This window comes from Gemmatimonadota bacterium (assembly GCA_016719105.1).
Lineage (GTDB): Bacteria > Gemmatimonadota > Gemmatimonadetes > Gemmatimonadales > Gemmatimonadaceae > SCN-70-22.
Window position 1 is genome coordinate 692058 of sequence record JADKAQ010000001.1, and the last position, 115343, is coordinate 807400.

The 115343-nt window shown below is 68.1% G+C and carries 114 protein-coding genes and 2 tRNA genes (2 of these 116 cut by a window edge); 92 read left to right on the top strand and 24 right to left on the bottom strand.

Going from position 1 to position 115343, the window contains the following annotated elements; genetic code table 11:
• Positions 1-1027, top strand: partial view of a U32 family peptidase gene (locus IPN47_03015; GenBank protein MBK9407016.1) — the 3' portion only. Its footprint begins 1460 nt before the window's first position; only the last 1027 of its 2487 coding nucleotides appear in the window; its start codon lies beyond the left edge, outside the window; the stop codon is at positions 1025-1027.
• Between the two features lie 58 nt (positions 1028-1085).
• On the opposite strand, the gene IPN47_03020 is transcribed toward IPN47_03015, so the two are convergent.
• Positions 1086-2744, bottom strand: coding sequence for a response regulator (locus IPN47_03020; GenBank protein MBK9407017.1), 1659 nt, complete (start codon positions 2742-2744; stop codon positions 1086-1088).
• 142 nt (positions 2745-2886) lie between these two features.
• Between IPN47_03020 and IPN47_03025 the strand changes: the two genes are divergently transcribed.
• The 7 genes from IPN47_03025 (at position 2887) to IPN47_03055 (ending at position 9738) form a co-directional block, all read left to right on the top strand.
• A complete protein-coding gene (locus IPN47_03025) occupies positions 2887-4578 on the top strand; it encodes a RecQ family ATP-dependent DNA helicase (GenBank protein MBK9407018.1) in 1692 nt (563 codons plus the stop codon).
• Between the two features lie 91 nt (positions 4579-4669).
• Positions 4670-5890, top strand: coding sequence for an acyl-CoA dehydrogenase family protein (locus tag IPN47_03030; protein ID MBK9407019.1), 1221 nt, complete (start codon positions 4670-4672; stop codon positions 5888-5890).
• Entirely contained in the window at positions 5887-6441 is a 555-nt protein-coding gene (locus IPN47_03035; GenBank protein MBK9407020.1) for an isoprenylcysteine carboxylmethyltransferase family protein, read from the top strand. The genes IPN47_03030 and IPN47_03035 overlap by 4 nt, the downstream gene beginning before the upstream one ends.
• 414 nt (positions 6442-6855) lie before the next feature.
• Complete coding sequence (locus IPN47_03040) at positions 6856-8415, top strand: Rne/Rng family ribonuclease (GenBank protein MBK9407021.1); 1560 nt, start codon at positions 6856-6858, stop codon at positions 8413-8415.
• A 67-nt stretch (positions 8416-8482) separates the two neighbouring features.
• Entirely contained in the window at positions 8483-8800 is a 318-nt protein-coding gene (gene rplU, locus IPN47_03045) for a 50S ribosomal protein L21 (protein MBK9407022.1), read from the top strand.
• Between the two features lie 12 nt (positions 8801-8812).
• Positions 8813-9091 carry a 50S ribosomal protein L27 gene (gene rpmA / locus IPN47_03050; GenBank protein MBK9407023.1) on the top strand — a complete coding sequence of 93 codons (279 nt, stop codon included), beginning with the start codon at positions 8813-8815 and terminating at the stop codon, positions 9089-9091.
• Between the two features lie 266 nt (positions 9092-9357).
• On the top strand, positions 9358-9738 hold the full coding sequence (locus IPN47_03055; protein ID MBK9407024.1) for a hypothetical protein: 381 nt from the start codon (positions 9358-9360) through the stop codon (positions 9736-9738).
• 145 nt (positions 9739-9883) lie between these two features.
• Here the strand turns inward: IPN47_03055 and IPN47_03060 are convergent, their stop codons facing one another.
• From IPN47_03060 to IPN47_03070, 3 genes are all read right to left on the bottom strand, one after another.
• Positions 9884-11164, bottom strand: coding sequence for an amidohydrolase family protein (locus IPN47_03060; GenBank protein MBK9407025.1), 1281 nt, complete (start codon positions 11162-11164; stop codon positions 9884-9886).
• Positions 11165-11174: 10 nt separating this feature from the next.
• Entirely contained in the window at positions 11175-12614 is a 1440-nt protein-coding gene (locus tag IPN47_03065; protein ID MBK9407026.1) for an amidohydrolase family protein, read from the bottom strand.
• A 127-nt stretch (positions 12615-12741) separates the two neighbouring features.
• Positions 12742-13425, bottom strand: a complete 684-nt coding sequence (locus IPN47_03070; GenBank protein MBK9407027.1) for a glycerophosphodiester phosphodiesterase — start codon at positions 13423-13425, stop codon at positions 12742-12744.
• 131 nt (positions 13426-13556) lie between these two features.
• Between IPN47_03070 and IPN47_03075 the strand changes: the two genes are divergently transcribed.
• From IPN47_03075 to IPN47_03090, 4 genes are all read left to right on the top strand, one after another.
• Positions 13557-14111, top strand: coding sequence for an RNA polymerase sigma factor (locus IPN47_03075; protein ID MBK9407028.1), 555 nt, complete (start codon positions 13557-13559; stop codon positions 14109-14111).
• Positions 14112-14127: 16 nt separating this feature from the next.
• Positions 14128-14745 carry a zf-HC2 domain-containing protein gene (locus IPN47_03080; protein ID MBK9407029.1) on the top strand — a complete coding sequence of 206 codons (618 nt, stop codon included), beginning with the start codon at positions 14128-14130 and terminating at the stop codon, positions 14743-14745.
• 13 nt (positions 14746-14758) lie between these two features.
• On the top strand, positions 14759-15316 hold the full coding sequence (locus IPN47_03085) for a Spy/CpxP family protein refolding chaperone (protein MBK9407030.1): 558 nt from the start codon (positions 14759-14761) through the stop codon (positions 15314-15316).
• Positions 15317-15418: 102 nt separating this feature from the next.
• Positions 15419-15502: transfer RNA gene (locus tag IPN47_03090), tRNA-Leu, on the top strand.
• Between the two features lie 92 nt (positions 15503-15594).
• Here the strand turns inward: IPN47_03090 and IPN47_03095 are convergent.
• Positions 15595-15990, bottom strand: coding sequence for a TonB family protein (locus tag IPN47_03095; protein ID MBK9407031.1), 396 nt, complete (start codon positions 15988-15990; stop codon positions 15595-15597).
• Positions 15991-16161: 171 nt separating this feature from the next.
• On the opposite strand from IPN47_03095, the gene IPN47_03100 reads away from it, so the two are divergent.
• From IPN47_03100 to moaA, 24 genes are all read left to right on the top strand, one after another.
• Positions 16162-17136, top strand: a complete 975-nt coding sequence (locus tag IPN47_03100; protein ID MBK9407032.1) for a D-glycerate dehydrogenase — start codon at positions 16162-16164, stop codon at positions 17134-17136.
• Between the two features lie 317 nt (positions 17137-17453).
• Positions 17454-18929, top strand: coding sequence for a leucyl aminopeptidase (locus IPN47_03105; GenBank protein ID MBK9407033.1), 1476 nt, complete (start codon positions 17454-17456; stop codon positions 18927-18929).
• A gap of 5 nt (positions 18930-18934) precedes the next feature.
• Positions 18935-21049: a hypothetical protein gene (locus IPN47_03110; GenBank protein MBK9407034.1), complete on the top strand. Its 2115-nt coding sequence runs from the start codon at positions 18935-18937 to the stop codon at positions 21047-21049.
• A 27-nt stretch (positions 21050-21076) separates the two neighbouring features.
• Positions 21077-21937 carry a YicC family protein gene (locus tag IPN47_03115; GenBank protein MBK9407035.1) on the top strand — a complete coding sequence of 287 codons (861 nt, stop codon included), beginning with the start codon at positions 21077-21079 and terminating at the stop codon, positions 21935-21937.
• The gene (gmk, locus tag IPN47_03120) at positions 21934-22581 is read left to right on the top strand and encodes a guanylate kinase (protein ID MBK9407036.1); all 648 of its coding nucleotides are present in this window, start codon (positions 21934-21936) and stop codon (positions 22579-22581) included. The genes IPN47_03115 and gmk overlap by 4 nt, the downstream gene beginning before the upstream one ends.
• Positions 22582-22587: 6 nt before the next feature.
• Complete coding sequence (locus IPN47_03125; protein ID MBK9407037.1) at positions 22588-22800, top strand: DNA-directed RNA polymerase subunit omega; 213 nt, start codon at positions 22588-22590, stop codon at positions 22798-22800.
• Positions 22801-22829: 29 nt separating this feature from the next.
• A complete protein-coding gene (gene coaBC / locus IPN47_03130; GenBank protein ID MBK9407038.1) occupies positions 22830-24011 on the top strand; it encodes a bifunctional phosphopantothenoylcysteine decarboxylase/phosphopantothenate--cysteine ligase CoaBC in 1182 nt (393 codons plus the stop codon).
• A 451-nt stretch (positions 24012-24462) separates the two neighbouring features.
• Positions 24463-25152, top strand: coding sequence for a uracil-DNA glycosylase (locus IPN47_03135; GenBank protein MBK9407039.1), 690 nt, complete (start codon positions 24463-24465; stop codon positions 25150-25152).
• Entirely contained in the window at positions 25106-26527 is a 1422-nt protein-coding gene (dnaB, locus tag IPN47_03140) for a replicative DNA helicase (protein ID MBK9407040.1), read from the top strand. The genes IPN47_03135 and dnaB overlap by 47 nt, the downstream gene beginning before the upstream one ends.
• Complete coding sequence (gene radA / locus IPN47_03145; protein MBK9407041.1) at positions 26527-27912, top strand: DNA repair protein RadA; 1386 nt, start codon at positions 26527-26529, stop codon at positions 27910-27912. The genes dnaB and radA overlap by 1 nt, the downstream gene beginning before the upstream one ends.
• A gap of 170 nt (positions 27913-28082) precedes the next feature.
• Positions 28083-28790 carry a 2-C-methyl-D-erythritol 4-phosphate cytidylyltransferase gene (gene ispD, locus IPN47_03150; protein MBK9407042.1) on the top strand — a complete coding sequence of 236 codons (708 nt, stop codon included), beginning with the start codon at positions 28083-28085 and terminating at the stop codon, positions 28788-28790.
• Positions 28787-29458, top strand: coding sequence for a threonylcarbamoyl-AMP synthase (locus tag IPN47_03155; GenBank protein ID MBK9407043.1), 672 nt, complete (start codon positions 28787-28789; stop codon positions 29456-29458). Before ispD ends, IPN47_03155 begins: the two co-directional genes overlap by 4 nt.
• A gap of 87 nt (positions 29459-29545) precedes the next feature.
• The gene (locus IPN47_03160) at positions 29546-30004 is read left to right on the top strand and encodes a low molecular weight protein arginine phosphatase (protein MBK9407044.1); all 459 of its coding nucleotides are present in this window, start codon (positions 29546-29548) and stop codon (positions 30002-30004) included.
• On the top strand, positions 30001-30825 hold the full coding sequence (locus IPN47_03165; protein MBK9407045.1) for a shikimate dehydrogenase: 825 nt from the start codon (positions 30001-30003) through the stop codon (positions 30823-30825). Before IPN47_03160 ends, IPN47_03165 begins: the two co-directional genes overlap by 4 nt.
• 264 nt (positions 30826-31089) lie before the next feature.
• Positions 31090-31629 carry a ComF family protein gene (locus IPN47_03170; protein ID MBK9407046.1) on the top strand — a complete coding sequence of 180 codons (540 nt, stop codon included), beginning with the start codon at positions 31090-31092 and terminating at the stop codon, positions 31627-31629.
• Positions 31630-31636: 7 nt separating this feature from the next.
• Positions 31637-32644 (top strand): type I glyceraldehyde-3-phosphate dehydrogenase, encoded by a 1008-nt coding sequence (gap, locus tag IPN47_03175; protein ID MBK9407047.1) that lies wholly within the window; start codon positions 31637-31639, stop codon positions 32642-32644.
• 156 nt (positions 32645-32800) lie between these two features.
• Positions 32801-33997 (top strand): phosphoglycerate kinase, encoded by a 1197-nt coding sequence (locus tag IPN47_03180; GenBank protein MBK9407048.1) that lies wholly within the window; start codon positions 32801-32803, stop codon positions 33995-33997.
• A 5-nt stretch (positions 33998-34002) separates the two neighbouring features.
• Entirely contained in the window at positions 34003-34752 is a 750-nt protein-coding gene (locus tag IPN47_03185) for a triose-phosphate isomerase (GenBank protein MBK9407049.1), read from the top strand.
• 66 nt (positions 34753-34818) lie between these two features.
• Complete coding sequence (gene secG / locus IPN47_03190; protein MBK9407050.1) at positions 34819-35211, top strand: preprotein translocase subunit SecG; 393 nt, start codon at positions 34819-34821, stop codon at positions 35209-35211.
• A 31-nt stretch (positions 35212-35242) separates the two neighbouring features.
• Positions 35243-36358: a glutamine-hydrolyzing carbamoyl-phosphate synthase small subunit gene (carA, locus tag IPN47_03195; GenBank protein ID MBK9407051.1), complete on the top strand. Its 1116-nt coding sequence runs from the start codon at positions 35243-35245 to the stop codon at positions 36356-36358.
• A 74-nt stretch (positions 36359-36432) separates the two neighbouring features.
• Positions 36433-36798, top strand: coding sequence for an integration host factor subunit beta (locus tag IPN47_03200; protein MBK9407052.1), 366 nt, complete (start codon positions 36433-36435; stop codon positions 36796-36798).
• Between the two features lie 116 nt (positions 36799-36914).
• Positions 36915-37160 carry a MoaD/ThiS family protein gene (locus tag IPN47_03205; protein ID MBK9407053.1) on the top strand — a complete coding sequence of 82 codons (246 nt, stop codon included), beginning with the start codon at positions 36915-36917 and terminating at the stop codon, positions 37158-37160.
• The gene (locus IPN47_03210; protein ID MBK9407054.1) at positions 37160-37609 is read left to right on the top strand and encodes a molybdenum cofactor biosynthesis protein MoaE; all 450 of its coding nucleotides are present in this window, start codon (positions 37160-37162) and stop codon (positions 37607-37609) included. The genes IPN47_03205 and IPN47_03210 overlap by 1 nt, the downstream gene beginning before the upstream one ends.
• Before the next feature lie 11 nt (positions 37610-37620).
• Positions 37621-38589: a GTP 3',8-cyclase MoaA gene (gene moaA, locus IPN47_03215; GenBank protein ID MBK9407055.1), complete on the top strand. Its 969-nt coding sequence runs from the start codon at positions 37621-37623 to the stop codon at positions 38587-38589.
• A 31-nt stretch (positions 38590-38620) separates the two neighbouring features.
• Here moaA and IPN47_03220 read toward each other — a convergent pair whose 3' ends face one another.
• A complete protein-coding gene (locus tag IPN47_03220; protein ID MBK9407056.1) occupies positions 38621-38980 on the bottom strand; it encodes a CZB domain-containing protein in 360 nt (119 codons plus the stop codon).
• Positions 38981-39138: 158 nt separating this feature from the next.
• Here IPN47_03220 and mdh point away from each other — a divergent pair, with 158 nt between their 5' ends.
• The 4 genes from mdh (at position 39139) to IPN47_03240 (ending at position 43730) form a co-directional block, all read left to right on the top strand.
• A complete protein-coding gene (gene mdh, locus IPN47_03225) occupies positions 39139-40065 on the top strand; it encodes a malate dehydrogenase (GenBank protein MBK9407057.1) in 927 nt (308 codons plus the stop codon).
• A gap of 131 nt (positions 40066-40196) precedes the next feature.
• Positions 40197-40964, top strand: coding sequence for a succinate dehydrogenase cytochrome b subunit (locus tag IPN47_03230; GenBank protein ID MBK9407058.1), 768 nt, complete (start codon positions 40197-40199; stop codon positions 40962-40964).
• The gene (locus IPN47_03235; protein MBK9407059.1) at positions 40964-42877 is read left to right on the top strand and encodes a fumarate reductase/succinate dehydrogenase flavoprotein subunit; all 1914 of its coding nucleotides are present in this window, start codon (positions 40964-40966) and stop codon (positions 42875-42877) included. The genes IPN47_03230 and IPN47_03235 overlap by 1 nt, the downstream gene beginning before the upstream one ends.
• 79 nt (positions 42878-42956) lie before the next feature.
• Entirely contained in the window at positions 42957-43730 is a 774-nt protein-coding gene (locus tag IPN47_03240; GenBank protein ID MBK9407060.1) for a succinate dehydrogenase/fumarate reductase iron-sulfur subunit, read from the top strand.
• Positions 43731-43824: 94 nt separating this feature from the next.
• Here IPN47_03240 and IPN47_03245 read toward each other — a convergent pair whose 3' ends face one another.
• A complete protein-coding gene (locus IPN47_03245; GenBank protein MBK9407061.1) occupies positions 43825-44376 on the bottom strand; it encodes a dCTP deaminase in 552 nt (183 codons plus the stop codon).
• A gap of 404 nt (positions 44377-44780) precedes the next feature.
• Here IPN47_03245 and IPN47_03250 point away from each other — a divergent pair, with 404 nt between their 5' ends.
• The 51 genes from IPN47_03250 (at position 44781) to dapF (ending at position 97553) form a co-directional block, all read left to right on the top strand.
• Positions 44781-45185, top strand: coding sequence for an NADH-quinone oxidoreductase subunit A (locus IPN47_03250; GenBank protein MBK9407062.1), 405 nt, complete (start codon positions 44781-44783; stop codon positions 45183-45185).
• On the top strand, positions 45176-45802 hold the full coding sequence (gene nuoB / locus IPN47_03255) for an NADH-quinone oxidoreductase subunit NuoB (protein ID MBK9407063.1): 627 nt from the start codon (positions 45176-45178) through the stop codon (positions 45800-45802). Before IPN47_03250 ends, nuoB begins: the two co-directional genes overlap by 10 nt.
• A gap of 71 nt (positions 45803-45873) precedes the next feature.
• Positions 45874-46500: an NADH-quinone oxidoreductase subunit C gene (locus tag IPN47_03260; GenBank protein ID MBK9407064.1), complete on the top strand. Its 627-nt coding sequence runs from the start codon at positions 45874-45876 to the stop codon at positions 46498-46500.
• 113 nt (positions 46501-46613) lie between these two features.
• On the top strand, positions 46614-47813 hold the full coding sequence (gene nuoD, locus IPN47_03265) for an NADH dehydrogenase (quinone) subunit D (protein ID MBK9407065.1): 1200 nt from the start codon (positions 46614-46616) through the stop codon (positions 47811-47813).
• A 568-nt stretch (positions 47814-48381) separates the two neighbouring features.
• On the top strand, positions 48382-49698 hold the full coding sequence (gene nuoF, locus IPN47_03270; GenBank protein ID MBK9407066.1) for an NADH-quinone oxidoreductase subunit NuoF: 1317 nt from the start codon (positions 48382-48384) through the stop codon (positions 49696-49698).
• A 153-nt stretch (positions 49699-49851) separates the two neighbouring features.
• On the top strand, positions 49852-50613 hold the full coding sequence (locus IPN47_03275; GenBank protein ID MBK9407067.1) for an NADH dehydrogenase (quinone) subunit G: 762 nt from the start codon (positions 49852-49854) through the stop codon (positions 50611-50613).
• Positions 50571-51269: a molybdopterin-dependent oxidoreductase gene (locus IPN47_03280; GenBank protein ID MBK9407068.1), complete on the top strand. Its 699-nt coding sequence runs from the start codon at positions 50571-50573 to the stop codon at positions 51267-51269. Before IPN47_03275 ends, IPN47_03280 begins: the two co-directional genes overlap by 43 nt.
• Before the next feature lie 14 nt (positions 51270-51283).
• Positions 51284-52561, top strand: a complete 1278-nt coding sequence (gene nuoH, locus IPN47_03285) for an NADH-quinone oxidoreductase subunit NuoH (protein ID MBK9407069.1) — start codon at positions 51284-51286, stop codon at positions 52559-52561.
• The gene (locus IPN47_03290) at positions 52561-53058 is read left to right on the top strand and encodes an NADH-quinone oxidoreductase subunit I (GenBank protein ID MBK9407070.1); all 498 of its coding nucleotides are present in this window, start codon (positions 52561-52563) and stop codon (positions 53056-53058) included. Before nuoH ends, IPN47_03290 begins: the two co-directional genes overlap by 1 nt.
• The gene (locus IPN47_03295) at positions 53058-53594 is read left to right on the top strand and encodes an NADH-quinone oxidoreductase subunit J (protein ID MBK9407071.1); all 537 of its coding nucleotides are present in this window, start codon (positions 53058-53060) and stop codon (positions 53592-53594) included. The genes IPN47_03290 and IPN47_03295 overlap by 1 nt, the downstream gene beginning before the upstream one ends.
• Positions 53591-53887, top strand: coding sequence for an NADH-quinone oxidoreductase subunit NuoK (gene nuoK / locus IPN47_03300; protein MBK9407072.1), 297 nt, complete (start codon positions 53591-53593; stop codon positions 53885-53887). Before IPN47_03295 ends, nuoK begins: the two co-directional genes overlap by 4 nt.
• Positions 53887-56091: an NADH-quinone oxidoreductase subunit L gene (gene nuoL / locus IPN47_03305; protein ID MBK9407073.1), complete on the top strand. Its 2205-nt coding sequence runs from the start codon at positions 53887-53889 to the stop codon at positions 56089-56091. The genes nuoK and nuoL overlap by 1 nt, the downstream gene beginning before the upstream one ends.
• A 4-nt stretch (positions 56092-56095) precedes the next feature.
• Positions 56096-57694, top strand: a complete 1599-nt coding sequence (locus IPN47_03310; protein MBK9407074.1) for an NADH-quinone oxidoreductase subunit M — start codon at positions 56096-56098, stop codon at positions 57692-57694.
• A 1-nt stretch (position 57695) separates the two neighbouring features.
• Entirely contained in the window at positions 57696-59246 is a 1551-nt protein-coding gene (locus IPN47_03315; GenBank protein ID MBK9407075.1) for an NADH-quinone oxidoreductase subunit N, read from the top strand.
• Positions 59247-59306: 60 nt separating this feature from the next.
• The gene (locus IPN47_03320; GenBank protein MBK9407076.1) at positions 59307-60668 is read left to right on the top strand and encodes a phosphomannomutase/phosphoglucomutase; all 1362 of its coding nucleotides are present in this window, start codon (positions 59307-59309) and stop codon (positions 60666-60668) included.
• A 12-nt stretch (positions 60669-60680) separates the two neighbouring features.
• Entirely contained in the window at positions 60681-63155 is a 2475-nt protein-coding gene (locus IPN47_03325; GenBank protein MBK9407077.1) for a UPF0182 family protein, read from the top strand.
• 171 nt (positions 63156-63326) lie between these two features.
• Positions 63327-64472 (top strand): ADP-forming succinate--CoA ligase subunit beta, encoded by a 1146-nt coding sequence (sucC, locus tag IPN47_03330; protein MBK9407078.1) that lies wholly within the window; start codon positions 63327-63329, stop codon positions 64470-64472.
• On the top strand, positions 64469-65341 hold the full coding sequence (gene sucD, locus IPN47_03335; protein MBK9407079.1) for a succinate--CoA ligase subunit alpha: 873 nt from the start codon (positions 64469-64471) through the stop codon (positions 65339-65341). Before sucC ends, sucD begins: the two co-directional genes overlap by 4 nt.
• Positions 65342-65463: 122 nt before the next feature.
• Positions 65464-65883, top strand: a complete 420-nt coding sequence (gene ndk / locus IPN47_03340) for a nucleoside-diphosphate kinase (protein ID MBK9407080.1) — start codon at positions 65464-65466, stop codon at positions 65881-65883.
• Between the two features lie 67 nt (positions 65884-65950).
• Positions 65951-66460: a DUF177 domain-containing protein gene (locus IPN47_03345; GenBank protein MBK9407081.1), complete on the top strand. Its 510-nt coding sequence runs from the start codon at positions 65951-65953 to the stop codon at positions 66458-66460.
• Positions 66461-66490: 30 nt separating this feature from the next.
• Positions 66491-66673 carry a 50S ribosomal protein L32 gene (rpmF, locus tag IPN47_03350; protein ID MBK9407082.1) on the top strand — a complete coding sequence of 61 codons (183 nt, stop codon included), beginning with the start codon at positions 66491-66493 and terminating at the stop codon, positions 66671-66673.
• Between the two features lie 2 nt (positions 66674-66675).
• A complete protein-coding gene (gene plsX / locus IPN47_03355) occupies positions 66676-67704 on the top strand; it encodes a phosphate acyltransferase PlsX (GenBank protein MBK9407083.1) in 1029 nt (342 codons plus the stop codon).
• Entirely contained in the window at positions 67701-68690 is a 990-nt protein-coding gene (locus IPN47_03360; protein ID MBK9407084.1) for a ketoacyl-ACP synthase III, read from the top strand. Before plsX ends, IPN47_03360 begins: the two co-directional genes overlap by 4 nt.
• Positions 68691-68693: 3 nt before the next feature.
• Complete coding sequence (fabD, locus tag IPN47_03365) at positions 68694-69638, top strand: ACP S-malonyltransferase (protein ID MBK9407085.1); 945 nt, start codon at positions 68694-68696, stop codon at positions 69636-69638.
• On the top strand, positions 69638-70375 hold the full coding sequence (fabG, locus tag IPN47_03370; GenBank protein MBK9407086.1) for a 3-oxoacyl-[acyl-carrier-protein] reductase: 738 nt from the start codon (positions 69638-69640) through the stop codon (positions 70373-70375). The genes fabD and fabG overlap by 1 nt, the downstream gene beginning before the upstream one ends.
• A gap of 70 nt (positions 70376-70445) precedes the next feature.
• On the top strand, positions 70446-70685 hold the full coding sequence (locus tag IPN47_03375; protein MBK9407087.1) for an acyl carrier protein: 240 nt from the start codon (positions 70446-70448) through the stop codon (positions 70683-70685).
• Complete coding sequence (fabF, locus tag IPN47_03380) at positions 70685-71926, top strand: beta-ketoacyl-ACP synthase II (protein ID MBK9407088.1); 1242 nt, start codon at positions 70685-70687, stop codon at positions 71924-71926. The genes IPN47_03375 and fabF overlap by 1 nt, the downstream gene beginning before the upstream one ends.
• A 51-nt stretch (positions 71927-71977) precedes the next feature.
• A complete protein-coding gene (gene mqnE, locus IPN47_03385; GenBank protein MBK9407089.1) occupies positions 71978-73096 on the top strand; it encodes an aminofutalosine synthase MqnE in 1119 nt (372 codons plus the stop codon).
• A 1-nt stretch (position 73097) separates the two neighbouring features.
• Positions 73098-73946, top strand: a complete 849-nt coding sequence (locus tag IPN47_03390) for a menaquinone biosynthesis protein (GenBank protein ID MBK9407090.1) — start codon at positions 73098-73100, stop codon at positions 73944-73946.
• A gap of 305 nt (positions 73947-74251) precedes the next feature.
• Positions 74252-75808, top strand: a complete 1557-nt coding sequence (locus IPN47_03395; GenBank protein ID MBK9407091.1) for a PAS domain S-box protein — start codon at positions 74252-74254, stop codon at positions 75806-75808.
• Between the two features lie 28 nt (positions 75809-75836).
• A complete protein-coding gene (gene mqnC, locus IPN47_03400) occupies positions 75837-76874 on the top strand; it encodes a dehypoxanthine futalosine cyclase (GenBank protein ID MBK9407092.1) in 1038 nt (345 codons plus the stop codon).
• Between the two features lie 3 nt (positions 76875-76877).
• Positions 76878-77363 (top strand): 2-C-methyl-D-erythritol 2,4-cyclodiphosphate synthase, encoded by a 486-nt coding sequence (gene ispF / locus IPN47_03405; GenBank protein ID MBK9407093.1) that lies wholly within the window; start codon positions 76878-76880, stop codon positions 77361-77363.
• A gap of 7 nt (positions 77364-77370) precedes the next feature.
• Entirely contained in the window at positions 77371-78000 is a 630-nt protein-coding gene (locus IPN47_03410; protein MBK9407094.1) for a DedA family protein, read from the top strand.
• A gap of 6 nt (positions 78001-78006) precedes the next feature.
• Positions 78007-78927 carry a site-specific tyrosine recombinase XerD gene (xerD, locus tag IPN47_03415; GenBank protein MBK9407095.1) on the top strand — a complete coding sequence of 307 codons (921 nt, stop codon included), beginning with the start codon at positions 78007-78009 and terminating at the stop codon, positions 78925-78927.
• A 46-nt stretch (positions 78928-78973) separates the two neighbouring features.
• Positions 78974-79576, top strand: coding sequence for an aminodeoxychorismate/anthranilate synthase component II (locus IPN47_03420; GenBank protein ID MBK9407096.1), 603 nt, complete (start codon positions 78974-78976; stop codon positions 79574-79576).
• A gap of 48 nt (positions 79577-79624) precedes the next feature.
• The gene (locus IPN47_03425) at positions 79625-80803 is read left to right on the top strand and encodes a membrane dipeptidase (GenBank protein MBK9407097.1); all 1179 of its coding nucleotides are present in this window, start codon (positions 79625-79627) and stop codon (positions 80801-80803) included.
• 92 nt (positions 80804-80895) lie between these two features.
• Positions 80896-81690 (top strand): 3-deoxy-manno-octulosonate cytidylyltransferase, encoded by a 795-nt coding sequence (gene kdsB / locus IPN47_03430; protein MBK9407098.1) that lies wholly within the window; start codon positions 80896-80898, stop codon positions 81688-81690.
• Complete coding sequence (locus tag IPN47_03435) at positions 81690-83330, top strand: CTP synthase (protein ID MBK9407099.1); 1641 nt, start codon at positions 81690-81692, stop codon at positions 83328-83330. The genes kdsB and IPN47_03435 overlap by 1 nt, the downstream gene beginning before the upstream one ends.
• Complete coding sequence (gene kdsA / locus IPN47_03440; GenBank protein MBK9407100.1) at positions 83327-84175, top strand: 3-deoxy-8-phosphooctulonate synthase; 849 nt, start codon at positions 83327-83329, stop codon at positions 84173-84175. The genes IPN47_03435 and kdsA overlap by 4 nt, the downstream gene beginning before the upstream one ends.
• Positions 84172-84783, top strand: coding sequence for an HAD hydrolase family protein (locus IPN47_03445; protein MBK9407101.1), 612 nt, complete (start codon positions 84172-84174; stop codon positions 84781-84783). Before kdsA ends, IPN47_03445 begins: the two co-directional genes overlap by 4 nt.
• Positions 84780-85745, top strand: coding sequence for a KpsF/GutQ family sugar-phosphate isomerase (locus tag IPN47_03450; protein ID MBK9407102.1), 966 nt, complete (start codon positions 84780-84782; stop codon positions 85743-85745). The genes IPN47_03445 and IPN47_03450 overlap by 4 nt, the downstream gene beginning before the upstream one ends.
• A complete protein-coding gene (gene lptC, locus IPN47_03455; protein ID MBK9407103.1) occupies positions 85745-86293 on the top strand; it encodes an LPS export ABC transporter periplasmic protein LptC in 549 nt (182 codons plus the stop codon). Before IPN47_03450 ends, lptC begins: the two co-directional genes overlap by 1 nt.
• Entirely contained in the window at positions 86290-87822 is a 1533-nt protein-coding gene (locus IPN47_03460; protein MBK9407104.1) for a hypothetical protein, read from the top strand. Before lptC ends, IPN47_03460 begins: the two co-directional genes overlap by 4 nt.
• A 411-nt stretch (positions 87823-88233) precedes the next feature.
• A complete protein-coding gene (gene lptB / locus IPN47_03465; protein ID MBK9407105.1) occupies positions 88234-89067 on the top strand; it encodes an LPS export ABC transporter ATP-binding protein in 834 nt (277 codons plus the stop codon).
• Positions 89068-89093: 26 nt separating this feature from the next.
• Positions 89094-90560: an RNA polymerase factor sigma-54 gene (rpoN, locus tag IPN47_03470; protein MBK9407106.1), complete on the top strand. Its 1467-nt coding sequence runs from the start codon at positions 89094-89096 to the stop codon at positions 90558-90560.
• Positions 90557-91504, top strand: coding sequence for a glycosyltransferase family 2 protein (locus IPN47_03475; GenBank protein MBK9407107.1), 948 nt, complete (start codon positions 90557-90559; stop codon positions 91502-91504). The genes rpoN and IPN47_03475 overlap by 4 nt, the downstream gene beginning before the upstream one ends.
• The gene (locus IPN47_03480; GenBank protein MBK9407108.1) at positions 91497-92672 is read left to right on the top strand and encodes a glycosyltransferase; all 1176 of its coding nucleotides are present in this window, start codon (positions 91497-91499) and stop codon (positions 92670-92672) included. Before IPN47_03475 ends, IPN47_03480 begins: the two co-directional genes overlap by 8 nt.
• A complete protein-coding gene (locus tag IPN47_03485) occupies positions 92662-93597 on the top strand; it encodes a flippase-like domain-containing protein (protein MBK9407109.1) in 936 nt (311 codons plus the stop codon). The genes IPN47_03480 and IPN47_03485 overlap by 11 nt, the downstream gene beginning before the upstream one ends.
• Complete coding sequence (locus tag IPN47_03490) at positions 93594-96005, top strand: YfhO family protein (GenBank protein MBK9407110.1); 2412 nt, start codon at positions 93594-93596, stop codon at positions 96003-96005. Before IPN47_03485 ends, IPN47_03490 begins: the two co-directional genes overlap by 4 nt.
• Before the next feature lie 10 nt (positions 96006-96015).
• On the top strand, positions 96016-96738 hold the full coding sequence (locus IPN47_03495) for a polyprenol monophosphomannose synthase (GenBank protein MBK9407111.1): 723 nt from the start codon (positions 96016-96018) through the stop codon (positions 96736-96738).
• A gap of 2 nt (positions 96739-96740) precedes the next feature.
• Positions 96741-97553: a diaminopimelate epimerase gene (gene dapF, locus IPN47_03500; GenBank protein MBK9407112.1), complete on the top strand. Its 813-nt coding sequence runs from the start codon at positions 96741-96743 to the stop codon at positions 97551-97553.
• A 330-nt stretch (positions 97554-97883) separates the two neighbouring features.
• Here dapF and IPN47_03505 read toward each other — a convergent pair whose 3' ends face one another.
• A complete protein-coding gene (locus tag IPN47_03505; protein MBK9407113.1) occupies positions 97884-98540 on the bottom strand; it encodes a tetratricopeptide repeat protein in 657 nt (218 codons plus the stop codon).
• Between the two features lie 205 nt (positions 98541-98745).
• Here IPN47_03505 and IPN47_03510 point away from each other — a divergent pair, with 205 nt between their 5' ends.
• Positions 98746-99165 carry an AP2 domain-containing protein gene (locus IPN47_03510; GenBank protein MBK9407114.1) on the top strand — a complete coding sequence of 140 codons (420 nt, stop codon included), beginning with the start codon at positions 98746-98748 and terminating at the stop codon, positions 99163-99165.
• Between the two features lie 109 nt (positions 99166-99274).
• On the opposite strand, the gene IPN47_03515 is transcribed toward IPN47_03510, so the two are convergent.
• The 16 genes from IPN47_03515 to murJ form a co-directional block, all read right to left on the bottom strand.
• Positions 99275-99348, bottom strand: a tRNA-Arg gene (locus IPN47_03515).
• A 74-nt stretch (positions 99349-99422) separates the two neighbouring features.
• Positions 99423-99929 (bottom strand): adenine phosphoribosyltransferase, encoded by a 507-nt coding sequence (locus IPN47_03520; protein ID MBK9407115.1) that lies wholly within the window; start codon positions 99927-99929, stop codon positions 99423-99425.
• A gap of 53 nt (positions 99930-99982) precedes the next feature.
• The gene (locus IPN47_03525; GenBank protein ID MBK9407116.1) at positions 99983-100258 is read right to left on the bottom strand and encodes an acylphosphatase; all 276 of its coding nucleotides are present in this window, start codon (positions 100256-100258) and stop codon (positions 99983-99985) included.
• A gap of 15 nt (positions 100259-100273) precedes the next feature.
• A complete protein-coding gene (locus tag IPN47_03530; protein ID MBK9407117.1) occupies positions 100274-102004 on the bottom strand; it encodes a hypothetical protein in 1731 nt (576 codons plus the stop codon).
• A 232-nt stretch (positions 102005-102236) separates the two neighbouring features.
• A complete protein-coding gene (locus IPN47_03535; protein ID MBK9407118.1) occupies positions 102237-102899 on the bottom strand; it encodes a protein-L-isoaspartate(D-aspartate) O-methyltransferase in 663 nt (220 codons plus the stop codon).
• Positions 102881-103642: a 5'/3'-nucleotidase SurE gene (surE, locus tag IPN47_03540; protein ID MBK9407119.1), complete on the bottom strand. Its 762-nt coding sequence runs from the start codon at positions 103640-103642 to the stop codon at positions 102881-102883. Before surE ends, IPN47_03535 begins: the two co-directional genes overlap by 19 nt.
• A gap of 93 nt (positions 103643-103735) precedes the next feature.
• The gene (locus tag IPN47_03545) at positions 103736-104134 is read right to left on the bottom strand and encodes a MerR family transcriptional regulator (protein MBK9407120.1); all 399 of its coding nucleotides are present in this window, start codon (positions 104132-104134) and stop codon (positions 103736-103738) included.
• Positions 104131-105126, bottom strand: coding sequence for an NAD(P)-dependent glycerol-3-phosphate dehydrogenase (locus tag IPN47_03550; protein MBK9407121.1), 996 nt, complete (start codon positions 105124-105126; stop codon positions 104131-104133). Before IPN47_03550 ends, IPN47_03545 begins: the two co-directional genes overlap by 4 nt.
• Positions 105126-105740: a glycerol-3-phosphate 1-O-acyltransferase PlsY gene (gene plsY, locus IPN47_03555; GenBank protein ID MBK9407122.1), complete on the bottom strand. Its 615-nt coding sequence runs from the start codon at positions 105738-105740 to the stop codon at positions 105126-105128. The genes IPN47_03550 and plsY overlap by 1 nt, the downstream gene beginning before the upstream one ends.
• 1 nt (position 105741) lies before the next feature.
• Complete coding sequence (der, locus tag IPN47_03560; protein MBK9407123.1) at positions 105742-107052, bottom strand: ribosome biogenesis GTPase Der; 1311 nt, start codon at positions 107050-107052, stop codon at positions 105742-105744.
• Entirely contained in the window at positions 107049-108353 is a 1305-nt protein-coding gene (locus IPN47_03565; protein ID MBK9407124.1) for a DUF512 domain-containing protein, read from the bottom strand. Before IPN47_03565 ends, der begins: the two co-directional genes overlap by 4 nt.
• 296 nt (positions 108354-108649) lie before the next feature.
• A complete protein-coding gene (locus IPN47_03570) occupies positions 108650-110245 on the bottom strand; it encodes a hypothetical protein (protein ID MBK9407125.1) in 1596 nt (531 codons plus the stop codon).
• 59 nt (positions 110246-110304) lie between these two features.
• A complete protein-coding gene (gene larC / locus IPN47_03575; protein MBK9407126.1) occupies positions 110305-111480 on the bottom strand; it encodes a nickel pincer cofactor biosynthesis protein LarC in 1176 nt (391 codons plus the stop codon).
• A 27-nt stretch (positions 111481-111507) separates the two neighbouring features.
• Positions 111508-112653 carry a threonine synthase gene (locus IPN47_03580; protein ID MBK9407127.1) on the bottom strand — a complete coding sequence of 382 codons (1146 nt, stop codon included), beginning with the start codon at positions 112651-112653 and terminating at the stop codon, positions 111508-111510.
• A gap of 82 nt (positions 112654-112735) precedes the next feature.
• Positions 112736-114763 (bottom strand): excinuclease ABC subunit UvrC, encoded by a 2028-nt coding sequence (gene uvrC / locus IPN47_03585; GenBank protein ID MBK9407128.1) that lies wholly within the window; start codon positions 114761-114763, stop codon positions 112736-112738.
• A 29-nt stretch (positions 114764-114792) separates the two neighbouring features.
• A protein-coding gene (gene murJ, locus IPN47_03590; GenBank protein MBK9407129.1) for a murein biosynthesis integral membrane protein MurJ crosses the window boundary here: on the bottom strand, positions 114793-115343 show its final stretch. 991 nt of this gene lie beyond the right edge of the window; the window shows 551 of its 1542 coding nt (coding positions 992-1542); its start codon lies off the right edge, out of view; the stop codon is at positions 114793-114795.

Sequence of the window (115343 nt, forward strand, 5' to 3'; positions counted from 1 at the left end):
CGACGGGCTCTTCCTTCCCGTGAGCGAGATCAACCGCCTGCGGCAGGCGGCGGTCGACGAGCTGCTGGTCCGGCGTGACTGGGCACGCGTGGCCCAGCTGGCAGAACGCGATGCGCGCATCGCCGACGCCGTTTCGACGCCGCCGGCGCCAGCCGTCCCGGTGCACGATGGCTTCACCCTCTCGGCGGAAGTGGCGTCGCTCGAGGATGCGCGCACCGCCGCGGCGGCGGGCGCCACGGAGGTCATCTTCGACCCGTTCCTGCGCCATCCCATTCCGCCGGCCTCGCGCCTGGCGACGCTGCGCGACGAGCTGGCGGCGAGCGGCGTGACGCTGCGCCTGCGCACCCCCACCATCGTGCGTCCCGAGGAACGGCGCACCCTGGACAAGTGGCTCGCGTTGCAGCTCCCGATTCTGACCGGGCATGCCGGTCTCGCGGTGGCGCTCGCGGGCGGGGGGCGCGACGTGGCCGCCGACTACGCCGTGAACGTCTTCAATGCGTACACCGCCGCCGAGTTCTTCTCGCGGGGCGTCGCACGCATCGCCGCGTCGGTCGAACTCACCGCCGACGAGATCGTGCAGCTGGTGGCGCCGTGGGAAGGGCGCGGATTCGAGGTCGTCGCGTACGGCCGCCCCGAGGGGATGACCATCGAGCACTGTGTCCTTTCGGCGGCCTTCGATCGGGAGGCCACGACCTGTCGTGACCTCTGCGTACAGAAGCACCCGGTCGTCGAAATCACCGACCCCGCCGGCTATACCTTCCCCGTCGCGACCGACGCGGCGTGCCGGAATCGCCTGCTGCACTCGCGCCCGATCGAAGGGTCCGAGTTCGTCCCGCGCCTCTGGGCGGCCGGGGTGCGGAGCTACCGCCTCCTGTTCAACGTCCCGGGCGACCCCGTCGCCTTGGTCGTGGGCGAGTTCGCACGCCTCTGCTCGGCCCTCGCACGCGGCGAACAGGCGCCGGCGCTCGCGGTGCGGGAACGCCTCGAGCATCAGTTCACGCGCGGTCACTTCGCGCGCGCGGTCTAGTCGCTGGAACGGCGGGGGGCCCTGCGTGGGGCCCTCCCGTCGCGTCAAGCCGTTCTCGTCAGGCGGGTCGCGTGGCGTCCAGCCGAAGCCGGATCTCGAACAGGAGGATCGTCGGCGTGTACGGCTTCTCGAGCACGTGCGCGCCCGTCGCCTCGACCTCCGCCACCTTGGGCGAGTCGCCGGGATACCCGGACATGAAGAGGACCGGCAGCTCGGGCCAGCGTTGCTGGAGTCGGCGCGCCAACTCGGCTCCCCCCAAACGCGGCATGACGACATCGGTGACGACCAGGTCGACCGGGGTGGGGCGTGCCGCCACCAGCTGCAACGCCTCTTCGCCATCGCCGGCGTCGAGCACCACGTAGCCCGCGCGGCGCAGCGCGCGGGCGGTCGAGGCTCGCACGTCCCCGTCGTCCTCGACGAGGAGGATCACCTGCGCGGCATCACCTGGCGATCGCGGGTGCTCCTCGAACGTCGCGGCACTGCGCCCCTCATCGCGCTCCTCGGTGCTCGGGAGCCAGACGCGGAAGGTCGACCCCCGTCCTTCCACGCTCTCCACCTCGATCTCCCCGTTGTGCGCCGTGATGATGGCGTGGCAGGTCGCGAGCCCAAGTCCTGTGCCGCGCCCGGGCATCTTCGTCGTGAAGAACGGCTCGAACAGGCGCTGGCGCACCTCCGCGCTCATCCCGAGCCCCGTATCCTGGACCTCGAGCACGACGCCAGCCGAGCGTGTGGCCCCGCCGTGATCCTGCCGGGGCGCCCCGCGGAAGCTGCGCAGCTGCAACTCCCCCCCGTGGGGCATGGCATCACGCGCGTTCACCGCGAGGTTGACGATCACTTGCTCGAGCTGCGCCGGATCGGCCAGCAGGAGGGGGAGGTCGTTCCCTAACGAGATGTGCAGGGTGATCGTCTCGCCCAGCAATCGGCGCAACATCATCGCCAGGTTCGCGAGGAGCGTATTGGCGTCGAGCACCCGGGGGCGACTCACGTCGCGACGGGCGAAGGCGAGGAGTTGGCGCGTCAGCTCCGAGGCGCGCGTCCCGGCCCGTCGGATCTCCTCCAGGTCAGGCGTGATCCCATGCTCGTCCGGGACCGCCTCGCGCGCGAGTTCCGCGCTCGTGAGGATCGATGTGAGGAGGTTGTTGAAATCGTGTGCGATGCCTCCCGCCAGCCGTCCGATGCTCTGCATGCGGTTGGCGTGCATCACGCGTGCGTCGAACTCCGCCGGATCCGCCGAGAACGAGGTCGCGCCGTCGTCCGTTGGCCCCTCGAGTAGCAGGGCGGCCAGTCGCGACGGCGCCGGCGGAAGGGCGGGGGCGTCGCTCGGGAGCGGATCCACCAACGTGGGCGCATCCGCGCCTGCCTCGGCCGCCGCCACGCCTCGGTGCTCGTTGGCCGACCGCGACTGGCGACCCTCCCGCGGTCGTTGCCAGAGCGCCGCCGCGTAGTAGACCGACGTCGCGCCCAAGAGGCCGCCGAGCACGATCGGGAGCAGCGACGATACGTCGGTAGGCGGCGACGTCGCCGCCTGCAGCAGTGCCACGGCGAACTGGACTGCGCCGGCGCCGCCGAGCGCCAGGACGCCCCACGGAGGTGCCGGGGACGGCACGTCCTCGAGGGAGCGGGCGCGCGTACGTCGTATGAGGACCTGCCCCCCGAACAGCGCGCCTAACGTCACGGCCGTCCAGAGGGCGACTGAATCGATCAAGGCATCCGTCATGCTGGAGTCGGGCCGCGCAAGGCGCGGGGCCGCCGCGCGCCCGGGGCTCCTCGCCCTCGGCAGCGTCGCAACGCAATGGATTGGGATGATATGGCGTGATTCGGGTGAGGGTAAGTGGTGTTCCCGGCCACACGTTCTTCGCATGTCACGCATTGCGTCACCGACAGACGAGATGCTGCGGCGCTTTGGCATCGCCGCCTTGCGTCCAACCCAGCGCGCCGCCTTCGACGCGGTCGCCAGCGGCCGCGACGTGCTCGTCATCCTTCCCACGGGCGGCGGCAAGTCGCTCTGCTACCAGCTGCCGGCCGCCTGCGGACTCACGCCGTCGCTGGTGATCTCCCCGCTGGTGGCCCTGATGAAGGACCAGGTCGATGCGCTCCGCCGTCGGGGCCTGCGCGCGGCGCAGCTCTCGGGGGCCGTGAGCCAGGAGGAGCGCGAGGCGGCCTGGCGCGCCCTCGAGGCCAAGGCGCTCGATCTCCTGTATCTCGCCCCCGAGGCGCTCTCGGCGCCGCGCACGCGCGAACGCCTGGCCCGCGCCGCCCCGCGCCTCCTGGCCGTCGACGAGGCGCATTGCATCTCGGAGTGGGGCGAGTCGTTCCGGCCGGCGTATCTCGCCCTCGGCGCGGTGCGCGAGGCCCTGGGCGCACCGCCCACCGTCGCGCTCACGGCCACCGCCACCCCGCGCACGGCCCGCGACATCATCGGCCGTCTCGCCCTGCGCGATCCCCTGGTGCTCGCCGGCGGCTTCGATCGCGCGAACCTCCGGCTGCGGGTCGAGCCCGTCCCCGATGACACCACCCGCCTAACGCGCCTGCTCGCCCTGGCGCGTGGCGCCCCCGGTCCCGCCGTGATGTATGCGTCCACGCGACGCGGCACCGAGCAGCTGGCGGCCGCCATCACCCGCGGCGGCATCAGCGCCGCCCCCTTTCACGCCGGGCTCCCTGCCGGGGAGCGCGGGCGCCTGCAGGACCGGTTTCACGCCAACGACCTTGCCGTCATCGTCGCCACCAACGCCTTCGGCATGGGGGTCGACAAGCCCGACGTGCGCCTCGTGGCCCACGCCGAGCCGCCGCTCACGCTCGAGGCCTACTATCAAGAGGCAGGGCGGGGCGGGCGGGACGGGGGGATGGCGGAGTGCCATCTCTTGTGCGGGCCTAACGATCTCGCGCGGGCCCGGGCGCGCCTGGCCGCCGGCCGCGTCACCGAGCCACTGCTCCGGCGGTTGGTCGCGTGCGTCGCCGCCACCGAGGCCCACTGTGCGCACGCGGCCACCGAAGGTGATGCCACGGTGCCCCTGGCCCAAGCCACGAACACGCCGGCCCGGGACGTGGCCGCTGCACTCCGTTTGTTGTGCGAAGCCGGGGTGCTGGAACCCGGCCCGCGCGGTGGGATCCTCCGCCTTGTCGCGACCGATCGTCGGCTCGCCACCGACCCGACGCTCGACCCGGCGGACGTCGCCGCGCTCCAGGCGCTCCGGTCGTGTGATGAGCGCCTCGCGCGTCAGGGCGCCCCGCTCCCGCACCGCCTCCTCGCCGGTGTGGCGCCAGGCGGTGACGTCGCGCGTTTCCTGGCACGCGTGCAGGGACGGCAACTCGGCGTCTGGTATCCCGTGGGGCCCGCGTGGCGCATCACGCGCCCCCCGTCGGACGCCGTGCTCGCACAGCTGGTGGCGCGTCATGCCACGCGTCAGGCACGCGATCTCTGGCGCCATGCGCAGCTCGCGCGACTGGTGGAGACGACGCGTTGCCGCCGTCTGGTCCTGCTTCGATATTTCGGCGACGCCGGGCCGGCGGGACCATGCGGCGCGTGCGACGTGTGCGGTTGCGGGGCGTGACCCCCGCCCCTCATCAGTCGTGTGCAGGCGGGACGAGCCGGACCTAACGCCGCGCACCGCAAGGCGACGCGCCTCCACGACATCGATCGGTATGGACGATTCGCAGTACTTTTCCGAGCAGCACTATCAGGTCCGCGACATGGTCCGGGCCTTTGCACGTGACGAGGTCGCCCCCGTCGCCGCCCGCTACGACGCCAGCGCGGAGTTCCCCTGGGAGAACATCGCCAAGATGGCCGAACTCGGGCTCCTCGGCGTCCCGTGGGCCGAAGAGCTCGGGGGCGCGGGGCTCGACCTCACGAGCTACATGCTCGTCATCCACGAGCTGGCCAAGGTCGATGCGTCGCACGGGCTCACCGTCTCCGCTCACACGACGCTCGGCACCTCCCCCATCGTGTATTTCGGGAACGACCAGCAGCGTCAGCGCTTCGTGCCGCTCCTGGCGTCGGGGCGCGTCATGGGCGGCTTCGGCCTCACCGAGGAGGGGGCCGGCAGCGACGCCGGCGGCACGCGCACGACCGCGGTCAAGAAGGGCGATCGCTACATCCTGAACGGGTCCAAGCGCTTCATCACCCACGGAGGGGTCGGCGAGATCTTCGTCGTCACCGCCGTCACCGACCCCACCAAGGGGACGCGCGGCGGGATCTCCGCCTTCATCCTCACCAAGGGGAACGACGACCTGGTGCGGGCGCAGGAGCATGGCATCGGGCACGCCCCGGAACTCGTCCCCATGCCTGGCTTCAAGTCGGGGCGCAAGGAAGACAAGCTCGGATGGCGCGCCTCCGACACGCGCGAACTCATCTTCGAGGACGTCGAGGTCCCTGCCGAGAACCTGCTAGGCGCTGAGGGCCATGGCTTCTCGAACTTCATGCGAACCCTCGACGCGGGGCGCATCGGGATCGCCGCGCTCTCGTTAGGGATCGCCGAGGGAGCGTTCGAGGAAGCGCTCAAGTACTCGACCGTTCGCAAGCAGTTCGGCCAGCCGATCTCCTCGTTCCAGGGGATCTCGTTCCAGCTCGCCGACATGGCCACGGAAATCGAGGCGGGGAAGCACCTCGTGTACCACGCGGCCTCGATGCTCCAGCGCGGCCTCAACGTCACCAAGCCGGCCGCCATGGCCAAGCTCTTCTGCTCCGAGCTGGCCATGCGCGCGACCATCAAGGCCATCCAGGTGCACGGCGGCTACGGCTACACCAAGGAGTACCCGGTCGAGCGCATGATGCGCGACGCCAAGATCTGTGAGATCGGGGAAGGGACGAGCGAGATTCAGCGCCTCGTCATCGCCAGGGAGCTGCTGAAGGACGTCACGGCGTGACCCTTTCGCGTCTCGCGTCACGGCTCCGGCTCCCCCTCGGCTTCGTGGTCGGGGGGCTCTATCTCGCCTTCGCCCGCCCCAGCCGAGAGACGCTGCTCGCCGGCGCGATCGTCGCCTTCCTCGGGATCCTCGTCCGGGCCTGGGCGGCGGGGCACATCATCAAGAACGACAAGCTCGCGACCACCGGGCCCTACGCCCACACCCGCAACCCGCTGTACTTCGGGGGCTTTCTCATCGCCTGCGGCTTCGCCATCGCCGCGCACTGGGCGCTCCTGATCTTCGTGGCCGTCTTCTGGTTGCTGATCTACGGCCCCACGATCGCGCGCGAGCGCGCCAAGATCCTCGAGAAGTTCCCCGACACGTATCCCGACTTCGAGCGGAATGTCCCTGCCTTCTTTCCTCGTCTTACCGCGTGGAAGGGCTCCGGGCAGGGGGAGGGAACCCCCTTTAGCGCCGCGCTCTACATGCGGCATGGCGAATGGCGGGCGCTGATGGGCTATCTTGGGGGCATGACATGGTTGGTCTTGCGACTGCGGGGAGTCATCGGATGAGGCAGGGGGCGATCGTCGCCGCCCTGGTTCGCCGCGTCTCCTCCGGGGTCGCGTCGCTTTTCACGCGGACGCGCGCGCGACTCGCGCACGTCCGGCTGTTCACGCCGAGTCCGGCGGCGCGCGTGTCGCGCCGTCCCGGCTCGGCCGGTGCTGTGGTGCGTGTCTCGAGGGTGACTCCTCGGCATCGCACGTCGGGTCGCATCCACCACGGGTTCACGCCGTTTCCGTCCGCGGCGACGCGGAGCCCAGTGGTGACGACCTCGACGTGGTCGATCGCGCGCGCCGTCAGGCCATTCCGTCGGTCTCTGCGTCGCCCGGGGAGCGCTGGTCTTCCCGGGACCGCACCCACCCTCTCATGCGTCCGCCCTGCCATTGGCCTCGAGTCGCGAAGCCGGTGGCGAGGGGGGACTTCCGATGAAACGCGAGATACTCATCAGCTCGACGTCGCGGGAAATCCGCGTCGCCATCATCGAGGACGACCAGCTCGTTGAAATGCTCGTCGACCGCCCCGAAGCACGGCGGATGGTCGGCGACATCTATCTGGGGAAAGTCGAAGCGGTCCAGCCCGGGATCCAGGCGGCCTTCGTCGACATCGGGACCGAGAAGAGTGCATTCCTGCATGCCTCTGACCTCGTCGTTCCCGGGAGCGACGACGACGAGGACGACGATGGCGAGGAAGAGGAGGGCGAGGAGGCCGAAGACGCCCCACGCCGCTCGCGTCGCGCCAAGGCGCCCCCCATCCAGGACGTCATCAAGAAGGGCGACACGCTGATCGTGCAGGTGTCCAAGGAGCCCATCTCCACCAAGGGGCCCCGGGTCACCGCCGAGGTGTCGCTGGCCGGGCGCTTTCTGGTGTACATGCCGCACGCCTCGCGCGTCGGGGTGAGCCGGAAGATCGGCGACCGGACCGAGCGCGCCCGCCTGCGCGAACAGGTTGAGGCCATTCTTCCGCCCAAGTCGGGCGGGGTGATCGTCCGCACCGTGGGTGAAGATGCGACGCCAGAGGCCTTCCAGCGCGAGCTCAACACGCTGATGGCGACCTGGAAGCGGGTGAAGAAGAAGACGACCTTCGTCCGCGCCCCCGTCCAGCTCCACCGCGAGACCTCGCTCACCCGCGGGATCATCCGCGACATCTTCAGCACCAAGGTCGAGTCGATTCAGGTCGACTCCAAGCAGGTCTTCAACGAGATCGTCGAGTACCTCAAGGGGATCGCCCCCGAACTCATCGAGCGCGTTCAGCTGTATGAGGGGAACGTCCCGCTGTTCGACAAGGCGGAGATCGAGACCGAGATCCGCGACCTGTTCAAGCGTCGGTGTGAGCTCCCGTCCGGCGGCTACTTGATCATCGAGCCGACCGAGGCGTTGGTCTCGATCGACGTGAATTCGGGGCGGTTCACCGGCAAGAAGGACCCCGAGAAGACCATCCTGAAGACCAACCTCGAGGCCGCCCGTGAGGTCGCCCGACAGATCCGCCTGCGCGACATGGGGGGGATCATCGTGGCCGACTTCATCGACATGGAGACCAAGAGCAACCGCGATCGGGTGCTCCAGGAGATCCGCACCCACCTGGGGCGCGACCGAGCCCGTACCAAGGCCTTTCCGGTCTCCGATCTCGGGTTGATCGAGATGACGCGCCAGCGCGTCCGCCAGAGCCACCTGCAGCAGATGACCGAGGCATGTCCGACCTGCAACGGGACCGGTCGCGTCTTCACCCCCGAGACTATCGCGCGCCGCGTGGAGCGGTCGGTGAAGCGGATGGCGGTCGAGGGGCGCCGGGAACCGTTGGTGGTGAAGCTGCACCCGGAGGTCGCCCTGTACGTGCTGGATCAGGAGAAGGACTATCTTCGGAAGCTGGAGAAGGCGGCCGGCTTCGCGGTGGAGATGCGCGATGATCCGCTCCTGCGCCCCGACGAATTCAAGCTGGTGGTGAAGGGAGCAGGGCGGGACGTAACGCAGCAATACTCGGTCGCGTAGCGGGTTGACCGAACCCTATGCCACGACTAGCTTTTCGGGCTCGCATTCTTTTTTCCGTTTCGAGACCATGACCTACGCCATTATCCGCACCGGCGGCAAGCAGTATCGGGTTCAGCCCGGGTCGACGCTGCGCATCGCGACGCTCCCCGGCGATGCCGGCGCCTCGGTTGAATTCAACGAAGTACTGCTCGGCTCCGACGGCTCGACCGTCCGTACCGGCGTCCCGTACCTTACCGGTGCCAAGGTGACCGGCGAGATCGTGAAGCATGGTCGCGGCGAAAAGATCGTCGTGTTCAAGTTCAAGCGCCGGAAGAACTACGCCCGCAAGCAGGGGCACCGGCAGGGGTTCACGGAAGTCCGCATCAAGGACATCACGCTCGGCTGACGAGGGGACACCATGGCACATAAAAAGGGCGTCGGCTCGTCCCGCAACGGGCGCGACAGCAATCCGAAGTACCGCGGAATCAAGAAGTACGGGGGCGAGGCCGTCCGCGCCGGGAACATCATCGTGCGCCAGTGCGGCACGCGGTGGCACCCGGGGCAGAACGTCGGACTCGGCACCGACTACACCATCTACGCGCTCGTCGATGGCGTCGTCCGCTTCCACCACAAGGACAAGAAGCGCCAGCAGGTGAGCGTCGACCCGTTCCCGGTCGAGACGGTTCCCGCCGCCTGATCTGCACCGCGCTGATGACAACGCCTCCGGTTCGCCGGGGGCGTTTTCGTTTGTCCGGCCAGCGAGAACGACGCCGCGGACGCAACACGCGGTCGCGACAGCCGGGGGCGGCCGCGGGGGTCGGACGGGCAGAACGACGGAGCACCGCCGAAGGGCGGACCATTGCCAGCCCGGTGCAACCTCCCCCATCGTACCATCGTACGGCACGACAGACCGGCGCCCTCTGGCGGTCCGGAGAGGATTTCCCCTGGCGGCAGGATGACTCCATGGCGCTCTGGAACAAGTTGCGGACCGAACTCGATCGCGCCGGACGCGTCGCGAATGACGCCCTCGACGAAGGCAAACTCCGCCTCGAGGTCTTCCGGGCGCGCCAACTCGTCGACCGCGCGGCCCAGTCGTTAGGCTACGCGGTCTACCGTGCCCGAACCGGGAAGGAGACGCCGGACGACCACGCGATGGTGCGACTGGTCGACGCGGTGCGCACGCGCGAGGAGGAGTTGGCCGTACTCGAGGATCGGATGCGCACGCTCACCGGGCGCAACGTCCCGGCTGACGGGGCCCCGCGCGCCGATGCCCCTCCGCCCCCCGCCTCCAGCGCTTCACCGTCGCCCGGTCCCGCGTCCGACGGTCCTGCTGCGACGCTCTAGGGGGAGCAGGTCGGTCGCGCCAGGGTCGGCCGAACACAACCGCACACACGACGAGGGGCGCACCGGCTGGTGCGCCCCTCGTGCATTGGGTGTCGGACGCGAACGTCGCGCGGGTGTTGCCGCGCGCACGTCCGCCGGCGCCATCTCAGGGCTTGGCGCGATAGTCTGGCGGCAGCGTCTTGTAGCGGCGCATCAGTTCGTCCTGGCGTGACGGCCGTTGCACCTCACGGCCACGCACGTACACCCGCTCGGCGCGCGTGTACAGCTCAAACGGATCGCCACTCCAGATCACCAGCGTCGCGTCACGACCGGGCTGCAGCGAGCCGACGCGGTCCGCGACGCCGTACATCTCCGCTGGGGTCAACGTCACCGCGCGCAGGGCGGCGTCCCACGGCATCCCGAAGGCGACCGCTACCCCTGCCTCGTACTTCACGTTGCGCGCGTTGAAGGCGTCGACGCCGCCGGCAATGATCACCCGGGCCCCGGCTTGCTGGAGCAGCGCCGCGTTCTCCTGCCGCGCCCCGAGCATCGAGAAGTCGCGCGGAATGTTGTTGAGCGCTCCCACGAGCACATAGGCCTTCGCTGCGGCAATCTGGTCGGCGACCTTCCACGCCTCGGTCGCCGAGGTGAGGGCGACCTTGATCCCGAACTCCTTGCCGATGTCGAGTGCGACGACGAGGTCGCTGGCGCGGTCGGCGTCGATGGCGAGCGGAATCTCGCCACGCAGTACGGGCTGTAGCGCCTCGAGATCGACCGGACGCGCGGCCAGCGGGCGCGAGGCGTTGGCGTCGTACCGACTGCGGCGCCTGGGCCAGTCACGGGCTTCGGCGAGGACGGCACGCAAACGCTGGTACACCTCGGCGCGCGAGGCGCCACGGTCTGGCCCCTTGGAGCCGATGTCGGCGAACATCGCCGCCGGCCCCTTGAGCAGGACGTCGCCTAACGCGCCGTCGCCGAGCGACACGACGGCGCCCTGGCCGCCAACAAGTCCGCCGCGCGGGATGAGCCCGACGGTGGTGATCCCGTCATTGCGCGTCACCTGCAGCAACGCCGACGCGGGATTGAAACCGTCCCACACCCGGAGCGACGGCGTCACCCCATCGCCCTGGCCGCTGGCGGACAGGTCGACCGTCTGCTCCACGGCGCCGATCTCGGTGAGGCCGAGCGAGGTGGTCGCATTGACGATGCCCGGCGTGACCCACTTGCCTTTCGCGTCGATGCGCTGCGCATCGGCAGGGATCGCGATGTTGCTCCCGACGGCGACGATCTTCCCGTCGCGGACGAGTACCGTCCCGTTCTCGATCGCCGGGCCGCTCACCGGATGGACCTTGCCCCCCGTGATTGCGATGGTCTGCGCGGAGAGCGATGCGGTGGCCACCGCGAGCGAGGCGCAGGCGACGCTCACCCAGGCCGGAATGCGTGTCATGATCGTCATCTCAGCGCCCTCCCTCGGTCTCGGGGACGAAGCCCAGTTCGAAGTCGGTGCGCCAGCGCGACGCGGGATTGAGGCGATCGTACAGCATGGCCCCGTCGATCCAGACTTTTTCTGCGCGAGAGTAGATGCTGAACGGCGTGCCGCTCCACAGCACGACATCGGCGTTCTTGCCCGGCTCGAGCGTCCCGACGCGATCCTCGAGGCCGAGCGCCCACGCCGGGTTGGCGGTGAGCCACCGAATGGCTTCGTCCTCGCTGATGTCGATGCCTAACGTGCGCGCCTCGGCGATGGACTTGGCCGCGTCCTGGTTGAGGCGCTGCATGCCGCTCGCGTCATCGGAGTGGACGATCGCGCGCGCTCCCGCTGCGTGCACGAGGGCGATGTTGGCTCGCACGCCGTCCATCGCCTCGACCTTGAAGCCGCCCCAGTCCGACCAGAGCGACGCCGAGATCCCCTTCTGGGCGAGGAGGTCGGCCAACTTGTAGGCCTCGACGCCATGATGGAACGATCGGATCTGGAAGCCGAACTCGTCGGCCACTTCCATCGCGCCTTCCATGTCGTTGGCGGTGTAGCAGTGCCACTGCACGAGAATGTTGCCGCGCAGCACCTCGGCCAGCGTCTCCATGTTGAGGTCGCGCGCCGGCGGCTCGCCCTTGCGGTCGGCGAGCCAGCGGTCCCAGCGACGGCGGTACTGCTCGGCCTGCAGGTACTGCGCGCGCCAACCGGCCACGTTGCCCATGCGGGTGGATGGGCCGCGGTTGGCATACATACGCTTGGGGTTCTCGCCGCAGGCGTGCTTGAGTCCGTACTTGGCGCCGGGGAACTTCATCCCCCGCACCGTGCGCGAGGGGACGACCTTGAGCGTCACGCCGCGTCCGCCGATGAGGTTGGCCGAGCCGGGGAGGACCTGGACCGTCGTGACGCCGCTCGCCAGCGCGCGCGGGAACTGCGGGTCCTGGGCGTAAATGGAGTGCTCGGCCCAGACGTTAGGCGTGGACGGACTCGTCGCTTCGTTGCCATCGCTCAACGCCTCGACACCGGGAGCCGGGTAGACCCCGAGGTGGGTGTGCGTATCGATGATGCCGGGAGTGACAAACTTGCCGGTGCCGTCGATGACCGTGGCATCCGAGGGCACGTCCAGGTTCATCCCGACCGCCGTGATCTTGCCGTCGCGCAGCAGGATCGACGCGCCACGTAGTGTCGGTCCGGCGGCCGTCATGATCGTGGCGTTGCGGATGACGGTCGTGCGCACTGCGAACGGACGATATGTACTGGGGAACGGATCGGCGTTCGGAAGGCTCAGGGCACCCGCGCCGGGGGAGACCTTCGGGGTGCTGTCGGCGGCGGTTAGCGCAGGGCGGGGGGCGGGTGCCGGCACGGGCTGCTGCGCGGCACAGCCCACGGCGCTCGCGCCGAGGAGGAGCGGGATGAACGCTCGCATGGGGTCGCTGGACTCCGGTGGCTGGAAGGGGGGACGACGGCGGCCGAAGCTACCGGTCGAGCCACCCCCCGGCCAGATGGCACCGTGACGCGCCGGGCCGTCGGAAAGGCGCGTCGCCGGGCGCCGGTTATCCTCCCTTCGCCCCCTCCCGCTGCCGGACGAAGGGAACGATCTCGTCGGTCACGTCGGTACACACCGCATCGACCCCGAGCGCGATGAGGAGCGAGACCGCCGCGGTGCTATTCACGGTCCAGGCGATGACCCGCCCACCGGCACCATGCACGCGGTTCACGAGCGCGGCGTCGATCATCTCCCAACGCTGCCAGTAGTCGCGCGCGCCGGCGGCCCGGAGCGCGCGTTCGGGTTCGACCAGATAGCTCGTCGTGAGAATCCCCGTCGGGAGCTCGCGCGCCATCTCGCGGACCGTGCGGGAAATGCGATGATCGAAGCTGTGGACGGCGGCGCGCGCCCGGTGCAAGGTGAGTTCCGAGACCACTCGGCTCTCGATCGACGGCGCCTTGACCTCGACGTACAGGGTTGCGCGTCCGTCGACGCAGGCAAGCGTCTCGTCGAGCGAAGGGATGTCCCCCCCACCGAAGGACTCTCGGCGGAGTTCGGAGAAGGTCAGCGCGGCGATGGGGACCCCGAGGCTTCCCGCTGGCGACCCGGGGGGTGGGAGGAGGTGCGCGTCATGGTGCACGACGACCACCCCGTCGCGAGTGGCATGCACGTCGAGCTCGATGCCATCGGCACCGGCCTCGATGGCCGCCGCAAAGCCTGCCAGGGTGTTCTCCCGCGACTTGCGCGGCATACCGCGATGGGCGATGACTTCCATTGACACCGGGCGTCAGGAGCGAGGGGCGGTGAGCGTGTCCGACCGGAAGCGCCCCCATCTTAACACTTTCCTCCGTCGGGCGTCTCACGGGTCGGAACCGGATACGAATGACCGCGGATATTGTATCGGGCGTGGAAGCGCCGGACGGCGAGTTGATCGCGCGCTGGCGCGCGGGTGACGAGCGAGCTGCCACCCTCCTGGTGGATCGGCACGCTCCGTCGGTCGCGCGATACGTGGCGAGTCTGGGGATTCGTGAGGGTGTGGACGAGGTGGTGCAGGACGCGTTCGTGCGGGCGTTTGGATCGCTGGACGCCTTTCGGGGCGACAGCTCGTTGCGAACCTGGATCTTCACCATCGCCAGGCGGTTGGTGCTGGACCGGCGACGCGCCCGCAAACGACAGCGGGACACGACGGAGTTGCAGGACGGAGACGTGGTGACCGAGTATGACGCCCTCGACGGGATGATCGCCGAGGAAGCCGAGCGGAAGATGCAGCGCGCCATTGGCCGCCTCACCGCGACGCAACGCGAGGTCTTCACGCTGCGGGTGAGCGATGGCCTGTCCTACAAGGAGATCGCCGACGTGGTCGGAACGACGGAAGGTGCGGCGCGCGTGCACTATCACAACGCGCTGCGGCAGATCAAGGAGACGCTCAATGACTGATTGCCCGAACGTCGCAATGCGGGAGCTGCTTCCCGAGCTGCTGCATGATGCCCTCTCCGCCACCGATCGGGTGGCCGTGGAGGCGCACCTCGCGAGCTGCGAGGACTGTGCGGCGGAGTTCGCGCTCCTGCGCGCTGCGCAGCGCACGATGGCAGGCGTCCGTGTCCCGGCCTTCGACACGGCGGCGATCGTCGCGGCCCTGCCGCGTCCTGGGGCGCGCGCTCTCCAGATTCAGCCCGTCGCCTCGCAGCGGCGACGCTCCCCGATCTTCTTCCGGCTGGCGGCGGCGATCACCTTCGTCTCGCTCGGCGGGATGTCGCTCGCGGTGGCGCGCTCCTACTTCGGGAGCTCGCCGGTGGCCATCGTCGACTCGGCGCTGACGGGGGAGGGACCCTCGCCCGTGGCGCAGCAGGCCGCACTCGACGCCGCGCCGGCGCTCGCCAGCGCCGACACCCCGGTGAGCAGCGGGTCGGCCGCGAGCGGCCCCTCCGTCCATACCGCGTTGGGCGACCTGAATGACGCCGAACTCGAATCCCTTCTCAGTCAGCTGGACCAACTCGAAGCCGCCCCATTGGCCGAACCCGAAAGCACGCCGGGCGGTCGCGTGGTGGCCAGCAATGGCACTGGTTCGTAGGAGACCCTGGTCGATGATCCGCCTTTTCGTCCCCCTGTTTGTCCTCGCTACGGCTGGCCAGCTCCAGGCGCAGCGCGTGACGAGCGGTGCCCCCCCGCGGGGGCGCGCGCAGCTCGAGCAGCGCTTTCGCGAACGATTCGGGCAGGTCCTCAAGGAGCGCCTCTCGCTCACCGACGCGCAGCTGGCACAGATGAGCGAGGTCAACACGCGACTGGAGAGCAAGCGACGCGAGCTCTTCATCGAGGAGCGCGCCGTGCGCAAGGAAATGCGCGACGTCCTCAAGGGCGCCGAGGATCAGGCGACCCAGGACCGCGTCGCACAGCTCATGGATCGTGCGCTGCGCGTCCAGCGCGCCCGCCTCGACCTGATGGAAAACGAGCAGCGCGAGCTGTCGACGTTCCTCACGCCGGTGCAGCGCGCCAAGTTCATGGGGATGCAGGAGCAGCTTCGCCGTCGTGCCGACGACATGCGCCGACGGGCCGAGGGCGACACGCTCCCCGATTCGCTCGGCATCGACATGCCGAGGCCCGGGCAACGCCGTCAGATGCTGCGACGGCCGGGCCAGCCGTAGCGCTCGGCCTTCACGCGCCGCGATGGGTGCCGTCACCCACCGCGATCGTCGGCTGGGGGCCGCGTTGAGCCGCCGCGGTTGCGACGCTACATTCCGGCGTCGGCCCGGGTGGCGGAATTGGTAGACGCAGGGGACTCAAAATCCCCCGCCCTCAGGGGTATACGAGTTCGAGTCTCGTCCTGGGCATGAGGGAAAGACACGGGGCGCGCTGTCATCGCAGCGCGCCCCGTGTCGTGTCAGAGGCCTCGGGCGGGCACGGGCCCTTCCCGCGCTTCGCCCTACTTGTACTGGATCGGTAGCAGGACGCGCGTGCGTACTACCTGGCCCTTCGACTTGCCGGGGGTGAACTCGATCTTCGCGACGACATTCTTCGCGGCGGAGGCGAACGCCGGGGTCGACGCCAGCACCACCTCGACGCTTCCCGGCTCGACCTTTCCGCTCACGTCCACGACGAACTGCACCTGCGCTTGACCCGCGACTCCGATACGCTTGAGGTTCGCCGGATACGAGTCCGCCACGAGGCGCGCCGTCTTGGCCGGGTTCGCGAGTCGGGGCGGGGTATCCACGTCCTCCCCGGCGTAGACCTGGTCGCTCGCCTGGGCGCGGAGCGCCGGAGCGGCAGCGAGGGTGAGCAGTGCGGCGGCAACGACGGGGAGCAGGCGATCAGGGCGCATACGGGTCACTCCGGAATTGATTGGGGTCAACCCGATCGAGTCTCGGACGCTCGCGCGCGCATCTGAAATCGCGTGCGTCGCTGTCCGCCGGTGTGGCGGATCGCCGCTCACTATCGTTGGAGGCGTGACATGGATCACCTGATTGCCCCCTTCTCGGACACGCCCGCGACGATGACGTCTCTCCCCTCAATCCTCGTCACGCGCCGGCTTCCCGAGCCCGTGGAGACCACGCTGGCGCAGGCGTACGGCGCCGTGCTCAACGCCACGGACGAGCCACTCGCCCCCCGCGATCTTCGCGCGGCGCTGGCGCGCTACGACATCGTGCTCTGCACGCTCACCGACCGCCTGACGAGGGACGTGCTCACCGACGGCGCTCGGCGCGTGCGCCTGCTCGCGAACTTCGGGGCGGGAACCAACCACATCGATCTCGAGGCGGCGCGCGACGCGGGAATCGTGGTGACCAACACCCCCGGCGTCCTGACCGACGATACGGCCGACCTCACGCTGCTGCTCATCCTGGCGGCGGCCCGCCGCGCGCGCGAAGGCGACCGTGAGCTGCGCGACGCCTCGTGGAGCGGCTGGCGTCCGACGCACTTGCTGGGGACGCGCGTGAGCGGAGCGACGTTAGGCATCGTGGGCTTCGGGCGCATCGGTCAGGCGGTCGCACGACGCGCGGCGCTCGGTTTCGGGATGCGTGTGTGCTATCACTCACGGCGCCGGGCCGATGCCGAGGTGGAGCGCGCCTGCGGTGCGTCGTACGTCCCGACACTCGATGCGCTCCTCCCGCAGTGCGACATGATCTCGTTGCATTGTCCCGCCACCCCCGACACCCATCACCTCATCGGCGACGCCGAGCTGCGCCGCATGCGGCCCTCGGCGTTCCTGGTGAACACCTCGCGCGGAGACGTGGTCGACGAGACTGCCCTGATCGCCGCCCTCCAGGACGGGACGATCCGCGGGGCCGGGCTGGACGTCTTCGAGCGAGAACCGGCGGTTCCCGAGCCGTTGCGCCTGCTCCCTAACGTCTTCGCCCTCCCGCACCTGGGGAGCGCCACGCAGGCGTCGCGCGTGGCCATGGGGGAGTGTGCGATCCGCAACATTGCCGCATTCCTGCGGGGCCAGGAGCCGCCGGATCGCGTGGTGTAGGGGAGGGGCCCGCCGCTGCCGCGTAAGGCACCGGCGCACTGGGCGACGATTGCCGGGCGAGTTCCACGCTCGCCGCGCCCTCCCATCGCACGTTGCGACGCGCATTCGCGGTGCGCGTGACGCGCGCGTGACGCCGCGCCGTATCTTGCCGGCACGGAACATCTCGCGTGTCGCGTGGCTATCAGTCCGCATTCGCTTGCCGCCTCAAACCACGCTCCCTAGCTTTCCGCGCACTTCCGATCATTGGTTGCCCGCGCGGCGCACCCCTTTAGTTCGCCGTCGTTCGCACGGGGCACTTCCGAGTCCACCCGACCTCCATGACGCTGACCATCGCTGCGCGCGCCACGAACACGGCGACGCTGAACACGCCGTTGCTGGTGACCCTGCTGCCTGCGGGCACCGACCTGCCGCCTCACCTCAAGGTGCTGGACAAGGCCATCGGCGGAGCGATCGGGCGCACCCTGCGTCGCGGCGATTTCCGCGGCGGGCGCGACGAGACGTTGCACCTGGTGGGCGGGAGCCGAGGCCCCCGGCGACTCCTGCTGGTCGGGTACGGTGCGGCCAGCGACCGGGCGCTCGCGCTGCGGCGTGCCGCGACGCTGGCCGCCCGCCAGGCGCACCGCATGGGGGTCGGCACGATGTCGATCGTCGCAGGTGCCGTCGATGCGGGCGAGGCCGAGGCGATCCTGGTTGGCGCGCAGCTCGGCTGCTGGGAGTATCTCGACCTGCGCACGCCACCGCCCGAGAGCGACCGTCGTGCCCCGCTTCGCGAGGCGACGCTGATCGCCGACAATGCCAAGTCGCTCGGGAGTGCCGTCGGCGCCGCCCAGGCGGTAGGGGCCGGGTACGCCCTCTCGCGCCGCCTCGCGCAGATGCCCGGCAACCTTTGTACCCCCGACCTGCTCGAGGAAACGGCGCGCGAGCTGGGCAAGCGCCACGCCCTCAAGGTCACGGTGCTGGGGCGCAAGGAGATGGAGCGCGAGAAGATGGGATCGTTCCTCTGCGTCGCGCAGGGAACGCCGCAGGATCCCAAGCTCGTCGCCATGGAGTATCGCAAGGGCCCTAAAGATCAGAAGCCCATCGTGCTCGTGGGGAAGGGGCTGTGCTTTGACACCGGCGGCATCTCCATCAAGCCCGCCGAGCGCATGGAGTTCATGAAGTTCGACATGTGCGGCGCGGCCGGTGTCATCGGCGCCATGGAAGCCATCGCCCGCCTCGCGCTCCCGATCAACGTCGTCGGCGTGTTCGGCGCGACGACCAACATGCCGTCTGGCACTGCCGTGAAGCCGGGCGACGTCGTGACCGCCTCCACCGGGACCACGATCGAGATCATCAACACGGACGCCGAAGGGCGACTGGTGCTGGCCGACGTCCTGGCGTGGGTCAAGCGCTTCGATCCGGCGGCCGTCGTCGATGCCGCCACCCTGACGGGCGCGTGCGTCGTCGCCCTCGGCAACACCACCACCGGCGCGCTCGGGAACGACGACGCCCTGGTGGCCGAGGTGGTGGGCGCCGCCCGCCGCGCGAGCGAGCCGGCTTGGCAGCTTCCGATGTTCGACGAGTACCGCGAGCAGATCAAGTCGGACGTCGCCGACATCAAGAACACGGGCGGTCGCGCCGGCGGGACGATCACGGCCGCCATGTTCCTTCGCGAGTTTGTCTCCTATCCGTGGGTGCATCTCGACGTGGCTGGCACCGCCTACAGCGAGAGCGACCTCGGCATCATCCCCAAGGGGCCGACCGGGACGCCCACGGGCACCTTCATCGAATTCGTTCGAGGGAGAGCGCACTGATCCCGTTGTTCCGATTCCTCCGGCTCGCCGGCCTCGGCCTCGCGGTCGGGGCCGTTTTTCACGGGACGGCAGGTGCCCAGCAGCGCCCGCCGGCCAAGCCCCCGGCGCGCCAGGAGGCGACCCCGGCGGCGAAGGCCGCCAAGGCCAAGGCCGACTCGATCAAGAAGGCTCGCGCCGATTCACTCAAGAAGGCCGGCGCGGACACGCTCCAGAAGGCGGGCGTCGACACGCTCAAGAAGCCGGCGTCCGATACGCTCAAGGCCCGCGCCGATTCGCTCGCGGCTGCGTCTGCGGCCGAGGTCAAGGCCGCGATGGAGAAGGCGGCGGCCGATTCGATCAAGCAGCGGCAGGATTCGCTGCGGGCCGATTCGGTCTTCACCGATTCGTTGCAGCGCGAGAGCCAGCGCATCCTGCGCGAGCAGGAGCGGCGCGGCGACACGGTCAAGGCGCCAACGCCATCGGCCGAGATGCCGCATCTCACGGACCTGGGCGACCCCTACCGCTGGGGACGTGACGAACTGGCGGCCACGGGGGCATTGACGTTAGGCGACCTGCTCGAGCGTGTCCCCGGGCTCACGGTCTTTCGCACCGGGTGGCTCGGGTCGCCGCAGGTGGGGGCGATGTTGGGTGACCTGGGAAAGGTCCGCGTCTTCTACGACGGCATCGAACTGGACGCGATCGATCCGAGAAACGGCGGGATGCTCGACCTGTCGTTCGTGCAACTCTGGCAACTCGAGGAAGTCCGCATTGAACGCGGGGCGAGCGAGGTCCGCGTGCACCTGCGTTCGTGGCGGGTGCGAAGCGTGACACCGTCGACGCGAGTCGACATCGGCACGGGCGACCTGGAAACCAACGGCTATCGCGGCTACTACGGACAACGGTGGCGGAACGGCGGGGCCTTGCAGCTGGGCGCCTACCAGATCGGGACGCGTGACAACCGCGGCGCCGGCGATGCCGACGGCCTCTCGCTCTTCGGCCGCGGTGGCTGGGCGCGCGGGCGTTTCAGCGCCGATGTGTCCTTCACCCGCTCCACGCGCTCGCGCACCGAACAACTGCGCGACGAGGACCTCGTCCCGGTCCGTCCCAACCTCCCGCTGTTCGACGGGGCGTTCAACGAGGCCTATCTCCGTGGCGCATACACCGACACCACGCGCGGCGTCTGGCTCCACCTTACCGCGGCCCGGCTCTCGCACACCCAGAACAACCTCGCCCACCGCGACACGGTGGACGTCCCGCTCCAGCCCACGTCGAACGAGCTGAGCATCGCCCGGCAGCAGTATGTCGCCGCGGCGGGGTGGGAGCGTGGGGCGCTCGCCGTCTCCTTCACCGGTCGTCTGCGTCGCCTCGACTCGCTCTCGCACTTCACGCCCTCCGCTCGCATCGCATACGAACGGTCGCGCGTTGCCCTCGCCGGCTTCGTGGAGCAACAGGACGAGCGCAAGCTTCGACGCGTCGACGGCTCGGGGCGGTTCCTGCCGCTCTCCTGGCTCGGCGTGTCGGGGGCGGTGAGCTACTACGCGCCCACGCAGGGCGGGCTCTTCCCGACGTCGCTGACCTACCGCGGCGAAGTTGGCGTTCGGCTCAACCGGGCCTGGCTCTCGGGCGGGATCATGTCGCGCGACACCGCGCAGCTCATCGCACCCATCGTCTTCGACACCGGCTTCACGGGGCGTTCGGTCGGTGCGGCCACCGGGACCTTCGTGGCGTTCCGAGGCAAGGTCTGGAAGGACCTCGGCTTCGACGTGATCGCGGTGAAGTGGGATTCGGCCGGGATGCTCCGCCCCGAGTATCAGACGAGATCGCAGCTCTACATCGAGACCGGGTGGCGCTCGCGCTTTCCGACCGGGAACCTGCACATCCTGTTCGCCATCTCGCACGAGTACCGCACGCAGGCCCTCTTTCCGCTCGGCGACCAGATCCTGGCGGCGTCGCAATACCGGTCGTTGGGTGCGCAGCTCGAGATTCGGTTGCTGCAGGCGACGCTCACGTACCAGTTTCGGAATGCGCTCAACGAGATCTACCAGCAGGTGCCTGGCTTTCTACATGCACCGGCCGGTGCAGTTCTACGGCGTGCGATGGTACTTCTTCAATTGATTGACAAGGTTATTGTCCTGCAATAACTTGCGCGGCCTCATATGATCCGAAGCATGACGGGTTTTGGCGTGGCGGAAGGGACGGTAGGCGCTGCACGCGTCGCCGTCGAGATCCGCTCCGTCAATCATCGATTCTTCAACGCGACCATACGCCTCCCCTCGGAGTTGGGCCGATGGGAGACCGAGGTGCGCGAGGCGCTTCGCAAGCGTGTCACCCGCGGCCACATCTCGCTCACGGCTCGCGTCGAGCGCGGCGTAGCGGGGGCTCCGGCCATCGACGAGACGCGATTCGGCGCCTACGTCGAACTCTTGCGGCGGCTGCAGGCGCGCTACCAGCTCGACGGCGAGATCGACGTCGCGGCCGTGCTCCGCATGCCCGACGTGATGTCCTCGATCTCCGAGGGAGAGGACGGCGACGTGAGTGAACTGCTCGCCATCGTCGACGCGTCGGCCCAGGCGCTCTCCGCGTCACGCGAGGAAGAGGGGGAGCGACTCGCCGTGTACTTGCTGGAGCGCCTGGCGATCGTCGAAGGGGCGCTCTCCCGCATCGCCGAGCGTGCCCCAACGCGGCTGCTCGAACAGCGGGAGCGGCTCCGCGCCTCGGTGCGGGAGCTGGCGCAGGGGGTGGCGGTGGACGAGGGGCGACTGGCGATGGAAATCGCCGTCCTGGCCGACCGACTCGACGTGCAAGAGGAGCTGTCGCGCTTCAAGTCGCACAACACGGCCTTCCGGCAGACGCTGTCGCGCAAGGATGGTGAGCCGGTGGGCAAGCGGCTCGGCTTCCTGTTGCAGGAGATGCTGCGCGAGGCGAACACGACCGGGAGCAAGTCCAACGACGCGGCCATGCTGGCCGACGTCGTGACGATCAAGGAGGAGCTGGAGCGGATCCGCGAGCAGGTGGAGAACCTCGAGTGAACCCGTTTCCGCTCATCCTGTCGTCTCCCTCGGGGGGAGGGAAAACGACCCTCGCCCGCATGTTGCTTCAGCGGCGGGAGGACGTCGGATACTCGATCTCCTGCACGACACGCTCGCCGAGGAATGGCGAGACGCACGGGAAGGACTACCACTTCCTGTCGCTCGACGACTTCCGGGATCGACGGGGGCGCGGCGACTTCGCCGAATCGGCCGAGGTCCACGGGAACCTGTACGGGACGCTCAAGTCCGAGGTGGACCGGGTTTTCGGGACCGGACGGCACGTGGTGATGGACATCGATATTCAGGGGGCGAGACAATTCATCGCCGCGTACCCCGAATCGGTGTTAGTCTTCCTCCTTCCACCGTCGGCCGAAGTCCTGCTGGGACGACTGACGGGTCGGAACACCGAGTCCCCGGAGGCGGTGCGCAAGCGCCTCACCGGCGCCCGCGACGAGTTGGCGGCGGTGGGGAGCTATCAGTACGTGGTCGTGAACGACGATCTGGAGCGCGCCTACACGCAGGTCGCCTCCATTGTCGATGCAGAAACGGTGCGGCACCGCCGGGTGCCGCTGCTGGAGGATCGGGTGCGGCAGCTCGTAGATGGGCTGGACCGCGAAATCACGAAGTACGCACGAGCAACCTGACGAGCTATGCGAGTCTTTACGCCTGACGAAATCGCCAACGCTTCCGCCAACAAGTACCTCGGGGTCCTCGTGGCGGCGAAGTACGCGCGCGTGCTCAACGAGATGCCGAAGAACCTGACGCCGAGCGCGCGCGAGAAGAAGCTGACGACGCGCGCCATGGAGGAGCTGGCCGGTGGCGACGTGGAGTACAAGGTGATCCCCCGCCGTCGCGCGGAGTAGCGCCCGTTCGTCCGTTCGCGAAGCGCCGCATCCTCCTCGGGGTCACGGGAGGGATCGCCAGCTACAAGTCGGCCTCGCTGGCGCGTTTGCTCACGCAGGCCGGCGCCGAGGTCGACGTTGTCCTGACGCGTTCGGCGCTGGAGTTCATCGGCGCCGTGACGTTTGAGGCGCTCACCGGGCGCGCGGTCCACACGGAGCTCATTGCCCCCGGGCACGCCCTCGATCACATCAAGCTCGCGCGAGGCGCAGACCTGGTGCTGGTTGCGCCGGCCACCGCCGACACACTCGCGCGCGCCGCACACGGCTTCGCCAACGACCTCCTCACGGCGGCGCTACTCGCCACGACGGCGCCGGTCCTCATCGCCCCGGCGATGAACGACCGCATGTGGGGACACCCCCAAACGACGCGCAACGTGGCGCACCTGCGCGAGTTCGGCTATCACGTCATCGACCCGGACGTTGGGGACCTCGCCGTCGGCGAGGGATTCGGCCCCGGTCGCATGCCCGAGCCGGAGACGATCCTCTTCCACGCGGCGCGGTTGCTCGAAGGGCACCTGCCGCTTGCCGGGCGCACCATCGTCGTGACCGCCGGCCCCACGCGCGAAGCGGTCGACCCCGTGCGGTTCATCTCCAACCGCAGCAGCGGGAAGATGGGAGTGGCGATCGCGGAGGCGGCGTGGCGACGGGGCGCGCACGTGAAGCTCATTGCCGGCCCGTTAGGCGTGACGCCGGCCCCGGTCCTCGATGTCGAACGCGTCACCACCACCGCGGAGATGCGTGACGCCGTCGCGCGCGCCCTGCCGCACGCCGACATCCTCGTGATGGCGGCGGCGCCGTCCGACTTTCGGCCGGTCACGGTGTCGGGGTCGAAGATCAAGAAATCCGGCGCCCCCGAGGCGATCGCCCTCGCCCCCACGCCCGACATCCTGCGCGACACGATGAGTGCCCGCCGGCCAGGGGCGATCATCGTCGGCTTCGCGCTGGAGACCGACGACGTTCTCGCGAACGGCGCCTCCAAGCTGTCTGCCAAGGGACTCGACCTGATCGTCGTGAACGACGCGCGCGAGGCGGGGGCCGGCTTCGAGGGTGATACAAACCGCGTCACCTTCCTCTCGCGGGATGGGGCAAGCGAGCCACTGCCGTTGCTCAGCAAGCGCGAGGTGGCCGACGCCATCCTCGACCGCGTCGAGAGGCAGCTCGGTGGACGCTAAGGAGCGACTGCGCCTCTACCTCGAGCAGCGGCGCGATGCGGGCGAGACGGAGCTGGTCCTCGATTCCATGTCGGTCGAGGAGGTCATGCGCATGTTGGGCGCCGGCGGCGCCGGGCGGGGGACGCCTGGCGCCTCCGCTGCAGCGGCTCGTGCGGTTCCCGCCTTCGATCGACCTGCCCCCGCCGATCGTCCCGCCGTCGCGGCGCCCGCCGCCAGCGAACCGCCGGGCGACTGGCGACAGGCGCTACGAGCGCTCGACTCCCGCCCGTCGGGCGAGGGGAAGGGTGAGGCCGCTCAGTCGCCCCCGCCGGTGCCGCGCGCGCCGCTCCCGCGCACCGACAGCCAGCGCGCCCCGTCGCCGGCCGCGGCCGCCGCTCGCCCGCTCCCTCCCGAGGCACCGCCCGGTTCGGAGGGCGATCGTCCCGATGCCCCAGTCTCCTCGAGTCGTCCCATGACCGCTCCCGCCGAAGGCTCGCCGCCGCAGGAGGCGTCGCACGCCACGATCCCCCTCGAGCAGGTTCCCACCGGGCTCGTCGTCGGGTCGCCCGCGCACGAGCTCTTCGGGGGACCCCAGTCCCCGTGGCAGACGCTGGATGACATCGCCGCGGCGGCGGCGCACTGTGAACGCTGCACCCTCTTTCGCACCGCCAAGCAGGCTGTCCCCGGCCAGGGGAATCCGGAGGCCGACTTCGTCTGCGTCGGCGAGGCGCCGGGAGCCAACGAGGACGAGCAGGGGGTGCCGTTCGTGGGGCAGGCGGGGCAACTGCTGACCAAGATCCTCGCCGCCATCAACCTGTCGCGCGACGACGTCTTCATCTGCAACGTGCTCAAGCACCGCCCCCCGGGGAACCGCAACCCGACCCCCGACGAGGTCACGGCCTGTTCGCCATTCCTCGTTAGGCAGATCGAGCTGCTCAACCCCAAGGTGATCGTCGCGCTCGGGACGTTTGCGGCGCAAACACTATTGCAGACCAAGGAGCCGATCGGCAAACTGCGCGGCAAGATCCACCGCTACTACGGGGTGCCCCTGATCGTCACCTACCACCCGGCGGCATTGCTGCGCAATCCGTCGTGGAAGCGCCCGACCTGGGAAGATGTCCAGCTTGCTCGACGACTCTTCGACCGCGCCCGCAGCGCGTGATCCGTTCCGCGATCGGCGCCCTCCCTATTCGGAGGACGCCGAGCAGGCGGTGATCTCGGCGATGATGATGGATCGCAACGCCATCGTGCGTGCGATCGAGTTCGTCGACGATACGATGTTCTATCGCGAGGCGCACCGGCGCCTCTTTCGTGCGATGCTCTCGCTCAACGAGCGAGGGTCGGTCGTCGACGTCCTCACCCTTGCCAACGAGCTCTCGCTGCGCGGGGAGCTCGAGGTGTCGGGGGGGAAGGACTACCTCGCCGAACTCGTCGACGCCGTCCCCACGTCGGCCAACGTCGAGTACCACGCCAAGATCATCCGCGAGAAGGCGATCGTCCGTCGCCTCATCGAGACGTCGACCGAGATCATCACCTCGGCGTACGAAGGGAAGACGACGTCGCACGACCTGCTCGACACGGCCGAGCAGCGCATCTTCCAGATCAACCAGTCGCGCAAGTCCGAGGGCTTCCATCGCATCAAGGAACTCCTCTGGCAGGCGATGGAGAAGATCGAGGAGCTGAGCCGCCACGGCGAGAGCGTGACCGGCGTCCCCTCCGGCTTCGACGACCTCGACAAGCTCACGTTAGGCTTCCAGCCGTCCGAACTGACGATCGTCGCCGCGCGTCCGTCGATGGGCAAGACCGCCTTCGTCCTCAACGTGGCACAGAACGCGGCCTACTACGGCAAGACGGCCGTGGCGCTCTTCTCCCTGGAAATGGCGAAGGAGCAGCTCGTGACGCGTATGCTCGCCGCCGAGGGGTGGGTCGATGCGCAAAAGCTGCGCAGCGGCAAACTGACCGACGACGACTTCCGCAACCTGGCCAAGGCCTCCGGCATCCTCGGCACGCTCCCCATCTGGATCGACGACACGCCAGGGCTCTCCATCCTCGAGATCCGCTCGCGTTGCCGGCGCCTCAAGGCCGAGAACAACATCGGGTTGATCATCATCGACTACCTGCAGCTCATCCAGGGGCCGGCCGATTCCGAGAGCCGCCAGCAGGAAGTGAGCTACATCTCGCGCTCGCTCAAGATCCTTGCGCGCGAACTCGAGGTTCCCGTCGTCTGCCTGTCGCAGCTCTCGCGCGGTCCGGAGCAGCGCACTGGCGAGAACAAGCGGCCGCAACTCTCCGACCTGCGCGAATCGGGGGCCATCGAGCAGGACGCCGACGTCGTGATGTTCCTCTATCGCCCCGAGTATTACGAAGGCGCGCACGACGAGCGCGGCGAACCGCGCCGCCTGGCCGACGGCACGCCGCTCGACGGGCTCGCCGAGGTCATCATTGGCAAGCAGCGCAACGGTCCGACCGACACGGTGCGCATGTACTTCCACAAGAAGTACACGCGCTTCGACAACTACTCGCCGCGCCAGGAGTGATGGCGGCGCGCGCCAAGTCGGTGTACCGCTGCACGGAGTGCGGCGCCGAACATCCCAAGTGGGCCGGGCGGTGCGAGGCATGCGGCGAATGGAACACGCTGGCTGAGGAGGCGGCGCCGCGCCCGGCCAAGCCGGCCGCGCGCTCGCGCGTGGCCCCGGGCACGCACCCGGCGGCCGCGGGGGCCGCGTCGCCGGTCAAGCTGCGCGACGTGCAGTCGGCGCGCGCCTCGCGGCTCTCCTCTGGCATTGCGGAGTTGGACTTCGTGCTCGGCGGGGGGATCGTGCCGGGGTCGATGGTGCTGGTGGGCGGCGAGCCCGGAATCGGCAAGTCGACCCTCCTGTTGCAGGTGGCGGGCTCGCTCACCGCGGGAGGAACCAACGTCCTCTACGTCTCGGGGGAGGAGTCGCCGCTGCAGGTCAAGCTGCGCGCCGAGCGGCTCGGACAGGCGGAAGAGGTGCAACTCCTCTGCGAAACGTCGTTGGAGCAGATCCTGGAGGTCGCCACTGCGGTGCGGCCGGCGGTGATGGTCGTCGACTCGATCCAGACAACGGCGACCGAGGAACTCGAGGGGGCGCCGGGGAACGTCGGGCAGGTGCGCGAGTGTGCCGCGCGCCTGATGCGCTACGCCAAGTCGGCGGGGGCGACGGTCATCGTCGTGGGGCACGTGACCAAGGGAGGCGGGATCGCCGGCCCCAAGACCCTCGAGCACATCGTCGATACGGTGCTGTACTTCGAGGGCGAAGGGACCGGCGACCATCGCATCCTGCGGGCGACGAAGAACCGCTTCGGTTCGGTCGACGAGATCGGCGTCTTTCGCATGACCGAGGACGGGCTCTTGGGGGTCGGCAATCCGTCGGCGCTCTTCCTCGGCGACCGCCAGGGGCGCGCATCCGGGAGCGCGATCACGGCGCTCCTCGAAGGGACGCGCCCGGTGCTCGTCGAGGTGCAGGCGCTGGCGGCCAAGGCCGGATTCGGGACGCCGCAGCGTGTCGCGACCGGCTTCGATGGACGGCGTCTTGCCTTGCTCCTCGCGGTGCTCGACAAGCGCGCGGGACTGTCCTTCGCTCCGCTCGACGTCTTCCTGAACGTGGTCGGGGGGCTGCGCATGCAGGAACCCGCAGGCGATCTCGCGGTCGCGGCGGCGCTCGCCTCCAGCGTCTACGACCAGGCACTTCCCTCGGAGGCGGTCTTCATCGGCGAGGTCGGACTCGGCGGCGAGGTGCGCCCAGTCTCGCAGACCGAACGCCGACTGGCCGAGGCGGCGCAGCTTGGCTTTCGTACGGTGTACCTCTCGGAGCGCGCGCTGCCCCGCAAGTCGCCCGACGGCATCCGCGTGGTTGGGGTGGGAACGTTAGGCAACCTGTTCAAGGACCTGTTCCGCTGATGCGTCACGAAACGTCGCACGACCCGCCGCACGACCTGCAGCACACCCATCGCGGCGACGATCACCAGGATGACCACGAGCGTGACCACGACGCCACGGGCGACTCGCACGATGGGCACGACGTGGCGCGCGCGCCCGGTCACCTGCCGCGCGAGACGACGCCGGCGGAGCTGCGCCCCGAGTCTGCGGGACCGCGCGACGTCGGCGTCATCGTCGTGGCCGCGGGAAGCGGGTCGAGAACCGGACAGGCGGAGCTGAAGCAGTTTCGCTGGGTCGCCGGGAAACCCATGCTCCTGCACAGCCTGCAGGCCTTCCACCGGCGCGCCGACGTGGCGCAGGTCGTGGCGGTGCTTCCGCGTTCGGTCGCCGGCGATCCGCCCCCCTGGATCTTCCAGTGCGACGTCGACCGCCTGCTGGTCGGCGTTGGGGGGCGCGAGCGTGGCGACAGCGTCTGGAGTGGAATCGAGGACCTCGACGATGAGGTGGAGATCGTCGTGGTGCACGACGCGGCGCGCCCCCTCGTGACCGACGCGACCATCGACGCCGTGATCCGCCAGGCGCGGACCGGCACCGCGGCGGTCGCCGCACTGCCGGTCGTCGACACGCTCAAGGAGGTCGACGACGAAGGACGCATTGTGCGCACCGTCGACCGGGCCAAACTGTGGCGTGCGCAGACGCCGCAGGCCTTCCCGCGCGACATGCTCGAGCGCGCGCACCTGGAAGCGCGGCGCGCGGGAATCTCGGCCACCGACGACGCCGCGCTCTGCGAGCGCCTTGGCTTCCCCGTGGTCGTCGTGCGGGGGAGCGAACGCGCCATGAAGGTCACGGAAGCGGGCGACTTCGCGCGCGCCGAGGCCATCGCCCAGATCCCGGAATGAGCACCGCCTCGTTCTCGGTTCCGTTCTGGTCCCCCCCGGAGGTCGAAGCGTCGCTGCGGGAGACGATCGAGCACCTGCAGAACGGCGGGGTTTTGGCCTACCCGACCGAGACGGTGTACGGTTTCGGCACGGCGGTCGACCATGACGCCGTGGAGACGCTGGTGCAGCTCAAGCATCGTCCCCCGGCCAAGCCATTCCTCCTGCTCATCGCCGGGAGCGACATGCTGGCGCGGCTCGACCTCGCCCTGACGCGAGCGGCGTCGTCGCTGGCGGCGCGCCACTGGCCCGGCCCGCTCACGCTCGTGCTCACCGGGGGCGATCGCCGCGTCCCGCCTCGGCTGCGCGGCCCGGAGGGCGGAGTGGCCGTGCGCTGGACCTCGCACCCCGGGCTGCAGCGGCTGCTCCGGGCCTACGGCGACCCGATCACATCGACGAGCGCCAATCGTCCGCGACAGCCCCCGGCGATGACGGCGGGTGAGATCGTGCAGCAGTGGCAACCCGAGATCGCCCGCGGGACCATTCGCCTGCTCGACGGGGGACGCCTGGTGGATTCGCCGCCATCGACCGTGGTCGATTGCACAGGGAGCCGTCCACGCGTCATTCGACCGGGGGCCATTTCGTCCGCCGTCCTTCGCGAGACGGTCCCCGACCTCGTGGGCGACCTCTGACTCCTCCGATCGGGCGAATGCGCCGACCGGGGGCGACGAGTAGGTTCCCCCGTACCTGACTCCTCGACGCCACGGTCGAACGCCCTCGTGAAGATCCTCTTCGTCTGTACCGGCAATACCTGTCGCTCGCCGCTCGCCGAGGTCATCGCGCGACGCGAGGCCATCGAGCGCGGACGGTTGGACATCGACATCGGAAGTGCCGGCACGAGCGCGTGGAACGGCGCCCCCGCCTCGGATGGGTCGCTGCTCGTGGCGCTGGAGCGGCACCTGGACCTCGGTGGACATTCGGCGCAGCAGCTCACCGTCGACCTGGTGCAGGGGGCCGACCTGATCCTGACGATGGGGCCGCAGCACCTGGAGCGCGTGTTGGCGTTAGGCGGGGCGGGGAAGTCGCACCTGCTCACCGCCTTTGGGCGCCCGGACGGCGAGCCCGGGGCGATCCCCGATCCCTTCGGCGGGGATCTCGAGGTGTACCGCATGACGTTCGAAGAACTGCAGCGCGAGATCCGGCGCGTCTTCGACGCCCTCGACCCCGGACCGGCGTGACCGACGCCCTCCCCGGCAGGCTGGTCCTCCTGGGGCACCCGGTGTCGCACTCGCTGTCGCCGGTCTTTCAGAACGCCGCGCTGCGCAGCGCCTGCATCGCGCTGGTCTACGAAGCGCTGGACGTTGCTCCGGAGGCGCTCGACGACACGCTGGCGCGCCTCGTGGCGCAGCGTGCCGCGGGGAACGTCACCATCCCGCACAAGGACGCCGTCTTCCGCGCCTGTCAGGTGACGAGCGCGGTGGCCGCGCGCGCCGAGGCCGTCAACACCTTCTGGGTCGATGACCTCGGTCGGCTGTCGGGAGACAACACCGATGTTGCCGGCTTCGACGCCCTCGCCGACCACGTCGGTGTGGAGCGCGCGGGGGCCATCGTGGCCTGCATCGGGAGTGGCGGGGCGGCGGCGGCAGTCTGTACGGCCGTGGAGCGATGGCCGGGGGCGACGCTTCGGCTCTACGGGCGTTCGTCGGGGCGGAGCGCGGCGTTGGCCAATCGCTTCCCGGCCACGGTGCAGCTGGCGGACTCGCCGGCCGACGCGTTGCGTGGTGCGACGACGGTGGTGAACGCGACCCCCATCGGGATGCGCGACGACGCCCTCCCGGTTCCCGTCGACGAACTCCCGCGTGACGCTCGCGTGATGGACCTGGTGTATCGTCCCGGCGAAACGCGGTGGGTCCGCGAAGCGCGCCGGGCCGGGCACCTGGCGCTCGATGGCTGCGAGATGCTCCTGCAGCAGGGGGCGGCGGCCTTCGAGCGGTGGTTCCATCGCCCGGCGGACCTCGTCGTCATGCGAGAGGCGCTCGCACGGGCGAGTCGGCGCTAGTCGCGGCCCCCGCCCCCACGGGGAGGGCGAGCGATGCAGCACAGGTGGCGACGGGCGGTGCAGCTGGCGCTGTTGCAGGTGGAGACAATCGTGCTCCCTCGCATGTGTGTCGTGTGCGAGGGTCTCATCTCACCTGGTCGATCATCCCTCGCGTGCGATGCCTGCTGGGGACGGGTCCCGCCGCTGCCGCGTCCGCGCTGCGATCGCTGCGGCCACCCCGTGGGTGGCGAGAGTTGTCGCTGGTGCCCGCTCCTCCCGCCGTACGTGCGCGCCGCCCGCTCCTGGTGCTGGGCCCCCGGTGGCGTGGCCGAGCGCCTGCTGTACGCCTTCAAGTACGATGGCTGGCGAGCGCTCGCGCCGGAGATGGCCGATCGGATGGCGCGACTGGACTGGCCAGAGGACGTCGTGCATGAGCGTGCGGCGCTCGTTCCGGTCCCGCTCGCCGCCGCGCGGGAGCGCGAGCGAGGATTCAACCAGAGCGCCGAACTGGCGCGTGCCCTCGCCCCGCGATTCGGAATCCCGGTCTGGGACGATGTCATCGAACGCCCGAGGAGAACCACCAGTCAAACGCGATTGACACCGGAACAGCGTTTGTACAACGTTGCCCACGCCTTCCGGGTCGTCGCAGGGGCGCCGGCGAAATTGTACGGCGCCCATGTCATGTTGGTCGATGACGTGGTCACGACCGCCGCGACCCTGAACGAGTGCGCCTCCACGTTGTGGAACGCTGGGGCGCGGATCATCAGCTACGTCACCTTCGGCCGGGCCCGCGCAGCGGGTGACCAGCCGCTTACGCGAGGATGAGCGCAACATGGGCATTCGGGTTGGCATCAACGGCTTCGGCCGCATCGGGCGTCAGGTCATTCGTGCGGCGAAGGAGCAGGGGGCGAACATCGACTTCGTCGCGGTGAACGACCTGACCGACACCAAGACGCTCGCACACCTGTTCAAGTACGATTCGGTGCACCGCACCTACAAGGGGACGGTGACCTCGACGTCGGATTCCATCACGGTCGACGGCGACACGATCAAGGTCTTCGCGCAGAAGGATCCGGCGGCGCTGCCGTGGAAGGACCTCGGGGTCGACATCGTGCTCGAGTCGACGGGACGCTTCACGAGCGCGCCGGATGCGAAGAAGCACATCGACGGCGGCGCGAAGAAGGTGATCATCTCCGCGCCGGCCAAGGGCGAGGACATCACGATCGTCATGGGCGTCAACCACGACAAGTACGACCCGGCCAAGCACCACATCATGTCCAACGCGTCGTGCACCACCAACTGTCTCGTGCCGCTGGTGAAGGTCATCCGCGACAACTTCGGCTTCAAGCACGGGTCGATGGTGACCATCCACTCGTACACGAACGACCAGAACGTCCTCGACCTCCCGCACAAGGACCTGCGTCGTGCGCGCGCCGCGGCGCTCTCGATCATCCCGACGACGACGGGGGCGGCAAAGGCCACCTCGCTCGTGATCCCCGAGGTGAAGGGGAAGATCGACGGCATCGCGATCCGCGTCCCGACCCCCGACGTGTCGCTCACCGAACTGACCGTCGAGGTGGAGAAGGCCACGACGATCGCCGAGGTCAACGCGGCGTTCAAGGCGGCGGCCGAGGGGCCGATGAAGGGGGTCCTGCAGTACACCGAGGTCGAACTCGTCTCGTCGGACTACATCGGGAACCCGCACTCGTCCATCCTCGACGCGCTCAACACCAACGTGATCGATGGGACGATGGTGAAGGTCTCGGGGTGGTACGACAACGAGTGGGGCTACGCCTGCCGCTGCGTCGACCTGATCCAGTACGTGGGCGCGAAGCTGTAGGACCCGCCTGACGAGAGTCGGGAGACGGATGGCGGGACTGCCGGCACCACGTGCGCCGGCAGTCGACGCCACCCGCCGCCCCGTGAACGCTCTCGCCTCGCCCCTGTGCCGCGCGCGGCGTGGTCGCGCGCCCTCCCGTCTCCCGTCTCCCGTCCCATGAACAAGAAGACAATCCGCGACCTGCCCGATGCCTCCCTCAAGGGGAAGCGCGTGCTGGTGCGCGTCGACTTCAACGTCCCGCTCGACGACGCCGGCAACGTCACGGATGACACCCGCATCGTCGCCGCCCTGCCGACACTCGAGTACCTCGCCCAGCGCGGCGCCCGCGTGGTGCTGCTCTCGCACCTCGGTCGCCCCAAGGGAGGACCGGACCCGAAGTACTCGCTCGCCCCGGTCGCCAAGCGCCTGGCGGAGCGCACCAGCTGCAAGGTCCACTTCCACGGATCCTCGGCCGACGAGGCCGCCGTTGCAGCGACCAATGCGTTAGGCGACGGAGAGATCCTCCTGCTCGAGAACACCCGGTTCCACAAGGGTGAGGAGAAGAACGACGAGGCGCTGAGCCGGTCGTTCGCGGCGTTAGGCGACCTGTACGTCAACGATGCCTTCGGGTCCGCGCATCGGGCCCACTCGTCGACCGCCGGCGTGACCGCCTTCCTCAAGCCGGCCGTTGCCGGCTTCCTCATGGAGAAGGAACTCGACTACCTCGGCACCGCCATCGCCGAACCCAAGCGTCCGTTCATCGCCATCCTCGGCGGCGCGAAGGTGTCAGGCAAGATCGATGTCATCGAGGCGCTCCTGCCCAAGGTCGACGGCCTGCTCGTGGGTGGTGCAATGGCCTGCACCTTCTTCAAGGCGATGGAGTTGGAGACCGGGAAGTCGCTCGTCGAGCCTGACCGCGTTGAACTCGCCGCGTCGCTCCTCGAGCGCGCGGGCTATCGCCTCACGCTCCCGCACGATGCGGTCGTGTCGACGGCGATGGACAATCCGGCGGGAGCGCACGCGACCAAGCGTGATGCGATTCCGGCCGACGAGGCAATGTTCGACATTGGCCCGGACACGATGCAGTCGTACGCACGCGCCATCGAGTCGGCCAAGACGATCCTGTGGAACGGCCCCATGGGGGTGTTCGAAGTCCCGCCCTTCAACGAGGGGACGTTGGCGATCGCGCGCGCGATGGCGAACGCCACGAAGGCCGGTGCGACGACGATCGTGGGCGGTGGCGACTCGGCCGCAGCGGTGGCCGAGGCGGGGTTGGAAAGCGCCATGAGCCATGTCTCCACCGGAGGCGGCGCATCGCTGGAGTTCCTCGAGGGGAAGAAGCTCCCCGGGGTTGAAGCGCTGGACGACAAGTGAGGCCCATGCAACGCCCTGTCTTTGCCGCCAACTGGAAGATGAATCACGGCCCGAGCGACGCTCGGGCCTTCATGCGCTCGTTCCTGGCGCACTTCGCCCGACGTACCGATCGGCAGGTGATCTTCTTTCCGCCGGCGGTCACGCTCACGACCGTCCTGGAGATGATCAAGGAGCGGCAGGACATCCTGGTGGGGGTGCAGAACATCCACTGGGAGGATAAGGGGGCCTTCACCGGCGAACTGTCGGCGGGGATGGCTCGCGATGCAGGGGCGACGGTTGCGCTCGTGGGGCACTCGGAGCGCCGGCACATCTTCGGCGAGACCGATGAGCAGACGGGGCTGAAGGTCGCGGCCGCGGTTCGTGCCGGCCTCACGCCAATGCTCTGCGTAGGCGAGACGCTCGAGGAGCGCGAGCAGGGGCGCACCGAACAGGTGGTGCTGCGTCAGCTTCGGGCCGGGATCGCGAACATCGATCCGCATCACGTCGCCACGACGCTCGTCGCGTACGAGCCGGTCTGGGCCATCGGCACCGGACGCACCGCGACCCCGGACGATGCCGGTGTCATTCACGTGCTCATCCGTCAGGAACTGGTCGGTCTCCTGGGAGAGCGCGGAAATGCGATTCCGATCTGCTACGGCGGAAGCGCGAACCGCGGCAATGCGTCGGCTCTCTTGGCGGCCCCCGAGGTCGACGGACTGCTCGTGGGCGGAGCGTCGCTCGACGCCGAGGGATGGTCGTCGATTGTCCGCACTTGATTCAGGCTTGTAAGTGGTTCAATATTCCGTGCTTAGCACGAACGAGCCTCTTCCAGCGCCAGACGCATGTACACCTTTCTCCTGATCATCCTCGTCCTCGTCAGCCTCGCCGTCATCGGCGCGGTCCTCCTTCAGTCGGGGAAGGGGGGCGGATTGGCTGCTTCCTTCGGCGGAGCGTCGTCATCGTCTGACTCGCTCATCGGCACGCGCCAGGCGGGCAATCTCCTCACGCGCGTGAGTTGGTGGGGCGGCGGCGTCTTCCTGTTGCTCGCCTTCGTGTTGCAGCTGATGTCGGTTCGCACGCGCGTGCCGAAGTCGGTCCTCGACACGCCGCTGACGCAGACGCCGGCGACCGCCCCCGCGGCGCCGCAGACCAAGGGATCGACCCCGGTCACCGCCCCCGTGGTGCCGCTCGAGAAGGCGCCCGCGACGCCGGCGCCTCAGCCCAAGCAGCCGTAGTCCTCATCACGACGTGACCTCTCGCGCTGACATCCCAGGGTTCCTCCTCCTCGAGGACGGAACCCTTTTTCACGGGCGGCTCGTTGCCTCGTCGCCCGTGACCGTGGCCGAAGTCGTGTTCACGACGAACATGACCGGATACCAGGAGACGTTCTCGGACCCGTCGTACCGCGGCCAGATCGTGGTCATGACGGCTCCAATGATCGGCAACTACGGGATCAACCCCGAAGATCCGGAGTCGGGCAGGCCGCAGATCGCTGGGGTCGTCGTGCGCGAACTCTCGCGCACCTTCTCCAACTGGCGGGCGAGCGGCGATCTTCAGGGCTGGCTCGGCGCAGCCAACGTCCCGATCCTCGAGGGGATCGACACGCGACAGCTCACGCGTCACCTCCGCTCGGTCGGCGTGATGCGTGGTGTGATCGGCGCCGGTGCCGAGGCGACCGACGAGGCGCGGTCGGCGCTCGATGCCTGTCCGTCGATGGAAGGGCTGGACCTCGCGTCGGTGGTGACGACGGATCGCGCCTACGAGTGGGGCAGTGCCGACGCGCCCTACCACATCGTGGCCTACGACTACGGGATCAAGCGGAACATCCTGCGCCTCTTCGAGTCGCATGGCTGCCGCATCACCGTGGTGCCGAGCACGACGACGCCTGAGGAGGTGCTGGCGCTGCGCCCGCATGGGGTCTTCTTCTCGAACGGCCCTGGCGATCCCGCGGCGGTGACCTACGCGCCCCACGCGATCCGAACGATCGGGAAGGCAGGAATCCCCGTCTTCGGGATCTGCCTCGGGCACCAGCTCATCGGGCTCAGCTTTGGTGGCTCGACCATGAAGCTCCCGTTTGGCCATCGGGGCGGCAATCAGCCGGTGAAAGAGCTGGCAACGGGACGCGTCCTCATCACCTCGCAGAACCACGGCTTTGCGGTCCTGGGGAGCGAGCAGGACATCCCCGGGGCGCCGGAGCTCGAGGTAACCCACGTGAACCTGAACGACGGGACGGTCGAGGGGCTGCGGCACCGCACCCTTCCGATCTTCTCGGTGCAATACCATCCCGAGGCCGCACCGGGGCCCCACGACGCGCGACCGCTGTTCAAGCAGTTCATCAACGCGGTGAGAGGCGAGGTTGGCCGAAGTGGTCCAAACGCTTGACACACAATAGCTAAGCGTTCTATGTTCGACCGAACTTTCGAGCCTCTGGACCTCGTCCTGTTCGAGATTACGCAATGACCAAAGCCGACCTCGTCGAGCGCGTCACGCAGCAGATTTCCCGCACGGCGGGCCCGATGATCTCGAAGAAGGACTGCGCCCGGGTGGTGGACGCGTTCCTCGACGCCATCAAGGAAGCGCTGCAGGCCCAGAAGAACATCGAGGTCCGCGGCTTCGGCACCTTCAAGATTCGCCATCGCAAGACCCGCATGGCGCGCAATCCACGGACGGGGTCGCCCGTCGAGGTCTCCGCCCGTCCGGTCCCCGTCTTCAAGCCGTCGAAGGAGCTGCGCGCCATGGTCGCCGACCTCGAGCCGCTCGAAGGGGCCGAACTGGACGACTGGGATGACGATCACGAGGAAGAGGAGATGAGCGAGGCGTAGTCGCGCCTCGCCCGTCGCTGAATCGCGCCCCGCCGGCCTCCCGGACGGGGCGCTTCCTTTTGCCGACGGGACGGATGGAGTTGCGTCGGCCATCCCCTCCGATAGTCTTACGCGCCATGCCCTCTGTTCGCGTTCTGCTTTTCGCCTCCTACGCTGACGCTCTCGGGACGTCGACGCTCGACGTCGAGATCGGTCCGGCGGCGTGCGTCCGGGACGTCCTCGCCTCGGTGCGGGAACGCGCCGGGGCGGGTCGACTCCCACCCGCCCCCCTCGTCGCCGTCAACGAGAGCTACGCCTCGCTCGACGATCCGGTCAACGAGCGCGACGAGGTTGCGATCATTCCGCCGGTGGCGGGGGGCTAATGCGCGTCGCCCTCGTCCAGGCGCCTATCGACGTCGCCACGCTGTTGACGGAGGTGAATACCCCCTCGTCCGGAGCCACGACGCTCTTTCTCGGCACCGTACGCGACGTCAACGAAGGGCGCCCCGTGCTGGGGATCGACTATTCGGCCTACGCGTCGATGGCGCAGCGCGAGATGGAGCTCATCGCGCGCGAGGCCAGCGAGCGCTTCGGCACGCCGCACATCGTCATGGAGCACCGCATCGGGTACCTCGCGCTCACCGACGTCAGCATCGCCATCGCCGTCTCGCATGCGCGACGCACGCCGGCGATGGACGCCGTGCGCTACGCCATCGAGGAGGTCAAGAAGCGCGTGCCGATCTGGAAGCGGGAGCACTACATCGACGGCACGCGCGAGTGGGTCGATCCCACGCGCCAGTACAACGATGCGCAGCGCGAGGTACCCCGATGAGCGACGTCGTACTGCAGGACCAGTTCGGGCGCGGGATCGAGTACCTGCGCATCTCGGTCACCGATCGCTGCAACTTCCGCTGCGTGTACTGCATGCCGCTGGAGGGACTGCAGTGGCTGCCCAAGCGTGACATCCTTTCGTACGAGGAGATCGCCGAGGTCGTGCGCCAGCTGGCGCCGCTCGGCCTGCGCCGCCTGCGCATCACGGGCGGAGAGCCGACGATTCGCCCCGAACTTCCCTCGCTCGTGCGGCTCCTGCGCGAGATCCCGGCGATCCAGGACATCGCCCTGTCGACAAACGGCGTGCGCCTTCCGCAGCTTGCCCCGGCGCTGCGCGAGGCGGGGCTCGATCGCGTGAACATGAGCGCCGACTCATTGCGCGCAGACCGGATCATCGCCATCGCGCGCCGCGACCTCGGGCTTTCTCCCGTGGAGGCCGCGGCGGCGGCGGAGGCAGCGGGAATCGGGCCGATCAAGATGAACGTGGTGGTCATGCGGGGGATCAATGACGACGAGGTGGTGGACTTCGCGCGCCTCGCGCTCGACCATCCGTGGCACATCCGCTTCATCGAGTTGATGCCCGTGGGTGAGATGCGCGACCTGACGTGGGATCACGTGGTCCCGAGCGACGAGGTGCTGCAGCGCGTGTCGACGTTGGGGGGACTCACGAGCGATCCCGGCCCCAAGGGGAATGGCCCCGCGCGGTACTACCGCATCGACGGATCACCGGGGACGGTGGGGGTGATCACCCCGATGTCCCACACGTACTGCGGGAGCTGCAACCGCGTGCGCCTAACGGCGGACGGTCGGCTGCGCACCTGCCTGTACGGCGACCACGAGGTGAACCTGCGTGACCCGCTGCGCCGCGGCGAACCCTTGGAGCCGCTCTTCCGGCAGGCACTGGCGGAGAAGCCCAAGGAGCACCAGCTGCTGCAGATGCAGGTGGGGGGGTTGCGCGCGCTGTCCCAGGTGGGGGGCTGAGGCCGGCCACGGGTGGCGCGTGGGAGGCCGGCTATATCGCCGCCTCCCAGCGAACGAGTGCCGCATCCAGGTTGGCCGACGCGCGGGAGAAGGGCCCGCCAATCCTGATCGCAGCCTCGGCGTCGGCCTTCTTCCCACTCCGGGCGAGATCGACCACCTGCGCCGCAGCCTCGTGAAAGGCGGCATGCAAGCGAGAGATTTCCCGGTACGTCTCGGTTTCCCGGACCGACGCGGGGATGGCGCTCCCGTGCAACCAGTGGCCGAAGTCGCAGTGGCGATCGCTCTTGACACGGGCGACGTCCAGGTCGCTGGCACCTGAGGCGACAGCGGTCTTGAGTCGCACCTTCCAGGCGGCGTGGGCGGTGAGCGCCTTGCGAATCTGATCTTTCATGGTCTCCTCCGTGCGTTCGGACCCGATGTTCCGGAGTGTCGGCCGCTCGGGACAGAACTTGCGCGGAACGCCCGGAATCGATGAGGCGTTGAAGCCCCCCTGCGCGCGGGCTAGCTTGGGACGCACCGAATCACCGCTCCCTTCAATCGATCCGATACATGGTCAACAAGATCACGGTCGTCGGCGCCGGCAACGTCGGGGCCACCGCCGCACAGCGACTGGCCGAAAAGGAACTCGCCAAGCAGGTCGTCCTCGTGGACATCGCCGAGGGCATTCCGCAAGGGAAGGGGTTGGACCAGTGGCAGTCGGCCCCCATCGAGCTGTACGACACGCGCATCGTCGGCACCAACGGGTACGATGAGACGGTCGATTCCGACATCGTGGTCATCACCGCCGGGATCGCCCGCAAGCCGGGGATGTCGCGCGACGACCTGATGAACACGAACGCCGGGATCGTGAAGTCGGTGTCGGAGAACATCGCGCGCACGTCGCCGAACGCGATCCTCATCATCGTGTCGAATCCGCTCGACGTGATGTGCTACGTCGCCAAGAAGGCCTCGGGCTTCCCGCGCGAGCGCGTGCTGGGGATGGCCGGGGTGCTGGACACGGCGCGCTATCGTGCCTTCCTCGCCGAGGCGCTCGACGTCTCGGTGCGCGACATCCAGGCGATGGTGCTGGGCGGGCACGGCGACACGATGGTGCCGCTGATCTCGTACACCACGGTGAGCGGGATCCCGATCACGCAGCTCATGGCGCGCGACGTGCTCGACAAGATCGTCGACCGCACGCGCAACGGCGGGGCGGAGATCGTGTCGTACCTCAAGACCGGATCGGCGTACTATGCGCCGTCGGCTGGGGCGATCCAGATGGTCGAGGCGATCGTGCAGGACCAGAAGCGGATCCTGCCGTGCGCCGCGTGGCTTGAGGGCGAGTATGGGATGTCGGGGCTGTTCCTCGGCGTCCCGTGCAAGCTCGGGCGGAAGGGGTTGGAGCAGGTGCTGGAGGTCGAGCTGACGAGCGCCGAGCGAGTGGCGTTAGGCAAGAGCGCCGACGCGGTGCGAGAGCCGATGGCCAAGCTCTCCTGAGTACCGACACCAGCGGGGCGCGCCACTCGCGCGCCCCGTTCGTTTCCGTCCCCCGTACGTCCTACCCCTCTCCCCCTTAGCACCCCATGGCAACAGCTGCGATGCCGGCGAGTGGCGGAGCCCAGGCGTCAGTGAGTCGATTGCGCCGCTTCTGGGATTCCAGCGTCGGAAAGAAGGTCGTGATGGCCGTGACCGGGATCATCGGCATCGGCTTCGTGCTCGGCCACATGGCCGGCAACCTCCAGATGTTCAAGGGCGCCGGCGCCGCCCAGGCGATGCACGACTACGCGGTGCTGCTGCGCAAGACCGGCGGACTCCTCTGGATCATTCGCGGCGTCCTGGTGGGCGCGGTCGCCTTGCACGTGACGGCGGCGATGCAGCTCTGGGCGCGGAACAAGATGGCGCGTCCGGTCCCCTACGGAGCGCAGAAGGCGCAGGTCTCGACGCTCGCGTCACGGACGATGCGCGCCGGCGGGATCATCCTGCTGGCCTTCATCGTCTTCCACATCGCCGACATGACGCTCGGCCTTGGCGTGCCGGGCTTCGTGCACCTCGACCCCTACAACAACCTGCGTAACGGGTTCTCGCGCTGGTGGGCGGTCGCCTTCTACGTGATCGCGATGGCCTGCCTCGGGTTGCACCTGTTCCATGGCGCGTGGGCCTCGCTGCGCACGCTTGGGGCGCGCCGTCCATCCGCCGCCCCGCTGCACCGCAACCTCGCGATCGTCATCGCCGTCGTCGCGGCGCTCGGCTTTGCCGCCGTCCCGATCGGGGCGGCCCTCGGATTGTTCACGGACGACACCCCGGTGATGGAAGAGACGCAGACGGTGCAGGGCACGACGCCGACGACGACCGCCACCACGTCGGTCGCGACCTCGGCCGTGGGAGGGACCAACTGATGGAACTCAGGTCCAACATCCCCGGCGGTCCCATCTCCGAGAAGTGGGACAAGCACAAGTTCGAGATGAAGCTCGTGAACCCCGCCAACAAGCGGAAATATCACATCCTGGTGGTGGGTTCAGGACTCGCCGGCGCGTCGGCGGCCGCGACGATGTCCGAACTGGGGTATCGGGTCTCCTGCTACTGCTTCCAGGACTCCCCTCGCCGCGCGCACTCGATCGCGGCCCAGGGGGGCATCAACGCCGCCAAGAACTACCAGAATGACGGCGACTCGATCCAGCGCCTCTTTTACGACACGGTGAAGGGGGGCGACTTCCGGGCGCGCGAGGCGAACGTGTACCGGCTGGCGCAGATCTCGGTCAACATCATCGACCAGTGCGTCGCGCAGGGCGTGCCGTTCGCCCGCGAGTACGGCGGCCTCCTGGCCAACCGGTCGTTCGGCGGCGCGCAGGTCTCGCGCACTTTCTACGCCCGCGGCCAGACCGGACAGCAGCTGTTGTTAGGCGCGTACCAGGCGCTGGAGAAGGAGATTGCCAAGGGCGGGGTGACGATGCACTCCCGCACCGAGATGCTCGACGTCGTGCTGGTCGACGGGCGCGCGCGCGGGATCGTCACGCGCGACCTCGTGACCGGGAAGATCGAGACGCACCTCGGCGACGCCGTCGTCCTCGCGACCGGGGGCTACGGCAACGTCTTCTATCTCTCGACCAACGCCAAGGGCTCCAACACCACGGCGATCTGGCGGGCCTACAAGCGGGGTGCTGCTTTCGGCAATCCCTGCTACACGCAGATCCATCCGACGTGCATTCCGCAGAGCGGCGACTACCAGTCGAAGCTCACGCTGATGTCGGAGTCGCTCCGCAACGACGGGCGCGTCTGGGTCCCCAAGAAGGAAGGAGACACGCGCGCGCCACACCAGATTCCCGACGCCGAGCGCGACTACTACCTCGAACGGAAGTATCCCTCGTTCGGCAACCTGTCGCCCCGTGACATCGCCTCGCGTGCCGCCAAGGAAGCGTGCGACAGCGGGCGCGGCGTGGGGCCCGGCGGGCTTGGCGTCTACCTCGACTTCCGCGACGCCATCCAGCGTTTGGGGCGCGACAAGATCGAGGAGCGCTACGGGAACCTCTTCCAGATGTACCAGCGCATCACCGATGAGGACCCGTACAAGGTCCCGATGCGCATCTATCCCGCGGTGCACTACACGATGGGCGGGCTGTGGGTCGACTACAACCTGCAGAGCACCATCCCCGGGTTGCACGTGCTGGGCGAAGCGAACTTCTCCGACCACGGCGCCAACCGGCTCGGCGCCAGCGCGCTCATGCAGGGGTTGGCCGACGGCTACTTCATCATTCCGTACACCATCGGCAACTATCTCGCGGCGCAGAAGCTCGAGCCGCTGTCGAAGGATCACCCCGAGGTACGCGCGGTGGAGCGCGAAGTGGAAGAGCGTACGAAGCGCCTGCTCGGCATTCGTGGCAAGCGCAGCGTCCAGTCGTTCCATCGCGAGTTGGGGAAGATCATGTGGGAGAAGTGCGGGATGGCCCGCAATGCGCAAGGACTGCAGGACGCCCTCGGGCGCATCCCGGCGCTGCGCGAGGAGTTCTGGGAGAACCTCAACGTCCCGGGGAGTGGCGAAGAGCTCAATCAGTCGCTCGAGCAGGCCGGGCGCGTCGCCGACTTCCTCGAGTTAGGGGAGTTGATGTGCCGTGATGCGCTGCACCGCGAGGAGTCGTGCGGTGGTCACTTCCGCACCGAGCACCAGACCGATGACGGCGAGGCCAAGCGCAACGACGAGCAGTTCGCGTACGTCGGGGCCTGGGAGTACGCCGGTGAGGGGAAGGCCCCGATCCTGAACAAGGAAGTGCTGGACTTCGAGAACGTGCACCTGGCGACGCGGTCCTACAAATGACGGCGCGCACCGACTGCACCGCCGCCACCGCGGCCCCCACTCGCCTTCACGTCGTCGTGTCTTCCCGTCCTCTGCCCCTATGAATATCACCTTGCGTGTCTGGCGGCAGTCCGGCCCCACCGCCGCCGGCAAGTTCGTGGAGTACCAGGCCCGGGACATCTCGGAAGAGATGTCGTTCCTGGAGATGCTCGACGTGGTCAACGAGGAGCTGACCAACACCGGTCAGGCGCCGATTGCCTTCGACCACGATTGCCGTGAAGGGATCTGCGGCATGTGCGGGCTCATGATCAACGGGGTGGCGCATGGCCCGCAGAAGGCCACGACCACCTGCCAGCTGCACATGCGCACCTTCCGCTCAGGCGATACGATCACGATCGAGCCGTGGCGGGCGCAGGCCTTCCCGGTCCTGCGCGACCTGTGCGTCGATCGCGGGGCCTTCGATCGCATCGTGCAGGCCGGCGGGTACGTCTCGGTGTCGACGGGCAATGCACCTGACGGCAACGCGCTCCCCATCCCGAAGCCCGACGCCGACGCGGCGATGGACGCGGCCGCATGCATCGGGTGTGGGGCGTGCGTGGCGGCGTGCCCCAACGGGAGCGCCTCGCTCTTCACCGCGGCCAAGGTGGCCCACCTGGGCAACCTGCCGCAGGGGCAACCCGAGCGCTATCGGCGCGCCCTCAAGATGGTCGCACAGATGGATCTCGAGCACTTCGGTGGCTGCACGCTGTTTGGGGAGTGCCAGGAGGCGTGCCCGAAGGAGATCTCGATCGACGCCATCGCGCGCATGAACCGCGACTATGTCTACGGTTCGGTCTTCGAGCGCGAAGGGAGCGCGTCGGGCGGGGCAGGGTAGCGCGCCGGCGGGTGCCACGCGGCCGTCTGCGAAACCGGCGGCGTCCCTCACGGGGGCGCCGCCGGTTCTCGTACCAACGATCGTGCGACGGCGTCTAGAGCCGCGGCAACGTCACCCCTTGCTGTCCCTGATACTTGCCGGCCTTGTCCTTGTACGACACGAGCGGCGGCTCCCCCTTGAAGAAGAGGACCTGCGCGATCCCCTCGTTGGCGTAGATCTTGGCCGGAAGCGGCGTCGTGTTGGAGATCTCCAACGTCACGTGGCCTTCCCACTCGGGCTCGAACGGCGTGACGTTGGTGATGATGCCGCAGCGGGCGTAGGTCGACTTGCCCACGGTGATCGTCACGACGTCGCGCGGGATGCGGAAATACTCCACCGAGCGCGCCAGCGCGAACGAATTGGGCGGGACGATGCACACGTCGCCTTCGAATTCGACGAACGACTTGGGGTCGAAGTTCTTGGGGTCGACGATCGAGTTCAGCACGTTGGTGAAGATCCGGAACTCGCGGGCCACGCGCATGTCGTAGCCGTAGGAACTCACGCCGTACGAGATGACCCCCGACCGCACCTGGCTCGATTCATACGGTTCGATCATCCCGTGCTTCGTGGCCATCTCCGTGATCCACCGATCGTTCTGAATCGACATGCAGGAACGCTCCCAGGAGTGTGAGGGACGTATGAGCCATCGCCGTTCGCGTTAGGACCGCTCGGTGCGAACGCGCGCGGGAAAGCTAACGCGCGCGAGTGGCCGAGGGGATGCGTCGATACTTCGGCCACGGGCCTGTCGCCACCTGGCGGCGTCCGCGGAGCGGCGCCACGCGGGGAGCCGCGACGCTCGGCGAGCGGCGGCGCGCGGGAACGGTGAACGGGCGCGCGTGACGAGGGGCGCGGGGGGGAGTCGAGCCGGAATATCGGTACAAGCCTCGAACCGCCTCAACTCGCTCGCATTCTTCGCGTTACGTCCGTTGACACCCTCCTACCTTGTCGGGTAGGTTACCCGCGCTGAACACGTGAAATGTTTCACGAACTTCGGAGCACGTTGGGAGCGTCATGGATCGAACGTACCTGCCCGTCCTGCTGCTGCTCGGCTTCGTTCTGGTGAACGCCGTCCTGATCATCGCGTTGTCGACGCTGGTCATCCGGCGTCGCCCGACGCCGGTGAAGGACACCCCGTACGAATCCGGCATTCCTCCGTTGGGGGACGCGCGGGAGCGCTTCTCGGTGAAGTTCTACATGGTCGCGATGTTGTTCATCATCTTCGACATCGAAACCGTCTTCATGATCCCGTGGGGGGTCTACTACCGCCAGCTGTCGTGCAAGGTGGCCTTGGTCGGGAGTGCGTGCCCGGCCGGAAACATCTCGTTCTTCGGACTCGGGGAGATGCTGGTCTTCATGGCCATCCTCGTGGTCGGCTTCGTCTACGTCTGGAAGAAGGGAGCGCTGCAATGGGACTAGCCCCTCGTCCTGAGCCGAGCGTCGTCTCCTATGATCCGCAGTCGCAGGAAGGGTGGATCACGACCCGTCTCGACATGCTGGTGAATTGGGGCCGTGCGAATTCGCTGTGGCCGATGCCGTTCGGGACCGCCTGCTGCGCCATCGAGTTCATGGCGTCGGCCGCGTCGCGCTTCGACCTCGCGCGCTTCGGGATGGAGCGGATGTCATTCTCGCCGCGCCAGGCCGATGTGCTGATCTGTGCCGGCCGCGTCCCGTTCAAGCTGGCCCCGGTCATCCGGCGCATCTATCAGCAGATGCCGCAGCCCAAGTGGGTGATCTCGATGGGGGCCTGCGCCTCGTCGGGCGGGATGTTCGACACGTACGCGGTGACGCAGGGGATCGATACGATCATCCCGGTCGACGTGTACGTGCCGGGGTGCCCGCCGCGTCCCGAGGGGCTGATGTACGGCATCATGATGCTGCAGGAGAAGGTGAAGCGCGAGCGCATGAGCAACGAGTCGCTGCGCGATGAGCTCGAACCCGATCCGTCGAGCAACCTGTACATCCCGCCGTCGGTCATCGACGAACTGTCGGAGCCGTTCGGCAACTCGGTTCATCAAACCCGGTCCGGGCTGTGAGCGCACCCTTCACGATCATCCACGCCGGGCAGGCGACTCCCGGCGCCCCAGCGCCGCGCACTCCAACCGCGCTGGCGCATCGCGGCGGCGCGGCCAACCCGAGCGTCGAAACGCTCAAGGCGCGCTTTCCGCAGTTCTTCGTTAGCGCCGAGGTCATCTGGGGCGAGACGACGGTCTACATCGCCCCCGCGGGAGCGCTGGAGGTCGTGCGTTGGCTGCACGACGACGCCGGCGAGCAGTACGACTATCTCGTCGACGTGACGGCGGTCGAGTATCGCGACATGGAGCAGCCCATCGAGGTCGTGTGGCACCTGCGCTCGATCCCGTACCGGCGCTTCCTTCGCGTGAAGGCGCAGCTCCCCAAGGGCGAGCCGCTGCGGGTGCCGAGCGTGTACCCGGTGTACAAGGGGGCCGATTGGCTCGAGCGCGAGTGCTACGACATGTTCGGCATCGTCTTCGAGGGGCACCCTGACCTGCGCCGCATCCTGATGTGGGAGCAGTATCGCGAAGGGTTCCCGCTGCGGAAGGACTTCCCGCTGCGTGGGCGTTTCTCGCGTGCGGAGCAGCTGCGCCAGGCGCTCTCGGCCAATCCCGAGGCCAAGTACTCGATGGAAGAGCTCACCATCGCCGACGCGTTCGAGGACCTGCCCAGCGAGATGCGGCAGCGCCTGAGCGGCGGCGAACGGACGGGAGAGTAGCCGTGGCCACGAAGCGAACGATCGAAGTCGCGCTCTCGACCAGCGGGTTGGACCGGGAAGGGCGCCCACAGCGCGTCCCGCTCGTGGTGAACGAGGCGGGGCAGGTGACGACGATGGAGGCCCCGCCGGCGCTGGAGCCGGAACTCGAGGGCGAGCACATGCTGATCAACATCGGGCCGCAGCACCCCGCCACGCACGGCGTGTTGCGGCTGGTGCTCGAGCTCGATGGCGAGACGGTGGTGCGCTGCATCCCGCACATCGGCTACCTGCACTGCGGCTTCGAGAAGATCGGCGAGTATCGCCAGTACAACCAGATCATCCCCTGGACCGACCGCGAGGACTACCTCAACTCGCCGGGGAACAACATCGCCTTCGCGTTAGGTGCGGAGCGGCTGTTCGGCGTGGAGATCACCGAGCGCTGCACGGTACTGCGGATCATCGCGCTGGAGCTGTCGCGGATCATCTCGCACCTCGTGTGGGTCGGGACGACGTGCATCGACATCGGGGCGTTCACGCCATTCCTGTGGGCCTTCCAGGAGCGCGAGAACATCTACAACCTGCTCGAGGGGTGGGTCGGGGCGCGCCTCACGACGAGCATCTCGCGGGTGGGCGGGATGGCGGCCGACATTCCCGATGGCTGGCTCGACGGGCTCAAGGGCTTCCTCAAGACCTTCCCCAAGACGGTCGCCGAAGTAGACAAGATGATCACGCGCCACGGCATCTGGGTGGGGCGCACGATCGGGTTAGGCGTCATGACGCCGCAGGAGGCGCTGAACTACGGACTGTCGGGGCCGATGGCGCGCGCCTCGGGCGTGGCGTGGGATACGCGGCGCGACTTCCCGTACCTCGGCTACGAGACCTACGACTTCGACGTCCCGGTGGGCGTGAACGGCGACGTGTACGACCGGTTCCTGGTGCGCATGGAGGAGATGCGGCAGTCGGTGCGCATCCTCGAGCAGGCAGTACAGCGCCTGCCGGACGGCCCGGTGAATGTCGACGACCCGCGTCTCATCCTCCCGCCCAAGCACAAGGCGACGAGCGAGATGGAGTCGATGATCCATCACTTCAAGCTCGTGATGGAAGGGCCGCGCCCGCCGGCGGGGGAGTCGTACGTGGCGGTGGAGAGCCCCAAGGGCGAGAAGGGCTACTACTTCGTCTCCGACGGGTCGTCCAAGCCGGTGCGCTGGCGCATCCGGCCCCCCGCCTTCGTCAACCTCAGCGCGATCCCGAAGATGGTCGAGGGGCACCTCCTCTCCGACGTCATCGCGATCAATGCGAGCATCGATATCGTCATGGGAGAGATCGACCGATGAGCCACGGACCTTCCGCCGCCGGTGGCGCGGTGCTCAAGCCGTCGCATGGCCATCACGACGAACCGCACGTCCCGGTCTTCACGGGCGCGGCGCGCGTCAAGCTCGATGAGATCATCGCGCGCTATCCCACCAAGCAAGCCGCGCTGCTGCCCGCGCTCTGGATGCTGCAGGAAGCGCGTGGCTGGGTGAGCGAACCGGGGATGGCGGAGATCGCGGCGCTGCTCGACATCACGCCGGCGTACGTGAAGGGCGTGGTGACGTTCTACACCATGTACCACCAGCATCCGGTCGGGAAGTACTTCATCCAGGTGTGCACCACGTCGCCCTGCAACGTGTGCGGGGCGGAGGATGTGGTGAAGGCCTTCCTCGACAAGACCGGCTGCGGCGAGTTGGGGGTCACCTCCGACGACGGACGCTACACCGTGATCGAGGTCGAGTGCCTCGGCGCCTGCGGCTTCGCGACGCGTCATGGCGACGCCAGTCCTGGAGTCGATCAGCCCGAGACGGTGCCCGAGTCCGTCACGCCGGAGCCGTGCCGCTCGGCTTCCCGTCCCGGTCTTCCCGAGCTATGGGTTACCCGCACCAGCCACATCCCCGCGAGACCGTCGTCCTGTCGAAGCACTTCGGCGATGCCGAGGCGCGTTCGCTCGACGGCTGGAAGAAACGCGGCGGCTACAAGGCGCTGGAGATGGCGTTAGGCATGGACCCGGTCGCCATCCAGAACATCGTGAAGGACTCGGGGCTGCGCGGGCGCGGTGGCGCCGGCTTCCCCACGGGGCTCAAGTGGTCGTTCATGAAGATCGGCGACGGCAAGCCGCACTACCTGTGCTGCAACGCCGACGAGTCCGAGCCCGGGACGTTCAAGGACCGCGAGATCATGCGCTGGACCCCGCACGCGCTCATCGAGGGCGTGGCGATCGGTGCCTACGCGATCGGGGCCGAGACGGCGTACATCTACATCCGTGGGGAGTTCACGGAGCCCATCCAGCGCATGGAAGCGGCGCTGGCCGAGGCGCGCGCGGCCGGCGTGATCGGTACGAACGCGATGGGGACCGGCAAGACGGTCAACGTCTGGGTGCACAAGGGCGCGGGTGCCTACATCTGCGGTGAAGAAACCGCGCTGATGAACTCGATCGAGGGACGCCGCGGCAACCCGCGCATCAAGCCGCCCTTCCCGGCGGTGGCCGGGCTGTTCGGCAAGCCCACGACGATCAACAACGTCGAGACGCTGGCGGCGGTGCCGCACATCCTCACCAACGGCGCCGACTGGTACAAGAAGCTCTCGCGCCCCGACAACCCGAAGTCGACGGGGACCAAGCTGTGGAGCGTGTGCGGCAACATCGCGCGCCCCGGCAACTACGAGGTCCAGATGGGATTCCCGTTCGGCGAGTTCCTCCACGAGGTCTGTGGAGGGGCGCTCCCCGGCCGGAAGCTGAAGGCGATCATCCCCGGTGGATGCTCGGTGCCGATCATCACGATCGAGGAAGCGGAGCAGGGGTTGATGGACTACGAAGGCATGGTCGCCGTCGGCACCATGCTCGGCTCCGCCGGCTGCATCGTGATCGACAACGCCCAGTCGATGCCCAAGCAGATCGCGCGCCTCGCGCGCTTCTATGCGCACGAGAGTTGTGCCCAATGCACGCAGTGCCGCGAAGGGACCGCGTGGACGACGAAGATCCTCGAGCGCATCGTGGCCGGTGACGGCACGGCCGAGGATCTCGACACGCTGCTCGAGATCGGCGAGAACATGACCGGCAAGACCATCTGCGTGCTCAGCGACAGCTGCGCCACGCCAGTGTCGAGCGGACTCAAGCGATTCCGTCACGAATTCGAAGCCCTCATCACGAAGAAGACCGTGCACGCCGTCCCTGTCGTGGTGGCCTGATGGCAGACACGCCCCTCGTCAACCTGACCCATTGAAGGGCGCCCAGTCGCCGTCGCGCCGGGGACGACCATCCTCGAAGCGGCGAAGTCGGCCGGGGTCCTCGTCCCGCATTACTGCTACCATCCGGGACTTCCCGTGGCCGGCGTCTGCCGCATGTGCCTCGTGGAAGTCGAGAAGTTCCCGAAGCTCGCCCCGTCGTGCGCGACGGCCGTGGCCGAGGGACAGGTGGTGCACGTGCACTCCGAGAAGGCCCGCGAAGCGCGCAAGGGCGTCCTGGAGATGCTGCTGATCAACCACCCGCTCGACTGTCCGATCTGCGATCAGTCCGGCGAGTGCGAACTGCAGGACTACACATATCAGGAAGGGCGCAACGACTCGCGGTATCGCGAGGCCAAGCGCTTCAACCCGGTCGACGACTTCGGGGGCGATGTCCTCTACGTCCAGAACCGCTGCATCCTCTGCACGCGGTGTGTCCGCTTCATGGACGACGTGGCCAAGGACACGGTGCTGAACGTCAGCGAGCGCGGCGACCGCGCCTTCATCGGCAAGTTCGAGGGGAAGGACCTCACGCATCCGTGGGCGGCAAACGTCGTCGACCTCTGCCCCGTCGGCGCGCTGCTCTCGAAGGACTTTCTCAACAAGGCGCGTGCGTGGGAGCTCGATCGCACGGCCTCGGTGTGCACCGGCTGCTCGCAGGGGTGCAACATCATCGTCGAGACGCGCGACAACACGGTCATGCGCCTGCGTCCGCGCTCCAACGAGAGCGTGAACCAGTTCTTCATGTGTGACCACGGGCGCGGCAACTACCGCTGGCTCAACCGCCGCGACCGGCTCGAGTCGCCGAGCATCCTTGGCGCGAGTGGCCACGCGTCGTGGACTGGGACGTCGCGCTCGAAGGAGCCGCCCGTGTCCTGAAGGGGAAGAAGATCTTCGTCCTCGCCTCACCCAATCTCTCCAACGAAGCGCTGCATCTGCTGTCGCGCCTCGTGAAGAAGTCGGGCGGTACGGGGGCCTATCGCGTGGAGCAGGGGACCGTCGCCGCGCTGCCCGGCGCTCCGGATCTCGCGCTGCGCGCCGACCGTGCCGCCAATGCCACCGGAGCACAACTCCTGGGCTTCACGCGTCACGCGTCGCCGCTCGACCTCCTGCAACCGGGTGACGCACTCGTGGTCGCCGACCAGGACCTCGCCCCCGGCGACGCCGCGGCGGTGAGCCGCGCGTCGGTCGTCGTCGTCGTGGGGACGGCCATGCCGGCCAACCTTCCCAAGGCCGATATCATCCTCCCCATCGCCAACGTGGTGGAAGAGGAGGGGACGTTCACCAATCTCCGCGGCCGAGTGCAACGCTTCCTGCAGGCCAAGGCGACGCAGGGGATGGCGCGCCCGAGTTGGTACGTCCTCTCCGACCTGTTGGGTGCCATGGGCGAGAAGGCCGAGTACTTCACGGCGTCGGACGCCTTCGCCGCGCTTGCCGCGGCCGAGCAGGCCTTTGCCGGGTTGTCGTACGACACGTTAGGGCTGCGCGGCCTGCCCGTCGTCGACGCGGCCTCCTTCGCGGAGGCCGCCCGATGAGCGCCTTCCTCGCGATGCCCGCACTGCTGCAGGCGGCGGTTGATCCGCAGGCTGCTCCGAACTTCTGGCCCTGGTTCCTGGCCACGGCGCTCAAGCTGCTGGTCTTCTTCACGCTGTACATGGTGATCGTCGCCTACTCCACGCTGGCCGAGCGCAAGATCTCGGCGTGGATCCAGGGGCGGCACGGTCCCAATCGCGTCGGCCCGCGCGGCTATTTCCAGCCGCTGGCCGACGGCGTGAAGAACTTCATGAAGGAAGAGACGCTCCCGCCGCACGTGAACAAGGCGCTCTTCATCATCGCGCCGATGTTGTCGTTCGTGCCGGCGCTGATGGTGTGGGCGATCATCCCGTGGGGGGCGGCCTACGCGTCGCCGTGGGGCCGCATCGACATGGTGCTCGCCGACCTGCCGATCGGTTTCCTGTTCACGCTCGGTATCGGGTCGCTCGGCGTGTACGGGATCGTGCTCGCCGGCTGGGGCTCGAACAACAAGTACGCGCTGCTGGGCGGACTCCGCTCGAGCGCGCAGATGATCTCCTACGAGATCTCGATGGGCATGTCGCTGATCCCCGTCTTGCTGCTGGCGGGGAACGTGACGATGCGAACGATCGTGAACCAGCAGGCCGAGATGCACGCGTGGAACGTCGTCACGCTCTCGGTGGCCTTCGTGACGTACCTCATCTCCGCCTTCGCCGAGACCAACCGCCTCCCGTTCGACCTCCCCGAGGCCGAGTCGGAGCTGGTGACCGGGTACCACACCGAGTACTCGGCGATGAAGTTCTCGATGTTCATGATCGCCGAGTACGCCAACATGGTCACGCAGTCGGCGATGCTGGCGACGCTCTTCTTCGGCGGGTGGGACATCCCGTTCATGACGGCCGACAACACCGGGGCGGTGAGTGGCCCGCTCGTGCTGCTGTCGGTGATCATCATGATGGCGAAGACGCTCTTCTTCATGTTCTTCTACATCTGGATCCGCTGGACGCTTCCGCGCTTCCGGTATGACCAGCTGATGTCGTTGGGATGGAAGCTCCTCCTCCCGCTGGCGCTGGGCTACATCGTCATCGTGGCCTCGCTGATGCTGGCGCTCGACGCCATGGGGATCGAGCGCGGGCTCGCGTACGCGGGGATCTTCCTGGCGGTCAATGCGGTCATCCTGTTCATCGCCTTCTCGCTCATCGACCGCGGCCGCGTGCTGAGCCCGGCGTACGGACGCGCGTCGGCGGAGGAACTGGCCAGGCTGCGCGGCATCACCGCAGCGCGCGCGAATCTCTCGACCCAGGCAGGCGACTAATGGCCATCAACGTGAAGGTCGTGGACCGTCCCCTCTCGGAGACGAGCTACGTCCGGGCAACGCTGAAGGGGCTGGGCAACACCTTCAAGCACCTCATCGATCCCCACAAGGTGACCACGCAGTATCCCGAGCAGCGCGAGAGCATCTCGCCGCGCTGGCGCGGGACGCATCGCATGCTCACCACCGAGGACGGCAAGGCGAAGTGCGTGGCGTGCGGACTCTGCCCCACGGTGTGCCCCGCCAACTGCATCAAGCTGGTCCCGGGTGAGGACGAGCAGGGGAACCGCTATCCGCTCGTCTTCGAGATCGACGAGTTCCGCTGCATCTTCTGCGGCTACTGCCAGGAAGTGTGCCCCGAGGAGGCGATCCACCTCGGAAGGCACTACGAGAATGCCGAGTATTCGCGCGAAGGCTTCGTCTACGACCTCGAGCGCCTGATGGCCCAGACGCACCCGGTGTGCGAGATGTGGGACCCGGCCGACCCGAAAGGCGAGTAATGCCGAACTTCTTCTACGAGCTTCACTTCTATCTCTTCGGGCTGCTCGCGATCGCCTCGGCGCTCGCGTTCGTGACCCGCAAGAGCCCCGTGGCGGCGGCGCTGTGGCTGGTGCAGACCATGTTCTGCCTCGCCGCGCTCTACGTCATGATGGACGCGCACTTCGTCGGCGCCATCCAGGTGCTGGTCTATGCCGGTGCCATCATGGTGGTCTTCCTCTTCGTCGTCATGCTGCTCAACCTCGGGCATCCCGACGAGCTGTCGGACCTGCGCGGCAAGTGGGGGCGGATCGCGGCCGGCTTGTTAGGCATCGCCCTGCTGGCACAGGTGATGGCGCTCGGGCGCACACGCCCCGAGGCGTCCCTGGTGCAGAGTGACTTCGCGCGCGCCGAGAGCCTCAAGGATCTCAACGCCGTGAGCGCGATCGCCAAGCCGCTCTTCAGCGACAACCTGCTCGCCTTCGAACTCACGAGCATCCTGCTCCTCGTGGCCATCGTCGGCGCCGTCGTCCTCGGCAAACGGAGGGCCTCCGCATGATGGTTCCCGAAGCGCTCGCGCTGTCCGCGGTGCTGTTCAGCATCGGGGTGATTGGTGTCCTCACCCGCCGCAACGCGATCATCATCTTCATGTGCGTCGAGCTCATGCTCAACGCGGTCAACCTGTCGTTCGTCGCCTTCTCCAGGTTGTACGGGATGACGGGACAGGTGTTCGTGGTGTTCGTCATGACCGTTGCCGCGGCTGAAGCCGCGGTGGGGCTCGCGATCATCATCTCGATTTTCCGCCACCGCCAGACGGTGGACCTCACGAACATCAATCTCCTCAAGGGCTGATGCTCCTCCAGGAAGCGGCAGCCGCCGGAGCGCACCCACTCGCCGGGACCGTGGCCGAGTGGATCTGGCTCGTCCCGATCCTCCCGCTGATCGGGTTCCTCATCAACGGCCTTCTCGCGCTCACCAGCGTGGCGAAGACGGGACCCAAGAATCCGTCGACGCACCACGCGCACCACGACGATCACGGGGACGCGCACGGTCACGGGCACGACGATCACGGTCATGGGCACGGCCACGACGACCATCACGCGCCGCCGCGGCACAAGCACGCGGGGCTCGTGAGCATCGTCGGGCCGGCGGTGCTCGCCGCGGCCTTCGTCCTCACCGCCACGATCTTCTTCGCACTGTCCGGTGCGCACGCCGAGCAGCCGTTCGTGAAGACGCTGTTCTCGTGGATGGCGGTCGGTGACCTGCGCATCGACGCGGCCTTCCAGGTCGACCAGCTCTCGATGGTGATGGCGATGGTCATCACCGGCGTCGGGACGCTGATCCACCTGTTCTCGGTCGGCTACATGCAGGACGACCCGGGGTACCCGCGCTACTTCGCGTACCTCAACCTGTTCGTCTTCTTCATGCTCATCCTGGTGCTGGGCGCCAACTACCCGCTGCTCTTCGTCGGGTGGGAAGGGGTGGGGCTGTGCTCGTACCTGCTGATCGGCTTCTGGTTCTCGGAGAAGGCGAACGCGGACGCGGGCAAGAAGGCGTTCATCGTCAACCGCATCGGCGACTTCGGCTTCCTCGTCGCCATGTTCCTGCTCTTCTCCAACCTGGGGACGCTGGACTTTGCCGGCGTCAACGCCGGGGCCGCGCAGTTTGCCCCTGGCGGCGCGCTGGTGACGGCGATCTGCCTCTTCATGTTCCTCGGGTGCACGGGCAAGAGCGCGCAGATCCCACTCTACGTCTGGCTTCCCGACGCCATGGCGGGCCCGACACCGGTCTCGGCGCTCATCCACGCGGCGACCATGGTGACCGCGGGCGTGTATCTCATCGCCCGCAGCGCGGTCCTCTTCTCGCTGTCGCCGGTGGCCTCGCTCACCGTCGCCTTCGTCGGGGCGCTCACCGCGCTCTTCGCGGCGACGATCGGGCTCAAGCAGTGGGACATCAAGAAGGTCCTCGCGTACTCCACCGTCTCGCAGCTCGGCTACATGTTCGTGGGCGTGGGGGTTGGAGCATACGCGGCGGGGGTCTTCCACCTGGTCACGCACGCCTTCTTCAAGGCGCTCCTGTTCCTCGGGTCGGGGTCGGTGATCTACGCCATGCACCGGGCGTATCACCACACCGGGAACCATGACGACGCGCAGGACATGCGCAACATGGGCGGGCTCCGGAAGTTCATGCCCGTGACGTTCAACCTGATGTGGATCGCCACACTGGCGATTGCCGGCATCCCACCGTTTGCGGGCTTCTTCTCGAAGGACGAAATCCTCGGCTCGGTCTTCGCGCGCACGCACGGGTCGACGCTCGCCGAGGCGAGCTGGCTCGGCATCCCGGGGAGCGCGCTGCTCTACGCCATCTACGCGATCGGACTCACCTCGGCGCTCCTGACGGCGATCTACATGACGCGCATGATGCTCTACACCTTCCACGGCCCCAACCGGAGCGGCGAGAAGGAGCAGGGGCACCTGCACGAGGCGCCGTGGATCATGACCGGACCGCTGGCGGTGCTGGGCGTGCTCAGTGCAGCTGGCGGATGGCTCAACCTGCCGACGTTCTTCCCGGCAGGGCCGATCCAGGCGCTGCACCACTGGCTGGAGCCGGTGACGGGGGAGGCGGCGCTGCGCGTGACCAAGGGGCACGAGGCGCATCTCGAGCACAGCACCGAGTACGTCCTGGTCGGCATCGCGATCGCGATTGCCGCCATCGGCATCGCCTTCGCCATCGCGCGCCTCAAGCCGTCGGCGCTCGTCCCCAAGAACCAGTCGCCGGCGTCCGAAGGGATCGACCGGGTGCTGGAGCACAAGTATTTCGTCGACGAAGGGTACGACAAGGTCGTGGTGCAGCCGCTCGTCGGGTTCTCGCGTGCCGTCCTGTGGAAGGGGATGGATGCGGGGATCATCGACGGGCTGTTGGTGAACGGGAGCGCGCAGTTGGCCCGCGGCATCGGCTGGGTGGGTGCGCGGGTCCAGTCGGGCCAGGTGGGGACATACGCCTGGGTGCTCATCATCGGCGTCGTCGCGGTACTCGGCGCTTTCTCCCTGCGATAGACCGATGCAAGCCTTGCTCGAATCGATCGGGTACAACTCCTGGGTCCTCCCGGCGCTGCTGATCATTCCGGTGATCGGCGCGCTCCTGGTGTGGCTGCATGGCGCGACGCTCAAGGGGGCGTCGGGCGATGCGCTGGCCAGTGCCGAAGGGACGGCCCGGGTCATGACGCTCGCCATCTTCCTTCTCGAGTTTGTCGTCTCGATCGGCCTCTGGTGGTCGTTCGACCCGACGTCCAGCGGCTGGCAGGCCGGCTTCGACGCCCCGTGGATCGAGTCGTGGGGCTCGCGCTTCTCGCTCGGGATCGACGGCCTGTCGCTCATGATGGTGTTGCTCACCACCTTCCTGATGCCACTGGCCGTCCTTGGCGGCTGGACGAGCATCTCGAAGAAGGTGCACGCCTATCACGCCCTCATGCTCCTCCTCACGGTGGGGATGCTCGGCGTCTTCGTGGCGCGCGACCTCTTCCTGTTCTACGTGATGTGGGAAGTGATGCTCATCCCGATGTACTTCATCGTCGGGATCTGGGGCGGGGAACGGCGCATCTACGCGTCCTTGAAGTTCTTCATCTACACGATGTTCGGCTCGCTCCTGATGCTGGTCGCCATCGTGTACCTCGGCTACCAGGCCGGGCTCGCCGACGGACGGCCGAACTTCTCGTACGACGCCATCATGGCGGTGAGCGAGCTGCAACCCAAGGTGGCCTTCTGGCTCTTCCTCGCCTTCTTCGTGGCCTTCGCGGTGAAGGTCCCGATGTTCCCGTTCCACACGTGGCTGCCTGACGCGCACGTCGAGGCGCCTACGGCAGGGTCGGTCATCCTGGCCGGCATCCTGCTCAAGCTCGGCACCTACGGATTCCTGCGCCTGGCGATCCCGCTCTTCCCGGGGATCGCGATGCACGAGACGGTGCGCGCGGTGATCATCGCGCTCAGCGTGATCGGGGTGATCTACGGATCGCTCGTCGCGCTGGTGCAGCCCGACTTCAAGAAGCTCGTCGCGTACTCATCGGTCGCCCACCTCGGCATGGTCATGCTCGGCATCTTCGCCATGACCACCGAGAGCGTGCAGGGGGCGCTGATGGTGATGATCGGCCACGGCGTCTCGACCGGCGCGCTGTTTTTCCTCATCGGCATGATCTACGAGCGGAAGCACTCGCGCCTCATCGCCGACTACGGCGGTATCGCCAAGGTCGTCCCGATCTTCGCCACGGCGCTGACGGTCGTCGCCCTCAGCTCGATCGGGCTCCCCGGGACCAACGGCTTCATCTCCGAGTTCCTGGTGATGGTCGGCTCGTTCAAGACGGTCCCGTGGATGACGACCATCTCGGCGTTAGGCGTGATCCTGGCGGCGGCCTACATGCTGTGGGCCGTGCAGCGGATCCTGTACAACCCGCTCGACAAGCCGGCCAATGCGCAGCTGACGGACCTCAACTGGCGCGAGATCACGCTGTTGGCGCCGCTCCTCTTCCTCATCATCTGGATGGGCGTCTACCCCAAGCCGGTCCTGTCCCGCATGGAAGCGTCGGCGGCCAAGTTCGTGCAGCAGGTGGAGACGCGTGCGGCCGCACAGCAAGCCACGATGAGCATCGCCACGGGAGGGAACTGAGATGCACTACGATCTCTCCATCCCCGCGCAGCTCACCATGGCGCTGGGCCCCGATCTCGTCCTGCTCGGCGGGGCGATGGTCCTGATGCTCGCCGCGGCCTGGGGGCCTGATTCCATTGCCCGGCAGCGCAGCGTTGGGCTGGCCAGCATCGGGCTCGCCGTCGTCGTCCTCGTGGCCGTGGTCTTCACCGCGACGCGCAATCCGACAGCCGGCGCCGGCGTCATCGCCGTCGATGGTTTCCGCTGGGCGGCCGACGCACTGTTCCTCCTGGCCGCCATCATCGCGATCGCCCTCTCGGTCGACTACAACGCCCGCGAAGGGATCCTCGCGGGAGAGGCGCACGTCCTCACCATCTTCGCCGTCGGCGGGATGATGTTGATGGCGGCCGCACGCGACCTCATGGTGCTCTTCCTCGGCATCGAGTTGATGTCGATTGCCGTGTATGTCCTGGCGGGGCTCAACCGTCGCAGCGCGCGCGCCGCCGAAGGGTCGCTCAAGTACTTCCTGCTCGGCGCCTTCTCGACGGCGTTCCTGTTGTATGGCATCGCACTCGTCTACGGCGCCACCGGGTCGACCAACCTGACCGAGATCGGGGCGCGCATCGCCTCGCTCAACCTGTCCCAGTCGCCCATGCTCCTCGTGGGCGTAGCGCTCCTGTTGGTGGGCTTCGGCTTCAAGCTGGCGGCCGCCCCGTTCCACATGTGGGCCCCCGACGTGTACGAAGGGGCGCCGACGCCGATCTCGGGCTTCATGGCTGCCGGCGTGAAGGCCGCGGCCTTCGCCGCCTTCCTCCGCGTCTGGCTCGAAGCATTCCCGGGGGTGTACGCCGAGTGGCACAAGGCGGTCTGGTGGATCGCGGCCACGACGATGATCGTCGGCAACATCATCGCCCTGCAGCAGAAGAACCTGAAGCGCATGCTGGCGTACTCCAGCATCGGCCACACGGGCTTCATCCTCGTCGCGCTGGCAGCCGGAACACCGCAGGCGGCGACGGCCTTCCTGTTCTACCTGTTCGCGTACACCCTCGCGACCATGGGGGCATTCGCCGTCCTCATCGCCGTCGGGCAGTCGGGGAGCTCCGGCGATCGGATCGAGGACCTCCACGGCCTCTGGAACACCAATCCAGGGCTCGCGATCTCCATGATGGTCTTCATGCTCGCGCTGCTTGGCTTCCCGGTGTTCGGCGGCATGGGCTTCTTCGCCAAGTGGTACGTCCTGCAGTCCGCGATTCAGGCACCAGCTCCCCAGATACGTCTGGCGATCGTGCTCGTCCTCACCTCGACCATCTCCGCCGGCTACTACGTTCCGGTCGTCATGGCGATGTTCATGAAGCCCCGCGCCGCCGATGCACCGACCGTTCCGGCCATGCCCGGACTGACCAAGCTGGTGGTGGGCGGGGCTGTCGCACTGATACTCTTCTTCGGGGTCTATCCCGACCCGATTGTCCGACTGGCCAAGGCCTCCAGTTCGTTAGGGGTGCCCGCGGCGACTGGGGCCCCAGCACAACCGGGGGCACCGGCGCCTTCCACCGCGCCGACCACCGGACAGTGACCACAGCGGGGCCGCCACGCGGCCCCGCCTCGTTTACGGCCGCACGACTTCGATATGGCGATCAACGCAGGGATCTTCCGGCAGTATGACATTCGCGGTGTCGTGGGCGACGACCTCACCACCGAGGCCGCCGAAGCGATCGGACGCGCATACGCGGCGCACCTGGCGTCGCGCGGCATCCGCGGCAACGTCGCCGTTGGACGCGACAATCGCCCATCGGGGCTCGCGCTGCGCGATGCGCTGGTCGCCGGCCTCACGGCCTGCGGCGTCGACGTCATCGACATCGGCGTCGTCCCGACCCCGCTCCTGTACTGGAGCCTGCATCATCTCCCGGTCGTTGGGGGGATCCAGATCACCGGCTCCCACAACCCGCCCGAGTACAACGGATTCAAGCTGTGCGTCGGCACCGAATCGCTGCACGGCGCGGGGATCCAGGGGCTCCTGCGCTTTATTCGCGAGGCGAGCTATCCCGCGGGGGAGGGGACCGTCTGCCACGAGGAGATCATCGCGCGTTACATCGATGACATCGTCGCCAAGGTCGGCCCACTCTCGCGACCGCTCAAGGTGGTGATCGACGCCGGCAACGGCGCCGGCGCGCTCGTGGCCGAGGCGCTCTTCTCGCGCCTGGGTGTCGCGGGGAGCTATCTCTTCTGCGAAAGCGACGGGACCTTTCCCAATCACCATCCCGATCCCACGGTGGTGGAGAACCTGCACGACCTCATCGCCGCCGTGCGCATGCAGGGGGCCGATCTGGGGATCGCCTTCGACGGCGATGCCGACCGCATCGGGCTGGTGGATGGCGACGGGACGATCATCTGGGGCGATCACATCCTGATCCTCTATGCCCGCGATGTGCTGGCGCGCACCGGGGGAGGGCAGTCGATCATCTTCGACGTGAAGTGCTCGCAAGCGCTTCCTGACGCCATCGCCAAGGCCGGGGGAACGCCGGTGATGTGGAAGACCGGCCACTCCCTCATCAAGGACAAGATGAAGGAGCTCCACGCACCGGTTGCCGGGGAGATGTCCGGACACATGTTCTTCGCCGAGGGGTTCTACGGGCACGACGACGCGCTCTACGGCGCGGCGCGCCTGCTGCGCATCGTCGCCGACAGCGGGCGCTCGGTGCAGGAGCTGCTGTCCGACGTCCCCCCGTTCTTCTCCACGCCGGAGATTCGCGTGGACTGCGGTGACGAGCGCAAGTTTCCGCTCGTGGAGGCCGCAGCAAAGCACTTCAAGGCGACGCACGACGTGATCGACGTCGACGGGGTGCGCGTCCTCTTCGGCGACGGGTGGGGACTGATTCGGGCGTCCAACACGCAGCCCATCCTGGTCACGCGCTACGAAGCGCTGACGCAGGACCGGCTGCAGGCCATCCGCGACGAGATGGAGGGGTGGCTGCGGTCGCAGGGCGTGAGTCCCTAACGTGACCGTCGCGTGAGCCGTCGTCGCTGGCTGCTGGGCGGAGTCATTGCCCTTGCCGCGCTCCTCCTGGTGGGGCGCGTGGTGGCCGGCTGGTACGTGGATTTTCTCTGGTTCGATGCGTTAGGCGCCGCGGACGTCTGGCGGGCGCGCGCCGTCGACCTGCTCATCCTGCGCGGCGGCGCCTTCGTGGTCGGGACGCTCTTCGTCTTCCTGAACCTCTGGGCCGTCCGGCACTCGGTGGTCTCCCTCGTCCTCCCGCGACGCGTGGGCAACCTCGAGATCGGCGAGGAGGTCCCCGGGCAATACCTGATGGCCGCGGTCGTGACGCTCTCGCTCGTCATGGGGCTCCTGCTCGCACTCCCGCACGGTGATTGGACGTCGGTCGAGCTGGTGCGACACGGCGAGCCGTTCCGCGAGAGCGATCCCTACTTCCAGTTCGACCTCGCCTTCTGGGTCTACTGGCTCCCCCTCGAAGCCGCGTTGCACCTGTGGTCGCTCATCGCGCTGCTGACGGTGACGCTCGTGGTCGTCGTGTTCTACGCCCTCACACCCAGCCTGCGATGGGACGGGGGACGACTGCGCGTGACCGCCTACGTGCGACGGCACCTCTTCGTGCTCGGGGCGGCGCTCCTCGTCATCCTCGGCTGGAGCTACCGCCTGGACGCGTATCGCTTGCTGCTGGAGGGGAGCGGGGCGCAGGCCGCCTTTAACGCCCTCGATCATCGCGTGGGCATTCCCGCCAACCTCGTGCTCTCGCTCGGCACGGTGGCGGCGGCGGTGCTCCTCCTCTGGTCCGGCTGGTTCGGACAGCTGCGCCTGGCATTCGCGACGGTGAGTGCCGTCCTCCTGCTCGCGCTCTCGCTCCGCCAATTCCTCCCGCCGGTCGCCGAGCGTTTCCTCGTCCCCGCCGATCAGGAGCTGCGCGACGCCCCGTACTTCAAGACACGCGCAGGCTACACGCGGCGTGCCTATGACGTCGATCGCGTCGCGCGTCCGGATTCGAGCCTCTCCGGCCCCCTGGCGATGGGCGCGCTGCGCGGCGCCGCGCTCTGGGATCCCCCGGCGCTCGAGCGCGCCCTCGCGCGCGAACGTCGCGCCGGCCGTCCGCTCGGGGCGGCCGGTTGGGAAGCACTCGACGGACGCCTGCGCGCTGTCGTCGTGGAGCAGCCGTCTGGGCCAGAGGCGAGCGATCCGTTGGCGCCATGGGGGGCCGTGCGCATCGAGTCAGACCTCGCGACCGAACAGGGGACGCCCGTCACCGAGGGCAGCGCGGATGGCGAACTCGGGTTGCCGGCCGCCGTCGTCTTCGACTCGGCCCCGGGCTACAGCATCGTCCTCGACTCGACGGGACGCATCGCCGCACCGCTCCTGACCTCCTTTGCGTCGCGCCTCGCGCACGCGTGGGGGCTGCAGAATCCTCGCCTGCTGAGCAGCACGCCGCGCGCCGCCGCTCGGGTCGTCCTGCATCGCGACGTGCGGCGCCGCGTGCGCCGGCTCTTCCCGCTGTTCCTGCAGGGCGCGCGCGTCAACCCGGTCGTGCACCGGGACTCGCTGTACTGGACGTTGCACCTGTACTCCGCGTCGCAGTTCTATCCGCTGAGCGACCCGATCCGCATCGGCAGCGACGACGCGCGATACTATCAGCACGCCGCAGTCGCGGTGGTCAACGCGCATACCGGTCGCGTCATCAGCATTGCCGATCCGGCCCCCGATCCCGTCACCGTCTCGTGGATGCGTCGATTCCCGGCGCTCTTCGTCTCGGCATCTGCCGTCGATCGCCAGCTGACCGACCGGATTCCGCCTCCCGCGGAGGGGGCGTACCTGCACGCGCGGCTCTTTGCGGCGTTGGGTCCGCGCGGCGAGAACGGCCCCCCATCGCGTCTCCCGCGGCAAGCCGGTGGCGACACGCTCTTCTCGCTCCACACGCAGGCACCGTTCGTCGACTCGGCCACCGGGCGACTCTCCTTGTCGTTCCCCGTCCTGGACGCGGCCGATCGCGTGCGAGGAACGGTGGTGGCGACGGGCGGAGCCGACTACGAGGTGCGCTGGGAACCCGCCCTGACGGCGGGGCCCCGATGGGGGGTGATTCTCGATCGACTCCACCGCGCCATCGATTCGGCGTCGCAGTCGGTCACGACGCGCGACGCACCGCTCGTGCGGGGCTCGGTGCGCATTCTGCCGTCCGGCAGCGACCGGGCGTACGTGCAGACCGCGTATGCTTGGCGTACCGACGGTGCCCCCGCCGTGCGCCTCGTCGCGGTGATGATCGGCGATACGGTGCGCACGGGGGCGACCATCGCCGCGGCCGCGGGACTGCCCGCGCCGGTGCTCCCGGTGACGCCGCTGTCGCCCGCCGAATTCCGGGCGCGCGTCGAGGCGTTGTACGCCGAGATGCGAGAGGCACTCAAGCGGGGCGACTGGCTCGCGTTTGGCACGGCCTACGAGTCGCTCGGACGCGTGTTGCGCTCGACGCCGGTTAAGCCTTGAACCACCTCCCGACCCTCCGTACCTTGCCCCCGTTCCTAGGACCGCGCGAAGACGGGAAGACGAGACGACGAGTTCACGACCCCGAGGCACTCGAACTCGGCGCAGTGCGCTTCCCACTCTCGTCGTCTCGTCTTCTCGTCTTCCAGTAACTCACCGAACGTTGGAGATCGCGTGAACATTCACGAATACCAGGCGAAGGACATCCTTCGGGCCATCGGTACGCCGATTCCCCCCGGGGAGATTGCCACCACGCCTGACGAGGCTGAGGCCATTGCCCGCCGCATCGGCAAGATGGTGGTGGTGAAGGCGCAGGTCCACGCGGGTGGCCGCGGCAAGGCCGGCGGCGTCAAGCTCGCCAAGACGCCCGAGGAGGCGCGCGAGAAGGCGCAGGCCATCCTGGGGATGCAGATCAAGGGACTGACGGTGGAGAAGGTCCTCGTCACCGAGGCCTCGGATATCGCCACCGAAGCCTACGTCGGCATCATCCTCGACCGCGCGAGCAAGAAGCCGGTCTTCATGGTGAGCCCGGCGGGCGGGATCGACATCGAGGAGGTCGCCGCGACGACCCCCGAGAAGATCCTCAAGCTCCCCATCGACACGCGCTACGGGCTGATGCCGTTTCAGGCGATGCGCCTCGGCTTCTTCCTGTACGACGACCTCGCCAAGGCACGCGCGGCGTCGAAGATCATGCAGCAGCTGTACACCGCGTTCATGCAGAGCGGCTGCTCGCTCGCCGAGATCAACCCGCTCGTTGTCACGCCGGCCGGTGAAGTCATCGCGCTCGACGCCAAGATGGTCATCGACGACAACGAACTCGATCGCCGCCCCGCCATCGCCGCGCTGCGCGACGAGACGTCGGAGGAGCCGAGCGAAGTCCTGGCGCGCAACGCCAACCTCACCTTCATCAAGCTCGATGGCAACGTGGGCTGCGTCGTGAACGGCGCCGGTCTCGCGATGGCCACGATGGACCTGGTGAAGTACTACGGCGGCGATCCGGCCAACTTCCTCGACATCGGCGGCAGCTCCAACCCGGAAAAGGTGGTGAACGCGCTGCGCATCATCACCGCCGATACCAACGTGAAGGCGATCCTGTTCAACATCTTTGGGGGAATCACGCGCACCGATGACGTGGCCAACGGCATCGTGACGGCGACGAAGGAGAATCCGCTCAAGGTGCCGATCGTCATCCGCCTCACCGGCACGAATGAAGAGATCGCGATGAAGATCCTGACCGAAAACGGATTCTCCGCCTCGAGCGACATGGACGAAGCGGTGAAGAAGGCCGTCCAACTCGCTACCGGAGGACAGGCCGCGTGAGCGTCTTCATCGGGAAGGACACGACGCTCGTCGTGCAGGGGATCACGGGCCGCGATGGCTCGTTCCACACGAAGCAGATGATCGAGTACGGGACCCGCGTCGTCGCCGGCGTCACGCCGGGGAAGGGCGGGCAGAAGTTTGAAGGCACGGTGCCGATCTACAACACCGTGGCCGACGCCGTGCAGGCGACCGGCGCCAACACGTCGGTCATCTACGTGCCGCCGATGTTTGCAGCTGACGCCATCATCGAGGCGGCCGATGCCGGCGTGCAGCTCATCGTCGCGATCACCGAGGGCGTCCCCGTCCTCGACATGACGCGCGTCTATCCGTACGTGAAGGACAAGGGGGTCCGCCTCCTCGGCCCCAACTGCCCCGGGCTCATCTCGCCGGGGGAGTCGAAGGTCGGAATCATTCCGGGGCGCATCTGCACGCCCGGGCCGGTGGGTGTGGTGTCGCGCTCCGGCACGCTGACGTACGAGATCGTCTACCAGCTCACCCGCGCCGGGATCGGGCAGACGACCTGTGTCGGCATCGGCGGCGACCCGATCAACGGGACCAACTTCATCGATGCGCTGGCCGCGTTCGAGGCCGATCCGGCCACGAAGGTGGTCTGCATGATGGGGGAGATCGGCGGGACGGACGAGCAGGAGGCCGCCCGCTTCGTGAAGGAGCACATGACCAAGCCGGTCGTGGGCTTCATCGCCGGCCAGACGGCCCCGCCAGGGCGCCGCATGGGGCACGCCGGCGCCATCATCTCTGGGTCCGCCGGCACCGCCGCCGAGAAGATCCAGGCCTTCCAGGAGGCCGGTATGGGCGTCGCCAAGCGCCCGATCGACTTCGTCGAACTGGTCAAGGCACACCTTTCCTGAGTTCACGGAAGACGGGAAGACGAGAAGACGAGTTGGGGAGTGTCCCGCGCCACTTCCGGCCCCCCGATGCCTGTCATCTCGTCTTCCCGTCTTCCCGTCTTCTCGTCTTCCGAGGTTCTGAAATGTCCGGAAATCGTACGCTGACAATCGTGAAGCCCGACGCCTTTGGCGCCGGCAAGGCTGGCAAGATCATCGCGCACCTCGAGGGGGCCGGATTCACCGTGGTGGCTGCCCGGGTCATGCACCTGTCCACGGCGCAGGCCGAGGAGTTCTACGGGGTGCATCGGGAGCGCCCGTTCTTCCGCTCGTTGGTCACCTTCATGACCTCGGGGAAGTGCATGCCGATCGTTCTGGAGCGCGCCGACGCGGTGGCGGAGCTGCGCAAGGTGATCGGGGCAACCGACCCGGCCGAGGCGGCTGAGGGGACGGTCCGGAAGCTCTACGCCGAGTCCAAGGAGCGGAACGCGATTCACGCCTCGGATTCGGACGAAAACGCCTCGCGCGAGTCCCGTTTCTTCTTCGCGGAGTCGGAGATCCTGTAGAGGCGGCGTAAGTTCCGAAACCATCGCCACTTGATACGCTAGCCCGGCATGTCTAAATTGCCGGGCTATGCTGTCCTATGACCTTCGAAATCTGGAATCGCACGCGGCGCGCGTCGATGGGACGCTCGCTGCTGACGATCCGGTGTGGATCGAAGGCGACGTGCACCCCGTGGGCGACATTCATGTCACGGGGCGCCTGTCGAGCGCCGGGAGCGATCGGTTCTACTTCAGCGGGCATCTGGCAGGGGTCGCACGCGACACCTGCCGGCGCTGCCTGATCGATGTGGAGTCGCCGGTCACGGAGGATGTGCACCTGCTGTTCGCCGAATCGGGGGGCGAGGATGAGGACGACCCCGATGTGTATCCCATCGACGCACGAGAGTATGAGCTCGACCTCCGTCCCGCGATCCGTGAGCAATGGCTGCTGGCCGTGCCCTCGCTGGTCGTGTGCCGGGAGGACTGCAAGGGGTTGTGCCCGAAGTGCGGAGCAGACCTGAATGCCGGGGCGTGCAGTTGCGCCGCGGTGCGCGATCCCCGCTGGGATGCGCTGCGCTCGCTCGACGAGTCGGCGCGTTAGGCGGATCACTTTTTCTGAGACGATAGTCCCATGGCCGTCCCCAAGCGACGTACCTCCAAGCGCAGAAAGCGGGCGCGTAACACCCATAAGGTCGCCCCGGCGATCGCCATCCAGAGCTGCCCGCGCTGCGGGAGCATGAAGCGCCCCCACCGCGTCTGCGCGGACTGCGGGTTCTACGCGGGTGAGCAGCGAGTCGAAGCGCAGGAAGCGTAGCCTTGGCGCGCATCGCGCTTGACGCGATGGGGGGCGACTTCGCCCCCTCCGCTCCCGTCGCGGGGGCACTTCTCGCCCTCGCTGAACTCGATCCCTCGCATCGCATCCAACTCGTCGGGATCCCGGAGGTCATTCGCCGGGAAATCGACGAGGCGCTGTCGGGCGCCCATGCGGCCCTCGCCTCGCATGCCGATCGCCTGGATATCATCGAGGCCTCGGACGTCATCGACATGTCCGAAAAACCGTCGGCGGCGGTGCGCGGCAAACCCAACAGCTCCATGCACGTCGGGCTCAAGCTGCAGCCCGAGGGTCGGTCCGACGCCTTCGTCTCCGCTGGGAACACCGGCGCGCAGATGGCCATCTCGACGCTCGTCCTCCGCCTGCACCCGGGGCTGTCCCGCCCGGCGATCAGCACCGTCTTCCCGACCGCTGCGCAGTCCGTCGTCGTGCTCGATTCCGGGGCGAACGTCGATTGCTCCCCGCAGGAGCTGCTCCAATTCGCCCGCCTCGGCAGCGTGTACGCCGAGGACATGCTGGGGCGCAGCAACCCGGTGATCGGACTGCTGAGCATCGGCGAGGAGCCGGAGAAGGGCAATGTCGCGGTGAAGGAGGCGCATCAGCTCCTCCTCCAGTCAGGACTCAACTTTCAGGGAAACGTCGAGGGGCGCGACCTCCCCATGGGACGGAGCGATCGCGGACCGATTGACGTCGTCGTCTGCGACGGCTTCGTCGGCAATGCGCTCCTCAAGTTCTACGAAGCGGTCGCCCCCATGCTGATCAACATGGTCGCCCGGCAGGCCGGGTTGTCCAAGGAGCAGCTGGCGGCGACGTTCAAGAACCTCGATTACTCCGAGCATGGCGGCGCACCGCTCCTTGGGGTGAAGGGCGTCTCCATCATCTCGCACGGCAAGTCGAGCCCGCGTGCCATCACCAGCGCGATCAAGGTGGCGGTGCGGGCCGTGGAGACGCGCATGAACGATCACATCGGGCGACGCCTGTCGGAGAGCGAACAGGCCGGCAGCGTCGCGTGAAGCGCCCCATCGTCTACCTCGCCGGCGTCGGCAAGTACGCGCCGCCGAGGATCATGCGGAACGCGGAGTTCGCCGAGCTGGGACTCGAGACGGACGACGAGTGGATCGTCCAGCGCACCGGGATCCGCGAGCGACACATCGCCGCGCCGCACGAGACCAATCGCACGATGGCGTCGGCCGCCTCGCGCGTCGCGATGGAGCGCGCCGGCGTGAGCGCGGGAGAACTCGACCTCATCGTCCTCGGCACCGCCTCGCCCGATCGCCTGCTCCCGTCGACCGCGGTCGATGTGCAGGCCGAGCTGGGCGCCACTCGCGCCGCAGCCTTCGACGTCATGGCCGCCTGCTCGAGCTTTCTCTATGGGCTCATCGTCGCCGAGGGGCTCATGCACACCGGTTCGGCCGAGACGTCACTCGTCATCGGCACCGAGAAGCTGACCACGATCGTCGACTGGAAGGACCGCTCCACCTGCGTCCTCTTTGGCGACGGCTCCGGGGCTGCGGTGCTCAAGCGGTCGGACGGCACGAAGGGGATCCTGTCCACCTTCATGCGTACCGATGGCCGGCTGGCGGAACTGCTCTATCGCCCCTCGGGCGGTGCGGCGCACCCGTTCGACGCGACGGTGCTGCAGGACCGCTCGTTCTACGTGAGGATGGAAGGGCGTGAGGTGTTCAAGCACGCCGTACGTTCGATGTCCGAAGCGGCCGATCGCGCCCTCGATGGCGCGAAGCTCACCGGCGCCGACATCGACGTCATGATTCCGCACCAGGCCAACATTCGCATCATCGAGGCCACGGCGAAGCATGCCGGGATCCCGATGGACAAGGTGTACGTCAACGTCGACCGCTACGGGAACACCTCCTCCGCGTCCGTCCCCATCGCCCTCGAGGAAGCGCTGACGAGCGGTCGGATCAAGGAGGGGATGAACGTGCTGCTCGTCGCCTTCGGGGCGGGCTTCACCTGGGCGTCGCTGGTCATCCGTTTCTAGCCTATGGACGTCGTCCTGCTGTTTCCCGGCCAGGGATCGCAGAAGCCGGGGATGGGGAAGGACCTGGCCGAGGCCTTTCCCGCCGCGCGCGACACCTTCGCCGCCGCGGACGAGGCGTTAGGCGAGTCGCTTTCCACGCTCTGCTTCGAGGGGCCCGCCGACACGCTGACCCTCACCGCCAACGCGCAACCGGCGCTACTCACGCACGGCGCGGCCGCCTGGGCAGTCGTGCGCGACGCCCTCGAGGGGCGCGTGCGTGCGGCGGCGGGGCATTCGTTGGGTGAGTTCACCGCCTACCACGCGGCCGGCGCCCTGTCCCTCTCCGCGGCGGTGCGCCTCGTGCGCGAGCGCGGTCGGCTGATGGCCGAGACCGGGACCACGCGCCCGGGGGCCATGGCGGCGATCCTTGGCGACCTGAGCGAGCCCGTCGACGTCCTGTGCGCGCGCGCCTCCGCCGACCCGGAAGGGGGCGAGGTGGTTCCAGCGAACTACAACTGCCCCGGGCAGGTCGTGATCTCGGGCGAAGTCGCCGGCGTCGAGGCGGCGATGGCGTTGTGCAAGGGCGCCGGTGCCAAGCGCGCGATGCGACTCAACGTGAGCGGTGCCTTCCATTCGCCCCTGATGCGCCCGGCCCGCGAGGGCCTCGCGCACGCGATCGCCGCCGCGCAGTACGCCACACCGACGCTGCCGGTGTACGCGAATGTCACGGCCGACGTGGTGCGCGACGCCGAGACGGCGCAGCGCCTGTGCCTCGAGCAGCTGACCGCGCCGGTCCGCTGGACGGAGTTGGTCGAGCGCCTGAGCGCCGCCTACCCCGACGCGCTCTTCGTGGAGTTGGGACCCGGGACGGTGCTCGCCGGGTTGGTGAAGAAGATCGCCCCCTCGGTCGCGACCGCCGCGTGCGGAACGGCGGCCGACGTCGAACAACTCCTCAGCCGCCTCGCCTGATGCGCATCGACCTAACGGGAAAGAACGCGCTGGTGACCGGGAGTACCCGGGGCATCGGGCGCGCCATCGCACAATCGCTCGCCGAGGCCGGCGCGCGCGTGGCCATCGTGGGGCGCGACCAGGCGCGTGCCGAGGCGGTCGCCGCCGAGGTCGGGAACGGCGCGCAGGGCTTTGCGTGCGACGTGAGCGACGTGGCGCAGGTGACCGCGCTGGTCGAGGCGGTGGAGAAGGCCTTCGGCGGCGTCGACATCCTGGTCAACAACGCCGGCCTCACGCGCGACAACATCATGCTGCGCCTCAAGGACGACGACTGGGACGCGGTGATCAACGCCAACCTGCGCGGCGCCTTCGCCAGCACCCGGGCCGCCATTCGCGGCATGATGAAGAAGCGCTGGGGACGGATCATCAACATCGCCAGCGTCGTCGGGATCATCGGGAACAAGGGGCAGAGCAACTACGCTGCGAGCAAGGCGGGGCTGATCGGCCTCACCAAGTCGGTGGCCAAGGAGTTCGCCTCGCGCGGCGTCCTGGCCAACGTGGTGGCCCCGGGGTTCATCGAGACCGACATGACGGCGGCGATGACCCCCGAGGCCCGCGCCACCATGAGCCAGCAGATCCCGCTGGAGCGCCTCGGGACGCCGGAGGACATCGCCAACGTGGTGACGTTCCTGGCGTCCGACCGGGCCGCCTACATCACGGGGCAGGTCCTCGTGGTGGATGGCGGACTGGTCATGTGACACCCCCGGCACATCGTTTATCTTAGCACGTCCCATTTTTCACCCACGCACTTACGGAGAGGACCCGGCCATGGCCGACTTGAGCGAGAAGGTCAAAGACATCATCGAGAAGGAGCTCGGCGTCGAGCGCGAGAAGCTCACGAACGAGGCCAGCTTCATCGAGGACCTTGGCGCGGACAGCCTCGACATCGTCGAACTCGTCATGGAGTTCGAGAAGGAATTCAACATCGACATTCCCGATGAAGACGCGGAGAAGCTGCGTACGGTTGGGGATGCCCTGGGCTACCTGAAGGAGAAGGTCAGCGCGTAATGCGGCGTCGAGTCGTCGTCACTGGCCTCGGGGCCGTCACGCCCGTTGGAAACGACGTGGCGACGACGTGGCGCGCGTTGCTCGCGAGCACGTCGGGCGCAGGTCCGATCACGAAGTTCGACACCACTCACTTCAAGGTGCGGTTCGCCTGTGAGGTGAAGGGGTTCGATCCGCTGGCGTACATGGAGCGCAAGGAGGTCAAGCGCAACGACCTCTACACGCAGTATGCATTGGCGGCCTCGGTGCAGGCGATGCACGACGCCGGGCTGGCCGACGGGGGATTCGTCCCGGAGGACGCCGGCGTCATCATCGGCAGCGGGATCGGCGGCATCCGGATCTTCGAGGAGCAGCACGATGTCTATCGGGATCGGGGGCCGAGCAAGATCTCCCCGTTTTTCATCCCGATGTTCATCTCCGACATGGCCGCGGGGATCGTCTCGATGCGCTTCGGCGCCAAGGGACCGAACTACGGCACAGTGTCGGCGTGCGCCACCAGCGCGCACGCCATCGGCGATGCATTCCGGACCATCCAGTACGGCGACGCCGATGTCATGATCACCGGTGGGTCGGAGTCGGCGGTGACGCCGATGTCGATCGGCGGGTTCGCCAACATGACGGCGCTCTCCGAGCGCAACGATGATCCCGCCTCCGCGTCGCGCCCGTTCGACAAGGGACGCGACGGATTCGTCATGGGCGAGGGGGCAGGGGTGGTCGTGCTCGAGGAGTTGGAGCACGCGCGTCGACGCGGCGCCCGGATCTACGGTGAGATCGTGGGCTACGGCGCCACGGGCGACGCGTATCACATCACCGGGCAGCCCGAGAACCACGAGGGGCTGCAGCGCGCGATGAAGCGCGCCATGCGCGACGGCGGCATCGCCCCCGAGGCCGTGCAGTACGTGAACGCCCACGGGACGTCGACGCCGCTCAACGACTCCAACGAGATCCGCGGCATTCGCGCGGTCTTCGGCGCACACGCCGATGCGCTCAGCGTCAGCTCCACCAAGAGCATGACCGGACACATGCTGGGAGCGGCGGGCGGAGTCGAGTTCATCGTCAGTACCCTGGCGATCGTCAACGGCATCATCCCACCGACCATCAATCAGTTCGAGCGCGACCCGGAGTGCGACCTCAACGTCACACCCAATGTTCCGGTGGAGCGCCAGATCGACGTCGCCATCAGCAACTCGTCGGGCTTCGGGGGACACAACGTGACCCTCGCCGTTCGGCGCTATTCCGAGTAGGCCGTGCCGCTCGCAGTGGCAGTCCCCCGTGAGGCCCTTCGTGACCCGGCATTGCGCCCCATCGCCGACAAGGTGGCAGCGGGCGAGCGGCTGACCGAGCACGATGCGCTCACGTTGTACGAAACCCCCGACCTGCTCGGCGTCGGGGCGATGGCCGATGCGGTCAATCGCGCCAAGAACGGCGACGTGGTCACCTTCGCCGCCAACCAGCACATCAACCCGACCAACATCTGCGTGCTGCGGAAGACCTGCGTCTTCTGCGGTTACGCCCGCCTTCCCAAGGAGGAGGGGGCGTATCGCTACACGATGGATCAGGTGATGGCCGAGGCCGAGCAGGCGCGCAATGGACTCACCCGCGAGTTTCACATCGTGGGCGGTCTCGATATGCAGGCCGGGCTGGCGTACTACACGGAGATGTTCCGTACGCTCAAGCGTGAGCTGCCGCACGTGCACATCAAGGCGCTCACTGCGGTCGAGATCGCGCACCTGGCGCGCATCGAGAAGATGAGCTGGGCCGACGTCCTCTCGGCGCTGCGCGAGGCCGGGCTCGACACGCTGCCGGGCGGCGGTGCTGAGACCTTCAGCGCGGCCGTGCGCGAGCAGATCGCCGACAAGAAGCTCGGCGGCGCCGACTACATCGGCGTGCATCGCGTCGCCCACCAGCTCGGGATCCGCTCCAACTGCACGATGCTGTACGGGCACGTCGAGACGCTCGCCGATCGCGTGGAGCACCTGCGCATGCTCCGTGAGCTGCAAGACGAGACGGGCGGCTTCCTGGCCTACATCCCGCTCGCCTATCATCCCGACGACAACGAGTTGGGGAAGCAGCTCGACCGGCAGGGGCGGGGAACGACCGGTTTTGACGACCTGCGCATGCTGGCGGTGGGGCGCCTGTACCTGGACAACTTTGCGCACATCAAGTCGCACTGGATCATGGTGACGCCGGCCCTGTCACAGGTGGCGCTGGCCTTCGGCGTCAACGACCTGGAAGGGACCGTGGTACGGGAGAAGATCTACCACGCCGTCGGCGCACAGACACCGCAAGGCATGTCGCTCGACGCGCTCTTGCAGCTGATTCGCGGCGCCGGGAAGGTCCCCGCCGAACGCGACTCGTTCTACCGCATCCTTCGCCGCTTCGAGCAGACGGCCGAAGGCGCACAGGCCGCCTGACGTGCGCATCGGGCGCATCCCGTACATCAACTGCTACCCGGTCTACGGGGCCATCGATCGCGGGATCGTGACGCTGGACGGTACGCTCGTCGACGGGATCCCCAGCGCCCTCAACCACCAGATGGCCGACGGGTCGCTCGACGTGAGCGTCGTGTCGGCCGTCGAGTATGCGCGGGACTCCCGGCGCTACCTCCTGCTCCCCGACCTCGCCATCTCGTGCGACGGACCGGTGCGCTCGGTGATGCTCTTCAGCAAGCGCCCGGCGCGCGAGCTCAGCGGGCACCGGGTCATAGTCTCGCGCAGTTCCATGACGAGTGTGGCGCTGGTCGAGTTGCTCGCCGAGAACGTGTGGCGCGTCCGTCCGGAGTTCGTTCCCGGCAACAGCGAGTTGGCCGACATCGCGCGGTTTGGCGAAGAGGAACACGAGGCACGTCTCGTGATCGGCGATGCCGCGCTGATCCTGAACGACGCGCGCCACGGTGTGGGCGAGGGGACGCAAGCGACCTACCCGTACGTGTACGACCTGGGGAGCGAGTGGAAGGCATGGACCGGACTCCCCTTCGTCTTCGCCGTGTGGGTCGCGCAACGCACCACCCCCGTCGCCCCCGCGCTCTCCGCGCACGCCTCGCTCATCGCGTCCCGCGACTGGGGACTGGCGCACCTGGACGAACTCGCGGAGCAAGCGACCCGCGTGACAGGCGTCGCGCGCGCCGCCTGCGTCGACTACTTCCAGGGACTCGACTACGGGCTTGGCTACGAACACCTCGCCGGGCTCACGGAGTTCTTCCGGCGATTGGTGGCGGCGGGGCGTGTGCCGAACGGCTCCCTCGCCTTTCTTCCTGCCGCGTAGTTGTGCTTGACAGGGGGCACGCGCCCCTTGAATGATCCGTTTCACGGATTCCATCCGGGGGGCGCGTCGCCAATTCACGCCGACGCCTGACGACTCCGGGCCCGGGTCTCGACGTACCAGTCGCTCGCCCGATCGCACGCCTGCACGCCTGCACGCCTGCACCATCGCACGCCCGCACGCCTGAACTGTCCTGCGTCCGCGCACCGCTGCTCCGGACGGGGAATCGCACGGCACGACCGTCCCCCGCGTGAGACGCCCCCTCCGTCTCCTCGCGAGGTGCGGAACCTGCTCGTGAGGACCGGGCCATGCCCGACGCACGCTTTCCCGCCTCCGCGCAACGCCTGCGCGCCGTGGTGGAGTCCTCGCCCATCGGGCTCCTGATGGTCGATGCTCGGGGGACGATCGTCCTCGTCAACGCAGAGGTCGAGCGCCTGTTCGGCTACTCACGCGAGCTGATGTTCGGTCGTCAGGTCGAGTTTCTTCTTCCCGAGCGCTTCCGAAACGGACACCCCGGGGCTCGGGATGCGTTTCGCGCCAACCCGAGCACGCGCCAGATGGGAGCCGGTCGCGAACTGCGTGCCCTCCGCGCCGATGGGACCGAGTTCCCGGTCGAAATCGGCCTCACGCCGGTCGCCACGGATGAAGGGCTCTTCGTGGTGGGCTCGATCGTCGACATCACGGCGCGACTCGCCGCGGCGCACGAACGCGCACAACTGGAGGATCAGCTCCGCCAAGCGCAGAAGCTCGAAGCGTTGGGGACGCTCGCCGGGGGCGTGGCGCACGACTTCAACAATGTGCTCGCCTCCATCGTGGGACTCGCAGAGCTGCTCGTGCCGGCCACGCAGGACACGCCCGAGGTGAACCGCGACGTTCGCGAGCTGCTCGACGCCGCGCGCCACGGGCGCGCGGTTGTGGAGCGCATCCTGCGCTTCAGTCGCCGGCAGCCCATGCGGTCCGAATCGGTCGACGTGCGCGAGGTGGTCGCGCAGTCGACGCGGCTGCTCCGCGCCTCGCTCCCACCCAACGTGCGTATCACGACGCAGCTTACCGCCGCACCGCGACTCGTGCGAGGCGACCCAACCTCGCTGCAGCAGGTACTCATGAACCTGGCGACCAACGCGGCGCAGGCGATGCCCGACGGAGGACGGTTGGAGATCATCACCGACGACTTCTATGTGCGCGACGGTGCCGCCCGCAGCCGTCCCGGCCTTCGCGAGGGCACGTACCTGGCGCTGACGGTGCGCGATGACGGGCATGGGATGGATGAGGCCACTCGGCTCAAGGCTTTCGAACCGTTCTTCACCACCAAGGTCGCGGGGGAGGGGAGCGGACTGGGGCTCGCGCTGGTGCACGGCATCGTGCGCGACCACGACGGCGTCGTCGAACTCGAGTCGGTCCCCGGCCGCGGGACCGTCGTCCGATGCCTGTTTCCCCTGTTGGAGGGAACGATGCCGGCGACTGACGCCGCGCCCGGGGCCCTGGCACGCGGTAGTGGCGAACGGATCGTGTACCTGGACGATGAACCGACCTTGGTCCGGATCGGGCAACGCCAACTCGAGGCCCTCGGCTACCATGTCACAGGCTTCTCCGACGCGCGGGCCGCGTTGGCCGCCCTGCAGGCCGATCCCACGACGTGCGATGTCGTGGTGACCGACTTCCTGATGCCGACCATGACCGGGCTGGAGTTTGCGCGCGCGGTGCAGCAGCTACGCCCGTCGCTCCCCGTGCTGGTCCTCTCGGGCTACATCGGCGACTTCACGGTGAGCGATCTGGAGGCCGGGGGCGTCCGCCGGGTACTGCAGAAGCCCGTGTCGGCCGAGGAACTGGCGCTCGCGGTGCACGAGTGCCTCGCTGGTGGATGACCCCTGCACGTCGATAGGTTTGGAGACCATGACGCGCGACCTCCTCGACTTCTACACGAACGCCCCGCTCCTGGAACTCGGCCTCGAAGCCGACCGGATCCGGCGCGAGAAGCACCCGCACAACACGGTCACGTACATCGTCGACCGCAACATCAACTACACCAACGTCTGCGTCGCCGACTGCGGCTTCTGCGCCTTCTACCGGCGACCGAAGCACGGGGAAGGGTACACGCTCTCGTTCGAGCAGATCGGGGCGAAGATCGAGGAGACCAAGGCGCTGGGCGGGGTGCAGATCCTCATCCAGGGCGGGCACAACCCGTACATCCCCTTCGAGTGGTATCTCGACCTGCTGCGCTACATCAAGCGCCACCACCCGATCCATGTACACGGCTTCAGCCCGAGCGAGGTCGACTTCTTCGCCAAGACGTTCCGCATGGAGGCGGTCGACGTCATCCGTGAGCTGCAAAAGGCGGGGCTCGACTCGATCCCCGGTGGCGGTGGCGAGATCCTCGTGCAGCGCGTGCGCGACATCGTCGCCCCCAAGAAGGCGGGGGCCGACCGCTGGCTCGAGATCATGGAGCTGGCGCATAACGAGGGGATGAAGACGTCGGTGACCATGATGTACGGCATCGGCGAGACGCTGGCCGAGCGCATCGAGCACCTGCAACGCGTGCGCGACGTGCAGAGCCGGACTCACGGCTTCACCGCGTTCATCACCTGGCCGCTGCAGCCGGAGAACACGCCCGAGATGTCGCACATGGCCAAGACGGACGCGACGGAGTACCTGCGGACCGTGGCCATGGCACGCATCGTCCTCGACAACGTCCCCAACCTCCAGTCCAGCTGGGTCACGATGGGGATGAAGGTCGGGCAGCTGGCGCTCACCTTCGGCTGCAACGACTTCGGCTCGCTGATGATCGAGGAGAACGTGGTCTCGGCGGCCAATACCACGTACCGCACCACCACCGACGAGCTCGAGCGGCTCATTCGTGATGCCGGCTTCTCGCCGGCGCGCCGGCGCCAGGACTACTCGATCATCCCGGTGGGGACGCCGGTCGCGGCCTAACGCGTGACCGCTCGCACCGGGATCGGCTACGACTCGCACCGCTTTGCCGCGGGCGGTCCCATGCGTCTGGGCGGGGTCGACATTCCGTCGGACGTCATCCTCGTCGGCCACTCCGACGGTGATGCGATCTGCCACGCCCTCACCGACGCCATCCTCGGCGCCGCGGCGGCCGGCGACATCGGCGAGATGTTCGCCGACACCGACCCGGCCAACCGCGGGAAGGACTCGGTCGAGATGCTCGTCGCCGCCCTCGAGCGCGTGCACGCCCTCGGCTTTGCCCTGTCCAACGTGGACGTGACGGTGATCGCCGAGCGCCCGAAGATCGGGCCGCATCGCCTCCGCATCCGCGAGCGGCTCGCGCACGCGTTGCAGCTGGACGTCTCGGCGGTGAGCGTGAAGGGGAAGACGAACGAGGGGATGGGATGGGTCGGGCGAGGCGAGGGGCTGGCCTGCCTCGCGGTTGCCACGCTCGTCCCCGCGCGCGACTAGTCCGCCGGTGCCGCAGCTGCAATCGCTGCTGGACTGGCTGTCGGCGCTCCCCCCGGCCACCCTGCTGGCGGCGATGGCTGCCCTCGCCGCGGTCGAGAACATCTTCCCACCCATCCCCGCCGACGTGCTGGTGGCGTTCGGCGGCTTTCTCGCCGCCCGGAACCATGTGTCCCCGTGGCCGGCCTTCCTGGCGGTCTGGTTGGGGAACGTGGCGGGGGCGCTCGCCATGTACGCCGCCGGCCGGCGACTCGGGCGCGCCTGGATCGCCAAGCGCTTTCACGTTGCTCCTGGGGGGCGGAACGAGGCCCGCCTTGCGGCCTGGCAGGCGCGCTACGGCCCGATCGCCTTCTTCGTGACCCGTTTCCTCCCCGGCGTGCGCGCCCTCGTCCCGCCGATGTCCGGCGCGTTGCACGTCCCGGTGACCGGGCTGGCGATCGCGATCGCCGCGGCGTCCGCCCTGTGGTACGGCACGATCACCTGGCTTGCCTTCACCGCGGGCAACAACTGGGAGGTCCTGGCCGAACAGATCGGTCGACTGGGGTGGTGGTCGGCCGTGCTGGCCGGCGCGGTCGTGCTGTCCCTCCTGGCCGCCTGGTGGTTGGTCCGGCGCCGCGCCGGTCCTCGGGAGGAGCCGTAGGCGCCAATGAGTGACGCCCTCGCCCCGGACGACGTCGTTCGCGCCTTCTTCCTCGAACGATTCGACGACTACCTCTCGCTCGAGCAGGGGTCGTCCGACCGAACGCGCGACGCGTACGGCCGCGACGTCGCGCGCCTCGCCATCTTCGCGGTCACCAAGGGCGCCCGAACCCCCTCGGCACTCGAGCCACGCACCCTCCGCGACTTCGTCTACCACCTCAAGGATCTCGGCCTCTCTCCGTCGTCCATTCGGCGCAACGTCTCCGCGGTGCGCACGTACTTCAAGTTCCTCGTCGGCGAAGGGGTCGTGCCCTTCGATCCCAGCGACCGGCTGGAGATGCCGAAGCGCTGGCGAGACCTCCCCGACGTCCTCACCGTCGACGAGATCGATCGGCTCCTCGGGGCGCCCGACATCGACGATGCGATGTTCTTTCGGGACCGCGCGATGCTGGAACTCGCCTACGGGGCCGGGCTTCGCGTGAGCGAGTGGATTGGGGTGGAGGTCAAGGACGTCTTCCTCGAACAAGGACTCGTGCGCGTCTTCGGCAAGGGAGGGAAGGAGCGCCTCGTTCCGGTCGGTCGCTCTGCCGTGGGGGCCATCGACCTGTACCAGCGCGAGCTGCGCCCGAGGCTCGAGCGCGGCGCCGGCAAGGGGATCCTCTTCCTCAACGCGCGCGGAACCGCGCTCTCCCGCATGGGGGCATGGAAGATCCTGCGCAAGCACGTGGAGGCCGCGGGGATCGAGAAGCACGTATCCCCCCACACCCTGCGACATTCCTTCGCGACCCACCTCCTCGAGGGGGGTGCCGACCTGCGCGCCGTGCAGGACATGCTCGGCCACGCCGACATCTCGACGACGCAGATCTACACGCACGTCAACCGCGACTACCTGCGTACTGTTCACAAGCAGTATCATCCGAGAGGCTGACGTCGAGCGCCTCTCGCGTCTCCTGCCTCCCGACTCCCGTCCCGCCGTGCTCCTCGTCATCGACAACTACGACAGCTTCACCTACAACCTCGTCCAGTATCTCGGCGAGTTGGGGGAGACGCTGCTCGTGCGCCGCAACGACGAATTGTCCGTGGACGACGTGCGGACGATGGGGCCGCGGGCCATCGTCGTCTCCCCGGGGCCCTGTACGCCGAGCGAAGCCGGGATCAGCGTCCCGCTCATTCGTGCCCTCGGGGCCTCCACGCCGCTGTTGGGCGTGTGTCTCGGGCATCAGGCGATCGGCGAGGCGTATGGCGGACGGGTCATCCGTGCCTCGCGCGTGATGCACGGCAAGGTCTCGCAGATCGAGCACGCGGGGACAGGCCTCTTCGCCGGGCTTCCGTCGCCGCTCGAGGTCATGCGCTACCACTCGCTCATCGTCGAGCGCGACTCGCTTCCCGCATCGCTCGAGGTGGTGGCGCACGCGTCCGACCTGCCGACGGAGATCCACGCGCTGCATCATCGCGAGCATCCGGTCTGGGGGGTGCAGTTCCATCCCGAGTCGATCCTGACGCACGGCGGGATGGACATGCTGCGCAACTTCCTGACGATGGCCGACGACTTTCACGGCAGCGTGCGCACCGCCTGACGCGGGCCACCTCCCCACGCGCTCCCCGGCACCTAACGACCTCCCGTGATCCGCCGCCTCCTGCTCCTGCTCGCTGCCGTGGTCGCGGTGGGACTCGTTGTGTATTTCACGCGCGGCGCCAGCATGGCGGACCGTTCGATGAACACGCTGCTCGCCCGGGGACCGTTCACCGCGCCGCCGGCCGCCGAGTCGCTCCTGCGCACCATCGACGTCGTCGACCTGCACGCCGACGCGCTGCTCTGGCCGCGCGACCTGCTCAAGCGCCACGACCACGGGCACGTCGACCTGCCGCGCCTGCAGGACGGCCATTTCGCCCTCCAGGTCTTCTCCGTCGTCACCAAGACCCCGCGCGGCATCAACTACGAGCGCAACACCGACGATACCGACAACATCACCATCCTCGCCATCGCCGAGCGGTATCCGCTGCGCGCCTGGTTCAACCTCTATGAGCGCGCCCGCTGGCAGGGGGAGCGCCTCAAGGACGCCGTCGCTCGATCGGCGGCCCGAGGCGACTCGGCGCTTCGCCTCATCCGGTCCCGTGAGGACCTCACGGCTCTCCTCGCCGCGCGCCGGTCGGGGCGACCGGTCGTGGGGGCCCTGCTCGCAACCGAGGGGCTACATCCGCTCGCCGGACGCCTGGAGCACCTCGACTCGCTGGCGGCCCTCGGCTTCCGCATGTTCGGCTTCACCCACTTTTTCGACAACGACCTCGGGGGATCGGCGCACGGCGTCGAGCGCGGCGGGCTCACGGCCTTCGGGCGACAGGTCGTCGCCCGAATGGATGCGTTAGGCCTCATCATCGACGTCGCTCACGCCTCGCCGCGCCTGGTCGACGACATCCTCGCCACCACGCACCGCCCCATCGTGGTGTCCCATGGCGGAGTGCAGGGAACCTGTCCCGGACCGCGGAACCTCACCGACGATCAACTCCGGCGCATCGCTGCCGGCGGCGGCGTGGTGGGCATCGGCTACTGGGATGGGGCAATCTGCGAGCCGAGCGCCGCCTCGTTCGCCAGGGCGGTGGTCTACGCCATCGGCGTCGCAGGGGAGGATCATGTGGCCCTGGGGTCCGATTTCGACGGGAGCACCGCCGAGCCCTTCGACGCCAGTGGAATGGGGCTCGTCGCCGGCGCGCTGCGCGACGCGGGGCTGACCGACGCGCAGATCGGGAAGGTGATGGGCGGCAACGCCCTTCGCCTGCTCGGCCAGCTCCTTCCTGGGGACTGACGGCGAGGGCGCGGACGCCAGAAACGCGCACGGGCGAGATCGGACGTTGTTGCTGTTGGAAAAGCCGTATCGCGCGGATTAACTTGGGTGGCGTGCCTTTTGCTAACTCGGCCGCCCCGACCCCGAACGCTGTCCTCGCCGTCATACCGGCGCGGCTGGGGTCGACCCGCCTCCCACGCAAGCCGCTTCGCCTCATTGGCGGGCGCCCACTCATCGTCCGCGTCTGGGAGCGCGTCTGTGCCATGAACGTGGCAGGCACCGTGGTCGTCGCGACCGACGCGCCGGAGATCGTCGAGGTGATCGCCGCCGCCGGCGGGATGGCGGTCCTCACCGACGCCACGCATCCCTCCGGGACCGACCGGATCGCCGAGGTCGCCGCCCGCCCGGAGTTCCGCGCCCACGAGGTGATTCTCAACGTGCAGGGCGACGAACCGTTCGTGTCGGCGGCGGCGGTAGAAGGCGCACTGGCGATGGTGACGGTGGAGCGATTTCCGCTGGGCACCGTCTCGGCGCGCGCCGGCGAGGAGATCCTCGCCACGCCGCATGTGGTGAAGGTCGTGTCCGCCGATGACGGGCGCGCGCTCTACTTCTCGCGCGCCCCGATCCCGTTCCTGCGGGAGGCGGGGGATGCGGCCGTGCGCGCGGGGATCGTGCGGCAGCACCTCGGGATCTACGCCTACACGCGGGATGCGCTCGCCGCGTGGGTCTCGCTGCCGGAGCATCCGCTCGAGCGGGTGGAACGACTGGAACAGTTGCGACCGCTCGCCGCCGGGTTGGCGATGGGCGTCGCGACGATCGATGAGCCGCCCCCGGGCGGCGTGGATACCGAAGACGACCTGCACCGTGCCAACGCGCGGTGGAATGACCTCTACGACACACGACGCTGATGACGACTCAAGTCACGCCCAACCAGACCACGCGCTACATCTTTGTCACCGGCGGCGTCGTCTCCTCGCTCGGCAAGGGCATCGCGGCGGCATCGTTAGGCCGGCTCCTCGTGGAGCGCGGCCTGCGTGTCTCGATCATGAAGTTCGACCCGTACCTCAACGTCGATCCCGGGACGATGTCGCCGTTCCAGCACGGCGAGGTCTTCGTCACGGACGACGGCGCAGAGACGGACCTCGACCTGGGCCACTACGAGCGCTTCATCGACCGCTCGCTGTCGCAGCTCAACAACGTGACCACCGGGCGCATCTACCTCAACGTGATCACGAAGGAGCGCCGCGGCGAATACCTCGGCTCCACCGTCCAGGTCATCCCGCACATCTCGGACGAGATCAAGTCGCACATCAAGCGCCTCGCGCCGGGCAACGACGTGGTGATCGTGGAGATCGGCGGCACGGTCGGCGACATCGAGTCGCAACCGTTCCTCGAGGCCATCCGCCAGTTCCGGCAGGAGGTGGGCAAGCAGAACGCGATGTTCATCCACCTCACGCTCGTCCCCTACATCGCGGCAGCTGGCGAGGTCAAGACCAAGCCCACGCAGCACTCCGTGCGCGAGCTCATGGAGATCGGCATCCAGCCCGACGTCCTCATCTGCCGCACCGAGCGCCCGCTCTCCGAGGACGTCAAGCGCAAGATCGCCCTCTTCTGCAACGTCGAGTTCGGCAACGTCATCGAGAGCCCCGACGTCCCGTCGATCTACCAGATCCCCCTCGAATTCTCGGCGCAGGGGCTCGACGAGCGGGTGATGCAGCGCCTCAACCTGCAGGGGCGCGAACCCGACCTCACCGCATGGCGCGCCATGGTGCAGCGCGTGGTGCAGCCGCGCGACCGCGTGCGTATCGCCGTCGTCGGCAAGTACACGCAGTTCGTCGACAGCTACAAGAGCGTGCAGGAATCGCTCATACACGGTGGGATCGCCAATGACGTCGGCGTCGACATCGCCTGGACGTCGAGCGACCTGTTCACGAGTCCCGAGAAGGCGCGCGAGATCCTGCAGGGCTTCCACGGCCTGCTCGTCCCCGGCGGCTTCGGGGTGCGCGGCGTCGAGGGGATGGTGGAGGCGATTCGTGCGGCCCGCGAGCTGAAGATCCCGTTCTTCGGCATCTGCCTCGGCATGCAGGTCGCCATCATCGAGTTCGCGCGCAACGTCCTGGCGCTCGCCGACTCGCATTCCAGCGAGTTCGCGCCGGAGTGTGCGCACCCTGTGATTGCGATGATGGAAGAGCAGAAGCACGTGACCGACATGGGGGGGACGATGCGGCTCGGCGCCTATCCCTGCCGGCTGGCGCGCGGCACCAAGGCCGCCGAGATCTACGGCGTCCCCGAGGTGAGCGAGCGGCATCGCCATCGCTACGAGGTGTCGAATGCCTATCGCGACGCCTTCGTCGAGCACGGCCTCAAGCTGAGCGGATTGTCACCCGACGGCTCGCTCGTCGAGATCGTGGAACTCGCCGACCATCCGTGGTTTGTCGGCTGCCAGTTCCACCCGGAACTGCAGTCGCGCCCCACGCGCCCCCATCCCCTCTTTGCCGCGTTTGTCGCGGCGTCGGCTGCGCGGCATCGCGCGGAGGGCGCGTCGTGACGACGGCTGCCGGCTTCCCGACCGACCGCCTCTTCCTGATCGCGGGTCCCTGCGTCCTCGAGGACGAGGCGCTGAACCTTCGTGTGGCCGAGCACCTGGCCACGCTCGCGCCGCTCGTCCCGGGCGGCATCATCTTCAAGGCGTCGTTCGACAAGGCCAACCGCTCCAATCCGGGGGCCGCGCGCGGGCCCGGGATTGAAGAAGGGCTCGCCAAGCTCGCGCGCGTGCGCGAGGTCACCGGACTCCCCATCCTCACCGACGTGCACCTGCCGGAGCAGTGCGCAGCGGTCGGTGCGGTCGTCGACGTCCTGCAGATTCCCGCCTTCCTCTGTCGCCAGACCGACCTCCTGGTGGCCGCAGGTGCAACGGGACGCCCGGTGAACATCAAGAAGGGACAGTGGATGCACCCCGAGGGGATGAAGGGCGCCGTGCGCAAGGTCGCGGGGGCCCGCCCGGCGGCCAGTGAACCCACGGCCTCCGGCGTGGCGTCACCCATGTCGGACATCGCCACCACCGAGCGCGGCTCCTTCTTCGGCTACGGCGACCTCGTCGTCGATATGCGGAGCTTCAGCCGCATGCGGGCCGCCACGGGAACGCCAGTCATCTTTGATGGCACGCACAGCGTGCAGCAGCCGGGGAAAGGCGAGGGCGGCGCCAGCGGCGGACTGCGCGAGTTCATCCCCGCGCTGACCCTCGCGGCGATCGCGGCCGGCGCCGATGGGCTCTTCCTCGAGACACACCCCGATCCCGATCACGCGCCAAGCGATGGACCCAACATGCTCCCGTTAGGCACGCTCGAGGCGCTCATCCGCCGGGCGGTGGCCGTCTGGGAGGCCCGCCGATGATCGGCTTTGGCGCGCACGCCGACGCCCCGCTCACGCCGGCCGGTGTCCCGTACCTCAGTCCGGACGACGCCAGGCGCGTGCGGTTCGTCGGACTCGACGTCGATGGCGTCCTCACGGACGGCGGGATCTACCTCGGCGACGTGGGCGGGACGCGCTTCGAGACCAAGCGCTACGACATCCAGGATGGCCTGGGCATCAAGATGCTGCAGAAGGCCGGGATCATCGTCGCCATCATCACCGGACGCGTCTCCGACAGCGTCGCCCTCCGGGCGGCCGAGCTGGGCGTCGACGACCTCGTGCAGGACGAGCACGCGCGAAAGCTCCCCGCCTTGCGGCGCCTCATCGCGGCCCGCGGCATCGAACTGTCGCAGGTGGCCTTCGTCGGCGACGATCTCCCCGACCTCGGCGTCATGCGCGTCGTGGGGCTGCCGGTCGTCGTGGCGAACGGCACGGACGAGGTCTTCCGTGCGTCCAGGTTGCGGCTGTCGAGAAGCGGAGGGCAGGGGGCCGTGCGGGAGTTCGCCGAGCTGCTCCTGAAGGCGCGCGGAGAGTGGGACGGATTGGTGGAGTCGTACGTCGCGTCGCGCGAGCAGGAGCACCCGGCATGACCGGTGCCGAAGCGATCGCCCTCGGGCGACGCGTCATTCGCCTCGAGACCGAGGCGCTGGCCGAGGTCGAGCAGCGGCTCGGCGACGGCTTCGCGCATGCGGTGGACCTCATCGCCACCTCCGCCGGACGCGTGATCGTCGCAGGCGTTGGCAAGTCGGGGCTCATCGGGCGGAAGATCGCGGCGACCCTGACCTCCACCGGGACTCCCGCGACCTTCCTGCATCCTACCGAGGGATTGCACGGCGACCTGGGGATGGTCACCCGGGAGGACGTCGCAATCCTGCTGTCGAAGAGCGGCGAGAGTGAGGAACTCCTCACGCTGTTGGCCCACCTCAAGCGCTTCGGCGTCCGCACCATCGCCATCACCGGCAACGCCGAGTCGTCGCTGGCGCGCGAGTGCGACGCGGCGCTCGACGCGTGGGTGCGCGAGGAAGCCTGCCCGCACGACCTCGCCCCCACCACCAGCACGACGGCGGCCCTGGCGTTAGGCGACGCCCTCGCGGTGGTCATCCTCGAGCGCAAGGGGTTCCGGCGCGAGGACTTCGCGCGCTTTCACCCCGGCGGGTCGCTGGGGCGCAAGCTCCTCACGCGCGTGCGCGAACTCATGGAGCGCGAGCGGCTTCCGGTCCTCCCGCCCAACGCCACCATGCGCTCGGCGATCGTCCTGCTCGCCGAGCGGCGGGGCATCGTGGTCGTCGCCGATGCGGTCGGGAAGCTGCTCGGAGTCTTCACCGCGGGGGACTTCGCTCGGCTGATGGAGCGCGAGGCCGATCCGTTCGGCGTCCCGCTCGAGCGCGTCATGACCCGCACCCCTCGCACCGCACAGGCCGAGGAACTTGGGAGCGCCGTGGTGTACCGCATGGAACAATTCGGCATCATGGCGATGCCGGTCACCGATGAGACGGGAAGCGTCGTGGGCGTCGTCCACCTGCATGACCTGATGCGCGCGGGGGTCGCCTGATGCACCGCGCTTTTGGCCTCGCCCTTGTCGCGGTCCTGGCGGCCGCCTGCCAGCAGACCAGCTCCCCGCCGGTCGCCAAGCGCAGCGTCGTCCCTGACTCCGCCGACCAGGTGATGTACGGCGTGCGCTTCTTCCTGACCGACGGCGGGCTGCGCCGAGCGGAGCTCGTCTCCGACACGGCGTTCATGTACGACGAGAACACGCGCACCGAACTGCGGGTCGTCAACACCACCTTCTACAAGGTGAGTGGCGAGAAGGACGCCGTCCTCACCTCGCGCACCGGCAGCTACAATATCCGCCTGGGAAGCATGGAGGCGCGCGGCAACGTCGTGGTCGTCTCCACCGACGGACGCAAGCTCGAGTCGCCGCATCTGCGCTACGATCCCAGTCGCAACGAGATCGCCAGCGACTCCGCCTTCACCATCACCGAGTCCGGCGGGCGCGTGACGCAGGGGATCGGCTTCATCGGCGACCCGGACCTCAACAACGTCCGCGTCCTCCGCTCCACGCGCTCGCGCGGGAGCGCGCTCACCATCCCGAAGTCGTGAGTCGTCGCGCCCTCGCGCTCGCTGTGGTGGTGCTGCTGGCCACCACCGGCTGCTTTCGGCTCGGGCGTCGTCCGGCGGCCCCTCGTGGGCCGGCGGTCGCCGGTCCGGCCATGCCTGGCGATTCGATCCCGCCCATCAAGATCGATTCGATCATCACGCGCGCCGCCGGCGCGCCCGCCGACTCCGCCTTCGTGGCCTCGAACCCGGCCGCGCGTCCAGCCGAGAAGCCCGCCGAGCGCTGCCTGCTCGAGATCGACGGCGATCGCTCCCAGTTCATCAAGGATCCCATCAGCCAGAAGTACACCTCGTACTTCGGTGGGGGCTTCATCGGACGATGCCCGGGGCAGGGGATCACGATCACGGCCGACTCCGCCGAGTTCTACGACCAGAACCAGCTGTACTTTCTCCTCGGCAACGTGAAGTACCGGGAGCGGCGTGTGAACCTCGACGCCGACAAGCTGACCTACTTCCGCGCGGAGGAACGCCTCCTTGCCGAGGGCAACGTCGTGGCGGTCATGCGTGACTCCTCGACGATGACGGGGCCCCGAGCCGAGTACTTCCGCGCCGTGCGCGGGGTGCGCGTGCGCCCGCGCATGGTCGCGACCATGCGCCCCACCCTCAAGCTGTACGAAGCCGATTCCACCGGACGCCGTCGCGGCGAACCCGTCGTCCTTATCGCGGACAACATCAACGGCGAGGGCGACTCGCTCTTCATCGCCTGGGGAAAGGTCACCATCGATCGCACCGATATCCTCGCACGCGGCGACTCGGCCAACCTCGACAACGCCCGCCAGTTCTCGCGGCTCATGAAGCAGCCGTACCTGGAGAGCAAGGGAAAGGACGCCTTCACCCTGCGCGGGCTGGTCATCGACATGTACGGGCGCAATCGCGCCGTCGAACGCGTGGTGGCCATGGACTCGGCCGTCGCGGTCAACAAGGACCTCACGCTGGCCTCCGACACCATCGACCTGCGTGTGAAGGAGAACAAACTGCAACGCGCCTTCGCCTTCGGCCCCGGGGCCGCCTCGGCCATCTCCCGCGAACGCACCATCCTCGCCGACTCGATCGACGTGCGCATGCCCAACCAGCAATTGCGCGAGATGTACGCCGTGCGCGCGGCCTATGCCGAGTCCGATCCCGACTCGAACAAGGTCAGGTCGGCCGAGCGCGACTGGCTGCGCGGTGATACCATCGTCGCCCGCTTCGATTCGGCGGCGGCGACCGACACCACGGCACGTCCCCGCATTCGCGACCTCCTGGCGTCGGGAACCGCGAGTTCGTACTACCAGGTCCCGAACGGGAAGGATGTGAAGAAGCCCGGGATCAACTACGTGCGGGGTCGACAGATCATGGTCGACTTCAAGGAGCAGGAAGTGCAGACGGTGACCGTCGTGGACTCCGCGTCGGGCGTCTTCCTCGAGGCGGCCCCCGATTCGGTCGCGACGCCCAAACCCGCCCCGGGGCGCCGCCCCAACCGGCGGGCGCCCGCCGACACCCGCCGCCAGCCTAACGCGATCCGTCGTCCATGAACGGCGAACCCCCTCTCCCCACGCGTCCAGGCGCTGATCGAGCAGCGCGCCGGTGGCGACCGCTCGGTCGCCTTCGGACTGCATGCCCTCATCAGCGAGGCCGACCCCGACGGCCTCTCCGTCTTCAACGACGTCGCCATTCGCTTTCGCGACGACTGGCTGGCCGCCATTCGCACCCAGGGTGGTGACGCCGATCGCGAGGCCGGCCGCCTCTCGCTGGACGAGGTGCGCGCCTTTCTCCAGCGCTCGGTCCTCCCCCGTCTGGCGGCCCAGGGGCTCATCCAGTATCCCGTCCCCGGCGACCAGGACGTCGGCGCCAAGGTGCGGCTCGCCCCCGCGTTGTGGAGCGAAATCGCCCCGCAGCGCCTCGACGTCGCCGAGTCGCTCCGGCTCACCGGCGAGCACGCCACCGTGTCGGTTCCGACCCCCACGTCCCGGCGCGCCGTCGACACGAGGCTCCCCGCGTCGGGCAGCGTGCTCGAGGCCAGCGGCCTCGTGAAGGTCTATCGCAAGCGGCGGGTCGTGAATGACGTCGCCGTGCGGCTGCAACAGGGAGAGATCGTCGGGCTCCTCGGGCCCAATGGGGCTGGCAAGACCACGACGTTCTACATGATCGTCGGGCTCATCCAGCCCGAAAACGGGTCGATCAAGCTCGATGGCGAGGAGATCACCCGCATGCCAATGTTCAAGCGCGCGCGGCGGGGGATCGGCTATCTTTCGCAAGAGCCATCGATCTTCCGCAAGCTCACGGTGGAGGACAACATCCTCGCGATCCTCGAGACGTTGCCAATCACCAAGGAGGAGCGTCGATCACGGTTGGAGGGATTGCTCGACGAACTGAGCATCAAGCACCTGCGACACAGCCGTGCCTACGCCCTGTCGGGTGGGGAACGGCGGCGACTCGAGATCACCCGGGCGCTGGTCTCGCAGCCCAAGTTCATGATGCTCGATGAGCCGTTCGCCGGCGTCGACCCGATCGCCGTCCATGACATCCAAACGATCGTGGCCGGGCTGCGCCATCGCGGCATCGGAGTGCTCATCAGCGACCACAACGTGGAACAAACGCTCGATATCGTCGACCGGGCTTACATCATGTTCGACGGCCAGGTGAAGGTCTCAGGAACCGTGCGCGAGCTCGTCTTCGACGACGAGGTCTCGCGCATCTACCTCGGTCCCACCCTCACCGCTCGTCTCCGCGCACGCTTTTCGGCGGAACAGGCGCCCCACGAGGAGCTCCCCGCATGAGAACGGGGCTCGGTCAGCATACGTCCATGCGGCAGGAGCTGAAGATCAATCCACGCCTCTACCAGGCGATGGATCTGCTCTACATGCCCCTGCTCGACCTCCAGCAGCACCTCAAGCAGGAGCTCCTGAACAACCCCTTCCTGGAGATGACCGAGCCCGACGAAGAGGACTCGGAAGAAGAGGAGGAGCGCGAGGGCGAGGAAGGGCCGGTCGACCTGACCGAGCCCGAGACGGCCCCCCCGGAGGAGCGCGAGGCGGTCAACAACGACACCATCGACTGGGAGGAGATCCTCCTCGACGGCTTCGAGACCGGCGGCGTACGGGAGGAACACGAGGAGCGCGAGTACTACGAGCCCGTATCGGTCGACCGCCGCGACCTCGACGACCACCTGAAGGACCAGATCTCCCTGCTCGAACTCACGCCGCGGCAGTTGCTCCTGGCGGACGAGTTCCTGGGCAACATCAACGAGGACGGCTACCTCACCTGCGCCATCCCCGAGATCGTCGAGGGGATCAACGAGGTCGTCGCGCGCGCCGCCGAAAAGGAGGGGTTCCTCGGCGAGCTCCCGCTGTATCGGCTGGATGAAGCCGACGACATGCTCCGCATCGTGCAGACGCTCGACCCGCCCGGCGTGGGCGCGCGCGACCTGCGCGAGTGCCTCTTGTTGCAGCTGCGCGACCTCAAGCATGAGGAGACGCTGCAGTATCGCCTGGTCCGCGACGCATTCGACGAGCTCATCGCCCACCGCTGGAGCGAGATCTCCAAGCGATTCGGCATCAGCGCGCAGGACGTGCAGCAGGCGGCCGACGAGATCGCCAAGCTCGACCCCAAGCCGGGGCTGCGCTACAGCAATGCCAACGACGGCTACATCGTCCCCGATCTCGTGGTCGAGAAGATCGACGGCGCGTACCACGTCTTCATCAACGATGGCAACCTCCCGCGCCTCAAGCTGAGCCGCGCCTACCAGGAGATTGCCCGCGACAAGAAGAAGTTCGATGGCGAAAACAAGGAATTCATCTCGTCCAAGCTCAATTCGGCCAACTGGATGATCCAGGCCATCGAGCAGCGCCGCCAGACGATGCTCAAGGTCATGAACTACATCGTCGACCGGCAGCGCGACTTCTTCGAGAAGGGGGTGCAGTACCTCAAGCCGCTCACCCTGCGCGAGGTGGCCGAGGTCATCGCCATGCACGAGAGTACGGTGAGTCGCGTGACGAACGAGAAGTTCGTGCAGACCCCGCGCGGCGTCCTCCCGCTCAAGTTCTTCTTCTCCTCCGGACTCAGCACCACCGGCGGCGAAGACGTCTCGGCGCGTGGCATCAAGGACCAGATCGAGAAGCTGGTCACCAACGAGGACCCGAAGAACCCGCTCACCGACCAGGCGATCGTCAACATCCTGCGCGACAGCGGGGTCAACATCGCCCGTCGCACCGTGGCGAAGTATCGCGACCAGTTGGGGGTGCTCTCGGCGCGCATGCGCAAGCGGGTATGACCCCGCGGGTCCTGCGCGTCTCCGTCCTCGTCCCCGCCAAGGATGAAGCGGAGAACCTCCCGCTGTTCATGGAGCAGGTGGAGGAAGCCTTCCAGACGTTCGATCAGGGCTTCGAGGTCATCGTCATCGACGACGGCTCGGTCGACGACTCGTGGGCGGTGCTGGAGCGCCTGCGCGCGCGCTACCCGTTCCTGCGCACCGCGCGGCATCGGTCGCGCCGGGGGATCGCCGATGCGCTGCGCACGGGCTACCTCGCGGCGCGTGGCGACATCCTCGTCTTCTATCCCGCCGACCTGCAATTCAAGCCGGCCGACATTCCGCGGTTGGTCGCGCCCATCCTGGCCGATGAAGCGGACATGGTCACCGGCTTCAAGGAAGGGAAGTACGAGAAGGCGTTCGTCTCGTCCGTGTACAACAGGCTGAGCCGCCTCCTCTTTCACGTTCCGGTCAAGGATCTCAATAGCGTGAAGGCGTATCGTCGGGAGATCATGGACATCCTCCCGACGCGCCCCGACTGGCACCGCTACATGATCGTGCTCGCCGCGGCCCAGGGCTACACGGTCACCGAGATCCCCGTCCCGCTCTTTCCTCGCCACGCCGGCAAGTCGAAGTTTGGGATTGGGCGCATTCCGGTCGGTGTGCTCGACATGCTCGCCGTCTGGTTCGAGTTGCGCTTCGCGCAGAAGCCGCTCCTCCTCTTCGGCATGCTGGGGGCGGGGCTCTTCGCCATCGGGGCGTTCGCCGGGCTCGCCGCGCTCGTCTGGCTCGCCCTCACCGGCGTGGGCCTGCGCGCCGTCTGGACCGTCATCCAGACCTGTCTCATCCTCGGGTCGGTCTTCTTCGCCACCGGACTCCTCGGGGAGCAGATCGCCGGCGTGCGCGCGCAGCTGCGCGAGCTGCGGCGCGTCACCGATGAACTTCGCGACGGGTCGCGCGATGGCTGACGCGCCTCGCCTGCGCGTCCTCTTCCTCACCCACTCGTATCCCCGCGTCCCTGGCGACGCCGCCGGGTCGTTCCTCTTGCACCTGGCGACGGCGCTGCGCGGGGAAGGGGTCGAGGTCCGCGTCATCGCCCCGGCGGGAGAAGGGCTCCCGGCGCACGACACGTTCGACGGCATTCGCGTCGACCGCTTCCACTACGCGCCGCGTCGCTATGAGAACCTCGCCTACACCGGCGAGATGGCGCAGGAGGTGCAACGCTCGTGGCGCGCGAAGGTGGCCCTCGTCGGCTTCCTCGGGGCGCAGTTCGGCGTTGCCACGCGCGTCCGACGGGAGTTCTCCCCGCAGCTGGTGCATGCGCACTGGTGGTTCCCGGGGGGGCTCGTCGGCACGTGGGTCGCCGGGCTGGGGCGACTCCCGCTCGTCACCACCATGCACGGCACCGACGTGCGCCTGGCGCGCGCCAAGAGCTTCGCGCGCCCGCTCTTCCGCCGCGTCATGCACCAGTCGTGCGCCGTCACCACCGTCTCGCGGTGGCTCGCCGCCGAGGTGCACGACATGGTCCCGGACGTGACGCCGCTCGTCGCTCCGATGCCCGTCTCCACGGCGCTCTTTGCCCCTGGCGACACACGCACGACAGACCGCGTGCTCTTCGTGGGACGCCTCAACGCCCAGAAGGGGATCGCGCTCCTCCTGGATGCCGTCGCGCGCATGCGCCACCGCGTCCACTTCGACCTCGTGGGCGACGGCTCCGACGCACCGGTCCTTCGCGCCCAGGCCGAGCGCCTCGGAATCGCCGATCGCCTCACCTGGCACGGGGCGCTTCCGCAGACCGCGCTGCCGGCGTTGTATCAGCGGGCCTCCGCCCTCGTCGTGCCGAGCATCGGCGAAGGGCTCGGGCTCGTGGCGGTCGAGGCGCAGCTCTGCGGGGCCCCCGTCGTCGCCTTCGAGAGTGGTGGCATCACCGATACCGTGACGCACGGCGAAACCGGCCTCCTCGTCCCACCGGGCGACGTCAATGCCCTCGCCGAGGCGCTCGACCGGCTCTTCGATGATCCCGAACTGCGCTTGGCGTTAGGCAGGGCGGGGCGCATGTCCGCGCTCGGCGACTTCGCCCCCGAGTCCGCGGCGCGGCGGTACGCCACCCTCTACCGCACGATCGTTGCGCCGTAGCGCCACGCGGCTGGTCTTCGCGCTCCTGGCCGTCGCCGCGGTCCTCCTTGCCGCGCGAGCCATCGCCAGCCAGTGGCGCGCCTTTCGCGATTCCGGCGCCCACCTCTCCCCGCGCTGGTCGCTCATCGCGCTCTCGAGCGTCCTCGTCCTCGTCGCCTATGCCGTCCTCGTCGAAACGTGGCGGCGGACCGTGCGTGCCTGGGACGCTGAACTGCCGTGGGGCGAGGCGGCCCGCATCTGGTTCATCTCCAACCTCGGGCGCTACCTCCCCGGCAAGGTCTGGCAGATCGGCGCCATGGGGGTCATGGCACAGGAGCAGGGGGTGTCGGTCGTCGCCGCCACCGGCTCCGCACTGGTCATCAACCTCGTCAACCTGCTCGCGGGCTTCGGGGTCGTGCTGGTGACCGGTGCCGAGTTCTTCGAGGCGCGAAACGCCGCCCTCGCTTTCGGCGCGCTCCTGCTCGCAGGCATCGTTCTGGCGCCGCGCCTTGTCCCATTCATCGGGCGTCTCGCCGGAAAGGTGATCGGGCGCCCGCTCGACGTCCCCACGCTCCCCGATCGAGCCGTCTGGCTCGCCGCCGTCGGGTGCGTGGTCGCCTGGCTGCTGTACGGCGTGGCGTTCCAGTGCTTCGTGGCGGGGATCCTCGGGCAGGCCCCGGGGCGTACGTCGTCGTACATCGCCGCCTTCACCGGATCCTATCTGGCGGGCTACATTGCGTTGTTTGCGCCGGGAGGCATCGGCGTGCGGGAAGGGTCGCTCATCTTCGCGTTAGGCCGGTTCGGGCTGGCGCAGGCTGGGGCGGCCGGGGTCATCTCCCTCACGTCGCGGCTCTGGCTCACCGTGCTCGAGGTCCTCCCGGGCCTCGTCTTCCTGGCTGTCGACGCCCTGCGGGGGCGTCGCCCTACATCGTCCACCCCGTCATGACCCGTTCGCCCGACGTCGCAGCCCCCGTTGGACCACCACCGGCTGCGCCGCCCGGACCGCGCTTCGCGCTTGGCTGGGCCGCCCTCATCCACGCCGTCTGTACGCTGGCGTTAGGCTTCCCGGCCCTCGCCGGCAAGTTCCTGGTCAATCCGTATTCCGACCAGTACATCGCCGGCTATCCGTTCCGCGAGTTCGCCCGCAGCCACTGGCACCGCTTTGGCGAGATTCCGCAGTGGAATCCGTATCTCTTCGGCGGCATGCCATTCGTCGATGCGATGCACGGCGACACGTTCTATCCCACCGCGGCGCTGCGCATCCTCATCGGCACCGACGCCGGGATGACCTGGGGGCTGCTCCTCCACGTCTTCCTCGCCGGGCTCTTCACTTTCGTCTTTCTGCGCGCGATCGGGCTGTCGTTCTTCGCCGCCGTGGTGGGGGGCGTGGCCTACCAGATGGGGGGCAACGTCGCCGGGCTCGTCTCGCCCGGTCACGACGGCAAGATGTTCATCGCCGCGCTCCTCCCGCTCGCGCTGTATTTCGTGGTCCGTGGCGTTCGCGATGGCCGGAAGGCGTCGTGGGGAGCGCTGGCCATCGTCGTCGGTCTCGCCGTCCTGTCACCGCACCCGCAGCTGCTGCAGTACATGCTCCTCGTGACGGGAGCGTTCGCCCTCTTCCTCGCCCTCGGCTACGGGAGCGACTCGACCCTGGCGCGGCGCGATGGCGTCGTCCGCCTCGGCGCGGCGCTGAGCTCGGTCGCGGTGGGCATGGTCATCGGAGCGATCCAGTTCTGGCCAGTGAAGACGTACGAGCCCTTCTCGCCACGCGCGGGGGGGAAGGGGTGGGAGCACGCCGTCTCGTACTCACTCCCCCCGGAAGAGACGCTCAACTTCATGATCCCGCAGTTCACGGGGATCCTGGACAAGTACTGGGGACGGAACGGCATCCACTTCCATTCCGAGTACATCGGCGCCGCGGTCCTCTTTCTGGCTGGACTCGCGCTCGGCGCGTGGACCCTCCGATCGCACAAGCGCATCGTCTGGTTCTTCCTTGGCGCCTTCGTGATCTCGCTGCTGTGGGCCATGGGGGGCTACACCCCCTTCTACTCGCTGGTCTACGCCCTCGTCCCGGGAACCAAGTACTTCCGGGCCCCCAGCACGATGCTGTTCGTCGTTTCGTTCTGTGCGGCCGTCCTCGCCGCCTTCGGAAGCGAGCGTATCGTTCGACTCGAGAATCGGAGGCGCTACGCGATCGGCTGGATCATCGCGGCGGTTCTCATCGGCGTGCTCGGCGCGTCGGGCGCGCTCACCAACGTGGGGGTCTCGATTGCCGGGGCCGAGCGGGCGGACTACGTCATGGCGAACGACGGGGCACTGCGCGTCGGGGCGCTCCGGTCGATGCTGTTCATCCTCATGGCCGTCGGGATCGCGTTCGTCGTGAGCACCCGTCGTGTCTCGCGCGACCTCGGCGGGACGCTTCTGATTCTTCTCGTAGCCCTCGATTGCGCGAGCGTCCTGCGCCAATACTGGCAGTTCTCGGAGCCCGCGGAGATCACGTACGCGAGCAACCCCGTCATCGACTACCTCAAGAAGCAGCCAGGGCCGTACCGAGTCCTCTCGTTCCAGACCGCCCCATCCGAGGGCGTGCACGACCCGCTCTTGAACTACGACGGGTTGATGGTGCACGGCATCGCCAACGTGCTCGGCTATCACGGAAACGAGTTGGGCGCGTACGACCGGCTGGCGGGGAAAGACGACGGATTCCGTCAGGTCGCCAATCCCAACTTCTGGCGGCTCTTGAACATGCGCTACGTCCTTACCAACTCACCTGACAACATCGGGATCAAGGAGCTGAAGCAGGTCGCCGGCCCCGCCCGCGACGCGTCGGGGAGCGAGCTGTACCTGCACGAGATTCCTTTCGAGACGTCGTATGCGTGGGTGACGCCCGCGATGGCCAAGGCCGACGAGGCGTCGGTCATGGCGACGGTGCTCGACCCGCGATTCGACGTGCGGCGCGCCACCGTGTTCGACAACTCAGCGGCGGTGAAGGTAGAACCGCTGACCAACCTCCCGGAACCGCTGGCCATCCGGGCGACGGTGAAGGACTACTCGCCGGGGCGCGCCACTATCGAACTCGATAGTCCGGCCCCCCCGGGGGCGGCGCTCATGGTCTCCGAGAATTGGTATCCTGGGTGGACCGCCACCGTGGATGGCAAGACGGCCACCATCGGGAAGGCCGCCGTCTCGCTGATGGGGATCGCACTACCGGCCGGGGCACGGAAGGTCCAGCTCCAGTTCACCAACCCGCCGTACGAGACGGGGAAGTCGGTGACGCTCATGGCACTCGCCGCGGCGCTGCTCATGCTCGCAGGCGGCACACTCCTCGACCGAAGGAGAGCGAGCAGTGTCTGAGCCGGCGGGGCTGGCGGAGAAGGCACTGGTCATCGTCCCGACGTACAACGAGCGGGAGAACATCATTCGCCTGATCGACGCGGTCCTCGCACAGGATCCGCGCATCGAGGTGCTGGTCGTTGACGACGGTTCGCCCGACGGGACGGGGGCGCTGGTCGACGAGCGCGCGGCGTCCGACGGTCGCGTGCATGTCGTGCATCGCCCCCGAAAGATGGGGCTCGGCACCGCCTACCTCGCCGGCTTTCGCTGGGCCCTCGAGCGCGACTACGAGCTGGTGTTCGAGATGGACGCCGACTTCTCGCACGATCCGTCGCATCTCCCGCAGTTCCTGGACAGCGCTCGCGACGCGGATCTGGTGCTGGGCTCGAGGTATCGCGAAGGGAAGGTCACGGTCGTGAACTGGCCGATGGCGCGGCTGCTGTTGAGCTACAGCGCGAACATCTATGCGCGAATCGTGACCGGGCTGCCCTTGTACGACGCCACGGGCGGATTCAAGTGCTTCCATAGGAAAGTACTTGAGGCGATCGACCTAAGTGATGTTAGATCAAACGGATACGCGTTCCAGATTGAGATGAGCTTTCGGGCGTGGCGCAAAGGGTTCCGTATAGTGGAGATCCCGATCGTCTTCGTCGATCGTACCGAGGGCGAGAGCAAGATGTCCAAGCGGATCGTTCGGGAAGCCATCTGGATGGTCTGGCGGCTGCGCTGGTGGGCGATCATTCGGAGGGTGTAGCCATGGTGGGTCGCGAGTTCTGGAAGATGAGCGGGTCGGGCAACGACTTCGTCTTCTTCAACGCCATGCACGTGGCCGCAGGCGACCTCGCGACTCCGGCACGCATCGGACAGCTCTGTGAGCGCCGGACCGGAATCGGCGCAGATGGCGTCGTCTTCCTCGAACCGCACGACGTGCACGCCTTCTCGATGCGCTACTTCAATCGGGACGGATCGCTCGCCGAGATGTGCGGGAATGCCGCGCTGTGCAGCACTCGGCTGGCGCGCGAACTCGGAATCGTCGAGCAGGGCGAGTTCACCTTCCAGACGGTCTCCGGGCCGGTCACCGGGCGCTTCCAGGATGGGACGCCACAGATCGACATGGTCCCGGTAACCCAGCTCGCGGCGACGTTCGAGACGCCGCGCCTTCCGGGTGAGCAGCGCATCGGCTTCGCCCGGGTCGGCGTACCGCACCTCGTCGTCCTCGTTCCGGACGTTGAGCTGGTCGACGTGTATCACCGCGGAAGTGAGCTGCGCCACCTCGCATCGCTCCGCGACGGCGCCAACGCGAACTTCGTGTCGAAAAGCGTCGATGGGCGCTGGTCGATCCGCACGTATGAACGCGGCGTCGAGGAAGAGACGCTGGCCTGCGGCACCGGCTCCGTCGCCTCAGCGGCGCTGCTGACGGCCTGGGGGCTCGAGCGCGGTCGCGTCGTCCTCACGACCAGGTCAGGCTGCGACCTGATTGCCTCGGTCGCGCACGAGCCGGAGCAGGGAACGCCGATGCTCGCTGGCGAAGGACGTATCGTCTTCAGCGGACACTTGGGCGAACTCTGACCGCTCCGTAACGGGTCGAAGTCGGCCCCGTTCTACGATGTCTCTTGCTCCGACCCACTGTCGCATTTCGCGCAGCGTCTCGAGCCTCGATCTGCCAGGCGCGTTAACTCAGTGGAGCATCGCGACCGCGCGAGCGTCACGAACGGCGCGGACTCAGAAGCGGTGAGAGGGGGCCAGCCCTTGGTTTCCCCGAGTTTTCCACCGATTGAGTTTACATAACACATATTATGCGTAATACTTCGCTCCCAAGAAGACGGGCCGGGAGAGACCCCTCCCGGCCCATCTCACTGTCGTCAGCTTCGCGGCAGTTCGGTCTCTATCACGGCGCGACTAGCGCGCCGCGACGGATGCGCCGAGTTCGCCGACGCGGAGACGCGCCTCACCGTTGAGCGGCGACGATTGATCGTCGGCCATCGACTGCCAGAGCTTCAACGCGTCCTCCTTCTTGCCCGCCAAGGCGAATGACCGGGCGGCGTCTGCCTTGTAGGTCTCGCGTTCGGACGGGAGCTTGGACGCTTCCGACGCCTTCAAGTACTCGGCCGCCGCCTCGGCAGGCTTGCCGGACTGTTCCAGTCCGCCCGCGCGCAACGCGTGGAGCGACGGCTGCAGCGCTCCCGCCGAACCGATCTCGTCGAGGATCTTGAGCCCTTCGGCGACCTTGCCCTGCTGGAAGTTCACCTGCGCCAGGAGCAGGCGCGCCTGCGTTCCCGCCGGCGTCGAGCCGTAGCGCTGTACGAGCTTCTGGAGGTCGGCCGCTGCAAGCGGAAGGTTGCCAGACGCCACGCTGCGCTGTGCGTCACCCAACGCACGAGATGCGCCCGCGGCCTTCGTCGCGTTGGAGCGCGAGAAGACCCAAGTGCCCGCAACGATCGCCGCCACCACGATGGCGCCAATGCCGACCTGGCGCCCATGCGCTTGCAGCCAATCCATCAGGGACTCCGCCGAATCGTCGAGCTGCGGCCGAGCCGCTTCACCTGTTTTGGTCATGTGTTGTCAGGCTTTCCCTGCCCCGTGTGTGTCCTTTTCGGGGACGAAGTTTTGCGTGGTAACGCGCACGTTATGCGGAAGTGTTAACGCACGTCGCATGATGCGCGTTAAAGATGTGTAGCACACCGTCTTGCCGGAAGTGTGGCCTTGTCCCCGCGAGAGTTTTCGCTATCCTTCCCAGCGCCCTCACCCTCAACCACTTACCATGATTAGGCGCAAAGGCATTTCACGAATCGACCAGCCGGAGAAGCACAACCACGGCTGGCTTGTTCAGGTCACTTTCGAAGGCAAAACCCACCGGAAGTGGTTCTCGGACAACAAGCATGGTGGCAAGAAGAAGGCGTTCGCGCAGGCCGTGGTCTGGCGCGACAAGACCGAGAAGGCGCTGGGCAAGCCGCAGACGGGTCGGGTGGTGGTGCGTTCCCGCCGAAACAAGTACGGCGTGACGGGTGTGCAGTGGGACAAGCGGCATCAGGCATTCATCGTCTCCATCAATCCTGAGCCCGGCAAGCAGAAGCGCTTCTACGTCCCTGCCAAGGGTCGCAAGAAGGCCGAGGCGCTGGAAGAGGCGAAGAAGCTCCGCCTCAAGCTGGAGAAGGAGATCTACGCGAAGCGCGGCGCCTAAGGCATCAGACGCTGGAGCAGACAGGGGCCCCGACCGCTTTCACGCGGAGGGGCCCCTTGTCTTGGCGGATGCCGCACGACGCAAGGCGCAACGCACTGCACCGCCGAGGTGCCCCCGACACGATTCGAACGTGCGACCAACGGTTTAGGAAACCGCTGCTCTATCCATCTGAGCTACGGGGGCATGCCCAAGGCGCGCCGTGAATCTACCCGTGCGCCGAGAGACGGTAAAGCCGAGAGCAGGCCCGTCCCCCTCGGCTAGTAGACGATCGCACTCTCCACACGCTGCCCGGGGAGCATCGCGCGCCCGCCCAGGAACGCGAGCTCGATCAGGAAGGTGCTGCCCACCACTTCGCCGCCAAGCTTATGCACGAGTCGCGAGGCCGCGGCCGCCGTCCCGCCGGTGGCGAGCACGTCATCGGTGACGAGAACGCGGGCCCCGCTTCCCAACGCATCGATGTGCACTTCGAGCGCGTCGGTGCCGTACTCGAGCGCATACTCCTCGCGCGTCGTCTCGTACGGCAGCTTGCCCGGCTTGCGCACAGGGATAAGACCGGCGCCGAGCGTCACCGCGACGGGCCCTCCAAACAGGAAGCCGCGGCTCTCGATCGACAGCACATGCGTGATCCCAGCGTCTCGAAACGGTGCCGCCAGCTGCGCGCACGTTGCCGCGAAGAGCTCGGCGTCGCCCAGGAGCGGCGTGATGTCCTTGAACGAGATGCCCGGCTTGGGATAGTCGGGGATCTCGCGAATTGCGCGACGAATGGCCGCGCGGAGCGCGTCCTCGCCTGCGGCGCCTGCCGCGCCAGCCGCGTGAGTCACTTGAGGATCGTGAAGGGGTGAGGAAGTTCGAGCGACGGCTGGGGGACCAGCTTGATCACTTGCTTCACCGTCGCTCCCGGCGGTCCCTGTCGCACCGCATCGAGCAAGGCGCGCACAGACTCCTCGCCTCCGGACGCGGCAATCTCGAGGTTGCCGCTGGACAGGTTGCGCACCCATCCCGACAGCTCGAGTGCTCGTGCCTGTTGTTGAACAAAGTGTCGAAAGCCGATCCCCTGGACTTTCCCGGCGACTTCGATGTGAACGACAGGCACGAGATCCGAGATGCGTTACGGTCGGGCTGAAAGGAGCGAGGAGAGGACGCTCGCCAGCACCGCCTCGGGGCTCGCGCCGGCGTCAGTCGTCGGCACAATCTCGCCTCCCCGCACCCGTCGCGCTACCGCCTCCAGCGTCGCCAGGATGTGCGCCTGCGACTGGGATCGGGCCACGAACGCTCGCAGGTCCACATCGGCCTGGCTTTCCGGGGCGTCATCGTCCCCTTCCCGCTCGAGCGATGGCCCAGCTGCAATCCACGCTCCTGTCGACTGGACCCCAGCGACGACCCCATCGCCCATCAGCGACTCCAGCCCGGGAATCGGCGTGGGCATTGCCACGACCTCCTCCGGAGCGAGCGAGAAGCGATCGAGTTCCGCGTCGAGCAGCGATGACGCGACGGCGGCCGAGCTCTCCGTCGCCGTCACCGTGTCGTTAACCGGGTCGACGGACCACGCAGCCGCTCCCGTGCCCTTCGCCATTTCCGGCGACATCTCGGCGCTTGGTGCCGGCATGAGCACCGACTCCGACTCGCCATCCCATGCTGCGGCCGCGCTGGCAAGTTCAGTTTCGGTGGTCTCCGTTTCGGAAGCCACGGCCTCGATCGACTCTGCCGCCACTGCGTCTGGCGCGACCGACGCCTGGACCTCAGCCAACCCGTCGCTCGCCGCCTCGATCGGTGCGAGCGGCGCTGCCGCGTCGAGGAGGGCGGTCGCGGAGACATCTTCGAAGGCGCCAGCGTCGACGTCTCCCACCTCGACAGGCTCGTCCTGGCCGGCCGACACCGCGGCGACTGCGGATACGATCTCCGATTCGTCGTCCGGAGTCTCGTAGCCTCCGACGTTCAGCGCGGAACATTCGCTTTCGTCGAGCGCGACGTACGCGCCGTCGTCCAGCGCGGCGTACGCGCTGTCGTCAGGCGCGGCGTACGCGCTGTCGTCGAGCGCGGCGTACGCTTCGTCATCGAGCACGAAGTCATTCGCGAACTCCACGGGCCGTTCGTCGACCACTGCCGCTGCGACCTCCGGTAACGCGAGTTCCACCGACGCGGGCTCCGGCGACGAAAGCTCGGGCGACGCGAGCTCGGCGGACGCGAGTTCAGCAGACGCCAGCTCGGCCGACGCGAGTTCGTTCGATTCAACTGCCAGCGACGCGAATTCGGCCTCGTACACCGTCGCGCCCACGTTCGCGTTCTCGATGCCCGCGCCCCGCCACTCGCCCTGTTCAGCGAACCGCCCGGCCGGCGCCGACACCTCTTCGGAATCCTGGCGAGCGTCGATGGCGCGCGACCCATTCACCGCGCCTTCCGCCACGCCTGACTCGAGCGTCGCGAGCTCAGTAGGAGCCAGCGACTCTACGGCCGATTCACTGGCGACTTCGGCGACCTGCTCAACGGCGGCGACGTCGACGATCGGCTCGATCGACGCGGACCATTCCGCCGATTGCGACGCAGGAGCCACTTCCTCGTCGGCGGCGGAGCCGAAAGCGACGGACTCGGCCGCCCACTCGCTCGGGGCCTCCTGACGCTCGGAAAGCGACTCGACGTCGAGCGCCGAAGAGAAGCCGCCTTCGGCGACCGTTGTGGACTCGTCGACCGCCGCGAGGTCCGGCGCGGTAGAGTTCGTCCCCTCGATTTCGAGGGCCGTCTCGACCGAGGTGAGGGCGGTCGCCGCATCGGGCGCGAAGACACGCTCGACTGACGCCTCCGCGGACGCCTCCACGCCTCGCGGCGTGGCCGAGGCGGTCACGGCCTCGTCCGACCCTCCCTCCGGGACGTGGGCGAAGGGGGCGACGGCGATTCGCCGCGCACCGAGCGCCTTGAGCGGCCCCTGCCCCGCCCCACGCGGGTTGCCGCTGAAGGGACGAAGGACGGGACGCCGGGGGGCAGTGCCGCCCTGGTCCTGCGAGACATCAGCCATGTGAGCCGCTCCGATCGACAGTCCGTGACAGTCCGGGATGGGCGGTCGGCCGCGTCTCCTGCTAGGGTGACGACCAGCCGTGCGTGCCCAAGAGCGGGACGAATCGGACGGGTACGATGTCACGCCGCTCGACCCGATCCGCGTGCCGCGTGACCATGGTGAGCATCTGCTCCCCCCGGTCGCCGAGGGGGATCAGGAGCCGCCCGCCGACGGCCAACTGGTCGACGAGGGGCTGGGGGATCCCCGGCGACGCGGCCGAGACGAGGATCGCGTCGTACGGCGCGTACTCGCGCCACCCGATCGTCCCATCGCCCAGCAGGAAGGACACGTTGCGGACGCCGCACTCGCGCAGGACCTGGCGCGCCCCGTCCAGGAGCGGCCCCACGCGCTCGATCGTGAAGACCTGGTCGGCGAGGTGGGAGAGCAGGAACGTCTGGTACCCCGACCCCGTGCCGATCTCGAGGACGCGTTCGGTCCCCTTCAGCTGCAAGAGCTGGAGGTAGCGGGCGTGCACGCTCGGTTGCGAGATCGTCTGCTTGTTGCCGATCGGGATCGACGAGTCCTCGTAGGCGCGGTGGCGAACGCCCGTCGGGACGAAGAGGTGGCGCGGTGTCTCCTCGATCGCGCGCAGGACGGTCGGGTCGGTGATGCCCCCCGCCTGCAGCAGGTCGACGAGACGACGGCGCGCGCCGCGGTACTCCGGGTTTACGGAGCTCGCCACCAGCGCTCCGATGCGTCGAGCATGTCCCGATGCGTGAGGTCCAGGTGCAACGGGGTCACGGACACGAAGCCATCACGAATCGCCTGGAAGTCGGAGTCGTCGCTCCCGGTCCAGGTGATCTCGCCGCCGCCGATCCAGAAGATCTTGCGGCCCCACGGGTCCTTCATCGGCTGGATCGAATTCGAGTAGACCCGCCGACCGAGCCGCGTGAGCTTGATCCCCTTGATCTCGTCGGCGCGCAGCGGTGGCAGGTTCACGTTGAGCAGCGTCCCCTCGGGAAAAGCGGGGAGCGTCGTCAGGTGGCGCAGGAGCGGGACGAGGATCTCGATCTGCTCATCGAGCTTGGCGATGTCGGCGCGCAGGTCGCCGCCCGCGAACGAGAAGGCGAGCGAGGGGATGCCTAACGCCAATCCCTCCATGGCCGCCGACACGGTGCCCGAATAGAGCACGTCCTCGCCCATGTTCTGTCCGTGGTTGATCCCGCTCAGCACAAAGTCGGGACGCTCGTCCATCAGCGCCTCGACGGCGAGCATCACGCAGTCGGTGGGCGTGCCGTCGACTTGGAAGCGGCGGTCGCCGCGCCGAACCGGTCGCAGCGGATGATGGAGGGTGAGGGAGTGCGACGTCGCACTCTGCTCGCGATCGGGGGCCACCACGGTGACCTCGCCGATCTGCTCCGCGGCGCGCACCAGGCAGTCGAGCCCGTGCGCGAGGATGCCATCGTCGTTGGTGCAGAGGAATCGCATGATGTCGCTAACGGTAGCGCGCCACGGGCGTTTGGGCTACCTCGGGAACGATTGCGTGGGCCGTCATCATCCCGCGTATCGCCCGACGCATGACTAGCGTTCGGCCCCGGGAAGCTCCTCGGCATCGACCTTCGGGATCGGCGCCGAGCCGTCGAGGATGGACGCGAGTTGCTCCAGCTCTCGCTGCAGTTCGGCCAGCGTCTCGACGGCGAGCGCCTCGCGCGCCGCGACCTTGACCGCCCCGCCCTTGCGGTGCTCATCGACCTTCTGCCGCGCCCCGTCGATGGTGTACTTCTCGGTGTAGAGCAGGTGCTTCACGAGCTGGATGAGCTCCACCTCGCGCCGCTGGTACACCCGGTTGCCGGAGCGATTCTTCGCCGGATTGAGGAATCGGAACTGGCTTTCCCAGTACCGAAGCACGTGCGGCTTGAGATCGGTGAGCTGGCAGACGTCACCGATGGAAAAGAACTCCTGGACGACCTCATCGCTCATGCATCACGCTCCGGGCGCAGTTCACGCCCCATGAGATCGGCGAGCGCATCGCGCGGCGCCTGCTGTTCGAAGAGGATGCGCGAGATGGCGCGCACGATCGGCATGTCGACACCTTCGCGCTCGGCCAGCGCGCGCGCGCTGTCGGTCGTGGTGATCCCCTCGGCCACACTTTCCGTGGCCGCGAGGACGTCGGCGAGGGCCCGTCCCTGCCCCACCTCCAGCCCCACAGCGCGATTGCGGCTGAGCGCCCCGGTGCAGGTGAGCACGAGGTCCCCCATGCCGGCGAGCCCCGCGAACGTCTCGGGGCGCGCACCTAACGCGACCCCGAGCCTCGTCATTTCAGCCAGTCCGCGGGTGATGAGGGCGGCGCGCGAATTGAGTCCGAGCCCGACCCCCTCGGCGATCCCCGTGGCCACGGCCATCACGTTCTTGAGGGCTCCGCCCACCTCCACGCCCACCACGTCATCGTTGGAATAGACGCGGAAGACCGGCGAGCTGAGGACGCGTTGCACGGCCGCCGCGGCCGCCGGGTCGTCCGACGCGGCAACGACGGCAGTGGGCATCCCGCGCGCCACTTCGAGTGCGAAGCTCGGGCCACTCACGGCGACGACCCCGTGTTGCGGCAGTTCCTGGCGCACCACGTCGGTCATCAGCGCCAGCGTCCCGCGTTCGATCCCCTTGGTGGCGACGACGGCGAGTGCCCCGGGTTCCACCCGGTGTGCCGCGCCACGCACCACGTCGCGCAGGACGTGCGACGGCGCCACGTACAGCACCAGCTGCGCCCCGCCTAACGCCTCGGCCATGTCGGTCGTGGCGTGAATGCGGGCATCGAGCGTCGCGCCGGGGAGGAAGCGCGGGTTGGCGTGCGACAGGTTGAGGTGCGCGGCAACGTCGGCCTCGCGCGCCCACAGGCAGGTCTCATGCCCTCCCTGCGCGAGCAGGTGCGCCAGCGCGCTCCCCCATGCCCCACCCCCGATGACGGCGCAACGCATCAGCGCGCCGCTCCTCCGGGTCGCCCGAGCCGCGACTCCTCGCCACGACGCAGGCGCCCGATGTTGGCGCGGTGGGTCCAGACCACGAAGGCGGCGATGAGCACCGACACGAGACCGAGGGGCGACGATGCCCCTTCACGCACGACCACCGTCGTCGCGAGCGCCGCCGCACCGAGCATCGAGCCTAACGACACGTATCGGGTCGCGGCCACCACGACGACGAACGTGCCGAAGGCGGCGAGAAACGGGACGGGGGCCAGCGCCGCGAAGACCCCCGACGCCGTGGCCACCCCCTTGCCGCCCCCCTTGAACAGCCCCGCGTAGGGGCGCACGTGCCCCACGATCGCCGCGACTCCGAAGGCCACCGGCCACCAGACCCCCGTCACCTGCGCCAGAGAGGGAAAGGCCAGCACCGGGACGGCCCCCTTGAGCGCGTCGAGCAGCAACACGACGATGGCCGCCGCCGCCCCGAGGGTGCGATAGACGTTCGTCGCCCCGAGGTTTCCCGAACCGTGCTGGCGCAGGTCGATGCCGCGCAGCGCACGCCCCGCGAAGTACGCGAACGGTGTCGAACCGAGGAGATACGCAGCCAAGAGTGCGGCGGCAGCAGCCATGTCAGGGCGCGTTCTTTTTCTTCACCTGGACGCGCAGCGGATTCCCCTTGAAGCCCCACGCCTCGCGGAAGCCGTTGTGCAGGTAGCGCACATAGTGCTCTTCCAGCGCATCGGTGTTGTTCCCGAAGACGATGATCGTCGGGGGCGCCGTCTCCACCTGCGTGGCGTAGTGCAGCTTGACCTCGCGCCCCGCGGCCTGTGGCGGTTGACGACGGGCAACCAGCTCCTCGAGCACCGCATTGACCTGCGAGGTCGTGATGCGCTTGTGCCGCTCTTGCTCCACTTCCAGCAGGACGTCGAGGATCCTGGTGACGCGCTGTCCCGTCTTGGCCGACGTGAAGAGGAAGGGGACGTTCGTGAGATACGGCGCCTTCTCGATGCACTTCTTCTGGAACTTGGCGGCGGTCTTGTCGTCCTTCGACACCAGGTCCCACTTGTTGACCACGATGATCATCCCGCGCCCGGCTTCCCACGCCAGCGTGGCGATCTTGAGGTCCTGGTTGTGCAACTCCTCGGTCGCATCGATCAGGAGACAGCAGATGTCGGCCCGGTCGATCGCGCGACGCGTGCGCAGCGCCGAGTAGAACTCGACGCCGTCGTCCACGCGCGACTGGCGGCGCAAGCCCGCCGTGTCGATGAAGACGATGTCGCGCTCGTGATAGCGCATCGGCGAGTCGATCGCGTCGCGCGTCGTCCCGGCCACATCGGAGACGACGAGACGTTCCTCGCCCAGCAGGCGGTTCACGAACGACGACTTCCCGACGTTGGGACGCCCGACAACCGCGATCTTGAGCGACGTGTCGTCTTCGGCCGGGACCTCGGGGATGTTGGCCACGACGATGTCGAGCATGTCGCCCGACTGCTTGCCGCTGACGGCAGAGACCGGGATCGGGTCGCCGGCGCCCAGCTCATAGAACTCGTAATAGTCCGTGGCCGACGGGTTGTCCGCCTTGTTGGCGATCACGAGGAACGGCTTGCCCGACGTGCGCAGGAGGTCGGCGATGCGATGGTCGACCGGGTGCATCCCGTTCTTGGCATCGACGACGAAGAGGAGCAGGTCGGCCTCGTCGATCGCCTGTTGCACCTGACGACGGATCTCGAGGTCCATCGCGGCGCGCGGGTCGTCGGTGATCCCCCCCGTATCCACGAGCCAGAACGCCGAGCCCGCCCATTCGGCGCGCCCGAAATGGCGGTCGCGCGTGGTCCCCGCTTCTTCGCTGACGATCGCCGTGTTGCGCCCGACGATGCGGTTGAACAGCGCCGACTTCCCCACGTTCGGGCGGCCGACGAGTGCGACGACGGGAAGACTCACGTGGCCCCCGCGATGTCGGAGGGAGCGCCCTGACCTTCGAATTGCAGCACGTCGATGAAGTCGTAGGATGGATAGACGGGCATTGGCAATGCCTCGCGGACGGCGACGAATGTCTGGTCGTCCAGGAAGATCCCGTCTTCGTTGATCGACTCGGCCGGTACGAGCGCCAGGTCGAGGTCGTGCCGGTCGCGCAGCGCCGTAAGGATGTCGGCCCCCACGAGGAGGCCAGCGGTCGTCGTTGTCGGACCGAACAGCGAGTTGACCGTCGGGAGCATCTCGAAGGTCGCCCCCGTCGCCTCAGCGAGTCGCGCGAGCAGGGGCGGCATGATCTCGCGCATCGCCAGCCCGGTCACGATGCCGATACGCTTCCCGTCGAGCCTCGGGAGCGCCGCGAGACCGTCCGCGACGCGGGAACGCAGGGCCGTCACCGAACCGACACCGTTCTCGATCTGCGGAAAGTCGCCGTAGTGGGCGGCATCCGGGAGTTCACGTCCGGCCAGCAAGTACAGCTCGTCGGAACCATAGACCCAGTTCGCGCCGCGCGCCTCGCGCGCCCGGGCAGCCCATCGCTCCACGGTCTCGAGCAGGCGCAGCGCGTTCTCGCGACTCATCGACTCGCCGGAATACAGATGCGAGAACTGCGTCAGGCCGACAGGAACCAGGGCCACCGAAAGACAGGCGTCGCCAAAGGCCCACAGGTCCGCCAGCGATTCTTCCAGCACTGCGCCGTCATTGAGCCCCGGCACGACGACCATCTGGCCGTGGAACTGGATCCCGCCCTCGACCAACCGCGTGAGCTGCGCGAGGATGTTGGGAACGCGTGGGTTGTTGAGGAGCTTCTTGCGCGCCTCCCACGGCGTCGCATGCACGGACACATAGAGCGGCGAGAGCCGATACTCGATGATCCGCTGGAAGTCGCGCTCCTTGAGGTTCGAAAGCGTCGCGAAGTTGCCGTATGCGAACGAGAGACGGTAATCGTCGTCGCGGATGTACAGCGGCTTTCGCAGCCCCTTGGGGAGCCCTTCGATGAAGCAGAACTCGCACCGGTTGGCGCAACGGCGCACCGTGGGCGGTTCGAGTTCGACGCCGAGCGCTTCGCCTTCGGGGCGCTCGATCTCGTACACGATCTCCTCGCCCGACGGGAGCCGCACCGCGATCTCCAACTCGTCGTCCGCCGTCATGAACTCCCAATCGAGAAAGTCCTCGATCTCGCGCCCGTTCACGGAGACGATCTCCGTGCCGGCCACGATCTCGAGTTCCTGGGCGATGCTGTCGGGAGCCACGCGTGCGACGCGAACCATGCCTGACGACGGAGCCTGACGAAGAGCGGGTGGAGAGACGAACGGGGGAAGCGCGCGCGGGCGCGATCTTCCCCCGAAAAGCAAGGTCCGACCCTCGGGCCGGACCTCAAGGAACTTAGCAGTTCGTCTGGCCGATATCAATGCAGCACATACACTTTCACGCCTGAGCCTCGCCGACAATCGAAGCTCCCGCATCGCAGAAACAGAGCGGCGGCGGCCCCCACCGGGGTGCCGCCGCCACCTGCAAATCCGTCACGCGAGCACGTCGTCGACCCGGCTGCGGGCCGCGTGTCGCATCAGCTACCGAATGGCGCGTAGCGGTAGGCGACCACCCCCGCCCCTTCGACCTCCACGCGGAACGCCTTCGATTTCTTCCCCGCGACCGCACCCACCGCCGCCTCCTTGGCAGTGACGACATTCCCCGCCGCATCGAGGAACTCGAACTTCACGGTGTAGCTCTTCTCGGCGTCGGTGAGGTTCTCGATCGAACCGCCGAGGGTGTGCTTGTTCCCGTCGTGCGACCAGAGGTTGACCGTGAGCTTGACCGGGGCCTCGGTGAAGCGCTTGAAGTACTTCATGAGCGAGTCGTTCGCCGCCTTGTACTGGTTCTCCAGTTCCGTGGCCGCCTGACGATCGGCCGCCGTCGCCGGGGTCTTCTTGGCCTTGGCCGCGGCGTTGAAATCGGTCGTCTTCTTCTTGACCACCGACGCCTGGTTCTGGAAGTAGAGCGCCCAGAGCTGGTAGTTCTCGGGGTTCTCCGGGTCCACGACGAGGAGGCGGCTCAGGATGGCCGGTACCTCGTTCCACTTCTCGAGCTTCTGCAGCGTCACCGAGAGGTTGAACAGGCCGTCGCGCGAGGCGACGTTCTTCTTGAGCCCGGCGCCGAAGAGTGCGGCCGCATCGGCCGCGCGATCGGCTCGAGCGGCGTTCACGCCGGCTTCGAAGAGCGCGCCGTCGGAGAACTTGTCGGGGTTGGCGACCATGTCGCCAAAGACCTTGTCGGCCGCCGCGGTGTTACCGGACGCGATCTGCGCGCGCGCCAGCGCCCCCTGCGCCTTCGGGTCCCCGGGGAACTCGACCAGGAAGGCCTCGAGGTACGTCGTGGCGTCGGTGAACTTCGCCTTCTTGGCGTCGCCGTCGAGGGTCTCGGCCTGCGCCATCACGAGCTGCGCGACGTTCATCATGACGTTCTTGCGCTCGTCGACCTGCGAGGTGTCGCCCTTCATGAGCTCGGCCATCTTCTTGAACGACCCGACGGCGGCGTCGATGGAGTCCTTGGACTGCTGGACGTTGCCGAGGATGTTGTAGCCGATGTAGGCCAGCTTGTAGCCGTCGTAGACCGACAGGCCGCGCTTCACGAGGGCGCCGGCCGAGTCCATCTGCTGCTGGTTGTACAGGTTGACCGCGGCGTTCACGAGCGGGGCGTACAGGCGGCGGCGCCATTCCTCGGTGTCGTCCTTGCAGGCTGCGTTCGAGGCCTCGACCGTGTCGAACGCCTCGTCGGCGGCGGCCACGAGGTCGAGGGTGCCCTCCGGTTCGGTGGTGAAGCCAAGGGCCGAACGCTTCACGAAAAGCGAGCTGTCGCGTCCCTGGCTCATCGCCAGCTCGGCGTACAGCCCATACGCGCGCCCCAGGACGAAGGCGCGACCGACCGCGTTGGCGGCGACGATCTTCTCCTGGTCCTTCGTGAGCAGCGCCACCGCCTGGCCGACGCTCTTGAGCTTGTCCTCAGGCTTGCCGATCGGCAGCGCCGCCTTGGCAAGCGCGTTGGCGGCATCCTTCACTTGGTTCGGCTTCTTCTCGTCGACTTCGCACTTGGCCTGCGCCATGGCAGGAACCGGGTGCAGCGCGAGGGCGAGTGAGACAGCAACCGAGAAGCGAGACAGGGTCATTCTTTCTCTCCTTGCATGGTGAGGCGCGGCAGGCGCGCCGGCGTGAATCCTACCCATTCTCAGCGGTCGCGTTCCGCCGCGGCGAGCGCGAGCGACGAGACGTCGCCCAGTGCCCGCCCCGTGGCGTCGGCCACCGCGCGTACGTCGTCGAACTCCGGCTTGGATCGCTGGGTCCCGTTAGGCAGGGTTGCCACCTTGATCCGCACGGTATGCCCCAGCACCTCGACCACCCGCGTCGCGCGCGGCAGCACGCGCCGTTCCACCATCGAGCGCCGCACGCCTAACGTCGACGTGTGGAGGAAGAGCAGGTCCTCGAGGCGCGGGGCGTCGCCCTCCCCTGCGAGGACCTCGAGCCGTTGTCCCGCGCGTCCCTTCTTCATGAGCGTCCCCGTGACCACCACGTCGAGCGCCCCGCCTTCCCGCAGCATGTCCGCGCACGCCGCCACGTGCTCCGGCGACATGTCGTCGATGTCGGTCGCGAGGAGGACGAGCCGTTCCGTCCGGCCGTCCGCCAGCGTCGCATCGTCCGCCAAGGTCACGCGCAACGCATTCACGCGCCCCAGCAGGTCCTTCGTCCCGGCGCCATAGCCGCTGCACCGCGGGATGTAGCGCACGGGCGGCCGCCCGGACGAGAGGACCTTCACCAGCACGGCCCCCGTCGGCGTGACCAGCTCTCCGGCCCCGTCCGGCCCCGGGCGCACCGTGTGCCCCTCGAGCAGGCGCAGCGTGGCAGGGGCCGGCACGGGGAGCACACCATGCGCAGCCTTCACAAAGCCGTCTCCGAGCGAAATCGTCCCACAACAAACGCGGGAGACCCCCAGTTCGCTCAAGCCCCAGATCGCGCCGATCACGTCGAGGATCGCGTCGACGGCCCCCACCTCGTGCAAGTGGACCTCGTCCATCGCCACGCCGTGAATCCGCCCCTCCTCCGAGGCGAGGGCGGTGAACGCCTGGTCGGCGAGGGCGCGCACGCTCGGCGGGACCGGTGCCGCGGCCAGCAGGGCACGCACCTCACCGATGTGTCGGCCGTGTGGTTGCTCGGGGATGTCGAAATCGACCTTCTTGCAGGCGATCATGCCGCGCTGCACATCGGCGATGCGCACCCCGACCCCATCGAGGCCGAGCCGATCGGGGAGCGCACGAAGCCACGCCGGGTCGAGCCCGACGTGGACGAGTGCCCCCAGCATCATGTCGCCAGCGATGCCGCTGAACGGTTCGAGAATCGCGATCGTCACGGCGAAAAAATACACTCCCGGCGGTCGCTACGCCCGGTAGCTCGCCCCGCTCCCGGTGTTGTAGACGACCACTTCGCTGTCGGCGGACAGGCGCCCGAGGCGCACGAGCTTGGCCGTCACGAAGAGGGCGGCCCCACCCTCGGGCGCGGCATCGATGCCGGTGGTGTGCGCGAGGCGTGCGGTGAAGTCGCGAATCTCGTCTTCTGTGGCGCTCTCGGCGTCGCCGCCGCTCTCGCGTAGCGTCTTGAGGACGAGTCGGTCGCCCAGCGGCCCCGGCACGCGAAGCCCGCTGGCGTAGGTCCACGGATTCTCCCAGGGAGTGGCGCGATCGGCCCCCTCGGTCAGCGCCCGGACCAGCGGCGCGCACCCGGCGGCCTGCGCCACGATCATCTGCGGCAGGCGCGCGTTGGAGTCGAGCCACCCCCAGCGCCGCATCTCGTGGAAGGCCTTCCACATCCCGATGACGCCTTCCCCCCCGCCGGTCGGATAGACAATGGCGTCGGGAAGTCGCCACCCCAACTGTTCGGCCAGTTCCAACCCGAGGGTCTTGTTCCCCTCCGCCCGATAGGGCTCGCGAAGCGTCGCCACGTTGAAGAAGCCGGTCTCCTTGGCGTACTCCACGCTCAACCGGCCGCAGTCGCCGATGTGCCCGTCGATGGTGACCAGGTCGACGCCCATGGCCCGGATGATGTCCAGGATGGGGCGCGGGGTGGTGGCCGGCGCGTAGATGCGTGCCTGCATCCCGGCCGCGGCCGCGTAGGCCGCGAGCGCCGCCCCCGCGTTCCCCGCGGTCGGCACCACGAGCCCGGGGACGCCGCGCGCCTTGGCCCGCGTGACGGCCGCGCTGAGCCCGCGCGCCTTGAACGACGCCGTGGGATTCACCCCCTCGTCCTTGATCCAGAGGCGTCGCACCCCGATGAGGCGGGCGAGGGCTGGAAACTCGGTGAGCGGCGTGAGCCCCTCGCCTAACGATACCGGCGTCTCGCCGTCGACGAGCGGGAGCGCCGGGGCGTAGCGCCACATGTCCCAGCGCGGCAGGAGCGCGTCACGCGACGGCGCCGCGCCATCGAAGATGGCGAGGAAGGGCTGGCCGCACGATGGGCAGAGCCCCACCGGGGCGTGCTGCGACTCGGGGTGGCCGCAGGCGGAACAGGCGAGAGTCCAGTTTGGCATCGTGCGGGAGGTGGAGTGCGGGGAACGAGAGGAGGTGGGCAGCGGCGCCGGAACGGGAGGCGTGGGGAGCGGGAACCGTTGTTCAGGACGAGGGTGCGGACGTCGATGACGGCGGGACGACGTCCGGCGGCGGCAACGCGGGGAGGAGCGGTCCAGGCTGCGCCTCGTCGGCGACGTCGTCACGCGCGGCACCGAATCGGGCCTCGACGTCGGGGACCGTGGGGGTATTGCCCGCTTCCTCGGGCGTGTGACGGTCGACTTCGGCGATCGGCGCGGCCAACGCGTCCCCGGCCGGTGTCTCCGTCGGGTGCAACGCCTGCAGGAGGCGCGCCGCCGACACGTGCGAGAATCCGGGCACCGCGGCGATCTGCTCGGCGCTCGCTTCCTTCACGCCTTGCAGCGAGCCGAAGACCTTGAGGAGCGCGCGTCGCTTGCTGGGGCCGATGCCCGGAATGCGCAGCAACTCGGAGGTGAGCGTGCGCGCCGAGCGCCGCGCCCGGTTGAAGGTCACCGCGAAGCGATGGGCCTCGTCGCGCGCCTGCTGCAACGTGCGCAACGCCGGCGAGCGCCTCGACAGCCGCACCGACTCGCGACGTCCCAGCACGAAGATCTCCTCCTCCTTCTTCGCCAGCGAGATCAGCGGGACCTCGCCGAGCCCAAGCACCGACAGCGCCTCGTGTGCCGCATGCAGCTGTCCCTTGCCGCCGTCGATGCAGATGAGGTCGGGAAGCCCCTTCTGCTCCTCGAGGCGCCGGCCGAAGTACCGCCCGACGACCTCGCGCATCGAGGCAAAGTCGTCGGTCCCCTCCACCGTCTTCACCTTGAACTTCCGGTACTCGGCGCGCTTCGGGCGCCCGTTCTCGAACCAGACGCACGAGCCGACGGTGTCGGTCCCCTGCGCCGTGGAGATGTCGAAGCAGACGAAGCTGCGCGGGAGCTTCTGCAATCCCAGCTCGCGCTGCAAGTCGTACACCGGGCTGGCGGCGCGCTCCTCGGCCTCGAGCGAGGCGAGCTTGAACTCCTCCAGCAGGTGGCGCGCATTCTGGTCCGCCAGCTGCACCAACTCGCGACGCGGACCACGCTGCGGCACGACGACACGCGTATGCGGGAGCGATTCCTCGAGCAGCACCCGATCCTCGAAGTCCATGGGCACGAGAAGCTCGTCGGCGCGCTCGTTCGACGACACGTAGGTGCGTGCCAGGTACGCCGACAGGATGGTCGCGTCGTCCTCGCCCTCGAGGTTCTCGAGGAAACGCTGGTCGCGCGCGAGGAGCTTCCCGCCTCGCACGCGCAGGATCGTCACGCAGGCGTCGTCACCGTCGCGCGCGTATCCCACCACGTCGCGGTCGCCTCCTTCGACCTGCACGACCACGGTAGGCTCCTCGAGCGTCTCGAGCTTCACGAGGGCATCCCGCAGTTCGGCCGCCTGCTCGAAGTTGAGCGCGGCCGACGCCTCCTGCATGCGCTCGCGCACGCGCTTCATCACCTCGGCCGTCCGCCCATCGAGGAAGAGGACCACCTCGTCGATCATCGCGCGGTAGTCGGCTTCGCTCTGGTAGCGTACGCACGGCGCCTTGCACTTGCCGATGTGGTAGTCGAGGCACGGTCGGTCGGGCACCTCGTCCAGCAGCGCATAGTGACACGATCGCACCGTGAAGATGCGCTTGACCACGTTCAGCGCCCGGCGCATCGCGCCAACATCCGTGTAGGGGCCGAAATAGCGTCCGCCGTCGCTCACCAGGCGCCGCGTGACGTACACGCGAGGAAACGACTCCTGCAGCGTGACCTTGATGTAGGGGTACGACTTGTCGTCGCGCAGCGCGATGTTGAAACGCGGGCGATACTCCTTGATCAGGTTTGCCTCGAGGACCAGCGCATGCGCCTCCGACGGCACGACGATCGTATCGAGCGTCGCGATGAGCCGCACGAGATGTTGTGTCTTGACCGAGGCGTAGTGATCGCTCGTGAAGTAGCTGCGCACGCGCGAGCGCAGCCGCTTCGCCTTTCCCACGTACAGCACCGTCCCCTCGGCGTCCTTCCAGAGGTACACCCCCGGCGACTCGGGGAGATGCGGCAGCTTGGCGGCAACGGCCGCGGGCGTCTCGAGCATGGAAGAAAGCTACTCGCGACGGGCGCGCATCAGCGGCGCAGCAGTCGGCTCAGGCGCCCGGCGATTGCCCGGGCCTGCGGGATCCCAGCGGCGAGCGCCGCGCCACCATACGCGATGGAGTACGTCCCCAGCACGAGCACGCTCATGAGCAGCGGGCGCGTGTCGCGCAGCAGTTCGCGCACTCCCCACCCCGCCCCCACCGCGAGAATGGCGCATCCCCACAGCGTCAGCAGTGCCCGTCGCGGGATGAAGACCTCGCCGATACGCATGCCGACCGCGCGGCGCAGCAGCGCAAACTCGATCCACGCCGCACATCCTGCCGATGCCGTCAGCCCCGCCACCGCCCATCGCGGATCGATGCCGAGCACCCCGGGGAGCCAGAGCGACGCCGCCACACCGAGCGCCGTCGTGAGCCCAACGCGCACCATCGCGAAGCGGAGCGGCGTCCGCGTGTCTCGCAGGGCGTACAGCGCCGACGCGTAGAGTCGCCCCAGGGTGGACGCGAGCAGCCCGACGGCTGAGCCGGCGAGCACGCCCCACACCCACTGCGATTGCTCCGGACCGAACTCACCACCCTCAT

Coding starts and splice junctions, on each gene's coding strand:
- nuoB (MBK9407063.1), top strand. CDS start 45,176: ATGGGACTAGCCCCTCGTCCTGAGCCGAGCGTCGTCTCCTATGATCCG.
- IPN47_03060 (MBK9407025.1), bottom strand. CDS start 11,164: ATGACACGCATTCCGGCCTGGGTGAGCGTCGCCTGCGCCTCGCTCGCG.
- radA (MBK9407041.1), top strand. CDS start 26,527: ATGGCGGCGCGCGCCAAGTCGGTGTACCGCTGCACGGAGTGCGGCGCC.
- rplU (MBK9407022.1), top strand. CDS start 8,483: ATGACCTACGCCATTATCCGCACCGGCGGCAAGCAGTATCGGGTTCAG.
- nuoH (MBK9407069.1), top strand. CDS start 51,284: ATGCCCGCACTGCTGCAGGCGGCGGTTGATCCGCAGGCTGCTCCGAAC.
- IPN47_03550 (MBK9407121.1), bottom strand. CDS start 105,126: ATGCGTTGCGCCGTCATCGGGGGTGGGGCATGGGGGAGCGCGCTGGCG.
- IPN47_03040 (MBK9407021.1), top strand. CDS start 6,856: ATGAAACGCGAGATACTCATCAGCTCGACGTCGCGGGAAATCCGCGTC.
- dapF (MBK9407112.1), top strand. CDS start 96,741: ATGGTGGGTCGCGAGTTCTGGAAGATGAGCGGGTCGGGCAACGACTTC.
- IPN47_03290 (MBK9407070.1), top strand. CDS start 52,561: ATGGCCATCAACGTGAAGGTCGTGGACCGTCCCCTCTCGGAGACGAGC.
- IPN47_03205 (MBK9407053.1), top strand. CDS start 36,915: ATGCCCTCTGTTCGCGTTCTGCTTTTCGCCTCCTACGCTGACGCTCTC.
- nuoL (MBK9407073.1), top strand. CDS start 53,887: ATGCTCCTCCAGGAAGCGGCAGCCGCCGGAGCGCACCCACTCGCCGGG.
- IPN47_03125 (MBK9407037.1), top strand. CDS start 22,588: ATGCGAGTCTTTACGCCTGACGAAATCGCCAACGCTTCCGCCAACAAG.
- IPN47_03100 (MBK9407032.1), top strand. CDS start 16,162: ATGACGTCTCTCCCCTCAATCCTCGTCACGCGCCGGCTTCCCGAGCCC.
- IPN47_03445 (MBK9407101.1), top strand. CDS start 84,172: ATGATCGGCTTTGGCGCGCACGCCGACGCCCCGCTCACGCCGGCCGGT.
- IPN47_03570 (MBK9407125.1), bottom strand. CDS start 110,245: ATGACCCTGTCTCGCTTCTCGGTTGCTGTCTCACTCGCCCTCGCGCTG.
- IPN47_03275 (MBK9407067.1), top strand. CDS start 49,852: ATGTGCCTCGTGGAAGTCGAGAAGTTCCCGAAGCTCGCCCCGTCGTGC.
- IPN47_03345 (MBK9407081.1), top strand. CDS start 65,951: ATGCTGTCCTATGACCTTCGAAATCTGGAATCGCACGCGGCGCGCGTC.
- ndk (MBK9407080.1), top strand. CDS start 65,464: ATGTCCGGAAATCGTACGCTGACAATCGTGAAGCCCGACGCCTTTGGC.
- secG (MBK9407050.1), top strand. CDS start 34,819: ATGTACACCTTTCTCCTGATCATCCTCGTCCTCGTCAGCCTCGCCGTC.
- IPN47_03075 (MBK9407028.1), top strand. CDS start 13,557: ATGACCGCGGATATTGTATCGGGCGTGGAAGCGCCGGACGGCGAGTTG.
- IPN47_03135 (MBK9407039.1), top strand. CDS start 24,463: ATGACCGCTCCCGCCGAAGGCTCGCCGCCGCAGGAGGCGTCGCACGCC.
- IPN47_03220 (MBK9407056.1), bottom strand. CDS start 38,980: ATGAAAGATCAGATTCGCAAGGCGCTCACCGCCCACGCCGCCTGGAAG.
- IPN47_03105 (MBK9407033.1), top strand. CDS start 17,454: ATGACGCTGACCATCGCTGCGCGCGCCACGAACACGGCGACGCTGAAC.
- IPN47_03545 (MBK9407120.1), bottom strand. CDS start 104,134: ATGAGCGATGAGGTCGTCCAGGAGTTCTTTTCCATCGGTGACGTCTGC.
- nuoK (MBK9407072.1), top strand. CDS start 53,591: ATGATGGTTCCCGAAGCGCTCGCGCTGTCCGCGGTGCTGTTCAGCATC.
- IPN47_03240 (MBK9407060.1), top strand. CDS start 42,957: ATGAATATCACCTTGCGTGTCTGGCGGCAGTCCGGCCCCACCGCCGCC.
- IPN47_03310 (MBK9407074.1), top strand. CDS start 56,096: ATGCAAGCCTTGCTCGAATCGATCGGGTACAACTCCTGGGTCCTCCCG.
- IPN47_03210 (MBK9407054.1), top strand. CDS start 37,160: ATGCGCGTCGCCCTCGTCCAGGCGCCTATCGACGTCGCCACGCTGTTG.
- IPN47_03565 (MBK9407124.1), bottom strand. CDS start 108,353: ATGGTTCGCGTCGCACGCGTGGCTCCCGACAGCATCGCCCAGGAACTC.
- fabD (MBK9407085.1), top strand. CDS start 68,694: ATGGACGTCGTCCTGCTGTTTCCCGGCCAGGGATCGCAGAAGCCGGGG.
- IPN47_03510 (MBK9407114.1), top strand. CDS start 98,746: ATGATTAGGCGCAAAGGCATTTCACGAATCGACCAGCCGGAGAAGCAC.
- nuoF (MBK9407066.1), top strand. CDS start 48,382: ATGGGTTACCCGCACCAGCCACATCCCCGCGAGACCGTCGTCCTGTCG.
- rpmA (MBK9407023.1), top strand. CDS start 8,813: ATGGCACATAAAAAGGGCGTCGGCTCGTCCCGCAACGGGCGCGACAGC.
- IPN47_03025 (MBK9407018.1), top strand. CDS start 2,887: ATGTCACGCATTGCGTCACCGACAGACGAGATGCTGCGGCGCTTTGGC.
- IPN47_03055 (MBK9407024.1), top strand. CDS start 9,358: ATGGCGCTCTGGAACAAGTTGCGGACCGAACTCGATCGCGCCGGACGC.
- uvrC (MBK9407128.1), bottom strand. CDS start 114,763: ATGCTCGAGACGCCCGCGGCCGTTGCCGCCAAGCTGCCGCATCTCCCC.
- IPN47_03080 (MBK9407029.1), top strand. CDS start 14,128: ATGCGGGAGCTGCTTCCCGAGCTGCTGCATGATGCCCTCTCCGCCACC.
- IPN47_03490 (MBK9407110.1), top strand. CDS start 93,594: ATGACCCGTTCGCCCGACGTCGCAGCCCCCGTTGGACCACCACCGGCT.
- IPN47_03395 (MBK9407091.1), top strand. CDS start 74,252: ATGCCCGACGCACGCTTTCCCGCCTCCGCGCAACGCCTGCGCGCCGTG.
- IPN47_03095 (MBK9407031.1), bottom strand. CDS start 15,990: ATGCGCCCTGATCGCCTGCTCCCCGTCGTTGCCGCCGCACTGCTCACC.
- IPN47_03315 (MBK9407075.1), top strand. CDS start 57,696: ATGCACTACGATCTCTCCATCCCCGCGCAGCTCACCATGGCGCTGGGC.
- IPN47_03020 (MBK9407017.1), bottom strand. CDS start 2,744: ATGACGGATGCCTTGATCGATTCAGTCGCCCTCTGGACGGCCGTGACG.
- IPN47_03085 (MBK9407030.1), top strand. CDS start 14,759: ATGATCCGCCTTTTCGTCCCCCTGTTTGTCCTCGCTACGGCTGGCCAG.
- IPN47_03030 (MBK9407019.1), top strand. CDS start 4,670: ATGGACGATTCGCAGTACTTTTCCGAGCAGCACTATCAGGTCCGCGAC.
- IPN47_03450 (MBK9407102.1), top strand. CDS start 84,780: ATGACCGGTGCCGAAGCGATCGCCCTCGGGCGACGCGTCATTCGCCTC.
- surE (MBK9407119.1), bottom strand. CDS start 103,642: ATGCGATTCCTCTGCACCAACGACGATGGCATCCTCGCGCACGGGCTC.
- IPN47_03505 (MBK9407113.1), bottom strand. CDS start 98,540: ATGACCAAAACAGGTGAAGCGGCTCGGCCGCAGCTCGACGATTCGGCG.
- IPN47_03295 (MBK9407071.1), top strand. CDS start 53,058: ATGCCGAACTTCTTCTACGAGCTTCACTTCTATCTCTTCGGGCTGCTC.
- IPN47_03475 (MBK9407107.1), top strand. CDS start 90,557: ATGACCCCGCGGGTCCTGCGCGTCTCCGTCCTCGTCCCCGCCAAGGAT.
- mqnC (MBK9407092.1), top strand. CDS start 75,837: ATGACGCGCGACCTCCTCGACTTCTACACGAACGCCCCGCTCCTGGAA.
- rpmF (MBK9407082.1), top strand. CDS start 66,491: ATGGCCGTCCCCAAGCGACGTACCTCCAAGCGCAGAAAGCGGGCGCGT.
- IPN47_03435 (MBK9407099.1), top strand. CDS start 81,690: ATGACGACTCAAGTCACGCCCAACCAGACCACGCGCTACATCTTTGTC.
- IPN47_03235 (MBK9407059.1), top strand. CDS start 40,964: ATGGAACTCAGGTCCAACATCCCCGGCGGTCCCATCTCCGAGAAGTGG.
- gap (MBK9407047.1), top strand. CDS start 31,637: ATGGGCATTCGGGTTGGCATCAACGGCTTCGGCCGCATCGGGCGTCAG.
- IPN47_03480 (MBK9407108.1), top strand. CDS start 91,497: ATGGCTGACGCGCCTCGCCTGCGCGTCCTCTTCCTCACCCACTCGTAT.
- IPN47_03180 (MBK9407048.1), top strand. CDS start 32,801: ATGAACAAGAAGACAATCCGCGACCTGCCCGATGCCTCCCTCAAGGGG.
- IPN47_03065 (MBK9407026.1), bottom strand. CDS start 12,614: ATGCGAGCGTTCATCCCGCTCCTCCTCGGCGCGAGCGCCGTGGGCTGT.
- dnaB (MBK9407040.1), top strand. CDS start 25,106: ATGTCCAGCTTGCTCGACGACTCTTCGACCGCGCCCGCAGCGCGTGAT.
- xerD (MBK9407095.1), top strand. CDS start 78,007: ATGAGTGACGCCCTCGCCCCGGACGACGTCGTTCGCGCCTTCTTCCTC.
- IPN47_03375 (MBK9407087.1), top strand. CDS start 70,446: ATGGCCGACTTGAGCGAGAAGGTCAAAGACATCATCGAGAAGGAGCTC.
- nuoD (MBK9407065.1), top strand. CDS start 46,614: ATGGAGGCCCCGCCGGCGCTGGAGCCGGAACTCGAGGGCGAGCACATG.
- IPN47_03580 (MBK9407127.1), bottom strand. CDS start 112,653: ATGCCAAACTGGACTCTCGCCTGTTCCGCCTGCGGCCACCCCGAGTCG.
- lptC (MBK9407103.1), top strand. CDS start 85,745: ATGCACCGCGCTTTTGGCCTCGCCCTTGTCGCGGTCCTGGCGGCCGCC.
- mdh (MBK9407057.1), top strand. CDS start 39,139: ATGGTCAACAAGATCACGGTCGTCGGCGCCGGCAACGTCGGGGCCACC.
- IPN47_03070 (MBK9407027.1), bottom strand. CDS start 13,425: ATGCCGCGCAAGTCGCGGGAGAACACCCTGGCAGGCTTTGCGGCGGCC.
- fabF (MBK9407088.1), top strand. CDS start 70,685: ATGCGGCGTCGAGTCGTCGTCACTGGCCTCGGGGCCGTCACGCCCGTT.
- IPN47_03185 (MBK9407049.1), top strand. CDS start 34,003: ATGCAACGCCCTGTCTTTGCCGCCAACTGGAAGATGAATCACGGCCCG.
- IPN47_03200 (MBK9407052.1), top strand. CDS start 36,433: ATGACCAAAGCCGACCTCGTCGAGCGCGTCACGCAGCAGATTTCCCGC.
- IPN47_03155 (MBK9407043.1), top strand. CDS start 28,787: ATGAGCACCGCCTCGTTCTCGGTTCCGTTCTGGTCCCCCCCGGAGGTC.
- IPN47_03245 (MBK9407061.1), bottom strand. CDS start 44,376: ATGTCGATTCAGAACGATCGGTGGATCACGGAGATGGCCACGAAGCAC.
- fabG (MBK9407086.1), top strand. CDS start 69,638: ATGCGCATCGACCTAACGGGAAAGAACGCGCTGGTGACCGGGAGTACC.
- plsY (MBK9407122.1), bottom strand. CDS start 105,740: ATGGCTGCTGCCGCCGCACTCTTGGCTGCGTATCTCCTCGGTTCGACA.
- IPN47_03115 (MBK9407035.1), top strand. CDS start 21,077: ATGACGGGTTTTGGCGTGGCGGAAGGGACGGTAGGCGCTGCACGCGTC.
- IPN47_03250 (MBK9407062.1), top strand. CDS start 44,781: ATGGATCGAACGTACCTGCCCGTCCTGCTGCTGCTCGGCTTCGTTCTG.
- rpoN (MBK9407106.1), top strand. CDS start 89,094: ATGCGGCAGGAGCTGAAGATCAATCCACGCCTCTACCAGGCGATGGAT.